95 protein-coding genes, 1 tRNA gene and 1 pseudogene (1 of these 97 running past the window's edge) are annotated in these 115,343 nt (G+C 70.6%); 54 read left to right on the forward strand and 43 right to left on the reverse strand.

The features are described from left to right. Positions 1-282 precede the first annotated feature (282 nt). From AB0M02_RS26270 to AB0M02_RS26290, 5 genes are all read left to right on the forward strand, one after another. The gene (locus AB0M02_RS26270) at positions 283-2,712 is read left to right on the forward strand and encodes a LuxR C-terminal-related transcriptional regulator (protein ID WP_364231090.1); all 2,430 of its coding nucleotides are present in this window, start codon (positions 283-285) and stop codon (positions 2,710-2,712) included. Then, the gene (locus AB0M02_RS26275) at positions 2,709-3,542 is read left to right on the forward strand and encodes an SAM-dependent methyltransferase (RefSeq protein ID WP_364231093.1); all 834 of its coding nucleotides are present in this window, start codon (positions 2,709-2,711) and stop codon (positions 3,540-3,542) included. The genes AB0M02_RS26270 and AB0M02_RS26275 overlap by 4 nt, the downstream gene beginning before the upstream one ends. Positions 3,543-3,658: 116 nt before the next feature. After that, the gene (locus tag AB0M02_RS26280) at positions 3,659-4,645 is read left to right on the forward strand and encodes a nitroreductase (protein ID WP_364231095.1); all 987 of its coding nucleotides are present in this window, start codon (positions 3,659-3,661) and stop codon (positions 4,643-4,645) included. 10 nt (positions 4,646-4,655) lie between these two features. Beyond that, entirely contained in the window at positions 4,656-4,820 is a 165-nt protein-coding gene (locus tag AB0M02_RS26285) for a hypothetical protein (protein ID WP_364231097.1), read from the forward strand. Between the two features lie 2 nt (positions 4,821-4,822). Continuing rightward, positions 4,823-5,713, forward strand: coding sequence for an FAD-dependent oxidoreductase (locus tag AB0M02_RS26290; RefSeq protein WP_364231632.1), 891 nt, complete (start codon positions 4,823-4,825; stop codon positions 5,711-5,713). Here AB0M02_RS26290 and AB0M02_RS26295 read toward each other — a convergent pair. Further along, entirely contained in the window at positions 5,706-6,116 is a 411-nt protein-coding gene (locus AB0M02_RS26295; protein ID WP_364231099.1) for a helix-turn-helix domain-containing protein, read from the reverse strand. The two genes, AB0M02_RS26290 and AB0M02_RS26295, sit on opposite strands and share 8 nt — an antisense overlap. A 107-nt stretch (positions 6,117-6,223) precedes the next feature. On the opposite strand from AB0M02_RS26295, the gene AB0M02_RS26300 reads away from it, so the two are divergent. Together AB0M02_RS26300 and AB0M02_RS26305 are read left to right on the forward strand one after the other, a co-directional pair. Continuing rightward, positions 6,224-7,126 (forward strand): NADP-dependent oxidoreductase, encoded by a 903-nt coding sequence (locus tag AB0M02_RS26300; protein ID WP_364231101.1) that lies wholly within the window; start codon positions 6,224-6,226, stop codon positions 7,124-7,126. 44 nt (positions 7,127-7,170) lie between these two features. Next, entirely contained in the window at positions 7,171-7,968 is a 798-nt protein-coding gene (locus AB0M02_RS26305; RefSeq protein ID WP_364231104.1) for an SAM-dependent methyltransferase, read from the forward strand. Here the strand turns inward: AB0M02_RS26305 and AB0M02_RS26310 are convergent. Next, complete coding sequence (locus AB0M02_RS26310) at positions 7,965-8,558, reverse strand: LysE family translocator (RefSeq protein ID WP_364231106.1); 594 nt, start codon at positions 8,556-8,558, stop codon at positions 7,965-7,967. The genes AB0M02_RS26305 and AB0M02_RS26310 overlap by 4 nt on opposite strands. Positions 8,559-8,664: 106 nt before the next feature. On the opposite strand from AB0M02_RS26310, the gene AB0M02_RS26315 reads away from it, so the two are divergent. The 4 genes from AB0M02_RS26315 to AB0M02_RS26330 all read left to right on the forward strand — a co-directional run bounded on the left by AB0M02_RS26315 (position 8,665) and on the right by AB0M02_RS26330 (position 11,719). Next, on the forward strand, positions 8,665-9,576 hold the full coding sequence (locus tag AB0M02_RS26315; RefSeq protein WP_364231109.1) for a LysR substrate-binding domain-containing protein: 912 nt from the start codon (positions 8,665-8,667) through the stop codon (positions 9,574-9,576). 9 nt (positions 9,577-9,585) lie between these two features. Then, the gene (locus tag AB0M02_RS26320) at positions 9,586-9,978 is read left to right on the forward strand and encodes a nuclear transport factor 2 family protein (protein ID WP_364231110.1); all 393 of its coding nucleotides are present in this window, start codon (positions 9,586-9,588) and stop codon (positions 9,976-9,978) included. An 88-nt stretch (positions 9,979-10,066) separates the two neighbouring features. After that, entirely contained in the window at positions 10,067-10,714 is a 648-nt protein-coding gene (locus AB0M02_RS26325; RefSeq protein ID WP_364231112.1) for a PilZ domain-containing protein, read from the forward strand. A 45-nt stretch (positions 10,715-10,759) separates the two neighbouring features. Then, complete coding sequence (locus tag AB0M02_RS26330) at positions 10,760-11,719, forward strand: phosphotransferase (protein WP_364231634.1); 960 nt, start codon at positions 10,760-10,762, stop codon at positions 11,717-11,719. Between the two features lie 12 nt (positions 11,720-11,731). Here AB0M02_RS26330 and AB0M02_RS26335 read toward each other — a convergent pair whose 3' ends face one another. Both AB0M02_RS26335 and AB0M02_RS26340 read right to left on the reverse strand, forming a co-directional pair. Further along, complete coding sequence (locus AB0M02_RS26335; protein ID WP_364231114.1) at positions 11,732-12,226, reverse strand: GyrI-like domain-containing protein; 495 nt, start codon at positions 12,224-12,226, stop codon at positions 11,732-11,734. Between the two features lie 8 nt (positions 12,227-12,234). Continuing rightward, on the reverse strand, positions 12,235-13,182 hold the full coding sequence (locus tag AB0M02_RS26340; RefSeq protein WP_364231116.1) for a helix-turn-helix domain-containing protein: 948 nt from the start codon (positions 13,180-13,182) through the stop codon (positions 12,235-12,237). 102 nt (positions 13,183-13,284) lie between these two features. Between AB0M02_RS26340 and AB0M02_RS26345 the strand changes: the two genes are divergently transcribed. The 3 genes from AB0M02_RS26345 (at position 13,285) to AB0M02_RS26355 (ending at position 16,620) form a co-directional block, all read left to right on the forward strand. Then, positions 13,285-14,121: an alpha/beta hydrolase gene (locus AB0M02_RS26345; RefSeq protein WP_364231119.1), complete on the forward strand. Its 837-nt coding sequence runs from the start codon at positions 13,285-13,287 to the stop codon at positions 14,119-14,121. 102 nt (positions 14,122-14,223) lie between these two features. Continuing rightward, on the forward strand, positions 14,224-15,426 hold the full coding sequence (locus AB0M02_RS26350) for a spermidine/putrescine ABC transporter substrate-binding protein (protein ID WP_364231122.1): 1,203 nt from the start codon (positions 14,224-14,226) through the stop codon (positions 15,424-15,426). 15 nt (positions 15,427-15,441) lie between these two features. Then, positions 15,442-16,620 carry a CehA/McbA family metallohydrolase gene (locus AB0M02_RS26355; protein ID WP_364231124.1) on the forward strand — a complete coding sequence of 393 codons (1,179 nt, stop codon included), beginning with the start codon at positions 15,442-15,444 and terminating at the stop codon, positions 16,618-16,620. Here AB0M02_RS26355 and AB0M02_RS26360 read toward each other — a convergent pair. Further along, the gene (locus AB0M02_RS26360) at positions 16,563-17,588 is read right to left on the reverse strand and encodes an EAL domain-containing protein (protein WP_364231127.1); all 1,026 of its coding nucleotides are present in this window, start codon (positions 17,586-17,588) and stop codon (positions 16,563-16,565) included. The genes AB0M02_RS26355 and AB0M02_RS26360 overlap by 58 nt on opposite strands. A gap of 44 nt (positions 17,589-17,632) precedes the next feature. Next, a complete protein-coding gene (locus AB0M02_RS26365) occupies positions 17,633-18,298 on the reverse strand; it encodes a TetR family transcriptional regulator (RefSeq protein ID WP_364231129.1) in 666 nt (221 codons plus the stop codon). Positions 18,299-18,379: 81 nt separating this feature from the next. Here AB0M02_RS26365 and AB0M02_RS26370 point away from each other — a divergent pair, with 81 nt between their 5' ends. Further along, positions 18,380-19,660 carry an alpha-hydroxy-acid oxidizing protein gene (locus AB0M02_RS26370; RefSeq protein ID WP_364231131.1) on the forward strand — a complete coding sequence of 427 codons (1,281 nt, stop codon included), beginning with the start codon at positions 18,380-18,382 and terminating at the stop codon, positions 19,658-19,660. Here AB0M02_RS26370 and AB0M02_RS26375 read toward each other — a convergent pair. From AB0M02_RS26375 to AB0M02_RS26390, 4 genes are all read right to left on the reverse strand, one after another. Further along, a complete protein-coding gene (locus AB0M02_RS26375) occupies positions 19,617-20,642 on the reverse strand; it encodes a hypothetical protein (RefSeq protein ID WP_364231133.1) in 1,026 nt (341 codons plus the stop codon). The genes AB0M02_RS26370 and AB0M02_RS26375 overlap by 44 nt on opposite strands. A 20-nt stretch (positions 20,643-20,662) precedes the next feature. Continuing rightward, positions 20,663-21,700 (reverse strand): LacI family DNA-binding transcriptional regulator, encoded by a 1,038-nt coding sequence (locus tag AB0M02_RS26380; protein ID WP_364231135.1) that lies wholly within the window; start codon positions 21,698-21,700, stop codon positions 20,663-20,665. A gap of 254 nt (positions 21,701-21,954) precedes the next feature. Beyond that, entirely contained in the window at positions 21,955-23,127 is a 1,173-nt protein-coding gene (locus tag AB0M02_RS26385) for a HAMP domain-containing sensor histidine kinase (RefSeq protein WP_364231137.1), read from the reverse strand. A 25-nt stretch (positions 23,128-23,152) separates the two neighbouring features. Continuing rightward, entirely contained in the window at positions 23,153-24,418 is a 1,266-nt protein-coding gene (locus AB0M02_RS26390; protein WP_364231139.1) for a DUF1996 domain-containing protein, read from the reverse strand. A 269-nt stretch (positions 24,419-24,687) separates the two neighbouring features. Between AB0M02_RS26390 and AB0M02_RS26395 the strand changes: the two genes are divergently transcribed. Further along, positions 24,688-27,879, forward strand: a complete 3,192-nt coding sequence (locus AB0M02_RS26395) for a hypothetical protein (protein WP_364231141.1) — start codon at positions 24,688-24,690, stop codon at positions 27,877-27,879. Here the strand turns inward: AB0M02_RS26395 and AB0M02_RS26400 are convergent. After that, positions 27,868-28,590, reverse strand: a complete 723-nt coding sequence (locus tag AB0M02_RS26400) for a Clp protease N-terminal domain-containing protein (RefSeq protein ID WP_364231143.1) — start codon at positions 28,588-28,590, stop codon at positions 27,868-27,870. The two genes, AB0M02_RS26395 and AB0M02_RS26400, sit on opposite strands and share 12 nt — an antisense overlap. Positions 28,591-28,676: 86 nt before the next feature. Here AB0M02_RS26400 and AB0M02_RS26405 point away from each other — a divergent pair, with 86 nt between their 5' ends. Beyond that, positions 28,677-29,036 carry a VOC family protein gene (locus AB0M02_RS26405; protein ID WP_364231145.1) on the forward strand — a complete coding sequence of 120 codons (360 nt, stop codon included), beginning with the start codon at positions 28,677-28,679 and terminating at the stop codon, positions 29,034-29,036. 219 nt (positions 29,037-29,255) lie between these two features. Here the strand turns inward: AB0M02_RS26405 and AB0M02_RS26410 are convergent, their stop codons facing one another. The 3 genes from AB0M02_RS26410 to AB0M02_RS26420 form a co-directional block, all read right to left on the reverse strand. Then, positions 29,256-29,906 carry a DUF3800 domain-containing protein gene (locus AB0M02_RS26410; protein WP_364231147.1) on the reverse strand — a complete coding sequence of 217 codons (651 nt, stop codon included), beginning with the start codon at positions 29,904-29,906 and terminating at the stop codon, positions 29,256-29,258. A gap of 349 nt (positions 29,907-30,255) precedes the next feature. Then, positions 30,256-30,591, reverse strand: coding sequence for a helix-turn-helix transcriptional regulator (locus AB0M02_RS26415; protein ID WP_364231148.1), 336 nt, complete (start codon positions 30,589-30,591; stop codon positions 30,256-30,258). Positions 30,592-30,703: 112 nt separating this feature from the next. Next, positions 30,704-33,679: a discoidin domain-containing protein gene (locus AB0M02_RS26420; protein WP_364231151.1), complete on the reverse strand. Its 2,976-nt coding sequence runs from the start codon at positions 33,677-33,679 to the stop codon at positions 30,704-30,706. 125 nt (positions 33,680-33,804) lie between these two features. On the opposite strand from AB0M02_RS26420, the gene AB0M02_RS26425 reads away from it, so the two are divergent. After that, positions 33,805-34,380 (forward strand): DUF305 domain-containing protein, encoded by a 576-nt coding sequence (locus AB0M02_RS26425; RefSeq protein ID WP_364231157.1) that lies wholly within the window; start codon positions 33,805-33,807, stop codon positions 34,378-34,380. 67 nt (positions 34,381-34,447) lie between these two features. Here the strand turns inward: AB0M02_RS26425 and AB0M02_RS26430 are convergent, their stop codons facing one another. Further along, on the reverse strand, positions 34,448-35,821 hold the full coding sequence (locus tag AB0M02_RS26430) for a DUF1996 domain-containing protein (RefSeq protein WP_364231636.1): 1,374 nt from the start codon (positions 35,819-35,821) through the stop codon (positions 34,448-34,450). Between the two features lie 218 nt (positions 35,822-36,039). On the opposite strand from AB0M02_RS26430, the gene AB0M02_RS26435 reads away from it, so the two are divergent. From AB0M02_RS26435 to AB0M02_RS26460, 6 genes are all read left to right on the forward strand, one after another. Further along, positions 36,040-37,071 (forward strand): LacI family DNA-binding transcriptional regulator, encoded by a 1,032-nt coding sequence (locus AB0M02_RS26435; RefSeq protein ID WP_364231158.1) that lies wholly within the window; start codon positions 36,040-36,042, stop codon positions 37,069-37,071. A gap of 1 nt (position 37,072) precedes the next feature. Further along, entirely contained in the window at positions 37,073-37,498 is a 426-nt protein-coding gene (locus AB0M02_RS26440) for a hypothetical protein (RefSeq protein WP_364231161.1), read from the forward strand. A gap of 110 nt (positions 37,499-37,608) precedes the next feature. Then, the gene (locus tag AB0M02_RS26445) at positions 37,609-38,259 is read left to right on the forward strand and encodes a TetR/AcrR family transcriptional regulator (RefSeq protein ID WP_364231163.1); all 651 of its coding nucleotides are present in this window, start codon (positions 37,609-37,611) and stop codon (positions 38,257-38,259) included. Positions 38,260-38,332: 73 nt separating this feature from the next. Then, positions 38,333-40,108 carry an NAD(P)/FAD-dependent oxidoreductase gene (locus tag AB0M02_RS26450; protein WP_364231165.1) on the forward strand — a complete coding sequence of 592 codons (1,776 nt, stop codon included), beginning with the start codon at positions 38,333-38,335 and terminating at the stop codon, positions 40,106-40,108. 62 nt (positions 40,109-40,170) lie between these two features. After that, complete coding sequence (locus AB0M02_RS26455; RefSeq protein ID WP_364231167.1) at positions 40,171-40,905, forward strand: SDR family oxidoreductase; 735 nt, start codon at positions 40,171-40,173, stop codon at positions 40,903-40,905. 61 nt (positions 40,906-40,966) lie between these two features. Beyond that, on the forward strand, positions 40,967-41,602 hold the full coding sequence (locus tag AB0M02_RS26460) for a hypothetical protein (RefSeq protein WP_364231168.1): 636 nt from the start codon (positions 40,967-40,969) through the stop codon (positions 41,600-41,602). On the opposite strand, the gene AB0M02_RS26465 is transcribed toward AB0M02_RS26460, so the two are convergent. After that, entirely contained in the window at positions 41,573-42,922 is a 1,350-nt protein-coding gene (locus AB0M02_RS26465; RefSeq protein WP_364231170.1) for an FAD-dependent oxidoreductase, read from the reverse strand. The genes AB0M02_RS26460 and AB0M02_RS26465 overlap by 30 nt on opposite strands. 22 nt (positions 42,923-42,944) lie before the next feature. Beyond that, entirely contained in the window at positions 42,945-43,811 is an 867-nt protein-coding gene (locus tag AB0M02_RS26470) for an RNA polymerase sigma-70 factor (RefSeq protein ID WP_364231173.1), read from the reverse strand. Between the two features lie 45 nt (positions 43,812-43,856). Between AB0M02_RS26470 and AB0M02_RS26475 the strand changes: the two genes are divergently transcribed. Next, on the forward strand, positions 43,857-44,954 hold the full coding sequence (locus AB0M02_RS26475; RefSeq protein WP_364231176.1) for a hypothetical protein: 1,098 nt from the start codon (positions 43,857-43,859) through the stop codon (positions 44,952-44,954). Positions 44,955-45,276: 322 nt separating this feature from the next. Here the strand turns inward: AB0M02_RS26475 and AB0M02_RS26480 are convergent, their stop codons facing one another. Together AB0M02_RS26480 and AB0M02_RS26485 are read right to left on the reverse strand one after the other, a co-directional pair. Next, positions 45,277-45,480 (reverse strand): DUF4241 domain-containing protein, encoded by a 204-nt coding sequence (locus AB0M02_RS26480; protein WP_364231638.1) that lies wholly within the window; start codon positions 45,478-45,480, stop codon positions 45,277-45,279. 78 nt (positions 45,481-45,558) lie between these two features. Then, complete coding sequence (locus AB0M02_RS26485; RefSeq protein ID WP_364231177.1) at positions 45,559-45,936, reverse strand: helix-turn-helix domain-containing protein; 378 nt, start codon at positions 45,934-45,936, stop codon at positions 45,559-45,561. Between the two features lie 110 nt (positions 45,937-46,046). On the opposite strand from AB0M02_RS26485, the gene AB0M02_RS26490 reads away from it, so the two are divergent. Further along, the gene (locus AB0M02_RS26490) at positions 46,047-46,409 is read left to right on the forward strand and encodes a DoxX family protein (protein WP_364231180.1); all 363 of its coding nucleotides are present in this window, start codon (positions 46,047-46,049) and stop codon (positions 46,407-46,409) included. Here AB0M02_RS26490 and AB0M02_RS26495 read toward each other — a convergent pair whose 3' ends face one another. Next, positions 46,410-49,937 (reverse strand): hypothetical protein, encoded by a 3,528-nt coding sequence (locus tag AB0M02_RS26495; protein WP_364231182.1) that lies wholly within the window; start codon positions 49,935-49,937, stop codon positions 46,410-46,412. Positions 49,938-50,074: 137 nt separating this feature from the next. Here AB0M02_RS26495 and AB0M02_RS26500 point away from each other — a divergent pair, with 137 nt between their 5' ends. Further along, positions 50,075-50,803: a hypothetical protein gene (locus tag AB0M02_RS26500; protein WP_364231184.1), complete on the forward strand. Its 729-nt coding sequence runs from the start codon at positions 50,075-50,077 to the stop codon at positions 50,801-50,803. Continuing rightward, the gene (locus AB0M02_RS26505) at positions 50,800-51,204 is read left to right on the forward strand and encodes a peptidase inhibitor family I36 protein (RefSeq protein ID WP_364231186.1); all 405 of its coding nucleotides are present in this window, start codon (positions 50,800-50,802) and stop codon (positions 51,202-51,204) included. The genes AB0M02_RS26500 and AB0M02_RS26505 overlap by 4 nt, the downstream gene beginning before the upstream one ends. A gap of 51 nt (positions 51,205-51,255) precedes the next feature. On the opposite strand, the gene AB0M02_RS26510 is transcribed toward AB0M02_RS26505, so the two are convergent. Then, positions 51,256-53,817 (reverse strand): family 78 glycoside hydrolase catalytic domain, encoded by a 2,562-nt coding sequence (locus tag AB0M02_RS26510; RefSeq protein WP_364231188.1) that lies wholly within the window; start codon positions 53,815-53,817, stop codon positions 51,256-51,258. Between the two features lie 65 nt (positions 53,818-53,882). On the opposite strand from AB0M02_RS26510, the gene AB0M02_RS26515 reads away from it, so the two are divergent. Continuing rightward, positions 53,883-54,518 (forward strand): TetR/AcrR family transcriptional regulator, encoded by a 636-nt coding sequence (locus tag AB0M02_RS26515; protein ID WP_364231190.1) that lies wholly within the window; start codon positions 53,883-53,885, stop codon positions 54,516-54,518. 133 nt (positions 54,519-54,651) lie between these two features. Here the strand turns inward: AB0M02_RS26515 and AB0M02_RS26520 are convergent, their stop codons facing one another. Further along, positions 54,652-55,431: an ABC transporter permease gene (locus AB0M02_RS26520; RefSeq protein ID WP_364231192.1), complete on the reverse strand. Its 780-nt coding sequence runs from the start codon at positions 55,429-55,431 to the stop codon at positions 54,652-54,654. Further along, on the reverse strand, positions 55,428-56,324 hold the full coding sequence (locus AB0M02_RS26525; protein ID WP_364231195.1) for an ATP-binding cassette domain-containing protein: 897 nt from the start codon (positions 56,322-56,324) through the stop codon (positions 55,428-55,430). The genes AB0M02_RS26520 and AB0M02_RS26525 overlap by 4 nt, the downstream gene beginning before the upstream one ends. Before the next feature lie 80 nt (positions 56,325-56,404). Between AB0M02_RS26525 and AB0M02_RS26530 the strand changes: the two genes are divergently transcribed. Beyond that, positions 56,405-57,154, forward strand: a complete 750-nt coding sequence (locus tag AB0M02_RS26530) for a TetR/AcrR family transcriptional regulator C-terminal domain-containing protein (protein ID WP_364231197.1) — start codon at positions 56,405-56,407, stop codon at positions 57,152-57,154. Here the strand turns inward: AB0M02_RS26530 and AB0M02_RS26535 are convergent. After that, entirely contained in the window at positions 57,131-58,303 is a 1,173-nt protein-coding gene (locus AB0M02_RS26535; RefSeq protein WP_364231200.1) for a cytochrome P450, read from the reverse strand. The genes AB0M02_RS26530 and AB0M02_RS26535 overlap by 24 nt on opposite strands. 42 nt (positions 58,304-58,345) lie before the next feature. On the opposite strand from AB0M02_RS26535, the gene AB0M02_RS26540 reads away from it, so the two are divergent. Next, on the forward strand, positions 58,346-59,473 hold the full coding sequence (locus AB0M02_RS26540) for an oxygenase MpaB family protein (protein ID WP_364231203.1): 1,128 nt from the start codon (positions 58,346-58,348) through the stop codon (positions 59,471-59,473). 286 nt (positions 59,474-59,759) lie between these two features. On the opposite strand, the gene uppS is transcribed toward AB0M02_RS26540, so the two are convergent. Beyond that, the gene (gene uppS / locus AB0M02_RS26545; protein ID WP_364231205.1) at positions 59,760-60,521 is read right to left on the reverse strand and encodes a polyprenyl diphosphate synthase; all 762 of its coding nucleotides are present in this window, start codon (positions 60,519-60,521) and stop codon (positions 59,760-59,762) included. A gap of 121 nt (positions 60,522-60,642) precedes the next feature. On the opposite strand from uppS, the gene AB0M02_RS26550 reads away from it, so the two are divergent. Beyond that, entirely contained in the window at positions 60,643-61,116 is a 474-nt protein-coding gene (locus AB0M02_RS26550; RefSeq protein WP_364231207.1) for a hypothetical protein, read from the forward strand. A 46-nt stretch (positions 61,117-61,162) separates the two neighbouring features. Here AB0M02_RS26550 and AB0M02_RS26555 read toward each other — a convergent pair whose 3' ends face one another. Beyond that, a complete protein-coding gene (locus tag AB0M02_RS26555) occupies positions 61,163-63,043 on the reverse strand; it encodes an acyl-CoA dehydrogenase family protein (protein WP_364231208.1) in 1,881 nt (626 codons plus the stop codon). A gap of 199 nt (positions 63,044-63,242) precedes the next feature. On the opposite strand from AB0M02_RS26555, the gene AB0M02_RS26560 reads away from it, so the two are divergent. The 4 genes from AB0M02_RS26560 to AB0M02_RS26575 are packed head-to-tail and all read left to right on the forward strand — an operon-like array spanning position 63,243 to position 67,228. Continuing rightward, positions 63,243-65,888, forward strand: coding sequence for a nitrate- and nitrite sensing domain-containing protein (locus AB0M02_RS26560; RefSeq protein ID WP_364231210.1), 2,646 nt, complete (start codon positions 63,243-63,245; stop codon positions 65,886-65,888). Then, positions 65,885-66,310, forward strand: coding sequence for a roadblock/LC7 domain-containing protein (locus AB0M02_RS26565; RefSeq protein WP_364231213.1), 426 nt, complete (start codon positions 65,885-65,887; stop codon positions 66,308-66,310). Before AB0M02_RS26560 ends, AB0M02_RS26565 begins: the two co-directional genes overlap by 4 nt. Beyond that, positions 66,307-66,645: a DUF742 domain-containing protein gene (locus AB0M02_RS26570; protein WP_364231214.1), complete on the forward strand. Its 339-nt coding sequence runs from the start codon at positions 66,307-66,309 to the stop codon at positions 66,643-66,645. Before AB0M02_RS26565 ends, AB0M02_RS26570 begins: the two co-directional genes overlap by 4 nt. Then, positions 66,629-67,228 (forward strand): ATP/GTP-binding protein, encoded by a 600-nt coding sequence (locus AB0M02_RS26575; RefSeq protein ID WP_364231217.1) that lies wholly within the window; start codon positions 66,629-66,631, stop codon positions 67,226-67,228. Before AB0M02_RS26570 ends, AB0M02_RS26575 begins: the two co-directional genes overlap by 17 nt. A 180-nt stretch (positions 67,229-67,408) precedes the next feature. Here AB0M02_RS26575 and selB read toward each other — a convergent pair whose 3' ends face one another. From selB to AB0M02_RS26590, 3 genes are all read right to left on the reverse strand, one after another. After that, a complete protein-coding gene (selB, locus tag AB0M02_RS26580) occupies positions 67,409-69,223 on the reverse strand; it encodes a selenocysteine-specific translation elongation factor (RefSeq protein WP_364231219.1) in 1,815 nt (604 codons plus the stop codon). An 8-nt stretch (positions 69,224-69,231) separates the two neighbouring features. Beyond that, complete coding sequence (gene selA, locus AB0M02_RS26585) at positions 69,232-70,701, reverse strand: L-seryl-tRNA(Sec) selenium transferase (RefSeq protein WP_364231222.1); 1,470 nt, start codon at positions 70,699-70,701, stop codon at positions 69,232-69,234. A gap of 19 nt (positions 70,702-70,720) precedes the next feature. Beyond that, a tRNA-Sec gene (locus tag AB0M02_RS26590) sits at positions 70,721-70,813 on the reverse strand. Positions 70,814-70,899: 86 nt separating this feature from the next. On the opposite strand from AB0M02_RS26590, the gene AB0M02_RS26595 reads away from it, so the two are divergent. The 5 genes from AB0M02_RS26595 (at position 70,900) to selD (ending at position 76,028) form a co-directional block, all read left to right on the forward strand. Then, positions 70,900-71,463 carry a DUF998 domain-containing protein gene (locus tag AB0M02_RS26595; protein WP_364231225.1) on the forward strand — a complete coding sequence of 188 codons (564 nt, stop codon included), beginning with the start codon at positions 70,900-70,902 and terminating at the stop codon, positions 71,461-71,463. Positions 71,464-71,475: 12 nt separating this feature from the next. Beyond that, positions 71,476-71,847 (forward strand): YciI family protein, encoded by a 372-nt coding sequence (locus tag AB0M02_RS26600; protein ID WP_364231227.1) that lies wholly within the window; start codon positions 71,476-71,478, stop codon positions 71,845-71,847. Further along, positions 71,844-73,091 carry an RNA polymerase sigma factor gene (locus AB0M02_RS26605; RefSeq protein ID WP_364231230.1) on the forward strand — a complete coding sequence of 416 codons (1,248 nt, stop codon included), beginning with the start codon at positions 71,844-71,846 and terminating at the stop codon, positions 73,089-73,091. The genes AB0M02_RS26600 and AB0M02_RS26605 overlap by 4 nt, the downstream gene beginning before the upstream one ends. Further along, positions 73,088-73,963, forward strand: a complete 876-nt coding sequence (locus tag AB0M02_RS26610) for a fructosamine kinase family protein (protein WP_364231233.1) — start codon at positions 73,088-73,090, stop codon at positions 73,961-73,963. Before AB0M02_RS26605 ends, AB0M02_RS26610 begins: the two co-directional genes overlap by 4 nt. A gap of 1,063 nt (positions 73,964-75,026) precedes the next feature. Beyond that, positions 75,027-76,028 carry a selenide, water dikinase SelD gene (gene selD, locus AB0M02_RS26615; RefSeq protein ID WP_364231640.1) on the forward strand — a complete coding sequence of 334 codons (1,002 nt, stop codon included), beginning with the start codon at positions 75,027-75,029 and terminating at the stop codon, positions 76,026-76,028. Here selD and nrfD read toward each other — a convergent pair. The 3 genes from nrfD to fdh are packed head-to-tail and all read right to left on the reverse strand — an operon-like array spanning position 75,968 to position 80,932. Next, complete coding sequence (nrfD, locus tag AB0M02_RS26620) at positions 75,968-76,933, reverse strand: NrfD/PsrC family molybdoenzyme membrane anchor subunit (protein ID WP_364231236.1); 966 nt, start codon at positions 76,931-76,933, stop codon at positions 75,968-75,970. The genes selD and nrfD overlap by 61 nt on opposite strands. Beyond that, on the reverse strand, positions 76,930-77,766 hold the full coding sequence (locus AB0M02_RS26625) for a 4Fe-4S dicluster domain-containing protein (RefSeq protein WP_364231238.1): 837 nt from the start codon (positions 77,764-77,766) through the stop codon (positions 76,930-76,932). Before AB0M02_RS26625 ends, nrfD begins: the two co-directional genes overlap by 4 nt. After that, positions 77,756-80,932 carry a formate dehydrogenase gene (fdh, locus tag AB0M02_RS26630; protein ID WP_364231240.1) on the reverse strand — a complete coding sequence of 1,059 codons (3,177 nt, stop codon included), beginning with the start codon at positions 80,930-80,932 and terminating at the stop codon, positions 77,756-77,758. The genes AB0M02_RS26625 and fdh overlap by 11 nt, the downstream gene beginning before the upstream one ends. A gap of 58 nt (positions 80,933-80,990) precedes the next feature. On the opposite strand from fdh, the gene AB0M02_RS26635 reads away from it, so the two are divergent. Next, the gene (locus tag AB0M02_RS26635; protein ID WP_364231242.1) at positions 80,991-81,944 is read left to right on the forward strand and encodes a nitronate monooxygenase; all 954 of its coding nucleotides are present in this window, start codon (positions 80,991-80,993) and stop codon (positions 81,942-81,944) included. Here the strand turns inward: AB0M02_RS26635 and AB0M02_RS26640 are convergent. From AB0M02_RS26640 to AB0M02_RS26650, 3 genes are read right to left on the reverse strand one after another with little or no spacing between them, the layout of a single operon-like run. Next, a complete protein-coding gene (locus AB0M02_RS26640) occupies positions 81,912-83,144 on the reverse strand; it encodes an MFS transporter (protein WP_364231244.1) in 1,233 nt (410 codons plus the stop codon). The two genes, AB0M02_RS26635 and AB0M02_RS26640, sit on opposite strands and share 33 nt — an antisense overlap. Continuing rightward, positions 83,099-83,833 carry a cache domain-containing protein gene (locus tag AB0M02_RS26645; protein WP_364231246.1) on the reverse strand — a complete coding sequence of 245 codons (735 nt, stop codon included), beginning with the start codon at positions 83,831-83,833 and terminating at the stop codon, positions 83,099-83,101. The genes AB0M02_RS26640 and AB0M02_RS26645 overlap by 46 nt, the downstream gene beginning before the upstream one ends. 32 nt (positions 83,834-83,865) lie before the next feature. Continuing rightward, positions 83,866-84,594 carry a GntR family transcriptional regulator gene (locus AB0M02_RS26650; protein WP_364231249.1) on the reverse strand — a complete coding sequence of 243 codons (729 nt, stop codon included), beginning with the start codon at positions 84,592-84,594 and terminating at the stop codon, positions 83,866-83,868. Positions 84,595-84,678: 84 nt separating this feature from the next. On the opposite strand from AB0M02_RS26650, the gene AB0M02_RS26655 reads away from it, so the two are divergent. From AB0M02_RS26655 to AB0M02_RS26680, 6 genes are read left to right on the forward strand one after another with little or no spacing between them, the layout of a single operon-like run. Beyond that, entirely contained in the window at positions 84,679-85,701 is a 1,023-nt protein-coding gene (locus tag AB0M02_RS26655; protein ID WP_364231251.1) for an ABC transporter ATP-binding protein, read from the forward strand. Positions 85,702-85,720: 19 nt separating this feature from the next. After that, on the forward strand, positions 85,721-86,902 hold the full coding sequence (locus AB0M02_RS26660; protein WP_364231253.1) for an ABC transporter substrate-binding protein: 1,182 nt from the start codon (positions 85,721-85,723) through the stop codon (positions 86,900-86,902). Between the two features lies 1 nt (position 86,903). Further along, a complete protein-coding gene (locus AB0M02_RS26665) occupies positions 86,904-87,761 on the forward strand; it encodes an ABC transporter permease (RefSeq protein WP_364231256.1) in 858 nt (285 codons plus the stop codon). Further along, positions 87,758-88,573 carry an ABC transporter permease gene (locus AB0M02_RS26670; RefSeq protein ID WP_364231259.1) on the forward strand — a complete coding sequence of 272 codons (816 nt, stop codon included), beginning with the start codon at positions 87,758-87,760 and terminating at the stop codon, positions 88,571-88,573. The genes AB0M02_RS26665 and AB0M02_RS26670 overlap by 4 nt, the downstream gene beginning before the upstream one ends. Positions 88,574-88,592: 19 nt before the next feature. Continuing rightward, a complete protein-coding gene (locus tag AB0M02_RS26675) occupies positions 88,593-91,571 on the forward strand; it encodes a hypothetical protein (RefSeq protein WP_364231262.1) in 2,979 nt (992 codons plus the stop codon). A 13-nt stretch (positions 91,572-91,584) separates the two neighbouring features. Next, positions 91,585-94,665, forward strand: a complete 3,081-nt coding sequence (locus AB0M02_RS26680; RefSeq protein WP_364231265.1) for a hypothetical protein — start codon at positions 91,585-91,587, stop codon at positions 94,663-94,665. Here AB0M02_RS26680 and AB0M02_RS26685 read toward each other — a convergent pair. From AB0M02_RS26685 to AB0M02_RS26705, 5 genes and pseudogenes are all read right to left on the reverse strand, one after another. After that, on the reverse strand, positions 94,662-95,513 hold the full coding sequence (locus AB0M02_RS26685; protein WP_364231267.1) for an alpha/beta hydrolase: 852 nt from the start codon (positions 95,511-95,513) through the stop codon (positions 94,662-94,664). The two genes, AB0M02_RS26680 and AB0M02_RS26685, sit on opposite strands and share 4 nt — an antisense overlap. Next, positions 95,510-97,123, reverse strand: coding sequence for a SpoIIE family protein phosphatase (locus tag AB0M02_RS26690; protein WP_364231268.1), 1,614 nt, complete (start codon positions 97,121-97,123; stop codon positions 95,510-95,512). Before AB0M02_RS26690 ends, AB0M02_RS26685 begins: the two co-directional genes overlap by 4 nt. Before the next feature lie 58 nt (positions 97,124-97,181). Next, positions 97,182-97,580 (reverse strand): hypothetical protein, encoded by a 399-nt coding sequence (locus AB0M02_RS26695; RefSeq protein WP_364231269.1) that lies wholly within the window; start codon positions 97,578-97,580, stop codon positions 97,182-97,184. A 76-nt stretch (positions 97,581-97,656) separates the two neighbouring features. Next, positions 97,657-98,046 (reverse strand): annotated as a pseudogene (locus tag AB0M02_RS26700) (NAD(P)-binding domain-containing protein); the annotation flags it as partial. Continuing rightward, positions 98,043-98,894 (reverse strand): NAD(P)-binding domain-containing protein, encoded by an 852-nt coding sequence (locus AB0M02_RS26705; RefSeq protein ID WP_364231271.1) that lies wholly within the window; start codon positions 98,892-98,894, stop codon positions 98,043-98,045. The gene AB0M02_RS26705 and the pseudogene AB0M02_RS26700, both read right to left, overlap by 4 nt. Before the next feature lie 82 nt (positions 98,895-98,976). Here AB0M02_RS26705 and AB0M02_RS26710 point away from each other — a divergent pair, with 82 nt between their 5' ends. The 3 genes from AB0M02_RS26710 (at position 98,977) to AB0M02_RS26720 (ending at position 104,558) form a co-directional block, all read left to right on the forward strand. Then, a complete protein-coding gene (locus AB0M02_RS26710; RefSeq protein ID WP_364231273.1) occupies positions 98,977-99,321 on the forward strand; it encodes a helix-turn-helix domain-containing protein in 345 nt (114 codons plus the stop codon). 61 nt (positions 99,322-99,382) lie between these two features. Then, positions 99,383-102,115 carry a hypothetical protein gene (locus AB0M02_RS26715; protein WP_364231276.1) on the forward strand — a complete coding sequence of 911 codons (2,733 nt, stop codon included), beginning with the start codon at positions 99,383-99,385 and terminating at the stop codon, positions 102,113-102,115. 178 nt (positions 102,116-102,293) lie between these two features. Next, a complete protein-coding gene (locus AB0M02_RS26720) occupies positions 102,294-104,558 on the forward strand; it encodes a hypothetical protein (RefSeq protein WP_364231278.1) in 2,265 nt (754 codons plus the stop codon). Here the strand turns inward: AB0M02_RS26720 and AB0M02_RS26725 are convergent. Together AB0M02_RS26725 and AB0M02_RS26730 are read right to left on the reverse strand one after the other, a co-directional pair. Beyond that, positions 104,537-107,200, reverse strand: a complete 2,664-nt coding sequence (locus tag AB0M02_RS26725) for a penicillin acylase family protein (RefSeq protein WP_364231280.1) — start codon at positions 107,198-107,200, stop codon at positions 104,537-104,539. The two genes, AB0M02_RS26720 and AB0M02_RS26725, sit on opposite strands and share 22 nt — an antisense overlap. 54 nt (positions 107,201-107,254) lie before the next feature. Next, complete coding sequence (locus AB0M02_RS26730; protein WP_364231282.1) at positions 107,255-108,301, reverse strand: alpha-hydroxy acid oxidase; 1,047 nt, start codon at positions 108,299-108,301, stop codon at positions 107,255-107,257. Positions 108,302-108,435: 134 nt separating this feature from the next. On the opposite strand from AB0M02_RS26730, the gene AB0M02_RS26735 reads away from it, so the two are divergent. Then, the gene (locus AB0M02_RS26735) at positions 108,436-111,342 is read left to right on the forward strand and encodes an AAA family ATPase (RefSeq protein WP_364231284.1); all 2,907 of its coding nucleotides are present in this window, start codon (positions 108,436-108,438) and stop codon (positions 111,340-111,342) included. 19 nt (positions 111,343-111,361) lie between these two features. Continuing rightward, complete coding sequence (locus AB0M02_RS26740) at positions 111,362-111,922, forward strand: NAD(P)H-dependent oxidoreductase (protein ID WP_364231286.1); 561 nt, start codon at positions 111,362-111,364, stop codon at positions 111,920-111,922. A 1-nt stretch (position 111,923) separates the two neighbouring features. On the opposite strand, the gene AB0M02_RS26745 is transcribed toward AB0M02_RS26740, so the two are convergent. Beyond that, the gene (locus tag AB0M02_RS26745) at positions 111,924-114,746 is read right to left on the reverse strand and encodes a LuxR C-terminal-related transcriptional regulator (RefSeq protein WP_364231288.1); all 2,823 of its coding nucleotides are present in this window, start codon (positions 114,744-114,746) and stop codon (positions 111,924-111,926) included. Between the two features lie 122 nt (positions 114,747-114,868). Here AB0M02_RS26745 and AB0M02_RS26750 point away from each other — a divergent pair, with 122 nt between their 5' ends. Continuing rightward, positions 114,869-115,343, forward strand: the 5' portion of a protein-coding gene (locus tag AB0M02_RS26750) for a hypothetical protein (RefSeq protein ID WP_364231291.1). It continues 104 nt past the right edge of the window; only the first 475 of its 579 coding nucleotides appear in the window; it begins with the start codon at positions 114,869-114,871; its stop codon lies off the right edge, out of view.

Genomic DNA, 115,343 nt, shown 5'->3' on the forward strand with positions numbered 1-115,343 from the left:
TACTACAACACTGCACGCAGCCACTCAGCCCTCGGAGGACACCCACCGATCACTCGACTGGCCGTGTGAACAACGTCTTCGGTCACAACAGCTAGAGCGTATGGCCACCGGCCCCCACCCACCCTGTCAACAATCCGACGTGCCAACCTCGCGATCCGCGTTCATTCCCCGCGGATGACGTCAAATGATCAAGTTCGATGCGAAGATGGTGCCTCGTGCCGTTGGCGTGACGGCCGCACCCGTGTGCCCAGTCGCGCCCCGATCGACCACGGGGGTGGCCGGATGAGCTCCACGGAGCGGCCCGCCACAGCCGAGCCCCACCTGGTCCGCCCGCGCCTGAACGCCCTGCTCGACGAGAGTGCGCGGCACGCGGTGACCCTGATCCAGGCCGGGCCGGGCTGGGGAAAGACCACGCTCGCCGCCGACTGGGCCGGTGGCCGGCTCCACCCGGTGGCCTGGCTGACGCTGAGCCGCCGGCACGCGACCGTACCCGCCTTCTGCTCGGCTGTCGCGGCCGCGCTCAAGGCCGCGTTCCCGCAGCCCCCGGCGGCCGGGCGGTTCGGAGTCTCCGACGAGGCGGGGCTGCGCCGGCTCACCGCCGGATTCGGCAGCGCGGTGCCGATGGTCCTCGACGACCTGCACACGATCGCCGGCTCACCGGCCGTACGCGTACTCGCCGGGCTGGTCCGCCGCCGGCCGCCCGGCCTGCACCTCGTCCTGATCAGCCGCGACACGCCCGACCTGCCGCTACACATTCCCCGCTCGGCGGGCGGGCTGACCGTGATCGGCGCCGGCGACCTGCGTTTCGACGAGCCGGAAGCGGCCGCGTTGATCCCACTTCTGGCGCCCGCCACCGACGCGGCCGCCCTGGCCCGCCTCGCCGAGGGATGGCCGCTCGCCCTGCGCCTGGCCGCGGGCCAGCACGAGGCCATCGGCGACTACCTGGCCCGCGAGGTGATCGCCAAGCAGAGCACGGCGGTACGCCGGTTCCTGATGCGGACGAGCATCGTCGAGGAGGTGAGCCCCGGACTCGCCGACGCGCTGACCGGCTCCACCGGGAGCCGCCGGATCCTGGCGGCGCTCGACCGCAGCACCGGCCTGCTCAGCGGGGACCGCTATCACGGTGAGCTGCGGGCCGAGGCGCGCCGGATGCTGGAGCGCGAGGCGCCGGACCAGGTCACCGAACTGCACGCCCGGGCCGCCCGCTGGTACGCGGGCCGGCACATGGCCGCCGAGGCCCTGCGGCACGCGGCCGACGCCGAGGACTGGGACTTCGTGAGCCACCTGGTCGTCACGCTGGCGCCGGGGCTCAGCCTGTCGGCATACCGGCCCGTCTTCGCCGGCGCTCTGCGGCGGATACCGCCGGAGCTGATGCTCACCACCCCGGAGTTCATCGTCTGCGCCGCGATGCTGGTCGGGTTCGACGGCGACTTCCAGGAGGTGGGGATCCTGGTCGAGCGCGCCCGGCAACTGCTGGCCGGCCGCCCCGGGACCGAGCACCTGGCCGTCGCGAGCATGCTCGACGTCTTCGAGGCGGGTGCCGTGATGCGGATGACCGGCGACATGCCGGCCCTGGTCGCGGCCACCACCCGCATCCTCGACCGGATGCGCGACACCGATCCCCGTGTCCTGCCGATCGCGCCGCAGATCGCCGCCGTCGCAAAGATCATGAAAGGCATGGGCCTGATCTGGACCCTGCAGATCGAGGACGCCTACCGGCACCTGCGCGACGGCATGGCCGAGGCCCGGGAACTCGGCATGCCGCTCACCGCGGCCAACGCCGAGGGACATCTGGCGCTGCTCGCCTACTTCGACGGGTTCCTGAGCGAGGCCGAGCGGCTGGCGTGCGCGTCCTTTCAGCAGGCCGAGGAACTGGGCGCCACCGGCACCGTGCAGGCCACCGCCGCCTATCTCGCTCTCGCGCTGGTCGAGGTGGAACGCGACCGCCTCGCCGAGGCGCAGACCCTGCTCCGCAACGTCCGCCGCTCGGAGGCCGACCCGCCGGAGGCCACCTTCGCCGTCGTCGCCATGCTGATCCGCGTCCACATGGCGCTGGCGGCCGGCGACCACGCCGCTGCGACGTCCGCCCTGCGCCAGGCCCGCGCGGAGGCGGTCCCGTCACTGCGGGCGCCGCTGATCGCACGGTGGTTCGACGGCGTGCAGTGCGAGATCGACCTGCTCGCCGCCGCGCCGGCCCGGGTGGTGGAGAGACTCGGCGACGCCACCGCCCTGTCACCGCACGAGATGGTCGTTCTCGGGCGCGCACGCCTGGCCCTCGGCGATCAGGAGGGCGGCGAGGAACTGCTGACCCGCGCGACCATCGGCACCGGCCCGCTCGGCGCGGTCTCCGCCTGGATCGTCCTCGCGCTGTCGGCCGAGGCGCGCGGCGACACGGCCCGCGCCAAGGTTGCCGCGGCACGCGCCGCAGCACTGGCCGAGCCGGAGGGGATCACCCGGCACTTCCGGGTGCTCGGCGCCGAACACCTGCGCAACCCGAAGCCGGAGCAGACCCTCCCCGAGCCGCTGAGCGAACGCGAACTCGAGGTGCTGCGGTTCCTGCCGACAGTGCTCGCCGCCCACGAGATCGCCGACGAACTGGGCATCTCAGTCAACACCGTCAAGGCCCACATGAGGTCGATCTACCGGAAGCTGGGCGTGGCGCGACGGCGCGAGGCCGTCATCCGGGCCGGCGAGCTGGACCTGATCCAGTGAACGAGACGAGGACCGCGAGCGGCGCCGGTGTGATGCGGGCGATCGAGGGGCGTGCCCGGCAGCCGCTCTTTGACGACCCGCTCGCCGAACGGCTGCTCACCGGATGGCAGGCCACGATGGTGGCGAACCGGGTGCTGCGCGGCGCTTTCCTGCGACTCCTCAACCGGGCCGGGCCGGGCTTCTACGGTGCGGTCGTCTGCCGTACCCGATTGATCGACGACGCGTGCCGCGAAGCGCTCGCCGATGGACTCCGGCAGGTGGTGCTGCTCGGTGCGGGGATGGACACGCGGCCCTACCGGATGCCGGAGATGGCCGCGGCCCGGGTGTGGGAGCTGGACCTGCCGCCGGTGCAGGCCGAGAAGAAGGCAGCGCTGGCACGGGTGCTGCCGGCACCGCCGGGCCACGTCACGTACGCCCCGATCGACCTGACCACGCAGCGGCCGGCCGACGTCCTGACGGCTGCGGGCGCCGACCTCACCACGCCGGCGCTCGTGCTCTGCGAGGCGGTCTCCATGTATCTGCCGGGCAGTGCCGCCGACCGCCTCTTCGCGTACGCCGGCAGCCTTCCGCCGGGCAGCCGGTTCGTGCTGACCTATCTGCCGAGGACTGTCCAGGCCGATCCCCGCAACGCCGGCTGGGCACGGCGGCTGCACTGGCACACCGCCTTCGATCCGGCGGAGATCGCTCAGCGCTTTCAAGAGCAAGGCTTCAGCGTACGCGAGGACGCCGGCGCCGACGACTATCAGGAGCTCCTGCTGCGGCCGCTCGGCCGGTCGCTGGACGTGTTCCCGGGCGAGCGCGTGACAATCGCCGACCGCCCACCGTCCTGAGCGAACCCACTCGCCGCGCCGCGCGCCCTCCGTACACGATGGGCCTTTTGACCCTGACCGGGCGCCGCAATGACCTGCCACCGTGGGGGCAAGCGCGACTCTCGGAGGTGTTGAGAATGGACGTGGTGGGCAGTGCGGAAGCGCGTGACGCCCTGGAGTCGGCCGCTCGCGCCTCCCTGCGGGCGCCGTCGGTGTTCAACACCCAGCCGTGGCGCTGGCGGATCCGCGGGGACGTGCTCGAACTGACCTCCGAGCCGAGCCGCCGCCTGGGGGTGACCGACGCGGAGGGCCGGCTCCTGCTGCTCAGCTGTGGCGGCGCCCTGCACCACGCCCGGATCTCGCTGGCCGCCGCCGGTTGGGACTTCGAGGTGCAGCGCTTCCCCGACGACTGGCGCCCGGACCTGCTCGCGCGCCTCCGCGTGCTCGGCCGCGGCGAACCCGACCCGGTCGCGCGGAGTCTCGCCGCCGCGATCAGCCGGCGCCGCACCGACCGCCGGGCCTTCGGCGACCGCAGGGTCGAGGAGAAGACACTCACCCGGCTCAGCGAGCTCGTCGAGGCGGAGGGCGCCCGCCTGCACGTCGTGCCGGACGACCGGGTGCCCGAACTGGCCATCTCGGTCGACCTGGCCGCTGACGCCAACTACTTCGACCCGGCGCACCGCTCCGAACTCACCACGTGGACGCACCGTCCCGCCTGGACCGGGGACGGCGTGCCGCCCAACACCGCGGTCGGGCCGAGCCTGCGCCGCGTACCGGTCCGCAACTTCCTGCCGGACGGCTCCTCCGCCCTGCTCGCGGGCGCCGACCAGGACGAGGGCGCCACGTACGCCATCATCTTCGGCGCCTCGGACCGGCCCGCCGACCTGATCCGCGGCGGCGAGGCCATGTCCGCCCTGCTGCTGCGGGCCACCGCGGAGGGCCTGGCCACCGCACCGATCAGCGAGGCGGTCGAGGTGGCCTGGCCACGGTTGCTGCTCACGCGCCTGCTGCCGGACGCCGGCGAGCCCTACCTGATCGTGCGCCTCGGCTACGTGGAGTCGAACGAGCCCGTGCCACCGTCACCGCGCCGCCCACCCAGCGACGTCATCCTCACCGACGACTAACGTGATCGAGGTGAAGATCCAGGTCTTGGAGGGCGCCCTCACCGAAGCGCCCACGGCCGACGCGACCGGCATGGACCGCCGTGCGTTCGGCGAGATGGACGTCCTCGACCTGGCACCCGGGCGTAGCGCGGAACGAGCCGCCGCCGGGAAGCCCTGGACCACCGAACCGGCTTGATCGTGGACGTTGTCGTGGTGGGGGCGGGGATCGCCGGGCTCTCCTGCGCGCGGGCGCTGGCCGGCGCCGGTGCCCGGGTCCGTGTGGTCGAGCGGGGCCGGGTGGTCGGTGGCCGCCTGGCGAGCAAGCGCTACAACGGGCGCTACACCGATATCGGCGCCGCTTACCTGGTCGCCGACGACCCCGGTTTCGCCGCGCTGGTCGAGTCCTGGCGGGCCCGGGGAATCGCCCGGCCGTGGACGGACACGCTGCGCGTCTATCCCGGCGGCGCCGCGGTGGCCGGGCCGACGCGGTGGGCGGCGCCCGGCGGCCTGCGGTCGCTGGCCGCCGATCTCGCCGGCGGCCTCGACGTCCGGCTGTCCACCGAGCTCGACGCGATTCCCCAGGATGCCGACGCGGTCGTACTCGCCATGCCGGGTCCCCAGGCCCTGCGCCTGTCGCCGCCGCCCGCCGTGGCCGCGGCCGCCCGCGCCCAGACCTGGCGGCCGGTGATCGCCGCGGTGCTGACCTATCCCGCTCGCGAGTGGGGCGACCTGCGCGGCGCCTTCGTCAACGACCATCCCACCCTGGCCACCGTCTGCGACGACGGCGACCGCCGCGGCGACGGCGCACCCGTCCTGGTGGCGCACTCGACCGCCGCGCTGGCCGCCGAGCATCTGGACCGTCCCGAGGCCGCCGGTCCGGTCCTCGCCGGCGCCGTCGGTGATCTTCTCGGGTTGTCCGCCGAGCCCGAGATCGCCGTGCACCGCTGGACCTTCGCCCAGCCCGAACCGTCCGAATCCACCCACGCCGTGGACGGCCGCGTCTGGCTATGCGGCGACGCCTTCGGCCGCCCCCGCGTCCAGACCGCCTGGCTGTCCGGCCGCGCCGTGGCCCGGGCCCTGCTCAGCTGACCGTCTGAGGCCGCGCGTCGAACGACGCGCGCGCCTCGAAGACGCGGTCCATGTGCGCCTCCGCCCAGTTCTTGATCGCGACCATCACCGGGAACAGCTCGTGGCCGAGCGGGGTGAGCTCGTAGTCGACCCGGACCGGGACCGAGGCCGTGACCGTCCGGGTGATCAGTCCGTCGCGTTCCAGGGTCCGCAGGGTCTGGGTGAGCATCTTCTGACTGACGCCCGCGATGCGCTGAGCGAGCTCGCCGTGCCGTTTCGGGCCGTCGGCGAGCGCCGGGATGACCAGCGCGACCCATTTGTCGGTGAGCCTGGTCAGCAGCTCGCGCGTCGGGCAGCCGGCCAGGAACGCGTCGTAGTCACGTTTGGCCTGTTCACGGCGTTGCGCGGCGGTCGTTGTGGCCATTGTTGCCCTCCCCTGGTGCCCTAGGCACTCCAAGGTACCTACTTTCTCACGGTGCCCAGCAATCGTACGTTCGTGGTGATCGAGAAAGTCCCACGAAGGAGACGGCAATGCGCGCAGTCCGCTACTCAGAGTTCGGTGGCCCCGAGGTCCTGCACGTGGCCGAGGTGCCGGTGCCGGAGCCCGGTCCGGGGCAGATTCGGGTACGCGTCACCGCGTCCGTGCTGCACCCGGTCGACCTGATGGTCCGCTCCGGCCGGTTCCCCGCGCCGCTGCCGGCCGGCCTGCCCTACACACCCGGCTGGGACGTGGCCGGCACCGTCGACGCGGCCGGCCCGTCGGCCGGGCAGTTCACGGCCGGCGACGAGGTCGTCGGCTTCTCGCCGTGGCTGCGGACCACCACCGGCACCCACGCGGAGTACGTGGTCCTCGACGCCGCCTGGCTGGCCCTGGCGCCCACCGGCGTCCCGGCCACCGAGGCGGCGACCCTGCCGACCAACGGCCTCGCCGCCGCACAGGCCCTGGACCTGCTCGCGCTCCCGGCAGGCTCGTCGGTGCTCGTCACCGGCGCCGCCGGGCAGGTCGGCGGGTTCCTCCTGGCGCTGGCCCGGTCGGCCGGCCTGCACGCCACCGGGCTCGCCGGTGCCGGCGACCGCGAGTTCGTCGAGTCGCTGGGCGCCACGTTCCTGGCCCGCTCCGAGACGCCTACCGGTACCTACGACGCGGTCGTCGACCTCGCGGTGGCCGGCCCGTCGCTGCTGAACCTGGTCCGCGACGGTGGCGGCTGGGTGGCCGCGTCCCCGCCGCTCCGCCCGGAACCGGTGCGCGGCATCCGCACGTTCGCGCTGGAGGTTCTGCCCGACGGGTCCCGGCTCAGCGAACTCGTCAAGCTCGTCACCAGCGGCGACATCCCGCTCCGCGTCGCCGGCGTGTACCCCTTCGCGGACGCGGCGGCCGCACACGACCGGCTGGCCTCGGGCGGCGTACGCGGCGGCGTCGTCATCGTCCCCTGAACCGGGGTCGACGGCGGGCACGTGTTGACGACAAACTGTCCACCGTGGACGAGACGAACTTCGATCCGGCGATCGACACCTCGGTGCCGCACTCGGCTCGAATTTGGAACTACTGGCTGGGCGGCAAGGACAACTTCGCGGTCGACCGGGCGGCCGGCGAGCAGTATCGCCAGGTCTTCCCGGGCGTCGTCGACGTGGCCCGGGCGTCCCGGCAGTTCCTGACCCGCACGATCGAATACCTGGCCGGTGAGGCCGGTGTCCGCCAGTTCCTCGACGTCGGCACCGGCCTGCCGACCGCCGACAACACGCACCAGGTCGCGCAGCGCGTCGCTCCGGAGAGCCGTGTCGTGTACGTCGACAACGACCCGATGGTGCTGGCACACGCCCGTGCGCTGCTCACCGGCACACCGGAGGGCGTCACCCAGTACATCGACGCCGACCTGCGCGAACCGGCGGCCATCTTCGCCGAGGCCCGCAAGATCCTGGACTTCGACCGGCCGGTCGCGCTGATCCTCAGCGGCGTGCTCGGGCACGTGGACGACACCGACCGGGCCCGCGCGATCATCCGCGAACTGCTCGATCCCCTGCCGCCCGGCAGCTACCTGTCGTTGAACGACGGCACGAGCGTCGTCAGCGCCGCCATCCAGGAGGCCCAGGACGACTACAACGAGACCGGCGCGATGCCGTACAAGCTGCGCAGCCCGGAGGAGATCGCCTCCTTCTTCGACGGCCTCGAACTGGTCGAGCCCGGCGTGGTCCCCTGTCCTCGCTGGCACACCGACGACCGGGTCGACACTCCGCTGGACATCGACGCCTTCGGAGGTGTGGGCCGCAAACCCTAGCGCTCCACCGCGAGCCGGACGCCCAGCGCGATCAGGATCCCGCCCGTCGCCGCGTCGATGCGCCGCCGCAGGCTGCCGCGCTGCCGGAGCCATGTCCCGATGCGTCCGGCGAAGACACCCAGCGCGCCGTCGATCACGAATTCCAGAAGGATGAGAACGGCGCCGAGTGCGGCGAACTGAACCCCGATCGAACCGCGTGCCGGATCGACGAACTGGGGCAGGAACGCCACTGAGAAGGCAATCATCTTGGGATTCGTCAGATTGGTCAAAACCCCGATTGCGTACGCGCGGCGCCCCGAGATCCTCGCGTCCTGACCGACCGCGACGGTGAGGTCGCCGCGCCGGCGGATCATCTGCACGCCCAGCCAAGTGAGGTACACAGCGCCCACGATCCGCAGCACGGTGAACGCCGCGGGCACCGCCGTGAACAGCGCGCTGAGCCCGGCGGCCGCGACGAGCACGTGAATCGCCTCGCTGGTGGCGATCCCGGCCGTGGCCAGCAGCCCGGCGCGCGGACCGCCCCGCATCCCGGAGCTGAGCACGAACAACATGTCCGGCCCGGGCGCGAGCGTCGCGACGACGGTGGCCACGGCGAAGGCGGCGAGCAGGTGCGGGTCAAGAGGCACCCGCCCAACCTGACACGGCACCAAGAACAAGATCAATGCGTGCTCGTATCGCTGAGCATAGGGTTTGCTTATGCTCGACCCACGACGCCTGCGCCTGCTCCGGGATGTCGCGGTCACCGGGACCATCGCCGGAGCCGCCGCCCGGGCCGGCTGCACCGCCGCCGCAGCCTCACAACAGTTGTCGGCACTCGAGCGGGACGTCGGCACACCTCTGCTCGAACGGCTGGCGCGCAGCGTGCGGCTCACCGAGGCCGGCCGGGTCCTCGCCGAGCACGCCGATCCGGTGCTGGCCTCGCTCGCCGAGGCCGAACGCGCGGTGCGGACCGTGGCGGGGCTGCGTGGCGGGACGGTGCGGGTCGCCGCGTTCGCCACCGCCGGCACGAGTTTCGCGATACCGGCCCTGACCGCGTTCCGGCGCCGCTGTCCCGGTGTCGAGCTGCACTTCGCCGAACTCGAGTCCGACCAGTCGCTGCCCCTGGTTCGCGCCGGTGAGATCGACCTCGCCGTCACCCACGATTACGCGCCACTGTCCCGGCCCGACCTGCGGGGCCTGACTCAGCGGCCGCTCTACCGCGAACCGATGCTGCTCGCCGTACCCAAGAAAAGCCTTTCTCCCGGGAATCCGCAGCCGGTGTCGCTGACCGATTTCGCCGGCCGGGACTGGGTGGCCGCACTGACCAGCACCGGCTTCCAGGCAGCGACCGAGATGGCCTGCCGGGCCGCCGGCTTCGAACCCCGGATCAGCGTTCGCGTGCACAGCTACCAGATGGTGCTCGCCATGGTCGCGGCCGGATTCGGGGTGTCGCTGGTGCCGCAACTGGCCGCCGTGCCGCAGCGTGGTCTCGCCTACCTGCCGATCTCTCACCCGCAGGGGCTGGCGCGGCAGATCCACGCCACCACCCGCACCGGCGATCGCTCCCCCGCCGTCCAGCATCTGCTGCGCTGCATCGCCGAGGCTCTGGGAAAGCGGGCCGGGCCATAGACTGGCCGGATGATCGACTTTCGCACCGCGGTGGAAGCCCGCGATCCCGACGCCATCGCCGCGACCCTCGCCGATGACGTGGTGTTCCGCAGCCCGGTGGCGTTCAAGCCCTATCCGGGCAAGGCGATCACGGCGGCCATCCTGCGCGGCGTGCTGCGGGTCTTCGAGGATTTTCGGTACGTGCGGGAGCTCAGCGGCGACGGCGGCAGCGACCACGCGCTGGTGTTCGAGGCCCGGATCGGTGACGTGGCCGTCGAGGGCTGTGACTTCCTGCACCTGAACGCGGACGGCCTGATCGACGAGTTCACGGTGATGGTCCGCCCGCTCTCCGCCGCGCAGACGCTGGCCGCCGCGATGGCCGATCAGTTCGAGCAGATCCAGCGCGAGGCCATGGCCGGCTGAGACCCGGTCGCTGCAAAACACTTACGTTTCCGCGCCCGCGGCCGAACATGAGGGCACCTGACCGGATCCTCTGCGCAAGGTGTCTCCCATGAATACTGCCGTCTCTGCTGCCACCGAGCTGCCGGCCGTCGGCACGTCGATGTACCTCGTTCTCGGCGAGGGTGTGAACTTCCGCTCGCGCCTGGAGTCGATCGACGGCGCGACCTTCACCGTCGGCGCCCCGCTCGAGACGAACGGTCCCGCTGAGCTGCAGCCCGGACAGCATTTCGACGTCTTCTGGGCGCCGCCGCGTACCCGCATCGTGCTCCCTTCACGCCTGGTCGCCATGTCCGCCGGCGGCCCGTTCCGCTGGACGCTCGCGCCGACCGGAAACCCGGTCCAGAGCAACCGCCGGGAGTACGTGCGCGGCGGAGGCGGCGCGGCCGTCCGCCTCACGGCCGGCGGCCCCGCGATCGAGGGCGCCCTGCTGGACATCAGCGAGGGTGGCCTGCGCTGCTGGGTCGACGTGCCGACGGCGCTCGCCCCCGGCGACCCGATGGACGCCACCGTCTCCCTCGGCGCCGCGGGCGACGTCGCCGTCAGCGGCACGGTCCTCACGGTCCGCGAGGCACCGCACGGCGACCCCGGCCAGCACATCGTGCTGACCTTCGACGTGGGCGAGAGCCTCGCCCAGATGATCCGCCTCTACGTCATGAACTGGGAGATCAACGAACGCCGCCTGCGCCAGGAATCCTGAATGGATCCTCGCCGGCCCCTGTGATGGGATACGCCGGTGCTGGAGATGCTGTGGGAGCCGGACGACCCTCACCACACTCTCGACCGCCGGTTCGGCTTCACCGACGAGGAGTCGGCGGGACGCTGGGTCGCCGCGATGCTGGACGAGCACTGGGGCGTTCGCGTCGACTCCTGCGACCGGATCGTGATGAGCTCCGGCAACGCGCTGGCATGGGTCGGCACGCCGTCCGGCCGGCTGCTCGCGAAGTGGTCGGTGGTGCCCGAGCGCTTCCACCGGCTCGCACGGACGGCGCGCCTCACCAACTGGCTCCACGGCCGAGGGCTGCCGGTCTCGGCACCGGCGCCCGCTCGTGACGGCCGCCTCCAGGTCGAAGCCGGCCGCGTCTCGATGGGCCTGCAGCGCGAGATCGTGGGCGAGCTCCTCGACACGACCGACCTCGATCAGGTACGGATGGCCGGAGCCGCGCTCGCCCGGTTGCAGGACGCGCTGGCCGCGTACCCGGACGCCGATCAGCTCCCCACCTTCGCCGTACCCGCCAAGCCCCTGACGGCCCGGATCACCGGCTGGCTCGGCACCAGCGCCGGTCATGTCCCGGTGACCGCCCGTGAGACGCTGCGCGGGCTGCTCGCCGGCGCACCGCCCGACCGGCCCGCCCGCCAGCTCGTCCACTTCGACTTCCGCTCCGCCAACATCCTGTGCGCCCGCGGCGAGATCACCGCGATCATCGACTTCGAGGAGGCCCAGCCCGAGCACCGGCTCGTCGAGCTGGCCCGCGCGGCGGTCCTGCTCGGCACCCGGTACCACGACTGGGGCCCGGTGCCGCCCGAGGTCCACGCGGCATTCCTCACCGGTTACCGGTCCGAGCGCCCGCTGACCCCGGCCGAGGAGGTCTGGCTGGACATCCTCCTGCTCTGGCAGGCCCTGGCGATGGTCCCGCCCGGCGACGACCCGACCGGCTGGGGCCGGTCAGCCGTCTCCCGGGCGCTCGCTCTCCGGGGCAGCTGACGCCGGGACGGCCTACACCAGGCGGATGGCCAGCTCGATGCGCCAGCGGGTCTTCATCCGTTCGGTACGCGGATCCGACAGGTACTCCTCGTAGCGGCACCCGAAGGCGTCACCGGCCGGGTCCTCGGCCACGTCCAGCTCCAGCCCGTTGGCACGGGCCCAGTCGATGAGCGTGCCGTTGGCCCGCCGCCCGTGGTTGACGTACGTCAGCGCGGCGTAGCGGCCCTCCGGGAGCACTCCCGCACGCACCCGGCCGTCACCGGTGACCGGCTCGCCGTCGGGGGTGAGCACGCCGACCTCGACGTCCATCGGCCCGGCCATGTCCACCACGTGCAGCCGGAAGAACGTGTTGCCCTGCGCAACGCCCCGCTCGTCCAGCCAGGCGTACAGCTCCGCCATCAGCTCGTCGCGCACGGCGAACATCCCGCGGAACGGCGTCACCACCCGGATGCCCGCGTAGTCGCGTGCGGACTTGGTCACGACTCCGGGTCCCGCGATGGTCTCCACCGGGTCATTCAAGCAGAGCGCCACTCCCGCGGGGACATGCCGTACGCGGCCCGGAACGCCTTGCTGAAGTGGGCCGCGTCGGCGAAACCCCACCGGCGCGCCACCGCCGCCACCGTGAGTCCGGTGAGCGCGGAGCTGCGCAGGTCACGGCGGGCGCCCTCGAGCCGCTGGTCGCGGACCCACGAGCCGAAGCGGATGCCGGAGCGCTGCAGGACCCGGTGCAGGTAGCGGACGGAGATGTGCTGACGGGCGGCGACGCCGGCCGGGGACAGGTCCGGGTCGGTAAGGTGGGCGCGGATGTCGGCCAGGACGCGGGTGGCCAGCGTGCCCTCGAGGGGTGCGCGGCTGAGCCGGTGGGCGCCGAGCTGGACGGTGAGCACGGCGCGGATCAGTTCGAGCGTGGGCGCGGTGACGGCTGCCGCGGCCACGCCGTCGCGGATCAGCGGGTCGCCGGCCAGCCGGGTCAGGTACGAGGCGGTGAGCGCGGCCAGCGGGTTGCCGGCGCCGATCGTCACGGCGGTGGCCGAGCGCAACGCGGCGTCGGGGAGGGCGAGCGCGGCGCGCGGGACGCGGAAGAAGGTGGCGTCGATGCCGTCGTCGAAGAGCAGGGTGTACGGCGACGCCGTGTCGTAGACGGCGAACTCACCGGGACGCAGGAGCGCCTCCCGGCCGTGCTGCACGACGAGGCTGCTGCCGGTGCGCTGCAGCCCGAGGAAGACCATCGGTTCGGTGTCCTCACGTGCCAGCCGCGCGGTACGCCGTACCGTGGTCGCGGTTGCCCTGGTCGTGCACACGCCGACATCGCCGCACTGGCCGAGCGCGAGCGAGACCGACAGCTCGGGGGCGGCGAGGTGGTGCGCGATGTCGACCCGGACGACACTCCCCCAGACCAGGTCCCGGACCGCCTCCACCCGGTCGCCGGGCGCCAGCGCGGTGGTGTCGAGCGTCGCCTGCACGAGATCACGGTGGCATGCCGCGTCGTGCGGGCACAACCGGGCGGTCCCGCACGCACATGAGATGTGCGCTGTGCACCAACTCCGCGCCCCTACGCTCCCGGCATGACCTTGCAGACCGACCTCGCGCAGATCGAGGCCGCCAACGTGAGCGGCAGGCCGCCCGTCGTCTTCATCCACGGGCTGTGGCTGCTGCCCTCCAGCTGGCAACGCTGGGCCGATGTCTTCGCCGCCGCCGGATACGCCCCCGTCGTGCCCGGCTGGCCGGACGACCCGGACACCGTCGAGGAGGCGAACGCGCACCCGGAGGTGTTCGCCCGCAAGAGCGTCGGGCAGGTAGCCGACCACTTCGCCGACCTGATCGGCAGGCTGGACCGGGCGCCGGCGGTGGTCGGGCACTCGTTCGGTGGCCTGCTCACCCAGATCCTGGCGGGCCGTGGACTGTCCGCGGCGTCGGTGGCGATCGACCCGGCGCCGTTCCGGGGCGTGCTGCCGCTGCCGATCTCGGCGCTGCGGGTGGCGAGTGTGGTGATCGGCAACCCGGCCAACTACCACCGGGCGGTGCCGCTCACCTACGAGCAGTTCCGGTACGGCTTCGCGAACGCCGTCAGCGAGGAGGAGGCCCGCGAGCTGTACGCGACGTACGCGGTGCCGGCGTCGGGTGAGCCGCTGTTCCAGGCGGCCACGGCGAACCTGAACCCGTGGACGGAGGCGAAGGTCGACACCGGCAACCCCGAGCGCGGGCCGCTTCTGATCATCTCGGGCGAGAGGGACCACACGGTGCCGTGGTCGATCGCCAACGCCTCCTACAAGCAGCAGAGGGACAACGCCGGCGTCACCGAGATCGTCGAGATCAAGGACCGTGGTCATTCGCTGACCATCGACAACGGGTGGCGGGAGGTCTGCGACACCGCGCTGACGTTCGTCGAACGCTTCCGCTGAGGTGGTGGTCAAGGACACATCAGGTAAGGCCCGAAAGCTGATCCGGGACTGACAGCGAGACTTCTAGACTCGGCCGTCCGTCAAGATCAGGATCGGAGTCCGATGTTCTCCCGCACCACCGCCGACCCGTCCCTTCTGCGCGGCCTCACCCAGCGACGTCTCGGCCGCCGCGACGCTCTCCGTCTCGGCGGTCTCTCCGCGCTCGGCGCCGCCCTGGCCGCCTGCGGGGTCGAGGGGAAGGGCGCGCCGGCGGCGAGCCTGGACGGCAGCACGATCGCGACGTTCTGGAACGGCAAGGCTCAGAACGGCCGGGTCGACTTCGCGAACTGGCCGCTCTACATGGACCCGGAGCGGCCCGAGCTGACCAGGTTCACCGAGCGGACCGGCATCACGGTGAACTACGACGAGGTCATCCAGGAGATGGGTCCGTGGTTCGCCAAGGTGCAGCCGCAGCTGTCGGCGAAGCAGCCGATCGGGTACGACCTCATGGTGATCACCAACGGGATCCAGTTCGGCCAGTTCCGGTCGGCCGGGTTCCTGGCGCCGCTCGATCACGCCCGGCTGCCCAACTTCACGAAGAACGCCGCGGCGAAGTACAGCCAGGAGGCGTTCGACCCGGGCAACGTGTTCAGCGTGCCGTGGGCGTCCGGGATCACCGGTATCGCGTACGACCCGGAGAAGGTGAAGCGGCCGATCACGAAGCTGGCCGACCTGTGGGACCCGGAGTTCAAGGGCAAGGTCGGCATGATGTCGGACGTCACCGAGCTGGCGAACTTCGGGCTGCTGGCGACCGGGAGCGTGCCCGCCGAGTCCGGCGAGGCCGAGTGGAGGAAGGCGGCCGCCAAGCTCAAGCAGCAGCGGGACGCCGGGATCGTGCGCAAGTACTACCAGCAGGAGTACGTCGACGCGCTCGGCAAGGGCGAGGTGTGGATCACCCAGGCCTGGTCGGGTGACATCTTCCAGAAGAACCTCTCGGAGGGCACGAACCTCAAGTTCGTGATCCCCGAGGAGGGCGGAACGATCTGGACCGACAACTTCGCCATCCCGGTCACCGCCGCGAACCCGGTCGACGCCATCATGCTGATGGACTTCTTCTACGAGGTGGAGAACGCGGCCTCGCTCGCCGAGTACATCAACTACGTCTGCCCGGTCCCGGCGGCGCGCGAGAAGACGACGGTCGCCGACAACGAGCTCGTCTTCCCGAGCGACGCCGACTACGCGAAGCTGCACTACTACGTCGACTTCAATACGGCTGAGGAACAGCAGGATTTCTCGAAGATTTTCGATCCGATCGTGCTCGGGTAATAGTCAAATGGGTCAATGACCCGCAGACGTTCTCTCCTCGCCGGCAGCGGCGGCCTGCTGATGCTCGCCGCCGCTCCCGGGACCGCGGAAGCAGCGACCACCACCATCGCTCAGAACGAGGCGCAGGGCGCGGCTCGCGCCTCGGCGATCACCCAGGGCACCAGCCTGGTCCACGCCGACCTGCACAACCACACCCTCATGTCGGACGGCGACGGCGACCCGGCCCGCGCCTTCGAGTCGATGCGCGCGGCCGGCCTCGACGTGGCCGCCCTGACCGACCACACCACCCTGTTCGCCATCGAGGGCCTGTCGTCCTCCGAGTGGAACCGCACCGGCCAGCTCGCCGACGCCGCCAACGTGCCGGGCGTCTACACCGCCCTGCGCGGCTTCGAGTGGTCGCACCCGCTGCTCGGCCACGTCAACGTCTGGTACACCGGGAGCTTCACCGACCTCGGCGGCTCCAGCAGCATGAACCGGCTCTACGACTGGCTCGGCCGGACCGGCGGCATCGGCGGCTTCAACCACCCGGGCCGGGAGATCCTGCGGTTCAACAACTTCGCCTACAACGCCGCCCTGCGCGAGCAGATGGTCGGCCTGGAGATGTTCAACCGGGGCGACGACTACCTGTTCGACGGCTGGTCGAGCGGCCAGACCTCACCGCTGACCGCATGCCTGAACGCGGGCTGGCGCACCGGGCTGACCGGTGTCACCGACGAGCACGGCACCGAGTGGGGTTACCCGGAGGGCAAGGGCCGCACCGGCGTGTGGGCCGTGGAGAACACCCGCAACGGGGTGCTGGCGGCACTGCGGGACCGCCGGTTCTTCGCGACACGGGTCAGCGGTCTGCGTCTGGACGCGACGGCTTCCGGCGTACGCATGGGCGGCAGCCTGCCCTTCGCCAAGGGTGACGTGCGCTTCGTGGTCGACCTCGACCGCGGCCCGGAGTGGGCCGGCAAGCCGCTGAACATCCAGGTCCTGCGCCCCGGCACCGCCGCACCCGCGGTCGCCGACGTGATCGAGACGCAGGCCGGGCGGATCACCGAGTTCACCGTACCGCTCGACGCCGAGGACGGTTCCTGGGTCGTGCTGCGCGTCTCCGACCCCACCCAGGCGAACGCGTCACCCGGCCCGTCCGGTCACCCGTGCAACGACTGGGGTGTCGCGTACTCGAGCCCGTGGTGGCTGACCGCCTGACCCATCGGCCCCGGGCGGCCGAAGAAGTAGCCCTGCGCCAGGCGCACACCGGTCTCCAGCAGGACCTCGACCTCCTCGGCGGTCTCCACTCCCTCGGCGATCACCGTGGTGTCCAGGGAGGCGGCGAACGCGGCCATCGCCGCCATCAGGGCCCGGCGCGCCGGGTCCTGATCGGCGCGGTCGACGATGGCCCGGTCGAGCTTGATGATGTCCGGGCGCAGCCGCAGGATGTGCTGCATGGTCGCGTACCCGGCGCCCGCGTCGTCGACGGCGAGGCGGGCGCCGCGTGATCGGAGCTGCTCGACCACGCCGGTGATCGCGGTGTAGTCGTCGACCACGGCATGCTCGGTGAGCTCGACGACGATGCGCGACGCGTGGTGGCCGAGGCCGTCGAGCAGGGCCAGGAAGCGGGGGTCGAGCATGGTGCCGGGCGCCACGTTGACCGACAGGTAGGCGCTGTCCGGCAGCTCCGGCAGCCGTTCGAACGCGGCGGCGACGGCGCGCAACTCCAGCTCCGGGCCGAGACCGGCCTCCCACGCCTCGTCGAACCAGACGTTCGGCGGCCGGTAGGGCTCGCCCGGGAACCGGGACAGCGCCTCGACCCCGGCGAGCCGGCGGCCGGTGATGTCCACGATCGGCTGGAAGACGACCTCCACACCGGCGTCGTCGCGCAACAGCCCGCTGATCCGCTTCCGCAGCATCTCCTGCCGGGCGCTGTGCCCGCGCCGGTCGGCGGTCGCGTCCAGGTAGTAGCGGACCAGGCGCACCTGCAGCACGGCCAGCAACGGCAGCCAGCAGACCGCCACGACGGCGAGCCACTCGTCGGGCTCGGCCGCCGCGCCGTCGAGCACGACGTCCTCCCACTCCCAGATCGACGTGATCATGGTGAGCAGCATGCTGACGCCGAGCACCACGATGACGGCGGCGATCAGCCGGCGGGTCGCCAGATCTTCCGGGGGCCTGCGCACGGGATTGCTTTTCGGCACCCGCGGCGGCCGCTTGAGGCCACGGATCATCCGGCGGTCTCCGAGCTTTCCGGGCCTTCCCAGCCTTCCGGGTCTTCCGGGCCTTCCGGGCCTTCCGGCACGAAGGCGCGGGCCAGCGCGGTGCGCAGGGCGGGCCAGGCGGGTGCGGCGGCCGCGGTGCCGGGGATCGCGGCCACCTGGGCGGTCGCCCTCACCGCGGCGAGCGTCATCAGGACCGCACCACGAAGATCAACCCCCATTGCGTACGAGGGAAGCAGCTCATTCGCCAGCGCGACGATGTCCTCGTGCACCGTGGTGAGGGTGGCGGCGAGCAACCGGGCCGTCTCGGGGTCGGTCCGGGCGAGCGTGAACACCTCGTGGACCACGGCGATGACCGGCCGCTGGTGTGCCTGCCACAGCGCGTCGAGCAGCCGGTGCAGCCGCTCCCGCTCGGTGCCGCCGGTGATCGAGGCGGCCCGCAGATCGGCCACGAACTGGTCCATCACCTGAATGATCGTGGCGTCGACCAGCAGCGCCTTCGTCGGGAAGTAGTGCTGCTGCGCGCCCTGGCTGACCCCGGCCCGCTGGGCGACCCCGCGCGTGGTGGTGGCCGCGATGCCGACCTCGACGAGGCTCTGCAGAGTGGCGTCGAGCAGAGCGCTGACCGTGGCGGTGCGGCGCTCGGCCTGACTGCGGCGGGTGGTGGTCGGCACCGGACAAGTGTGCCTGGCATTTACAAGTCGTGCGACTTGTTTCTAAGGTGTGGGCGTTCACCCGTACATCTGAGGAGTGCCATGTCGGCAGGAGCGGGACGCGCCCGGCAGAACGAGATCTACCGGGCCGGCGTGATCGGCCGCAGGCCGGCGGTTCCCACCGACTTCGCCGAGCTCGAACGCCGGGCCCGCAAAGCCTCCTCCGCGAAGGCCTGGGCCTACGTCGCCGGCGGTGCCGGACTCGGCCGCACCATGCGCAACAACCGCGAGGCCTTCGACCGGTGGGCAATCGTGCCGCGGATGCTGCGCGGCGCCGCCGAGCGCGACCTCTCCCGCGAGCTGCTCGGCACCCGGCTGCCCGCGCCGGTGCTGCTCGCCCCGGTCGGCGCCGGGCAACTCGTCGACCTCGACGCCGACCTGCACACCGCCCGCGCGGCGGCGGCCACCGGCATCCCCTACGTCTTCACCAACCAGGGCGGCACCCCGATGGAGCAGGCCGCCGCCGCGATGGGCGACAGCCCGCGCTGGTTCCAGCTCTACTGGAGCACCGACGAGGGCCTGGTCGACAGCCTGATCCGGCGAGCCGAGGCGATCGGCGCCGGTGCCCTGGTGATCACCCTGGACACGACCGTGCTGGGCTGGCGGCCGCAGGACCTCAACCTCGGCTCGCTGCCGTTCGCGCAGGGCCTGGGCATCGGCCAGTACACCTCCGACCCCCGGTTCCTCGAACTCGCCGACGCCCGCCCGGCCTCGACCGGCCCGCGCCCGCAGGTCACCCTCGCGGCGATCCGCTCACTGCTCTCGATCGTCCGCAACCACCCCGGCTCGTTCTGGGCGAACCTGCGCTCACCGCGGCCCCGCGCGTCGGTCGAGACGTTCCTCGACATCTACTCCAACCCGCGGCTGAGCTGGGACCACATCGCCACGGTCCGGGACCGCACCCGGCTGCCGGTGGTGCTCAAGGGCATCCTGCACCCGGACGACGCCCGCCGCGCCTTCGATCTGGGCGTGGACGCCGTGGTGGTCTCCAACCACGGCGGCCGGCAGGTCGACGGCGCGATCGCCGCACTCGACGCCCTGGTCGCGGTCCGCGAGGCCGTCGGGCCGGACCGGACCGTGCTGATGGACAGCGGCATCCGCAGCGGCGCCGACGTGTTCACCGCGATCGCGCTCGGCGCCGACGCGGTGCTGCTCGGCCGCCCCTACCTGTACGGGATGGCGATCGCCGGGCAGGCCGGTGTCGAGCAGGTGATCGCCAACGTGATCGCCGAGCTGGACCTGACCATGGCGCTCACCGGGGTCAGCGACCTGGCCGGCATCACGCGGGAGATGCTTTGTGACAGAACCGCCAGGCCAGCGTGAAGCCGTTCTCCGCGGGCCCGAGGAAGTACTCCCAGGCGAACGTGCCACCCATGTACGGCCCGATCTCGGCGAACACCGCCCGGCCCTCCGCCGGGCGGTTCGACAGGAAGTAGTACAGGGCCAGCCAGTTCCGCATGGTCATCGGGCGGCCGGGACCGTGCGTGTGCGCCCCGGCCCGCCACTTGGCCGTGCACGCGTCGAGTTCGGCCTGGACCTCGGGCCGCTGGAAGTACATGGCGACGTCCGCGAGGGACTGCGCGGTCGCCTTGTTCCAGCTGAACTCGCGCATCGCGTACTCGAAGTGGGCCAGGAACGGCATCATCACCGCGGTCGCGCCGGGCGGGGCGGCGGCCGAGACCTGGCGGGCGACCGAGAACATCTGCTCGTGGGAGCCGTACCATTTCTGGCAGTAGATGCTCACCAGCGTGACGTTCAGATCGAAGTTGAACGGGTCCCGGCGCCGGGCCTCGGCCAGCGTCTCGGCGAACTCCTGGCTGTCCCCCCGGCCGTCGGCGAACATCGAGTCCAGCAGCTCGATCCAGGGCCCCGGGTCGTCCGGCCCGGCCAGCGCGATCGCCCGGCGGCTGACCTGGGCGGCCGCGTCGGAGAGCGCCGCGAACGCCTGGAACTGTTCCCGGCTGGTCTGAGCCGCCGGCGCCGAGCCGCGCGCCTCGCCGGCCCGCATGTTCAGCAGCAGGGCCTGCATCAGCACCGCGTCGGGGTCGTCCGGCGCGGCCCGCAGCCAGGCGTAGAGCCAGGATTCGTTCTCCGTCGCCCGTCCGGCGAGCAGGGTCCGCCGGCGGCCGCGCAGCTCCCAGTTGTTCCCGGCGGCGGCCACGACGTCGCGGGCCGCGGTCCAGTCGCCGGTGTCCACCCGGGCCATGGCGTCGCGCAGCGCGTGGTCGTCCAGCGCCGGGTTTGTGTCGAACGGCGGCGGGCCCGCGGGCTGTGCGGGCTCCTTGCGGAACAGGCGCGAGAACATCGCAAGATCATAGGTCCTGGTCAGGCGGACTCGCGCAGCACCAGGGAAGGTTGGAAGATCACCGAGCGGGGCAGCCGGTCCGGCTCGTCGATCTGGGCGATCAGCAGCTGGGCCATCTCGGCGGCCATCTCCTCGACCGGCTGGCGGACCGTCGTCAGCGGCGGCCGGCACTCCAGCGCCGCGCTGCTGTCGTCGAAGCCAATCACCGCGACGTCGCCGGGCACCCGCCGGCCGCGGTCCTGCACCGCGCGCAGCGCACCCTCGGCCATCAGGTCGCTGGCCACGAACAGGCCGTCCACGTCGGGGTGCTCGTCGAGCAGCCGGTGCGCGGCGGCCTCGCCACCGGCGCGGGTGAAGTCGGCGATGACCGCGGGCACATCCCGCCCGGCCAGCGCGGCCCGGAAGCCTTCGAGCCGCTCGGCGCTCGCCGGGATGTCCTGCGGGCCGGCGATCGTGGCAGGCTTGGCGCAGCCGCGGGCGAGCAGGTGCTCGGCGGCGAGCCGGGCGCCGAGCCGCTGGTCGACGTCGACGAAACTGACCGACACCGGGCCGGCCGGCCGGGACGACTGCACCGCCGGGATGCCGAGCGCGTACACCTGACGGGGCAGCGGGTCGTGCTCGTTGCTGCTGATCAGAAGCACCCCGTCGACGTGGCCCTGCCCCAGGTAGCGGATCACCTGGTGATGGTCGGCCGAGTCGGTGGGCACCACGACCAGGTGCACGTCGTGCGGGCGCAGCGCACCGGTGGCGCCCGCGGTGATCCGCCCGAAGTACGGATCGGTGAAGATCCGATTCAGGAACGAGTGGTCGTCGGGCCGGTCAGGTTCGCTGATCACCAGGGCGACCGAGTTCGAGCGGCGGGTCACCAGGCTGCGGGCGGCGACGTTCGGCACGTACCCGGTCTCGGCGATCGCCCGCTGCACCGCGGCCCGGATCTCCGGCGCCACCGACGCCGCACCGTTGATCACCCGGGACACGGTGGCCCGGGAGACGCCGGCCGTCGCGGCCACGTCATCCATCGTGGGCTGCTGCCCGCCGCGACCGGGTCGAGAGATCATCGCGTATGTCTTACCACGCCCACCCACCCCAGGTCGCCCTGAACCCCCTCCCCACACCCGCGCGCCGTCACTCCATTGCGTGTGAAGTTCGGGTGCGCAGCGGGGCCAAACTCCACACGCAAGCCGTGACACGACGACGCGTGTGAAGTTGAGGTGCGCAGCGCGGCCGAACCCCACACGGAAGGGGTGGCACGACGTTGCGTGTGGATTTGGGGTGCGGAGGGGGGCCGAACTTCACACGGAAGGGGTGGGGGTTACGCGGGGGTGGGGTGGGTTGGGAAGGTTATGACCATGGCTACGCCGGGGGTGCGGGGTTCGGCGACGGCCTGGCCGCCGTGTGCGGTGGCGAGTTGGCGGACGATCCAGAGGCCCAGGCCGACGCCGTCCTTGCTGCCGACGGCGAACTGGCCGAACAGGTTCTGCCGCAGGGTGTCCGGGATGCCGGGGCCGTGGTCGCGGACCTCGAGGCGGTCGAAGTCGCCGTCGCGGGTGAAGCTGACGACCACGGGCGGGCGGCCGTAGCGCAGCGCGTTGTTGACGAGGTTGAGCAGGATCTGTTCGAAGCGCTGCCGGTCCAGGTGGACGGTGAGTTCCGGGTCGACGTCGGCGGTCACGTCGGCGTCCGGGCGGACGTATCGGAGCGCGTCCTCCACCAGCGTTTTCGCCGGGAGCGTCTCGCGGTCCAGCTTCAGATGCCCGGAGTTGTCGATGCGCTGCAGGTCGAGCAGGCCGTCGGCGAGCCGGGCGATGCGGGCGGTCTGGCGCAGGGCGGCGTCGAGCATGCTTACGCCCTGCCCGCTGTTGTCCTCCTTCAGCTCCTCGAGCACGCCGCGGATGGTGCTGAGCGGGGCGCGTACGTCGTGGGCCAGGGTGTTGACCATGGCGACCCGCCACTGCTCGATGCGGGCCAGCCGTTCGCGGTCGTCACGCAGGTGCCGGGTCTGCACCTCGATGAGCAGTGCGACGGTGAGCGCGATCGGCATGAGGACGGTGGCGCTGCCGAGCACCATCCGCGGCTGGTGGGTGAGGATCAGCGGCACCAGGTAGGCGGCGGTGGCGGGGACCAGGAAGGCGAGCAGGATCCAGCGGGGGAAGTGCAGGGCGGCCCAGGCGTACAGCAGGACGAGGAACGGGCCGGTGCCGGCCGCCACCCCGCCGAACGACCAGGTGGACAGGCCGATCACCGCGAATCCGGCCAGGCCGATCGCGGCCGGGGCGTAACGTCCGGTACGCCCCCAGGGGAACAGGAACGCGACCGCCGCCAGCACCAGGTCGCAGAGGGCGACCGTCACCAGCCGGTCGGTGTGCTGCGGGTCGTTGACCATGCCGAGCAGGGCCAGCAGGCCGGCGACCACGATGAGTACGCCGGCCTGCCGGGCCGCTGCTCGGGGCCCGGTACCGAGAAGCCGAAAGGGTCTCTTAAGCACCGTTAGAGCAGCATATAGGGATTTGTCAGGGTCGGCCGTTGGTCCCGCACTTGATGATCGGGCGGATGCAGTCGTTGACGCGGCGCGCCATCTCCTCCACCGGCCAGGCGTTGAAGAAGTCGCCGTGCATCGTGAAGCCGCGCCCGGAGGCCAGCCTCAGCCGTGCCGGGTCGCCGTTCACCGGGTACCGCATGACCTGCCGCAGCTTCGGTACCACGACCGGGTGGCTGGCCGGGCAGGCGTTGCCCACCGGGTACGCCATGTGGCTCTTGTGGTCCGCCGAGTCCAGGTTCCGCCCGTCCCAGCAGTGCGGGAAGTCGAGGTACGACTCCAGCATCGTGCCGCTCGGGCAGTTCACGAAGTCCGGCGACGACCCGACGTGCCCGGCGTGCAGGCAGGACCACCGGGAGATGGTGTTGTCGGCCGGGCCGGTGGCCTTCGCGTTGCCGGCCACGATGCGCAGGCCCAGCGGCAGCGGCTGGGTCTGTGCGATCAGGTCGTCGCGGACGCCCTCACCCAGGTAGTAGAAGATGCCGGTGACCGGCTCCACCGCGACGTCGTTCTGGTAGAGGGTGGGAATCCAGTACGACGACTTGTCCACCGACGGGTTGCAGTTGCTGTTCGCGTTGAGCAGCGAGTCGACCGTGCTGAACGCGTTGACCCCGGCCGCGCCGAAGAAGCTGTGCATGTGCGAGGCGCCGGGCAGGTTCGGGAAGATGATCGGGTCGTCCGGCAGCCGGTGGCTGAACGGGCAGTCGGCCAGGAACTCGGCCACCCGCACCGCTCCCGGCGGGATCGTCGGCGTGGTCGTGCCGCCGCCGGTGCCGAACACCTGGAACTCGGTGAGCGACACACCCCACTGGGTGGCCCGAACCGTCGTCTCCAGCCGCACGTAACGACCGGTGCCGCTGACCGTCAGCGTCTGGTCGCCGCCGGTGCCGTTCGTGGTGCTGTAGACGGTGGTCCACGACGAGCCGTTGGCCGAGACCCGCAGGCTGAAGGACCGGGCGTACGCGGCCTCCCAGTCGAGTCTCACCGAGGTGATCGTGGCGCTCGCTCCGAGGTCGACCTGGAGCCATTGTGGGTCGCTGAACGCGCTGGACCAGCGAGTTCCGCCGTTGCCGTCGACGGCGTTGGAGGCGGGGAAGGCGGCCGACTCGGTGGACGAGGCGGTGGCCGTCTTCCCCTGGGAGATCAGGGAGTCGGCGGCGCTCGCCTGGTTGGCGACGGCGAGCACGAAGGTGGCAAGGACAACGGCGACGGTGCCGGCCAGGAGGGGACGTTTTCTCACGGTGGATGAGCCTTTCGTCCGGTGGGGGGAAGGGAGGACTGCGTGAAAGCGCTCTCTCGCATCGCCACTGTGAACCGGCTGTTAAATGCTGTCAATGGCTGGTCAGCGTCGGGGAAGCGCTTCACCATCGCATTAGCGCAGGTCAATGCGGTGGTGGTGCGGCGCCCGGCGGCTCGGTTCCGGAACCTGGGGCCCCGTCGGCTAGGTGACGCAAGCCTTGAAGACCCCGGCACCGGCAGGACAATCGGTCCACCGGGAAGGGGTACGCGGTGCCGGACGAACCGCAGGAGAGCACGAGCCGCCGCTGGTTCACCGCCGCGGACCTGGTCGTCCTCGCCGGTGTGCTGCTCCTGGTGCTCTTCGTCCCGGCCGCGGCCATCTCGGCGGCGCTTCTGCCGGTGCCGCCCTCGTTCGATGCCGAGGCGGTGCCGCTGCCGGCGAACGCGTCGACGGCGACACTCCGCGCGCTGCCCAGCGGTGGTGCCGAGGACTCGCTGGAGGACGCGGCCGTGGCCGCCCTCGGCGCGGACGGGGCACGGGCACTGCTCAAACGGCTCCCGCAGGAGTCATACCTGCAGGACGCCACCCCGCGTGATGCTGACGGCGCCGGCGTTTACCCGTACCGATATCAAGAAATGAACCGCCTGCTGGACGCCGCTCCGCAAAGCGGGCGCACCGCGCAGACCGCGCGTCTGGGTGCCACCCTGCTGGTGCGGGCCGCGAAGCCGGTGGGATCGCGCTTCGACTACGACCGCGCCAACGCGGCGGCCGCGGCCTTCGCCATGCTGGAGCGTGCCCGCGAGGCCGGTGGCTGCGACGCCCAGCTCAACCTGCTGCTGATGGTCTCCGCCGACATGCTGCCGCGCGACCGGGTGGTCCGCGACGAGGTGGCCGCCGCGGAGAAGGCCTGCCCGGGTGATCCGACGCCGCTGTGGATCTACGGGCAGTACCTGTCGCAGCGCGCGGCCCGGGTGATCCAGTTCAAGGTCGGCGACCTGATCCCGGCGGACGCGACGCAGCAGGCCGCGGCGGCGTTCGACCGTCTCGCGCGCGAGTTCCCCGGATCGGTGCCGGCGCTGACCGGGGTGGCGGACGGGCATCTGCGCGAGGGGATGCGGCTGATCTCGGCCAAGCCGTTCACCGCTCGTTCTCATCTGCGGATCGCGGAGTCGCACTACCTGGCTGCTCGTGACCTCGATCCCTCGGCGGCCGTGCCCGGCCTGGCGGCGACGCTGATCGCTCTCGGCGAGCCGGACCGTGCCGCGTCGCTCGTGCGCAACGCCGCGGCGGGCCCGCTGCTCGAACTGCTCACCACCGCGCAGGAGGCCGCGCACCGGTTCGACCAGGCCGCCGCGACGGCCCGCTCGCTGCTGACGATCGGACCCCGTGGCTATCCCAGCGGTGACCAGCTCTTTCCGGTGCCCGGAAGCATGGAGGAGGTGCTGCCCCAGGATCCGGCGGGGCCGCTGTCGGCCGGGGTGGTCACCGCCCTGCCGTTCACTGTCGACCTGCAGGTGATCCCGGGTGGGGCGGGCGGCGAGGTCGAGGACACGTCGTTCGTTCCGGCCTACCGGCCCGGCGGCGTGATCGGTTCGGATCCGGACTGCCCCGCGCTGGGCTGGCGGCGCGACGCGATCCTGGCGGGGCATGTTCGCTCCGCCGATGTTCTTCTCGCCGACGGGGTACGCGCCGAGCCGGTGCGGCCGGGTGGCGGGTGCTCGTTGCGGGCCGACATCCTGCGGGACATCGTCATGCTCGAAACCGGTCGGCAGATCGACACCTCGCGCCGGGAGTGGGTGGGCGACGAGTGGCAGAACCTGTACCGGTGGGCCGGAGATCTGCCCCGAGCCGAAAAGGCGGCGCGAGTCTGGGCGGGTGGCGGCTCCGCCGAGCAGCCGTTGCCGTGGTTGCGTCTGGGCGAGGTGCTGTTCCTGCAAGGACGGTTCGAGGAGGCGGCCGGCGCCTACGCCGGAGCGGCTCGGCGGACAAGGGCATCGAACTGGAACAACGACACCGGGGTCACCCAGGCGCTGCTCGGGCAGGGAGCGTCTCTGCTGCGCACGTCCCGCTCCGCCGAGGGAATGACGATCCTCCGCGACGTGGCGGCGGCCGCGGAACAGGGTGCCGCTTTCCAGCGGCAGACGGGCGATGAGAACAAACCAGATCAGGGGTACGCGAGGCAGTTCGCGCTGGTGGCCTACCACGCACGGGCGCAGCTCGCGGATGCGGCGCGGGGTGCCGGAACTCCTCGCGCGGCGCTGGAGGACTACGCCGCGGCCCGGGAACTGCTGCCCCATCTCGACGGTCGGGTTTTGCTGCGGCCGGAGCGGCTCGACGCCAATCAGGCGCTCGCCGAGATAGAGCTCGGGTCGTTCGCGGCGGCCTCGGAGTCGATCGCGCGGGCACTGACCGTTGATCCGCTCAACCCGGCGTTCCTGATGACGGCCGGGTTCGCCGCTGATCGGGCCGGGCACTGGCAGGCGGCGGCGCGGTTCAACTCCGCCGCCCTGTCGAACGATCCGGGTGCGTTCCCGGCGGCCAACGACCTCGGGGTGGCGCTCGCCCGCCTCGGCCGTCATGATGCCGCCGCCGACGCTTTCCGTCGTTCGGTCGGAGCCCGGCCGGACTATGCGCTGGGCTGGTTCAACCTCGGTGTGGTGTCGTCCTTCGTCCCGGCCCAGGGTGCGTTCGCCCGGGCGTTCGCGCTGGATCCGTCGTTGCGCGATGCTCCGCGGGTGCCGACGACTGACGTCAGGATTTATCGGACAGGAATTGATTTGTCCAAGCCGTTGCCGGGGCGCTGGAGTTTGGCCGGGCTGCCGCCGCTCTCCCCCGCGCCGGCCACCGGGCTGCTTGCCGTGCTGGTCCTGGGGCTGACGTTGGCGCGGGCGGCCGGGGCGGGGGCGCAAAGTTCGGCCCAGCAGTGGCTGGAGACGATCGTGGACCGATGGCCACTGCTCGGCCGGTTGCGGCATCCCGCGTGGGCCCTGGCACTCACCGTCACGATCTTCGTGGTCAGAGGGCCGGAGTCACCGATCTTCCTGGCTTTCGGAGTGCTCCTCCTGGCCATGGTCGCCCTGCGATCACGAGCGTTCGTGGCCCGCCGGGCCGGGATTTCGCTCACCCAGGAGAGCTGGGGACCGGGGATGGCGTTCGGAGCGCTCACCGCTGTGTTCGCCCCGTGGGCCCCGCTCCCGGTCACCCGGCCCGCGTCGGCGGTGCCCCGGGTCCACACGGTGGCGCCGGTCGCACTCGGCCTGCTCGCGTTGGTGCTGTTCCTGGAGACTGCGGCCTTCGGGGTGCCGGTGATCTCGGCCCTGGCGACGTCGGCGCTGGTGATGGTGGCATCGGTGCTCGTGCCGGTGGCCCCGCTGGACGGAGCGGAGATCGACAAGGCGGGGTTGGTGGCGGGCGCGGGAGTGCTGGGAGCGGCCGTCCTGATGGGGTTGTCACTGGCCTGACCCAGCCCCCTGGACAGACGGCGGCTCGTCGGTGGCCGCGGCGATGAACTGTTCGGTTGCGGTGGGGTCCACGGCCAGGGTGGACAGTGGGCCGTCGCCGTTTTCGTCCTCCAGCAGGCCGAGCAGGAGATGGCCGGTGCTGACGGCGTCGCTGCCGAGGCGGACGGCTGCGCGGAGGGTGAGTTCGAGGGACTTGCGCGCGCGGGCGTCGTGCGGGATCAGCACCGGGTCGGCGTCGCTGCGGGGCGGTAGGGAGGCCCTCGTCTGCTCCTGCAGTTGTTCGGTGTCGACGCCCTGTGCGCGCAGAGCCTCGACGCCGGTGCCGCCGGCGGCGAGCAGGCCGAGGAGGATGTGCGCGGGGGTCATCTCGGCGTTGCCGGCCCTCTTGGCCTCGGTCATGGCGGTGACGATCGCGACGCGGGCGGGCTGCGAGAACCTCTGGAAGCCGCGTGACATGTCGGTGTCGGGCTTGGCGACAAAACGCTTCTGGGCGGCCTGCTTGGTGACACCCATGCTGCGGCCGATGTCGGTCCATGAGGCGCCGGAGCGGCGGGCCTGGTCGACGAAGTGGCCGATGAGGTGGTCGGCGATCTCGCCGAGGCGGTCGGCGAGCAGCACCGCGTCGGTGAGGCGGTCGAGGGCGTCGTCGTGGTTGCGGGAGATCGCCGTGATCAGGTCGTCGAGCCGGACCGGCGGAGTGGTCTGCGTCATGCCGTCAACCTTAGGTTGACGATGCCGGAGCGTCAACCCGGAGTTGACGGCCGATGAGTTTGCGCGGGTTGCCCGGTCTACCGGCCATGACTTCCATTCAGCCCATCGCCAGCACTCCCGACCTGCCGCGCCTGCGTGCCTTCTACGAGACGGTGCTCGGTGCCACGCAGACCCTCCGCGTACCCGAGGAGGGGCCCGAGTTCTACGTCGAGCTGCGGATCGGCGAGACCAGGCTCGGGCTGGTGCAGGAGGAGAACACCGAGATCGGCGCACCGGTCCGGATCATTCTCAGCGCCGAGGTCGCGGACGTGGACGCGCTGCTCCCCACGGTCTCGTCGGCCGGCGGCACCGTGCCGGGCCAGGCGAACGACATGCCGTGGGGTCAGCGGGTCGCGCACGTCCTCGACCCCGACGGCAACATGCTCAACCTGACCACATGGCTCTGAGAACGAGCAGCGCCCCCTCGCCGGTGATCCCGAGCTGACACGGACGCGTGCGGCCACGCGGGACGCAGAGGTCGGCGCGTGAGTGGCCAGCGCTCGCCCGGTTGCGGCGTCCGTTGACGCGACGGTGGCTGGGCACCGGCCTGACGGGCGGGTATGCTTCACCTCAGGAAGATCTCTTCCGACCCAGCCTTAGACCCCGCTCGCGGGGTCTTCGTGCGTCTAGGGGTCGCGATGGAGATGAACGATGAGCGGGGCGATCCGCATCCACAGCGCCTCGTTGGCCCGCTGCGCCCGCGAGTCGCGCTCCTTGTGCCTCTCAATCCTCCGGTACATGAAGGCGACCAGGTCGATTGCCTGCAGCATTCGGGATGAACGCGATGGCGTGAACTGCAGCGTGTCCAGGATGTGGCTCAGGCGCTGCGCGACGAAATCCGCGCGGTGCAACGCCTGCTCCTGGCCTACCTCGTCGGCGATGACAAGAACTCTCGCGTCCTTGGTGGCGGCATAGTCGTTGACGCGCTCGAGCAATTCGCGGAGCACTGTCGAGTGAGGCGTCTCCGGGGACGAGCGCCGAACAAGGTTCATACCGCGACAGATCAACGCGTCACCGTTCGCCGCGATCTCCGCGAACGCCCTGTTGTCGACACCAATGCGGTACCGGGGCGGCACGTCCTTCCAACTGCCCTCGCCATGGAAGAGTTCGTATCCGTGCAGTTCAGCGTCGGCGGGAACACCGAAGTCATGTCCCGCTTGGACGATCAGATCATCCAGGGCTTGGGTGAATGGCTGAACGAAGGCGTCGTCGCAGAGGAGGGCGGCCATGCAGAACCAGTCACGGGTGTAGGACTCGTCGACGTAGGCGAGCAGCATCAGTCCACCATCCGGTTCCGGCGGAGCCGAAGTTGCACGGCGAGTAGCGGCGCGACGCTCAGCGCGGTTGTCACTACGTAGAACGCACGGCGTCGCAGCGGCTCACCTTCGACCAGCATGGCCTCAAACTCCCCTCTCCACTCCTCGGCGTAGCGCGCGGCGGCAGGCCCTGGCAGGAGGCATGCGGCGCTATGCAGCAGCAGTGCACTCGATCGACGAGGCCTAGACCTCACGCCGCCAGCAATCTCCCGGCGTAGCAACGTTCCTTGCCAAAACGTGGCGCCGATGGCTCCTGCTGCTGTGATAAGCCCACACATTGCGACAGCCAAGCTGTTCACCGTAGCTCCGCTCAGCAGAAGGCCAGGCGAGGGCGCAGAAGTGCGGAGCCGAAGCGGCGCGACGATCCCGCGGCTTCAGCGACCGCGCGCCGGGCAACCTGCACTCCCCCAGGCACGAATCGGTAATAGCGGCGACGCGGACGTCCGCGGTCGACCGCGTCCGGGGCTTCCCAGCAACTCTCGACCAGACCAGACTGCTCCAGCCGTGCCAGGATGGGGTGCAGGGTGCCGGTCTTGAGTCCGATCACCCGAGCTATGTCGCGACCCCAGCGCGGTGTGGCCGGCGACTCCAGAAGGACGAGCAACACGGCCACGAGTTGGGGAGTGAGACGCGGCATTTCAGACATGCAGCGACTCTCTACCTAGGTAGAGCTCACGTCCACCGCTGCGGACGACCTTCACTCAAACGAGCAACGCCCCCGGCGAGATGGGCCGGGGGCGTTGCTCGATCTGCTGCGGTCAGCTGCGATAGACGCCGAACTCGTAGAGGGAGTAGCCGTAGCCGGTGGCGCGGACGGTCCCGTTGACCCTGACGTAGCGGCCGGAGCCGGAGATGTTCAGGCTGTCGAAGCCGCCGTTGCCCGTGGTGGTCGAGTGGATGGTGGTCCAGTTGGAGCCGTCGTTCGACGTCTGGACCGTGTAGGACCTGGCGTACGCCGCCTCCCACGCCAGCTGCACGTGGTTGAACGACTGGACCGAGCCGAGGTCGACCTGGAGCCAGGCGGTGTCGACCCATTCGCTGGCCCAGCGGGTGCCGTAGTCGCCGTCGACCGCGTACGACGGGAGCTGCGGGCCGTTGGTGCCGGTCGGCTGGTAGGTGGACGCCGTGACGGTTCGGCCGCGGGCCAGGTTCGTGCCGGGGACGGTCGGCGGGACGACGCGGAAGGAGCGCTGCTCGATGCCGACGTTGCCGTTTCCGTCGTACGCGTAGACGTAGATCTTCCAAACGCCCAGCGTTTCCGGCGCGCGGACGCTGAACTGGCCGTTGCCCGTCTGGCTGAACGTCAGGTGGCTGAGCCCGCGGTTGGCGGTGATGTGCTTGTCGCTGGCCATCAGGTTGTAGCGGATCAGGTCACCCTGCGGATCCGTCGCCGTCGCGCTGACGGTGAAGGTCCCGCCGGCCGGCACCGCCGTCTGGTTGCTGACGGACATCGCGGTGATCTCCGGCGGCGTGTTCGGCGCGACCTGCCCCGTGTACGCCTGCCGCATCGCGTGATACCCGAGACGACGCCAGCCACCGGTCGTGGTGTTCAGCCACACGCCGCCGAAGTCGTTCTCCAGTCCGTAGTGGAACTCGGTGGCGCCGAGGGCCACACCCGGGTGTCCCTTGATCGCGTTCCAGCTGTACGTGTACCCAGCCTTCTTCTGCAGGTCGGAAGGCTCGGTGGGCACCCCGTTGACGTCGTTGGGCACCTCCCACTCCCCCGCCGGTCCACCCTCGGTGAGGATGTACGGCTTGGTGTACCCGCCCGCAATCCAGTCCGTCTTGACTGTATTGATTGCGCCGTACGAGTTGACTGCAAGCAAGTCAAGTGCAGGCGAGTGCGGCTTGTAATACGTCCATGCGTGCGTATACGCGTCCGTGGACGTGACCGGGTGGTTGGCGTCGGCCGCGTGGATGGCCACGGCGACCTCGTTGACGAACTTGGCGTACGCGACTCGTCGTGCCTCCACGACGTCAGCTGACAGCCCGTAGTTCTGCATCTCGAGGATGACCTCGTTACCGACATCCCAGAGCAGCACCCCCGATCGGCCCTTCAGCTCGTTCACCTTGGCGACGATCTCGGCCTTGACGGCGGTCTTGTACGCCGTGTCGTTCACGTAGTCCGCGCCGTGGTTGAGCCAGAGCCCGACGATCACCTTGATGCCGTGCCGTGACGCCGTGTCGAGCAGTGTGGGTGTGGCCGCGTCCGGTCCCCAGATGCGGATCGTGTTGACGCCCATGTTCTTCAGGTCGCGCATGTAGCCGTCGGCCGCCGCCTGCGGAGGGCCGTACGTCATGCCCTTGACCTCCCACGGCGAGCCATTGACCGTGAGCTGCCAGTTCCCTTGCGTGCCGGTGACACGCACGACGCTCGGCCCGGCCGGAACCGGCGGGTCCGTCATCGCGGCAGCCGTCGAGCCGGCCGAGCGCGACACGGTCACCGAGTCGATGCTCAGCACACCGCCCGACGTCGTGTCAGCAGTCGGCGTCGTGAAGCCCGCGATCGCGTTCGGCAGCGATCCGCCCACAGCCAGGTCGAACCGGAGGAAGAAGCCGTGATGCACAGCGGCCTCCCATGCGGCGACACCGACCTGCGACTGCCGGACGACCCAGGTCTGCCGGCCGTCGAGGTAGAACCTGATCTCCTCGTCGGTCTTGGTGCGGTCGATCACCTGGGAGTACTCGTGGTAGCCGGACAGGCAGCCGGTGCAGGAGGCGAGACCGGAGGACCGGCCGTCGTACTCGTTGCAGGGCCCGCCGGGCGCGGTGCCGCAGTGCAGCGTCTGGGACAGCTGCTCGCGGCCGTTCACGTTGGCCAGGATGTCGGTCTCGCCGATGCCCGGCCAGTTGTTGTAGTTGCCGCGGTAGGCGGCGCCGGTTGCCCGGAAGCCCGGCCAGTAGCCGAGTCCGTTGGCCACCTGCGGCTGTTTGACCACGGCACTGAACTTGAGCAGCTCACCGCGCTGCGGGTTGAAGTCCGTCCGCTGTGTCTCGACGCGTCCCGACGTCCAGCGGCCGTCGGAGGAGCGCAGAGCCTTGATGTTCAGCTTCCCGGCGCCGTCGAGGTAGACGTTGGCCGTGGAGTCGCTGGCGGTCTCCACCGAGCCGGTGCCCCAGTTCGCGGCGCCGCCGGGGTACTGGGTGCCGGTCCGCAGCAGCCAGTTGGCGGACGAGGGCGACGTGTTGGCCGCGCCGTCGAAGTTGTCGGTCCAGATCGTGGTGAAGGAATCCGGCGGGGCGGAGGGGCCGGAGCCGCCGAACACCTGGAACTCCCACAGCGAGTAGCCGTAACCGGTGCCCCGGGCGGTGCCGTTCAGGCGGACGTAACGACCGGACCCGGTCAGGTTGATCGTCTCGGTGCCGCCGGTGCCATTGGCCTGGGTGTGGATCGTGGTCCAGGCGTTGCCGTCGGGAGAGGTCTGGATCTGGTACGCCTTGCCGTACGCCGTCTCCCACTTCAGCACCACCTGGGTGATCGTGAAGCTGGCGCCCAGGTCGACGCGGATCCACTGCGGGTCGGCGAACTGGCTCGACCAGCGGGTGCCGTCGTTGCCGTCGAACGCGTTGGCCGGGACGACGTCGGCGCCCTCCTGCGACGAGGCGAGCGCGGGCTTCCCCTGCGACAGCAGCGTGTCCGCGGCGCTCGCGGCTGAGGTCACGGACACCGCGGTGAGTCCGAGCAAGGTGGCGAGGACCACCGCGATTATCGTGGGCCCACGTCTTTTATTCATGATCACGCCCTAGTTCCGAGGGGAAGGGAAAGCGCTCTCCAAGCGACGCTGATTGTTACGCTCATGTTGCCGGTCGTCAATACCGATTCTTGACAGTGCCCAAGCGGAGCCCGGAGACTGCGCCTGTGAATGCGAATCCCCGGCTACTTCTCGCGTGCGCCGCCGCCGCGGCCCTCGTCGCGCTCACAGGATGCGACGCGACGACACCCGCAGAGAAAGCCCCGGCGCCGGCACAAGAAGCGAGCACGGCGCAGGACGCCGCAGCGTTCAGCGGCACCGACCGGCCCTGGATCGAGATCAACCTCGCCATGGCCGAGGAGCTTCTCCCGCTGCTCGACCTGGCGCCCGAACGCGGCACCGACCCCGCACTTCAGCAGGTGACAGCGCAGGTCAGAGCATTCACCGAGCAGGAGCTGGTGACGCTGCGGATGCTGCACGACGAGGCCGAACTGCCCGCGGTGAACCCGCACAAGGGAATGCCGATGCCCGGCATGGTCACCCCCGAGCAGGTCACCGAGGCGGCCGCCCTGCGCGACGCCGCGTTCGACGCCCTGCTGCGCAAGTGCCTCGACGAGCACCTCAAGCAGGGCCGCCAACTGGCCACGAGCGAGCAGACCGCCGGCACCGAACCCCGCACCAAGGCGCTCGCTGAAACCATTCTCAAAAACCGCGAAGAGGCCCTCGCGAATCTCGGAAAATAATTTCGGAAAAGTGTTATCGGCGATCCCGGGCGCCGTCCATGGAACGACGCCCGGGAGCTAGAAAATACTAGGGCAGTTCATAGTTCTCGTTCAGCGCCGCACCGCGTTCCGGCTTGTACTGGTCGAAACCACGCGGGTTGCACTGCAGCCCGCCGTTGATGCAGTGCCGCACCAGGGCCGCGAGGACGGGCGCGTCCCAGACGTTGTAGACGTCGTAGTGGAACGAGTACCCGCGCCCGCTGGAGAACCTGACCTGCGACATGTTGCCGCTGACCGGCCAGGCCATCTTGAACTCGATCATCGGGACGGCGACCGGGTGCGAGGTCGGGCAGACGCCGTTGACCGGGTACGACATGTGGCTCTTGTGGTCCGGCGTGTCCAGGTGGATGCCGTTCCAGCAGCTCGGCGCCTGGTAGCGGGCGTTCAGCTGGGTGCCGGCCGGGCAGTTCGCCGGGATGTCCCAGTTGAACGAGCTGTTGCCGCACTCGAAGCCCTCGACCGCTCCGGGGGCGTAGCGGAACTCGTCCTGGGTGGCGTTCGGGCTGCCCACGACGTAGCGCAGGCCCGGCGGGAACGGCCGCACGCTGCGGTAGTCGATCACGCCGCTCTTGTAGTAGATGACCTGCGGGCCGTCCGGCTGCACGGCCGCGGTGCCGTTGTACAGCGTCGGCATCCAGTACCCGGTCTTGTCACCGGGCGTGATGCACGACGTGCCGCCGGCCTGCAGGCTGGACAGCGTCGAGTTGGCGTTCGTGGTGCGGTTGCCCATGAACGTGTGCGAGTGCGACGCCCCGGGCAGGTTCGGGAACACGATCGGGTCGTCGTTGAGGTTGGTCCGGCTCACCGAGCAGTTCGCCTGGAACTCGCGGTGCGTGACGGGCGGGTTCGTGGTCGGCGGGACCTGCGTGGACGGGACCACCCCGGTGACGGGCGGGTTCGCGTACACGTAGCCGGGGCCGTCGGTGGGCGGCGGCGTGGCCGTGGAGGTGCCGAAGACCTGGAACTCGTAGAGCGAGTAGCCGTAGCCAGTGCCGCGCTGGGTGCCGTACATCCGCACGTAGCGGCCGCTGCCGTTGACCGGCAGGTTCTGGTTGCCGCCGGTCGCGGTCGTGGTGCTGTAGATGGTGGTCCAGGCGTTGCCGTCCGGTGAGGTCTGGATCTGGAAGGCCTTGGCGTACGCGGCCTCCCAGTTCAGCGCCACCCGGCTGATCGTGGCGGTGGCGCCGAGGTCGACGCGCAGCCACTGGGGATCGGCCCACTGGCTGCCCCAGCGGGTGTCGGCACGGCCGTCGAAGGCGGCGATCGCGGACGACTCGCCGTTCTCGATCGACGAGGCCAGTGCGGGGCGGCCCTGCGAGAGCAGGGTCTCCGCCGCGCTGGCGGACTGCATGCCACCGACCAGCAACGCGCCGGCGAGCACGGTGGCGCTCACGGGCGCCAGGATCCGTCTGAGCTGTCTTCTTCGCACGGAATCTCCAAGGGGATGAGGACGGTGGACGCTTGGAGAGCGCTTTCCAAGCCTGGTTCACATCGGGAACGTTCGTCAATGATTTGAGGTTCCGGAACGCCAGGGAGCGCGAAGGAAGCGGGAAAAGCGCGGCGCGCGGCGCCCGGGGAGCGGGGCCTACGGAAAGCGCTCTCCGTGCTATAACACTGGTCATGCAGAGTCACCGGCTGCCCACACTCGAGGATGTGGCCCGCGTGGCGGGTGTCTCGCGGGCGACCGTGTCACGCGTCATCAACGGCATCCGCAACGTGGACCCCACCCTGCACGAGCAGGTCTGGAGTGCCGTCGACCAGACCGGTTACGTGCCGAACCGGCTCGCCCGCTCCCTGGTCACCCGCCGCACCGGCACGGTGGCGCTGGTGGTCTCCGACTCCGAGACCCACGACGACGACCCGTTCATGAGCCGGTTCTTCGCCGATCCGTATTTCGGCCGGGTCGTCGGCGGGCTGATGAGCGTGCTGCGCCCGGCCGGCATCCAGCTGGCGCTGCAGATGGTCGGCGCGGACGGGCACAAGCGCCTGATCGGCGACCTGCGCAACGGGCAGGCCGACGGCGCCGTGGTGCTCTCGCTTCCGGGCCACGACCCGCTGCCCGGCCTGCTCGCCGAGGCCGGCATCCCGGCCGTGCTGATCGGCCGCCCGGCCGAGCCGGTGCCGATCAGCTACGTCGACCTGGCCAACGAGACCGGCGCCGCGCTCGCCGCCGAGCTGCTCGTCGAGCGCGGGTGCCGCCAGATCGGCATGATCTCCGGGCCCGCCGACGTCCCGGCCAGCATCGACCGGATCTCCGGGTTCCGCCGGGCCATGGCCCGGCACGGCCACGCGTGGGTGCCGCTGACCAGCGGCAACTTCACCCGCGACAGCGGCGAGCAGGCGATGCGGGCGCTGCTCGCCGAGCAGCCCCGGCTCGACGGCGTCTTCGTCGCCAACGACCTGATGGCCCTCGGCGCGCTGCTGGTCCTGCGCGACGCCGGCCGCCGGGTCCCGGACGACGTGGCGGTGGTCGGCTTCGACGACAGCAGCGCCGCGGTCGCCGCCCGCCCGGCGCTCACCACGGTCCGCCATCCCCTCGAGGACATGGCCGCCGAGGCCGCCCGCCTGCTGCTGGCCCGCCTCGACGATCCCGATGCCCGGCTCGCCTCGGTCATCTATGAACCGACGCTCGTCGTGAGGCAGACTGCCTGACGTGGAGCAGATCTACGACGGGAACTGGCGGTACTGGTTCTTCGTCGCCGCCCTGCCCGTCTGCCTGTTCTATCTCTCCCGGGCCCGCGCGTGGTGGGACGGCCGGTGGCGGGCCAGCGAGATCCGCTGGCGCGACCGGATCTGGCTGGTGGCGATGCTGGCCACCACGCTGATCGTGGCAGCCCTCGTGCTGGGCTGGGCCGAGGAGCTGTCACCGTGGCGGCTGCGGACGGTGCGAGCAATGGTCCTTACTGGACTCCTCTTCGCCGGTTTTGTTCCTCTGACAGCGGTGACGCGCGCGTTCGACTTCGCGGTACCGCCCCGGCTCCGCTATCGACCGCCCACCCCGGAAGAGGTTGCCGTGGAGAGAGCGATGGAGACCGGCAACCGCGCCGAACGGCGGAGGCGCCGCCGGCCACGCTCATGAGCCGGCGGCGGGGTGCGGCCCGGCACCGCGATGTGCCGGCCACCCGAGTCGGCGGGACCTGTCATCTTCCGTACCCTATAGAGATCGAACGCCGAAACCGGAGGCCGCCGATGAGCCGGACCGGCACGGAGCCCGGGAGGCGCGCACGCGCCGAGCAGGTGGAACAGACGCGCACCGCCATCCTCGTCACCGCTGAGCGGCTCTTCGCCGAGCACGGCGTCTTCTCGGTCTCGCACCGGCAGATCAGCGAGGCGGCCGGGCAGGGCAACAACGCCGCGGTCGGTTATCACTTCGGCGGGCGCGACGATCTGGTCCGGGCCGTCGTGCGCCGGCATGCGGGGCCGATGGAGGAGATCCGGCGCCGGCTTTCTTTACGGTACGCGGGAAGCACGAACGTTCGTGACTGGGTCACCTGTGAGGTTCGCTCGTTCACCGAGCACCTGGCCGAGCTGGGTGACCAGAGCTGGTACGCGAGGTTCGCCGCCCAGGTGATGACCGAACCGAGCCTGCGCGAACTCGCCGCCGAGGAGCTGCGCGACGTCCCGATGCTCAACGCCATCGCCGCCTCGCTGCACGCGTGCCTGGAGCTGCCGCCACCCGTGCTGCGCGAGCGGTACGACATGGCACACACGCTGATCGTCCACATCTGCGCCCAGCACGAGCGGTCCGCCACACCGGACTGGGAGCGCGTCGCCGCCGGCCTGATCGATGCGATAGAGGGTATTTATCGGGCACCGTGCACTGGGACACACTTCTCGTAAGACAGTTGCTTTAATTAGGGTGCTTGGGTTGGCTCGCGTTACCCCGGACGAACCCCCGCGAAAGGGCCCACCCATGTCCTTCCATCCCCATCGCCTCAGCACGGCCGAGATCGAGGTGCTGCGTGCCCGGTACAAAGCCGAGCGTGATCGCCGCATCCGGCCCGACGGCGCCACGCAGTACCAGCGTTCGACCGAGGCGGACCCCTACACGCCCTTTGTGGAACGTGAGCCGGTGCGCGATCGGGTGGACGCGGTCGTGGTCGGCGGCGGGTTCGGCGGGCTGCTGACCGGTGCGCGGCTGCGGCAGGCGGGCGTCGAGCGGATCCGCATGATCGACGACGGCGGCGACTTCGGCGGGACGTGGTACTGGAACCGCTACCCCGGCATCCACTGCGACATCGAGGCGACCGTCTACATGCCGCTGCTGGAGGAGGTCGGTTACGTCCCGAAGTGGCGGTACGCGCCCGGCGAGGAGATCCGGCAGCACTGCATCGCGATCGCGAAGCGCTTCGACCTCTACGCCGACACCATGTTCCACACCCGGGTGACCGGTCTGACGTGGGACGACGAGGACGCGTCGTGGACGGTGACGACCGACCGGGGTGACGTCTTCCAGTCCCGTTACGTCGTGCTCTCCTCGGGCACGCTGTCGCAGCCCAAGCTGCCGGGCATCCCCGGACTCGACGAGTTCGAGGGGCATCTGTTCCACAGCAGCCGGTGGGACTACGAGTACACCGGCGGCGACCAGACCGGCGGGCTGACCGGCCTCGCCGGCAAGCGGGTCGCCGTGATCGGCACCGGCGCCAGCGCCATCCAGATCGTGCCGCACCTGGGCCGCGACGCCGAGCAGCTGTACGTCTTCCAGCGCACGCCCTCCACGGTCGACGTCCGCGACAACCGGCCCACCGACCCGGAGTGGGCCGCGTCCCTGCAGCCCGGCTGGCAGCGGGAGCGGATGGAGAACTTCCTGACGATCGTCACCGGCGGCCACACCGCCGAGGACCTGATCGGCGACCGGTGGACCGCGACCGCCAAGCTGCAGCGGCAGATGCTGACCGGCTCGGTGGACCCGAACATCTCGGCCGAGGAACGGGAGTACCTCGACGAGGTCGCCGACTTCCGGACGATGGACGGGATCCGCGCCCGGGTCGACGAGATCGTCACGGATCCGGAAGTCGCGGAGAGGCTGAAGCCGTGGTACCGCTACATGTGCAAGCGGCCCACGTTCAGCGATCACTACCTGCAGACGTTCAACCTGCGTTCCGTCACCCTCGTCGACACCGCCGACACCGGCGGCGTCACCCGCGTTTCCGGAAATTCGGTATATGTCGGTGATGATGCTTATGAGGTTGACTGCATCATCTTTGCCACCGGGTTCGAGGTGGGCCGCTCGGGTGTGCTCTCGGGGACCCTGCCGGTGACCGGCCGCGGTGGCATGCCGCTGCTCGGGCACTGGCGCAACGGGCCACGGACGCTGCACGGCTTCTACAGCCACGGCTTCCCCAACCTGTTCCACCTCGGCTCGATGCAGAACGCCGCCGCCGTCAACTTCGTGCACGTGCTCCAGGAGCAGGCCACGCACATCGGTGCGGTGGTCGGCGAGGCGGAGAAGCGCGGTGCCCGCTGGGTCGAGCCCACCACCGAGGCCGAGGACGCCTGGGCCACGGTGATCCGCGAGACCGCGCCGAACAACTACCGGTTCCAGTCGGAGTGCACGCCCGGCTACTACAACGGCGAGGGCAACCCGCGGCCGGTCAACTTCTCGTACGGCCCCGGCCCGGTCGCCTTCCACGAGCTGCTGCGCGAGTGGCGCGAGGACAGCCTCGACGAGGTTTTCGTGAAACCGTAGTCACAAACCGGCCCGGTGCCCGGTCATAGCTGCTGACAAGCACATGACGAAAGGGCACGACCATGAAGATCGCTGTCATCGGCGGCACCGGGCTGATCGGCTCGCAGGTGGTCCGGATCCTGCGGGAGAACGGGCACGAGGCCGTGCCGCACTCGCCCTCGACCGGCCTGGACCTGCTCAGCGGCAAGGGCCTGGCCGAGGCGCTGACCGGCGCCGACGTCGTGGTGAACCTGACCAACTCGCCGACCTTCGACGAGGCCTCCGCGGGCTTCTTCCGGGTCAGCATGGACAACCTGCTGACCGCGGCGCACGCGGCCGGCGTGGGCCACGCGGTCATCCTGTCGATCGTCGGCGTGGACCAGGTGCCGGACCTCGACTACTACCGCGCCAAGCTGCTGCAGGAGCAGATCCTCGAGGCCGGCGCGGTGCCGTACTCGATCGTCCGCGCCACCCAGTTCTTCGAGTTCTTCGGCGCGGTCCTGTCCTGGACCTCGGACGAGAACACCGTCCGGCTGCCCGCCACGAGGATCCAGCCGATGGCCGCCGCCGACGTCGCCGCGGCCGTCGCCGAGGTCAGCGCGGGCGCACCCCTGCAGGGCATCCGCAACGTGGCCGGGCCCGAGGTCTTCACCCTCGACGACCTGGGCCGCGTCACGCTGGCCACGCAGGGCGACCGCCGGACGGTGATCACCGACGACAGCGCCGGGATGTTCGCCGCCGTCAAGGGTGACGCGATCATCGCCGGTGACGGCGCCGTCCTCGCGACGACGTCGTACCGGGAGTGGTTGATGCGCTGAGCCGAGCGCCCGTTGTACGGTGCTCCCTCAAGGTCACCTTGGGGGAGCACGGGGGTTTCGGATGACTGTCGAGATCGAGGCGGACGGATTCGTCCCGGCACGGCGGATCGACGCCGTCACGGTGGCGGCCATCGTCCTCACCGTCGACGCCGTGCTGTTCCTGCTGATCGCCATCCTCGGCGTGCCGGCGCTGATCTGGCTGTTCGGCGACGAGATCGCGAGCTGGAGCCGGCTGTGGCTCGTGGTCGTGGTGTGGCTCGTCGCCTGCGCGCTGGGGCCACTGTGCACGGCCGCGGTCATGCGGGTCACGGGACGCGGGAGGTATTCGATCCGGCGGACCGGAACCGCGGCCGCCGTCGGCACCGCGGCCGCGACGGGTGTGCTCGCCCTGGTGTCGGCCGCCGGCTCGCCCGGTCTTGCCGGACTGGCCGCCCTGTTCGGGGTGGCCAATCTCGCCGCAGCGCGGGTTTTCGCCAAGGCGCCGGAGGAGACCGGGGAAACGATGCTGGCGGTGCCGTTCGTGGAGCCGTTCACACCGTCCGACGTGATCGTCGCCGACGAGGCCGTCGTCCACCCCACCGTCGATCTTGCCCCGGTGGTCGAGGCGCGCCGGCCAAGGACCCGCTCGCGTGGCCCGGCGGCCCTGCGCACCCTGACCGGCGTCCAGCTACCCCCGCGGGCCCGCCGCCGCCGCTGAGACGGGCACCGGCTCGTCGCCGGTGACGAACGCGTGCCGCGGATCCTGCACGGCCGCGAGCGAGACGACGTCCCGGCCGTACAGCGCCGCCGTCAGCCACACCGCGAGGACCCGCACCTTGCGCTCCCAGGTCGGCACGGCCAGGACGTGGTAGCCGCGGTGCATCAGCCACGCGAGCACGCCCTTGATCACGAGCCGGCGGTACTGGAAGATCCCGCGGCCCAGCCCCAGCGTGGCGACCGTGCCGAGGCTGTGGTGCAGGTACCTCTTGGTCCGGCGCCCGCGCAGGTCGGCGACCAGGTTGCGGGCCAGCAGCTTGCCCTGGCGTACGGCGTGCTGCGCGTTGGGCACGGTCGCCGCGCCGGGACGGCCGGCGGCCAGGTCCGGGACCGCGGCGTCGTCACCGGCGGCCCAGGCGTCCGGCACCGGTGCGTCGTCGGTGCCGACCCGCAGGTCGGCCCGGACCATCACCAGGCCACGCTCGTTGACCGGCAGGTCGGTGTTGCCGCGCACCATCGGGTTGGCCGCGTTGCCCACGGTCCAGACGATCAGCTCGGAGTCGAACTCCTCGCCGGTGGAGAGCACGACGTGACCGTCGCGCGCCGAGAGCAGGGTGGCGTTCAGATGGACGCGCGCACCGCGCTTCTCCAGCGAGCGCACCACCCAGCGGCCGGGTTCGTCGGTCACCTCGGGCAGGATCCGGTCGCGCGCCTCCACCAGGTGGAACCGCAGCTCCTCCGGGCGCAGCTCGGGGTACTTGCGGATCAGCGCGGTCGCCAGCGACAGCAGCTCGCCGAAGCCCTCCACGCCGGAGAACCCGCCACCCACGAACGTGACCGTGAGCAGGCGCTGCCGCAGCGGGCCCGGCTCCAGCGCGGACGCCCGGTCGAAGGACGTCAGCATCCGGTCCCGGATCGCCACCGCCTCCTCGACGTGCTTCATCCCGATCGCGGACTCCGCCACACCGGGCACGGACAGCTTGCGGCTCACCGCACCGGCGGTGACCACGATGATGTCGTAACCCAGCTCGTACTCCGGGCCGTCGGCCGGACGCACGGTCACCCTCCGGTGCGCGTGATCGACGGCGACGACCGTGCCCGCGACGAGCCTGGTCCGCTTGAGATGACGCCGCAGCGACACCGCCGCGTGCCGCGCCTCGACCGAACCGGCCACCACCTCGGGCAGGAAGGGCTGGTAGGTCATGTACGGGCGCGGGTCGACAACGATCACCCGCGCCTCGTCGCGCCGAAGCTTCTTCTCCAGCTTCCAGGCCGTGTAGAAACCGGCGTATCCGCCGCCCACCACCAGAATCGTCTTCACATCAGTTATGACCGGACAGCCCTCAGTTTTGTGACACCGCCCCGTTCTTCTCCGGGTTGAGCAACCACAGCACCTGGTCGATACCGTCGTCGACGGCCGAGACGGTGAGGATGCCGTACGTCTCGCCGCCCCGGCGGATCACCACCGCGCTCTGCCCGTTGACCTGCACGAATGCGGTCTCGGCACCGTTCCAGAACCAGTCCGACACGGTCGCGAGGAACCGCGCCACCTTGGTGACGCCCACCACCGGATGCCGCGACACCTGGTACGCCCCGTTGCCGTCGGAGACGCTCGCCACACTGCCGGCGAACAGCTTCTCCAGCGCGTCCATCTCACCCGAGCGGGCCGCCGCGATGAACGTCACCAGCAGCTCCTTCTGCGCGTCCGGGCTGACCGCCGCCCGCCGCTGCCCGGTCACGTGCTTACGCGCCCGGCTGACCAGCTGCCGTACCGCCGGTTCGGTCGACTGCAGGATGTCGGCGATCTGGGCGTACCCGTAGTCGAACGCCTCGCGCAACACGTACGCCGCCCGCTCGTTCGGCGTCAGCTTCTCCATCAGCATCAGCGCCGCGAACTCCAGCGCCTCACCGCGCTCGGCACCCAGATAGGGATCCGCACTCGTGTCCACCGGCTCCGGCAGCCACGGCCCGATGTACGTCTCCCGCCGCACCCGAGCCGACTGCAGCGCGTTGATCGCCAGCCGGGTCGTGGCCGTCGCGAGGAACGCCGCCGGGTTCAGCACCGCGCTCCGGTCGGTGGTCTGCCAGCGCAGCCACACGTCCTGCACGAGGTCCTCGGCCTCACTGACACTGCTCAACATCCGGTACGCGATACCGAACAGCCTCGGCCGCAGCGCCGTGAAAACCTCCGCCGCCGTCTCCAGATCCATCGCCGCCCCCGGGAAGTTGTCGCACCCTGCCACTAGATTCTGCCCGTGACTCTCCTCCACGCGTACGGGCCCGCCGACGACACTCCGGGCCACCTCGCGGCTCTGACGGGCACCGATCCGGCCGCCCGCGAGGCCGCACAGCGGCACCTGTGGTCGGCGATCATCCATCAGGGCACCCCGTGGACGGCGACCGGCCCGACCGCGCTGACGGTGGCCGGCCTGATCAGCGACCCCCGGCTGGCGGACGACCCCGGCCTGCGCGCCAACCTGCTCACCTTCCTCGCCGCGGTCGCCGAGGCGGGCCACGCCTACGACGATCTCGACGAGCTCGCCCCGCCGCTCGGTTTCGACGTCGACGCCGCTCTCGAGGCGGCCGGCGACGACTCCGAGATCTACGGCGACGAGATTCTGGCCAACGCGGTCTACGCACGCGCCGTTCAAGGCTGCCGGGACGTCACGCCGGCGTTGCTCGCCGCCGGCACCGAGTCCCTTTCCGATCAAGACCAGGATGTACGCGGCGCCGCCGCCCACCTCGTCGAGTCCTGCCGCTCCGTCCTCTCCCCCGCCGACGCGGCCGCCGTCGCCGACCGCCTGACCACCCTGGCCGCCGGCGCCGCCCCCGACGAGCGGGCAGCCCTCGTGCTCTCGCTGGGCGAGCTGGGCTTCCGGCCCGGCTCGTTCCTGGACGATCCCCACCCGGGCGTCCGCGCCTGCGCCGCCCTGGCCCCCGCACTGGCCGACGACCCCCGCGCCACCGCCGAGCTGCTGGCCGCCCTGGCCGACCCGTCCGCCATCGAGGGCTGGTTCGCCACCCGCCCGCCCCAGTTCTCCATGCACGTGCGCTTCCCGCTCGTCCACGCGGCGATCGCCCGCGTCGACGACCCCGCAGACCTGCTGCCCGCCGCCCTGGCCATCGCGCCGATCGCCGGCGTCCACACCGTCCGCGACGATTGGGGCCCGCTGCTGCACGCCTTCTTCCCGGCCGGTCCGGGCGACGCACTCTCACCGGCGCAGAAGCACTACCTGAACGCCCTCGTCGCCAACCCCGACCTCTGGGTCCCCACGAACGGCACCGCCGGCCTGGTCTTCCGCGACGCCGGACTCCCCTACGACCGCGAGGAGTGCCGCGCCCTGGCGAGCTGACGTCTACGGTCCTTTGCCATTCCCGGGCTGATGGTGGTCGGCGACCACGGACCGGCACGTGGGTTTCGAGTCCTGGCTGGAACGCGACCACGCGATGCGGCTGGACTTCGGCCGAGAGGTGACGGCGGCGGGGTCGTAGTCGATATCCGCCTGGACGACCGGATCCCGGACCAGGACGCCCAGGCGTTCGCGGTGACCGCTCGGGCTTGCGGTGGAGTTGGCTGGGCGTTTCACCGGCTCGGCGTCATGGATCCGGTGTTGGCGCCGAATCTGCGCTGGTTGTCGCGGACGTTGTTTCACCTGACCGCCCCGCGGCAGCGGATCACACCTTCGCAGCCAACTCCGGGATCACCATGAAGTCCGGGACGAAGGTCGTGACATGACCGTCGGCGGCACGTCCGACGAAGGTGGGACAGACCCCGTCGCCCCACCCGGAGCTGACAGTGATCACATTCGCTTCAGTGGCCTCATCGGTGATCGCGTCGATGGGCGCCGGAGCAGGCGGAACTTGAGCGGGGATATACACCTCGTCCAAGCGGTCGAAGCCCCATCTGTCCACTCGGCGCCGTCACCACGCCGACCAAACGTTCATTGGCAAAGGACGTCAACGCGCGCTGCGCCTGCCGTACGTCTCCCGGCTCGCCTCGATCGCCGGGACGTGTTCGATGGCCCAGCCGGCCAGGGCCAGCGCAGGTGCGATCAGGCTCTTGCCCATGGCGGTGAGTGTGTACTCGACGCGCGGCGGCACCTCGGCGTAGATCGTGCGGGAGATTAGCCCGTCGCGTTCCAGGTTGCGCAGCGTCAGGGTGAGCATGCGCTGGGAGATGCCGGGGACCTGGTGGTGCAGGTCGGTGAAGCGCAGCGTGCCCTGGTCGAGGGTGGCCACCACGAGCAGCGTCCACTTGTTGCAGATCTGGTCGAGGACGGCCCGCAACGTCCGGCCGCCGTCGCCGCGGATCATGCAGGTGTGCTCGTAGTCCATGACAGCTCCCTGTGCCTCAGGCACACGCGTGTGCCTTTTGTACGCCCCTCAACAGTGCCTCATGATGGGGCAACTTACGACAGGTAACCATCCTGGTGAAGGGGTGTTTCATGGTGCTCGCCTACTGGATCCTGGCCGTGCTCCTCGCGGTGTTCTATCTCTACGCCGGCGGCAGGAAGGTGGTGCAGAGCCAGGAGCGGCTTCGCCCGATGATGGGCTGGGTCGACCAGATCCCGATGCCACTCGTACGCGTCATCGGCGTCCTCGAGGTCCTCGGCGCCGCCGGCCTGATCCTGCCCCCGCTGACCGGCACCGCCGAGTGGCTGGCCGTCGCCGCGGCGACCGGCCTGGTCCTGATCCAGGTGGGTGGCATCGTCGTGCACCTGTCCCGCCACGAGGCCCGCCTGATCGGCCTCAACATCGCCCTGCTGGTCGCCGCCGCCGTCACCGCCTGGCTCGCCACCGGCCGGTAGCTACCCGCAGACCGGACACGACCAGGAGCGCAGAGTCCCGTCGGTGTGGACCGTGGCCAGGCGGGTGCCGCCCGGCTCGAACTCCACACCCTCGACGGCGCTGCCGAAACCGTGCAGGACCACCGGGGTGGTGTCGCCGGTCGTGTGCCAGATGCGCAGGCCACCGTCGTCACCGCTGCTGGCCAGCAGCCGGCCGTCGGGGCTGTAGGCGACGTTCCAGACAGCGCCGCGGTGCCCGCGGAGCACGGCCACCGCGGCACCGGACTCCACGTCCCAGATCCGGACGGTGCCGTCGTGGCCGCCGCTGGCCAGGTGGCGGCCGTCGGGGCTGAACGCGACCTTCCAGACCAGGCCACCCTGGTGACCCCGGAGCACGGTCGCGGCGCCGGTGGTGAGGTTCCAGACGCGTACGGTGCCGTCGCGGCCGGTGCTCGCCAGACGTTGACCGTCCGGGGAGGCCGCCACCGAGCGGACCGCGCCGTCGTGGCCCTTCAGAACCGTGGCCCGCCCGGTGCCCACATCCCAGACGCGGACCGTGCCGTCCTGGCCGGCGCTGACGACCCGCCCGCCGGGGACGAACGCCACCCCCAGCACCGCCGCGGAGTGGCCGCGCAGCACGGTCGCCCGGCCGGTGGCCAGGTCCCACACGCGGACCGTCTTGTCGACGCCCGCGCTGGCGGCGCGGCTGCCGTCGGGACTCAGCGCGACCGACGGAATGTCCCCGCTGTGGCCCCGCAGCACCGCACTGTTCTCGGACCACACCCGCACCGTGCCGTCCTGACCGCCCGTCACGAACACTCCCCGGCCGGCACCGAGGCTCCACGCCGCACCCTCGTGGCCGCGCCACACCACCGGATCCCCCGGATAGGCCGGGTCCCAGAAGCGAACGGATCCGTCGCCGCTGCCACTGGCCAGCTGCCGGCCGTCCGGGCGGAACGCCACGCTCCAGACCGGACCGTCGTGGCCCGGCAGCACCAGCGGGTCCGTGTCGCCGCCGGCGTCGAAGACGCGTACCGTGCCGTCGCTGCCGCCCGCCGCCACCCGGTGACCGTCCGGGCTGAACGCGACCGTCTCCACGGTGCTGTTCCCCTGGCCGCGCAGCACGATCGGCTCCCCGCCGGGCATCGGCCAGACCCGGACGGTGCTGTCGGTGCTTCCGGTGGCCAGCGACCGGCCGTCCGGGCTGAACGCGAGGCTCTCCACCGAGTCCAGGTGCCCGCGCAGGACCCGCGGCGGCCCACCCCCGGCGAAGATCCGCACCACACCGCTGCCGTCACCGGCGGCGAGCCTCGTACCGTCCGGGCTGAAGGCCAGCCCGAGCTGGCGGTCGCCGGGGCGGAACACCGACACGACCGCGCCGTCCGCGACCGACCAGACCCGGATCGTGCCGTCGTCGCTGCTGCTGGCGAGGCGCCGGCCGTCCGGGCTGAACGTCACGGTCCACACGCTGTCGCCGTGACCCTCGAGGATCCGGGGCGCGCCGCCCGCCGTCAGGTCCCACACGGTGACGGTCCCGTCGACGCCACCGGCCGCGATCAGGCTGCCGTCCGGGCTGAAAACGGGACTCCACACCTCACCGGTGTGCCCGCTCAGCACCCGTGGGGGTGCGGCGCCGGCGAAGACCCGTACCGTCCCGTTGTCACCGCTCGTGGCGACCAGCTTCCCGTCCCGGCTGTACGCGACACCGAACACCTGCCCGTGCCCGGCCGGGAGAACCTCCCGTACCCGGGAATCCACCGTCGCCTGCCGCAGCACCGCCTCGGCCGCCGGTGTCCGCCGCACCGCCAGCGCCTGCCGCGCCAGATCCAGGGCCACCTCGGGTTTCAGGTCGAGTTGCTCGCGAGCGTGAGCCGCGAGTTCGTTGGACACGGCCAGATCCCGCTCGCCCGCCGCGCGCCGGGCCTGGACCGCGCTGACGGTGCCGAGCGTCGTCACCACCACGACGACCACGCTCAGCGCCGCGACCAGGGCACGAGCACGGCGGCGGCGGGCGTTCTGCTCCCGGGCGTCCAGTTCACGGCTGGCCAGCAGGAAGGCGCGCTCGTCCTCGTTGAGCCGGTCGGCCGGCTGGTCCTGCCAGGGCGCCAGGCGGGTGCCCCGGTACAGGAAGTCCGCCCCGTGCCGCTGCCACTCCGCTGTCGCCTCGGTGAGCCGCCGATGATGCACCAGCATCTCCCGGTCGGTGGCGAGCCAGCCGCGCAGCCGGGGCCAGCGGCGGATCAGCGCCTCGTGCGCGACGGTCACCGTGTCCTCGTCGCAGGTGATCAGGCGGGCGGCGGAGAGCCGGTCGAGGAGGGACTTGTCGGTGAGTTCGGCGTACGGCACTCGCCGCCGCGTGTCCTCGGTGCCCTCACCGAGCGCGGTCAGCCGCAGGAACACGTCCCGCGCGGTGTCCTGGCTCTCCGGGTCGAGCTCGCTGTAGACACGCTCGGCCGTCTGCGCGATCGCGTCCGTCACGCCGCCCGCGTCGCGATACCCGGACAGCGTCAGCGCGTACCCCTGGCGGCGATGCCACGTCTCCAGCAGCGCGTGCGACACCAGCGGCAGCGCGCCGGGCTGACCGGCGGCGTCCGCGATCACGGCCTCGACCAGGGCAGGCTCGACCTCGTACCCGTCCCGCTCGGCCGGCCCGGTGATCGCGGCACGCAGGTCGGCGTCGTTCATCGGCCCGACCAGCACCTGCCGGTCGCGCATCGCCGCGACCAGCGCCGGGTAGCGGGCGCAGTGCGGGTAGAAGTCGGCCCGCACACCGAGCACGAGCCACGCCCGCTCCGGGCACCCGTCCACGATCGCGAGCAGGCACTCCACGAACCGCTCACGGGTCCGCTCGTCGCGGCAGAGCGTGAACGTCTCCTCGAACTGGTCGACGACGACGACCAGGCGATCCACGCCCGCACGTGCCGCCAGCGCCTGCCGCACCGCGACGGGCGCCGCACCCGCGCCCGCCAGCAGGTCCCGGTGCAGGCTCGCGGCAGAGCCGACCGCGAGCGCCGCCGCCAGCTCCTCCAGCGGCTGGGCGCCCGGGGTCAGCAGCACCGCCGGGGCGTCGAGAGCGGGCAGCAGACCGGCCCGCAGCAGCGACGACTTCCCGCTGCCGGAGGCGCCGAAGACCGCGAGGAACGGGCCCGGGTCCAGCTTCGCGACCAGATCCCGGATCAGGTCGCGGCGGCCGAAGAAGTGCGCCGCGTCGGACACCTGGAACGCGGACAGTCCCGGATAGGGCGGCGACTCGGCGCCCGTCGCGGGGATCTCCGGCGGCGGGGCGAGCTCGGCGGAGAGCTTGCGCCAGCGGCGCTCCCACTCCTGCGCGTCGCCGCCGCAGCCACGCACGTAGGCGAGGGTCACCGCGAGCGACGGCAGCGCCAGCCCGGCGGCCGCCTCGGAGAGCATCGAGGCCGAGTAGTGGACCCGCGAGGCGAGGGCGCGATAGCTCGGTTGCCCGGCCTGGCGGCGCAGTTGCCGCAGTTCCCACGCGAAGCGCTGCAACGGTCCGGCGTCGGGGTCGACCTTCCGCTCCGGACGTCCCATCAGGTCCTCTCGCGTTGTACGGCGATTGATTGATCGATGGACTTCACCGGGACGATAACCCGGCCCAGTCGGTAGACCAAGGAGGGGAAACGGGCGTCGCGCACGGCGCTCCGGATCAAAACCTTGGGGGTGTACGGGTGATTCGCGGCGCTCCGGTGCTGGTCACTGCGGCAGTCCTGGCGATGTGCCTCACCGGGTGCGGCACCGAACCGCTCCTGCCCGCCGAGGCGACTGTCGGGCTTGCGACGGCGGACGACGGCGCTGTCCTCGAGGTGGCGCAGGCGGCGCTGATCGCCCGCTGCATGACCTCGCGGGGCTTCAGCTATCCACTGGACCCGGCGGCGCTGCGTGCCCGGCTGGCCCGCCCGTCCACGTCGACTGCCTCCGCACCGCCCCGGGAGCCGCCCTCGTCGTCGGCGCCTGCCTTCACGACGGCCCTCTACGGCGATCCGGCGGCCGGGGTGATCACGGTGACGCTGCCCAGCGGTGACCGGCTCCAGCAGAGCCGCGACGGGTGCAACGCCGAGGCGCAACACGCGCTCTTCGGCGACCGTCAGGCGTACCTCCGTGGCCGTTTGACCGCCGACAACCTGGGCCCGCTCGTCCACGCCCGGGTGATCGCCCAGCCCGCGTTCGCCGCCGCGGAGCGCAAGGTGCGCGCCTGCCTGGACCGGGCGGGGTGGGCGGTCACGAACCGCTGCGATCGAGGGCCGATCGCCCGGCTCACCGCGGAGAAGGAGCAGGAGGTACGCGCGGAGCTGGCGCCCCTGCTATCCGATCTGACCGTTCGTGAACAGCAGGCGGCCCGGCTCGCGCGCCGTCTGCTCACCACCGCTCGGCAATCTCGTCAGGAGGACAACGCATGACTCGGAAGACGACGGCTCTGGCGCTCACCACGGTGCTGACAGCGGCCGGGCTCGTGGTGACGACCAGCCCGGCCCAGGCGGCCCCGGCCGGCTGCCCGCGCGCATCGTTCTGCGTGTGGCGGAACACGGGCTGGAGCGGCGGCATCTACACCGCGTCCGGCTCGGACTGGTGGTGGGGCAACGACAACTTCTCCGGCACGAGCGTCTCGGTGGCCGACGACGACTCGTCCTGGTTCAACAACGGCATCCTCAACGGGGATGACCCGACCTATGTCCGTGTCTATGACGACTACTACCAGACCGGCGCGACGACAATCTGCCTGCGCTACGGAACCGGCTTCTCCAGCCGCCCGGCGTCCAACGATCGGGGTGGCTCCCACGGCTGGTACTACGGCTGCTGATCGCAGTTGCCGGCGGCGGCGCTGCCTCCTGACGGGTCAAACGGGGGCCGGTCAGGGGTAGCGCCGCCGGTGGTCGAACTCGCCCGCCGGAAGTGAGATCTCCCCACCGGGAAGCACCAGCCGAGCCACCACTCCCTCCGGCACGGTTCCCCAGACCCGCACTTCTCCGTCCCGCCGCCGCCACCCGACGCCCACCCGCCCGAACGGCGTCCCCACATGCGCCCGAACCTCGCCGGCCCCCGCCTCGAAATCAGGCTCGAACACCACCTCCCGGTAGCCCGGAGCCGCAGCCCGAATCCCGGCAACCCGCCGATAGAGCCAATCGTCGACACACCCGAACGCGTAATGATTGAGGGACAGCTCGCGCCGGGGCCCATCCGGCCCGACAGCGTCCCACGACTCCCAGATCGACGTGGCTCCGTTGTCCACCTGATAGAGCCACGACGGCGCCTCCGACTGCCAGAGCACCCGCCGAGCGAGATCACGCCGCCCGGTGTCCCACAAAACATCCAGCAGATGGGGCACCGAAAGAAAACCCGTGTCAAGTCGCCCCCCGCGCGATTCCACCAGTTCGGCGAGGCGCGCGGCCGCCGCAGATCGCGCCCGGGCCGGAATCAAATCGAACGCCAGCGCGAGAACGTAGAGACCCTGAAGCTCCACCGGAAGCCGGCCGTCCTCCGAGACGCTCGATGCCGCGAATTCCGCGCGAACCCGGCCGGCCTCGGACTCCAGTTCAGCAGCCTCGGGCCGCCCGAGAACCCGGGCCGCCCGCGCCGCCAGCGTGAGCGACTGAGCCCGGAACATCGGCGCGATCAGCGGCCCGGTCAGAGCGGGCGCGACACCGATGGCCTCATGCAGCGGCCGCCCCTCGATCGTGCTGGGCGTGAGCCAGTCACCGAAGTGGAGGCTCTCCGAGTATTCCGGCGTCCGCTGGTAGGCGATCCACGCCAGCATCGCGTCGAAATTCTCCGCCAGCACCCGATGGTCGGCCGTGCGCTCATAGAGCGCCCAGGGCACATGAACAATGGCGTCCCCCCACCCCGCCGAGGCGACAACAGCACCGATCCCGGTACCCAGAGTGGCCGCTTCAGCGTCCCAGGGCGAATACGGCGAATAGATCGGCACGCGCCCGTCGGCGAGCTGATCGGCGCGAACGTTGTCGAGCCACCGCCGGAGAAACGGCACGACCTGAGCGTTGTTCGTCGCCGCCGGCGCGAAGACGAGAATGTCCCCGGTCCAGCCGGCCCGCTCCCGCTGCGGGCAGTCCGTGGGAATCGACAGGAAATTGGCCTTCTGACTCCAGACGACGTTCTCATGGAGCCGATTCAGCCGAGCATCGTCACAGCGGAACTCACCGGTCCACGCGAGATCCGACCCGAGCACGATCGCCGTGGCATCAGGCGGAGAGTCAACACCCTTTATTCGTACGTAACGAAAGCCGTGAAACGTGAAAGCCGGCTCCCAGGACTCCCCCTCGGCAAGACCCGACGCGATATAGGTGTCCGTCTGCTCCTTGTTGATGCCCGCGATGTTCGTATACCAGTTCCCGTCCCCGTCGAGCGTCTCGGTGTGCTCCAGAGTGACCGTCTGCCCGGCCGCCATGACCGCGCTGATCCGGACACGCCCGGCGACAACCTGACCGAAGTCGGCAACCCACCCCGACTCCGCGTCACCGGTGACAGCCCGCGGCGGGATCTCCCCCAGCCGCCTGATCGGCTCCCCGGAGAACGGCCGCAGCGCAGCCGTCCCCTCGCCACTCAACCCCACCGGCGCCCAGCCGGCGTCCGAGAAATCGTGACTCTTCCATCCGGATGGCTCCGCGCGACTGTCGTAACACTCCCCCACGAACAGGTCCGCGTAGACCCAGCCGCCCACCGACCCGGCCACATCCCCGCCGGAGCAGACCACCCCGGTGGACCCGTCCGAGTACTCCAGATGAAGCTGCCAGATCGCACTGACCGAGTCCCCGAACTGGGCACTGGACCCGGTCACCCCGATCCGCCCGGCGAACCACCCGTCAGCCAGGGCGAACGCCAGAACGTTCGCCCCGCCCCGCAACGACGAGGTCACGTCGTAGCACTGCACCGAGACCCGATCCTGATAGCTGTCGAACCCCGGCGCCAGAACCTGATCCCCGGCCTCCACCCCGTTGACCCAGGCCTGATAGATCCCGTGAGCGCTCGCGTAGAGCCGCCCCCGCACCACCGAACCCTCCACAGAGAACCGCTGGCGCAGCAACTGAACCGGCCGCAACCGCGACGTGACCGGCAACTCCGGGCGCTGCCCGGTGATCCAGTCCGTCAGCGTCCACCGCTCCACGAACGCCGGCTCCTGCACCGGCCGGACCCAGGCCGCCCGCCAGTCCGAGGCGTCCAGGAGCCCGGTCGTGAACGACGAGAACTGCGACCCCACCCGCCACCGGTACGCGGTATCCGACTCCAGCCGCTCCCCGCCGTACTCGATCCACGCCTCCCCGGTCGACGCCCGCCAAACCCGCGTCCCGTCCGCCTTCCAGACCTCGATCTCGACGTCCCCGGCAGAGCCCCAGCTCAACCGGGGTTTGCGCACTCCCAGCCCGATCGGCTCCACCAGGTACTCCACGCGCAGATCCATGCCGCACACCGTAGGACGCGAAAACCTTCTGTACAAGGTTTTCGGGACACGGCTACGTTATGGCGATGACGCGCCGAGGCACCTACGCGGTCGGGCGGGCACGCCGCGAGCAGATCCTGGACGTGGCGACGGCCAAGTTCGCCACCCAGGGCTATTCCCGGACCTCGATGGCCCGAATCGCCAGGGATGTCGGACTGACCGGTCCGGGACTGACCCACCACTTCCCGACCAAGACCCACCTGCTCGTCGCCGTCGCCGAACGCCGCTTCGACCTCATCAACGAGTGGGCCGCCACCACAGAGGGCGACCCACTCCGGCAGATGGTCCGGATGGCCCACATGTTCGCGGCCCAACCAGGCCTGATCGAACTGTTCGTGCTCGTCTCCGCCGAAGCCGCCGACCCCACCAGCGCCGCACACTCCCTCTACGTCGACCGCTACGAACGGGTGGTGGCCGCCCTCGTCGCGAGTTTCCGGCACGGCGTCGAGAGCGGCCACCTCCGCGCGGACGTCGACTACGAGGCGGTGGCCCGCGAGTGCATCGCGGTGGCGGACGGCCTCCAGCTGCAGTGGGTGATCACCGGCGGGACGATCGACCTGCCCGCCCTGATCCGCGGCCACCTCGAACGCCTGGCGCCGGCGATCCTCACCTCCGGCGAGACCCCGGACCTAGCGCCGGTTTCGGAATGGGGGCGGGAGTGAGGCGAGGTCCAGGTGTCGTCTGGGTGTGCGGCGCGGGCGCCCGGATACCGGGGTTGTATCCGGGTGTTCGCGACGTGCGGCCAGGCGGCAGCTGGGCCACGCCGCAGCCCCGCCATCCATTCCGAAACCGGCGCTAACGGCTTAGGTTGCGATAGGCCCGCGCCGACAGCGGGACGAACACGGCGATCAGCAGAACCGGCCATCCGATCGCCAGCCACACCGCCCAGTCCGCGAGCACTCCCTCCGTCACCCCGGTCGGATTGCCGAAGAGCTGGCGTGTCGCGGTCGCCGTCGCCGACAGCGGGTTCCACGCGGCGATCGCGCCGAGCCAGTCCGGCATCGTCTCGGACGACACGATCGCGGTCGACAGGAAGCCGATCGGCCAGACCAGCACCTGCACCGCCGCGGTCGCACCCTCGCCGGGGAAGCTGAGGCCGAGGAAGATCCCGATCCACAGCATGGCAAGGCGCAGGAGCAGCAGGAGTACGACAGCGAGCGCCGCCGATCCGGGATCTCCGGTGATCCGCCAGCCGATCAGCAGACCGCCCAGGATGAGGACCAGCAGCTCCACCGCCGAGTTGGCCATGTCGGCACCGACCCGGCCGAGCGCCACCGAGGCGCTGCCCATCGGCATCGAGCGGAACCGGTCGGTGATGCCCTTGCGCGCGTCCCCGGCCATCTTGAGCGCGGTGCCCTCGACCCCGAACATCATGCTCAGCGCCAGCATGCCGGGCAGCAGGAAGTCGAGGTAGTCGCCGCCGCCGGGCACGATGATGGCCCCGCCGAAGAGGAACCCGAAGACCAGCAGCAGCATGATCGAGAAGAGCAGGTTGAAGACCGGCCCCCAGGGCTGTCGCGCCCAGTGGGCCAGTTCCCGTTGAGTGATGATCCAGCCGGCGCGCAGTGTGCTCATCGGACGGTCTCCTTCGCGGTCAGGGTGAGGAAGACCTCGTCGAGGGTGGGACGGCGCAGAACCAGGTCGTCGGCCGTGATCTCGAGGTCGTCGAGGGTGCGGACGACCTCGCTGACGCCGGCCTCGAAGGTCAGCGTGCCGCCGTCCCGGGTGACCGGCGGGAGCCGGCGGGCCAGGGCGTCGGCCGACGCGGGGTCGACGGTGACGGTCACCCGGTCCCGGCCGATCTGCCGCTTCAGCTCCGACGGCGTGCCGGAGGCGATCACCCGGCCGTGGTCCATCACCGAGATCTGGGCGGCGAGCTGGTCGGCCTCGTCCAGGTACTGCGTCGTCAGCAGCACCGTCGTCCCGCCCGCCGCCGCCTGCCGGACGGTCGCCCAGACCTCGTTGCGGGCGCGCGGGTCGAGGCCGGTGGTGGGCTCGTCCAGGAAGAGCACGGCCGGGGTGAGAATGAGGGCGGCGGCGATGTCCAGCCGCCGGCGCATCCCCCCGCTGTAACCGGAGACCGTTCGGTCCGCCGCCTCCGTCAGCTCGAAGGTCTCCAGCAGCTCGGCGGCCCGGGTTGCCGCAGCGCTCTTGGCCAGCCCGTACAGCCGGCCGAACATCACCAGGTTCTGCCGGCCGCTCAGGATCTCGTCGACCGCCGCCTGCTGCCCGACGAGCCCGATCTGCCGCCGAACCGAACGCGCCTCCCTGTGTACATCGAAGCCGTTGATCAGGATCCGCCCGGCGTCGACGCGGACGAGCGTGGCCATTGCCCGAACGGCGGTCGTCTTGCCGGCCCCGTTCGGACCGAGCAGTCCATGGATCTCCCCAGCCGGAACGTTCAGTTCGAAATCGTCCAGCGCGTCGACGTCCCCATACCTCTTACGCAGGCCCTCGGCGATCAGCAAGGTTCACCACTCCTAACTCCGTACACCTTACGAAGATTGTAGCGCGCAACACCGTACACCCCACGGGGTAAAGTTGCCACATGGAAGTCGACCGGACATTGCGGCTGCTCTGGCGGCGCGCTCTCGGCACCCCGCAGGGCAGCCGCGGCCCGAAGCAGCGGATCAGCGTCGACAAGGTGATCACGGCGGCGATCGCGGTCGCCGACGAGGAGGGCCTGCCGGCGTTCTCGATGCGCAAGGTCGCCGACCGGCTCGGCATGAAGCTGATGTCGATCTACACGTACGTGCCGGGCCGATCGGAGCTGATCGGCCTCATGGTCGACGAGGTGGCCGGCGAGCAGGACCTGTCGCCCCACGAGGGAGACATCCGGCTACGGGTGGGCCGGGTCGCGGAGCAGCTCTGGGACGAGTACCACCGCCACCCCTGGCTGCTTCAGGTGGAGAGCAGCCGCCCCTGGATCGGCCCGAACGGCTCCGACCGCTACGAGTGGCAGCTGGCCGCGATCGAGGGCGCCGGACTCACCGACCTGGAGATGGACCAGGTCGTCACGCTGATCAGCGACTTCACCGCCGGCGCGGCCCGGACGTCGATCATGTCGCGCCGCACCAGCGAGGAGTCGGGGATGTCCGACGCTCAGTGGTGGGAGATCAACGCCCCGGTCCTGGACCAGGTCATGCCGCCCGGCCGCTATCCGATCTCCGGGCGGGTCGGCACGGCCGCCGGCGAGGAGTACAACGCCCTCGGCGACCCCCAGCGCCTGTTCCGCTTCGGGCTGGACCGGATCCTCGACGGGATAGAGACGCTGCTAAAGAGAAACGGGCATCTCTGAGTATCCCCGCAGCACCAGCCGGTCCCGGCGCACCGGAGGCGCCGCCAGCGCCAGCCGGGGCAGCATCGTCAGCAGCAAGGGGAACGCCACCTGCGCCTCCAGACGGGCGAGCGGCGCACCGAGGCAGTAGTGCGCCCCGCCGCCGAACGACACCGGCTGGATGTTGCCCCGGTCCGGGTCGAAGCGGTGCGGGTCGGGGTATCGAGCCGGGTCACGGTTCGCCGCCCCGAGGAGCATCGTGACGTTCACTCCCGCGTCCAGGCCCACATCCAGCGGTGTGGTGGTGAAGCGGGACGTCAACTGCACTGGGCTGTCGTACCGGAGAATCTCCTCGACGAACGCCGGCGCGAGGCCCGCATCGGCGCGCAACCGGGCAGCCTGCCCGGGATGGTCCAGGAGAATCTTGAGACCGGTGCCGAGCAGGTTGGTCGTGGTCTCGAAACCCGCGACCAGCAGCAGCACGAGGTTGGCCAGAAGCTCCGCGCCGGTCAGCCCGGAGCCGGCCGCCGCCATCGCGCTGGTCAGGTCCTCACGCGGCGCCCGCTGCCGCTCGGCGATCAGGCCGATGAAGTAGTCCTCGAGCTCACGCCCGGCCACGTCGGCGAGCCGCATCTCCTCCTCGGTGCTGATCGGTTCCAGCACGACCGTCAGGTCCGCGGCCCGCTTGCGGAACCAGGACCGGTCCCCGTCCGGCACACCGAGCAGGGCGCAGATCACCCCGATCGGCAGCGGATAGGCGAACGCGCTCATGAAGTCCGCGCGCTCCGGCAACTCGTTGATCAGATCGGTGACCTGGGCCGCGATGACATCCCGCATCCCGGCGACGCGGCGCGCCGTGAAGGTCGCCGCCGCCGCCCGGCGCACCCGCGTGTGATCCGGCGGGTTGGTCTGCAGCATCGAGAGCACGATCGAGGCGACCCCGCGGTTCTCCCGCCAGTCCGGCCAGAAACCGTCGTACTGCGGGGCGTCGGTCACCCGCAACGACGGCTCGCGCAGCAGCCGGTTGGTCAGCTCGTGGGTGGTGACGAACCACTGGCCGTCGGCCGCCGGGAACATCGGCGCGTGGTCCCGGAGCACGTCGTAGGCCGGGTAGGGATCCTCGCGGCCCTCCGGCTGGAACAGTGAACCGAGCGCGCTCTGGTAGTCCATCACGCCATTCTGCCCGGAACCGGCAACACCTATCGTCGATGTATGACGCCCACCAGGTTCGCGGCCGACAGGGTGTGGGCCGAGCGCGCCGCCCGTCCGCTGCGGCTGACCGCCGGCCCCGACGCCCGGCCCACACCGTCCGAGTTGTCAGCGCTGCGCGACGGCCTCCTGCGCCGCGACGAGCTCGCCGCCGCGCTGGTCAAGGCGGTGAAACCGGCTGTCCTGCACCGCGCCCTGGCGACCGGTCCGTCCGGCGAGCACCCCGAGGCGATTCGTACCTTCTATGCCGCCGCCCTGGCCCGGCCCGACTGGGTCGACGACGATCTCCTGGAACGGGGTGCCGAGGCCTGCCGCACCTATGGCATGGACGCCGGGCTCGTGCTCGCCTACGGTTCGCTCCTCGGCGGCTACCGCACCGCCGCGGCCCTCGAACCCCTGGTCAGAACCGGGCGTCTGGCCGGCGGCGAGACTCTGCGCCGCATCCAGGAGACGTCACTGTGGTGGCGCGCTGTGACCGCGCCAGGCGGCCTGCGCCCCGACGCCGAGGGCTTCCGGCTCACCCTCCACGTCCGCGTCATGCACGCCCTCGTCAACGCGCGCCTCGAACCGGACTGGGACGTCGCGGTCCGCGGACTGCCGATCAACCAGTACGACCAGGCGAGCACGCTCGGCGTGTTCAGCACCAGCTTCCTGCTTCACCTGCGCCTGCTCGGCGTACGCGTCACCCGCACCGACGCCCGCGCCGTCATGCACCTGTGGTCGTACATCGGATGGCTGATGGGCGTCGACGACGCCTGGCTGCCGCACACCGAACGCCGCGGGCGCCGCCTGCTCTACCACTTCCTCGCCAACGACCCGCCGCCGGACGCCAACAGCGTCGCCCTGGCCCGAGCCCTGATCACCATGAGCGACGACGTCCTCGACTCGAACTGGCGCCGCACCTACGAACGTGAGCGTGCACTTTCGGTCAGCACCTGGCTTCTCGGCCGCAGGGCCATGCGCGACCTCGGCCTGCCGTACCGCCCCGGTTGGTACGGACTCGCCCGCATCGCCGCCAACCTCCTGGTCAGCCACGGCCTGGGCCGCCTTCCGGGCGGCCGCGCACGATTGCTGTCCCGCTCCGAGCGCCAGGCACGCGATCAGTTCGCCCGCTGGGGAAACCCCCTATGAGGTACGCCTGGCGTGCGCGGACGTGACGGTGCTGGCCGGCTCTGTGGCCATCGTCGTTCTGCTCACCTTCTGCCGCAACAACAACGACCCCGCCGCGATCCCCCACCCCACCGCCAGCGCGACACCGTCTCCCACCACCCACCGGCGAGCCCGATCCCTTCACCGAGGTGGACGAGGGCGTGCGCCGACTGTTCGACACCGAGGCCACGTGGCAGGCGCCCGCGGGCCTAAAGGTCGGCTGCTCGCCGCAACTCCCGGTTCCCCTGACCGCTTTTCGGGCACCTTCTCATGCACCGAACCGCCTGTGCCGGGCCGCGTAGGACCGCAGCGCCCGCAGGAAGTCCACCCGCCGGAACCCCGGCCAGTACACGTCGCAGAAGTGCAGCTCCGAATAGGCCGCCTGCCACAGCAGGAACCCCGACATCCGCCGCTCCCCGCTGGTCCTGATCACCAGGTCCGGATCCGGCTGCCCGCTCGTGTACAGGTGCCCGGCGACCTGCTCCGCCGTCAGCCCGCGGGCCAGTTCCCCCGGAGTCTGCCCGTCCCGCTCCGCCTGCTCCAGCAGTGACCGGACCGCCTCCACGATCTCGTCGCGCCCGTCGTACCCGATCGCGATCGTCAGATGCAGGTCCCCGCGCGTCTCCTCCTCGGCCAGCTTCAGCGCGTGCCGCGTGGAGTCCGGCAGCACGTCGAGGCGTCCGGCCAGATGCACCCGCCAGCGCCCGCCCGGCCTGCGCAGCCGCGCCGTGACGACCTCCTCGATCATCCGCATGAGGTTGCCGACCTCGTCGGCGTCCCGTTTGGTCACGTTGTCCACCGAGGCCAGGAAGACGGTCACGTGCCCGACGCCCATCTCCGCGCACCAGCCCAGGACCTCGTCGAGGTGCTCGGCGCCGTACCGGTGCCCGACCCGCGCGTCGGTGAACCCGCGCTCGCGGGCCCACCGCCGGTTGCCGTCCATCACCATCGCGATGTGCCGGGGGAGCTCGGCCCCCGCCAGCCGCCGCTTGAGCCGACGCTCGTAGATCCGGTAGGCCGCACTCCTCATGGCCGGGATCCAACCAGCTCCCGCCCGGGTCGCCGCATTCGCGCACAAAACCCGCACGAAACCTTCACAGGGATGATCTAGAGTCTCCCGTACCGAATCGCCATAGACCGTTAGGAATGCAGTGCATCGCAGTCACGGGGTAATCGTTCTGTCCACTCTGGCCCTCGTCGCGCTCACCGCGTGCGACCCGGCCACCGAGCCCGCCGACTCCGTCGCGCCGGCCGCACCCGCCTCCGCCGCCGCCGAACCGACGTCCGCCTCACCCACCGCCGCCGCGATGGACGCGGCCACCAAGTCCGCATGCACCGAGCTCCTCAAGACCGTGAAGAGCACGGCGAAGGAGGTCGCGGAGACCGAGAAGATCGGCGGGCCGGCCGGCCACATCGCCGTCTCCACCCAGTACATCGCCGGCTCCACCGGCGTGACCGCCGCCTCGATCGGAGCGAACGCCGAGGTCTCCGCGGCCGCCGCGAAGGTCTCCGCCGCGATGGACGACCTCGACGAGGCCTGGAACAAGGACCCGGCGAAGGCACCCAGCAAGGCCGGCCTGAACGCTGCGGTCAAGGACCTCGAGTCCGCCTGCTCCGCGGCCTGACAGCGACGTCTCCCGCACCGGTGCTCCCCCACCGGTGCGGGGACGGTTACGCCGGCGGGATGCGGCGGCGGACGTCCGGGACGGTGGCCGGGCCCGGCGTCCACGGCGCCACCCAGGCCTCCTCGCTGGAGACCGGGCTGATCACGCCCTTCTCCAGGAACGCGTACCGCCCGTCCAGCACCGCCTTGGCCGCCCGGACGTCCAGGCTGTCGGTGTTCTCCCACAGGCCGCGGAACAGCTCCTCCGCCCGCAGCCGCGCCTGCTTGCAGAACAGATCGGCCAGCTGGGCTCCCTCGGGCTCGGCCTTGGCCCGCACGCACACCGCCGACATGGCGAACAGTTCCGCGCCGATGTCGACGATCCGCCCGAGGAATCCCTGCTTGCGCTCGAGCTTTCCCTGCCAGCGCGACATCGCGTAGAACGTCGACCGGGCCAGTTTGCGCGACGCCCGCTCCACGTAGCGGATGTGTGCGGAAAGCGGGCCGAATTCCGCGTACCCCGAAGGATTTTGACCTTTGCCCACCGCGAGAGTCGGCAGCCAGCGCGCGTAGAACGCGCCCGCCCGCGCACCCGCCCGCGCCTTTCGCCCGAGGTCCGCATCCGGATCGATGATGTCGCCCGCCACCGACAGGTGAGCGTCGACCGCCTCACGCGCGATCAGCAGATGCATGATTTCGGTGGAACCCTCGAAGATCCGGTTGATCCGCAGATCACGAAGGATCTGCTCGGCCTCGGCGGGCCGTTCCCCGCGCGCCTGCAGCGACGAATTCAGCTCGTAACCGCGCCCGCCGCGGATCTGAATCAGCTCGTCGGCGACCCGGTACGCCATCTCGCTCGCGAACAGCTTGATCAGCGCCGCCTCGATGCGGATGTCGTTGCGCGAGTCGTCCGCGATCAGGCAGCACAGATCCAGCGTCGACTCCATCGCATAGGTGGTGGCCGCGATGAACGCGATCTTCTTGGCCACGGCCTCGTGCGAACCGACCGGCCGGCCCCACTGCACCCGTTCCGCCGACCATTCCCTGGCGATAGCCAGTGACCGTTTCCCGGCGCCCACACACATCGCCGGTAGTGACAGCCGTCCCGTGTTCAGCGTGGTCAGCGCGATCCGCAGGCCCTTGCCGACGCCACCGATGACGTTCTCGGCGGGCACGAAGACGTCGTGGAAACGCGTGACGCTGTTCTCCAGCCCGCGCAGACCGAGGAACTCGTTGCGCCGTTCGACGGTGATTCCCTCGGAGTCACCCTCGACGACGAACGCCGTGATGCCCCGCTCCGGAACGCGCGCCATGACCACCAGCAGCGTCGCCACCGTGCCGTTCGTGGCCCACAATTTCACGCCGTTGAGCCGGAATCCGCCCTCGACCGGTTCCGCGACGGTCCCCAGCCGCGCCGGGTCCGATCCCACATCCGGCTCTGTCAGCAGGAACGCGGACACCTCGCCCGCCGCCAGACGCGGCAGGAACTGAGCTTTCTGCTCGGCCGAACCGAACGCCTTCAACGGTTGCGGCACACCGATCGACTGATGCGCGCTCAGCAGCGCCGCCACCGCCGCATTCGCCGATCCGACCAGCGTCAGCGCCTTGCAGTAGTGCAGATTGGACAGTCCGAGCCCGCCGTACTCCCTGTCGATTTTCATGCCGAAGGCACCGAGCCGCGCCAGCCCCTGGAACACCTCGTCGGGGATGTAGGCGTCCCGCTCGATCGCGACCCCGTCCACCTTGTCGCGCAGATAATCCGCCAGCTCACCGAGAAACGCCGGTTCCGCCTCCGCCGGCGGCCGCGGATCGATCAGATCCAGCCGCAACCGCCCGAGAAAAAGCTCCTTGCCGAAACTGGGCTGCCGCCATTCCGACTCGCGAGCGGCCTCGGCGGTCTGCCGCGCCTGCTTCTCCGAGACATCGGTCTTCCGCTGCGTCGTGGTCATAACGCCCCCTCGGACCTGTTGCCGCCAGGTTACCGAGGAGTGTTACCGGAAGGTAGCCCTCGGTAAACATCAACTGTCGTCGACCAGCACCACCCGTACGCGGTACCTGTCGCTCGATCAGGGAATGGACCGTCGCGTCGGTGGCCGTCGATTCTGTCTCGGCGTCGCCGGAGGGCCGCGCCATGTCCGAGGGGATGCCATGAGCCGCAGCGGTTACACCATCCGTGGCCGCGTCGTCCGCATGCTGGCGCTTCCCGTGGCCGCCATGCTGGTGCTGCTGACGGCGGTGGTCGCCGAGGAGTTCTCCGACTACCGGCTGGCCGCCCGCACCGAGCGCGCCGTCGACCTCGACCTCGCCGTGCAGGCCCTGGTCCACCAGGTGCAGACCGAGCGCGGCGTGACGGTCGGCCTGCTCGCCGGCGACGAGCGCTTCCGCGCGCAGCTGCTCCCCGCCCGGAAGCGGGTGGACGAGCAGCGCGCCGCCGTCGAGGACCTGGTCGCCGCCGGTGGCGGGCTCGAGGAACAGGTCATCGAGGCGCTCGGGCAGATGGCCACGCTGTCCGGGATCCGCGAGGAGGCGGACCGGGGCGAGGCCGAACGCGCCGAGGTGTTCGACGACTTCAACGAGCTGATCGACGAGCTCGGCGACGTGTACTTCGCCCTCGACAACGCCGCCGACGCGCGGATGCGGCTCGGCTCCGAGGCGCTGACCATGCTCAACGCCGCGATCGAGGTGACCGCGCAGCAGCGCGCGTTCCTCACCGGCGTGCTCACCGCCGGCGGCTTCCGGACCGGTGAGTTCCTGCGGTTCGTCAAGCTGCGCGCGGACCGCGACATCGCGCTGAAGGAGTTCGAGGAGTACGCGACCCCGCAGGAGATCGCGACCAAGGACTACCTGTTCGGCACCGCGCCGGCGTCCGTGGCGACCCGTTACGAACAGCTGTCCCTGCGGTCCGGTGACGGCCTGCGGCTGCGGGGTGATCCACGGGAGTACTGGACGGCGCTGGAGACGGTGCTGGCCGACATGGCGAATTTGGCGGGCTCCATCGGCGTCAGCCTCCAGGCACGCGCGGAGACGCTGCTCGACCGCGCGAACCTGCGGCTGGCCGGGCTCGCCACGATCACGCTGATCTGCATCGGCGGCGCTGTCTATCTGGCGACGGCCGCGGCACGGTCGATGGCGAGGCCGTTGGCGGAACTCGCGAAGGAGGCGAACCGGCTCGCGAGCGAGCGGTTACCCGAGGCGGTGCGGCGAGCGGCGGCTGACGACGGGGCTGATCCACCCGATCGGGTACGGGTACCCGGCGGCGCCACCTCCGAGGTGGTGCTCGTGGCCGACGCGTTCTCCCGGGTGCAGGAGACCGCGTACACGCTCGCCACCGAACAGGCGCGACTGCGGCGCACGACCGCGGAGTCGCTCGCCAACCTGGGCCGCCGCAACCAGAACCTGCTGCGCCGCCAGCTCGGCTTCATCACCCGCCTGGAACGCGAGGAGTCCAACCCGGCCGGGCTCGCCAACCTGTTCGAACTCGACCACCTCGCCACCCGCATGCGCCGCAACGCGGAGAGCCTCCTGGTCCTGGTCGGCGCGGCCAGTCCGCGCCAGTGGTCGAGCCCGCTCCCCCTCACCGACGTGATCCGGGCCGCGGTCTCCGAGGTCGAGGAGTACCGCCGCGTCTCACTGCGCCGCCTGGACGAGGTCATGGTGGCCGGCTCGGTGGTCAGCGGCCTGGCACACATGCTCGCCGAACTGATCGAGAACGGCCTCGCGTTCTCCCCACCCGACCTGGACGTGGAGATACACGGCCGGGTCGTCGAGGGCGGTTACCTGATCGCCGTCTGCGACCAGGGCGTTGGCATGAGCAAGGACGACCTGGACCGCTCCAACCAGCGACTGCGCGGCGAGGGCGACTTCCTCACGGCCCCGGCCCGCTTCCTGGGCCACTACGTGGTCGGCCGGCTGGCGGCCGGCATGGGCGTTCAGGTGGAACTGGCCCGCTCCCCGGTGACCGGCGTGACCGCCCGGGTCGCCCTGCCCACCGCCATTCTCGCCGACCCACCGGCCCTGACCCCACCCAACTCGTCTGCCACACCTCGACCACCCCATGCCCCGGCCCACCTCACTCGCGGCCCCCGCCCCCGAGCCGTAGAGGTCGACTACGTAGTCGTACCCGACCAGCCGGACACCACCCCCGCCTCCCCGGACCCCGCCTCCCTGGACCGCGCCTCCCGGGACCACGGCTCCCAGGACCGCGCCGCACTGGCCCCCGCCACCCTGGACCGCGCCTCCCAGGACCACGGCTCCCAGGACCGCGCCACCCAGGACCGCGCCGCACTGGCCCCCGCCTCCCAGGACCACGGCTCCCAGGACCGCGCCACCCTGGACCGCGCCGCCCTGGACCCCGCCGCCATGAACCGCGCCGCGCTGGACCCCGCCGCCATGGCCGCCGCCGCCTTCGCCGAGCCCTCGTCCGCCCCGCTCGACCACGACGGCCCGGGGCGAGTCGCCGTCCCGGGAGCACACGCCGTGCCATCGCCCCGGCGCCCCTCGGCGCCGCCCTCTCCCATCGCCGGGTTCCACGCCGCCATTCCCGCCGCCGGAGCCATCCCCGCGGCCGTCGCCGGTCCCGAACCCCCACGCACGGCGAACGGCCTGCGCATACGTGTCCCCCGAGCCGCCCGCGCCGAACCCGTCCTCCCGGTCACCCAGCCGGATCCCTCGCCCCTGGTCGCCGACGGCCCCGACGCGGTCCGCACCCGCCTGACCGCCCTGCGCGACGGCATCCGCCGGGGCACCGGTGCGCCGCCGCCCACCACACCGCCGACGTTCGAGAGGTTGTCATGAGCGTGGAAGCCCAGGCCGATCGCCATCAGTTCAACTGGCTGCTGGGCAACTTCGTCCATCAGACCGACGGGGTACGCGACGCCATAGCCGTCTCCTCCGACGGCCTGTTGATCGCCGGCTCCGAAGGCTTGAGCCGCGTCGAGGCCGACCAGTTGGGCGCGGTCGTCTCCAGCATGGCAAGTCTGGCCCGCAGCGCCTCCCGCCGCTACGACTTCGACGGCCTCAAACTCGTCATGATCGAGATGCACCGGGGCTTCCTGGTGATCTCAGCAATCCGCGGCGGCTCCTGCCTCGGCGTGGTAGCCGGCGGCGACTGCGACCCCGGCCTCGTCGGCTACGAGATCTCCCTGCTCGCCGAACGCTTCGGCGAGCTGCTCACCCCGGCCCTGATCGCCGAGTCCCGTCAGCACCTACCGCGATGACCCCGGCCGACGAGGAACCAGTAGTGCGCCCCTTCGTACTCACCGGCGGCCGCACCCGTCCACTGCACGACGGGCTGCGGATCGAGACCCAGTTGCGCGCCGTCCCGGCCGCACTCTCCGCGCCACTGCGCTTCGAGTCCCGCCGAATCGTCGAACTCTGCCAACGACCGAAGTCGGTAGCCGACCTGGCCGCCTCCCTCGCAGCACCACTGGGCGTGGTCCGCGTCATTGTCGCCGACCTGATCGGCCAGGGCCTGATAGTCGTAGGCGACTCACGACGACAGGTGTCCACCACGTTGATCGAAAGGATCAGGGACCGTGTTCGGGCGCTCTGACACGACGGACGCACCACCCCCGGTAGCCGTCAAAATCGTCATCAGCGGCGGCTTCGGCGTAGGCAAGACCACGTTCGTAGGCGCCATCTCGGAAATCGAACCACTGGTCACCGAGGCCGAGATGACCGAGAAGTCAATCGGCGTGGACGACACCTCAGCCGTGTCCGGCAAGACCACCACAACAGTCGCTCTCGACTTCGGCCGGATCACCCTCGACGACGCCTTGCTGCTCTACCTGTTCGGCACACCAGGACAGGACCGCTTCGCCTTCCTCTGGGACGACCTGGTAGACGGCGCCCTGGGCGCAATAGTCCTGGTCGACACCCGCCGCATCGAGGACTCCTTCCCAGCCGTCGACTACTTCGAAGAACACGACATCCCCTTCATCGTCGGCGTCAACTCCTTCGACGGCGCCCGCCGCTTCGACGTGTCCGAGGTCCGCCAGGCACTCGGCATCACCCATCAACGCCCCTTGCTGGAGTGCGACGCCCGCAACCGCGACTCGGTAAAGGCCGTCCTCGTAGCCCTGACCGAACAGGTACTCAGTCACCGCCTCGCCCTACAGGCAGGCCTCATCACCTGACCAGCACCCCGTCAACACAAAGCCGTCAGCCCATCGCTGTTGACCTGCTGTCTGTCCACACAGAACCGCAAACGTCAGTGTTGACTTGAAATCTGTCCACACGAAACCGTCAACACGTCGCTGTTGACTTGATGCAAGTCAACTCAATGCCATCAACACGGTGCCGTCGGCACGACTTGATCAGGCTGGCGTCTGTGAGACCGGGACCGTGGCCGGCGTCGGCGCCGGTCCCTGTGCAATCAACGTGCGCCGGTCGTCGGGCAGGCGTTGTGTCACGCCTCTGCGGTCCAGTAGTTCGAGCAGGGGCACCGCGACCCGGCGAGTCGTGTCCAGTGCCCGGCGTGCCTCGCTCAACGTGAACGGCTGGGGCAACTCCGCCAGGATGCTCACCGCGCGGTCTGGTGCATCCGGCGGCAACAACACGTTCGGGGCGATCTGAGTGACGAGCCCCGCACGCACGGCCGCACCGATCTGCCGGGCTCCCAGCCCGAGTTCCGCCAGTCGATCAACCTCCGGCGCGACGAAGTATTGATCCCCGAGTGCCGTGCGAACCGCTTCCGTCAACTCCGGCGGCACTCCGGGCACTCCAGTCGAAATCCGCCCCGCGCGGACGATCAACGGAGGCCTGACCAGTGCTTCGACGAGTGCACGGTCGGGCAGGTCGAGCAGATGACGCAGAGCCTCCGACGCGATGCCCGGCTCCAGCGGATGCTCCACGGCATGCCGGGACACTTCCGCGGCCAGGCGTTCCTGCAGCGACGCCCAGTACCCGGGATCGACCACCCACTCCCCCACCACCGGAATTCCAGTCGCCGGCCCACGGAGGTCCGGGTCGTCCGGCACGCCCATGCGGCGCAGGTCGGAGCGGCGGATCAAGCGGCGGCGCGTCAGTTCGCCGGCCAGGTCAGGGACTCCGTCCATGGCGGACAGGTCAGCGGCTCGGGCTGCGGCGGCACCGCGGCGGGTCAGGGCGGGCGGGGCCACGTCGAGGACGGTGACGCCGCCGACGACGCTGTGGCGGCCGGGATCGCGCAACAACGCGCAGTCTCCGATTCGCAGGGGTAACGGACGGGACAAACGGAGGCGTGCGGTGTCCGGTCCCAGCGGGCGCACGCGCACCGGCACCGCCGTCGAGCCGATGTGAAGGGTGAGCGTTGCGGGAAGGGCGGCCACCGGTTCGCCGTGGACTCGCACATCCATCAGCTCGGTGAGTTCGAAGCGGTCCGGTGTCAGCAGTGCGGCTCCCCTGCCTACGGCATCGCGGTCCACACCCCGCAGGTTCACCGCCACGCGCGCGACCGCCGTCACCGACGACACCGTTTCTCCGAGAACCTGCAGTCCTCGCACACGCACCAGGGACCCACGCGTCAATGCGAGTTCGTCGCCTACGTACAGTCGGCCCGCGCCGAGCGTGCCCGTCACTACCGTGCCCGCGCCGCGGATGGTGAACGCCCGATCGATCCACAACCGGACCGCCGCGCCGGTGTCCGGCGCCGGTAACCCGCCGACCAGCCGGTCCAGTGCGGAGCGCAGGGAGTCCAGGCCGGCCCCGGTGACCCCGCTGACGGTCACGGCTTCGACCGAGCCCAGTGACGTTGCCGCAATCTCCGCGGAGGCCGCAGCCGTCGCCGGGCCCGGATCCGCGAGGTCGGAACGGGTCACCACCAACAGCCCGTGCCGGACGCCCAGTGCATCCAGCGCCGCCAGATGCTCGGCCGACTGGGGCTTCCATCCCTCGTCGGCTGCCACCACGATCAGCACCGCTGGTGCCGGGCCCACGCCCGCGAGCATGGTGGGTACGAAACTTTCATGGCCCGGCACATCAACGAACGCCACGGTCGACCCCGACGACAGCGTGGTCCAGGCGAACCCGAGGTCGATCGTCATGCCCCGCCGCCGCTCCTCGGCCCAGCGGTCCGGTTCCATGCCGGTCAGCGCCCGGACCAGCGTCGACTTGCCATGGTCAACATGCCCAGCGGTCGCCACGACGTGCATGTCAGCCTTCACGAGCGGGCGGGCGGGCGAACGGCGGACGAAGGACCGGCGGGCGGACTGGCAACGGGCGGGCAAGCAGCGGACAAAGGACCGGCGGGCGGACTGGCAACGGGCGGGCAAGCAGCGGACAAAGGACCGGCGGGCGGACTGGCGACAGGCGAGCTGGTGGGCGACGCTGTGACCCGAGAAGCCGCCAGCACCGCCTGTTCCAGCTCACCGTCACACGACGCCGGGACACAGCGCAGGTCCAGCAACAACCGCCCCCGCTCGACCCTCCCGACCACAGCTGGGCTGCCGAGGCGCAAGCTCACCGCGTACCCCTCACGCAATGAGATTGACCACGACGCAAGCGTGAGGTCCGGCGCGCCACCGCCACCCACCACCGCCTCGGAGGCCGTCAGGCCGGCCTCGATGCCGGCGGCCGTGAGCCGCGCCCGCAACGCCTCCGCCCGCTCACGCAGCGTGGCCGGGTCCGCACGCAGCGCCTCCCACGTCGGGTTGACCGGACCCGTGATCGTCGCCTGCAAGGCGGCAAGCGTCAGCTTGTCAACCCGCAAGGCCCGAGCTAGCGGGTGCCGCCGTAACCGCTCCACCAACGTCGCGTCCCCGAACAACAGCCCGGCCTGCGGCCCGCCGAGCAGTTTGTCCCCGCTCGCCACCACCAGGTTCGCCCCCGCGCGCAGCGTGCTCGCGGCATCCGGCTCGTCCGGCAGCAGCGGGTCCGGCGCCAGCAACCCGGACCCGATGTCGACCACGAGCGGCACGTCAAATTCGGACAGCTCCCGCACCGAGGCTTCGCCGGTGAAGCCGCGCACCACGAAGTTGGACGGATGCACCTTCAGGACGAAACCGGTCGAAGGGCCCAGCACGGCGCGATAGTCCGCGGCCGACGTCCGATTTGTCGTGCCGACCTCGCGAAGCCGCGCGCCTGTGGACTCCAGGAGGTCCGGAAGGCGGAAGCCGTCGCCGATCTCCACCATCTCGCCTCGGCTCACGACGATCTCGCGGCCGGCGGCCAGTACCGTCGCGACCAGCACCAACGCCGCCGCACCGTTGTTGACCACGTGGACCGCGCCCGCGTCGGGGACCGCTGCCGCGAGCGCGCCCAGGGCATCGCGTCCCCGGCGCGCACGGCGGCCCGTCGCGAGATCGAGTTCGACGTCGGTGTGACCCGAAGCGGTCATCACCGCTTCCACGGCGGCGGGTGAGAGCGCGGCGCGGCCGAGGTTGGTGTGCAGGATGACGCCGGTGGCGTTGAGGACGCGGCGCAGTCCGCCCGCGGTTGCCGGGAGCGCTTCCACCGCGGCGTCTGCGACGTGCGCGGGGTCCAGCTCGCCGGCGCGCGCCCGGGCCTGCGCACCGGCGATCGCGGCCTTGACGGTGGTCCGGCCCAGGCGGTCGGCTGCGGCTGCGAGGCGCGGATCTTTCAACATCGCATCCGTACGCGGAACCCGCCGCCGATGATCCACGATCGTCACACCTCCTGAGCAGGGTGAACGGAGGCGGACGGGAATCGAACCCGCCTGACCCGGATACCGGGTCACGTCGGTGTTGAAGACCGCGAGGAGCACCAGCTGCCTGAACGCCTCCGCCGATCACGTTAACCGAGAAAAAATCTCGCCGCCGATGTCGAAACGCGCATCTCTCGTTCGAGCAACACGCGAAAGGAGGCAACAATGTTGCTCATCGCCGGCATGATCGCTGGACCGTTCTACGTGACGGTGTCGCTGCTCGAGATCCTCTTCCGGGACGGGTTCGACCCGACCCGGCACGCCTGGAGCCAGCTCGCCAACGGTGATTACGGGTGGATCCACTCCGCGAACCTGGTGATCTCGGGTCTGCTGGTCGTGGCGGGCGCCGTCGGCCTGGCCCGCGCCACCGGCAGCCGCTGGATCGGGATACTGCTCTCGATGTACGGCCTCGGCATGATCGGCTCCGGCTTCTTCGCCGCCGACCCGGGCCGAGGCTTCCCGGAAGGCACGCCGGAGGTCGTCCCGATCAGCGCGCACGGCACCATGCATTTCGTGCTCGGCGGGATCGGCTTCCTCGGACTGATCGGCGCGTGCCTGCTCATGGGGCGCCGTCTCGGCCTCTTCTCGTACGTCACCGGGGTAGTTTTCTTGATCGCGTTCGTCGCGATGGCCGCTTCCGGCGGCGCCGCCTGGGGTCTGCTCGGCTTCACCGCCGCGGTGGTCCTCGCGTCCACCTGGCTGACCGTGACCTGCAACCACTACCGCTGAAGGAGACCAGCCATGCGATACCTGACCCTGCTGCGCGCCAAGCAGTCGACGACACCGCCCCCGCCCGAGCTGATGGCCGCGATCATGGCGCTCGGCGAGGAGGCCACGAACTCCGGCAGCCTGCTCGACACGTCCGGGCTCGCTCCGAGCGCGAGCGGTGCCCGGGTCACGCTGACCGGCGGTGAGCTCAGCGCCGTCGACGGCCCGTTCGCCGAGTCCAAGGAGGTGATCAGTTACGCGATCTACGACGTACGGTCCAAGGAGGAGGCCGTCGAGTGGGCCTCCCGTTTCCTCAAGGTGCACCAGGATCTCTGGCCGGAGTGGGAGGGTGAGGTCGACGTGCTGAAGCTCTTCGGGCCGGAAGACTTCCCGGCCGCCCTGTGACCACGTCACCCTCACCTTCGCCCGAGGCCGTGCGCCGGGTCCTCGACGCGGTGTGGCGGATCGAGTCGGCGAGGCTCGTCGCGAGTCTCGCCCGGCTCGTCCAGGACGTCGGGGTGGCCGAGGAACTCGCTCAGGACACATTCGTGATCGCGCTGGAGCAGTGGCCGCGTGACGGTGTCCCGCGCGATCCGGGTCCGTGGCTGCGGGCCACCGCCAAGCACCGGGCCGTCGACCTGATCCGGCGCCGCACCCGCTACGCCGAGAAGCTGGCGGTCCTCGGCGTGCCCGACCGGGTCTACGACGAGTACGACCTCGACGACCACATCGGCGACGATCTCCTGCGGCTCATCTTCACGGCCGCGCACCCGGTGCTGTCGACCGAGGCGAAGGTGGCGCTGACGCTGCGGCTGCTGGGCGGCCTGAGCACCGCCGAGATCGCGCGGGCCTTCCTCATCCCGGAGAGCACCGCGGCGCAGCGCATCGTGCGGGCGAAGCGGACCCTTGCCGACGCCGGGGTCCGCTTCACGATGCCGACACCGGCGGAGACCAGCTCGCGCGTCGGCACGGTGCTCGGGGTCATCTATCTGATTTTCAATGAAGGGTACGCGGCCACAGGCGGCACCGACTGGACCCAACCCGCGCTCTGCCGGGAGGCGATGCGGCTCGGACGGGTCCTGGCCGGGCTGCTGCCGGACACGGCGGAGGTGCACGGCCTGGTAGCCCTGATGGAGCTGCAGGCGTCCCGTCTGCCGGCGCGGGTCTCGCCGTCGGGCCGGCCGGTTCTGCTCGCTGATCAGGATCGGCGGCTCTGGGACCGGCTGCTGATCCGGCACGGGCTCGATGCGCTGGCGCGTGCCTCGGATCTGGGCGGCGGCGTGTACACGCTCCAAGCGGAGATCGCGGCCTGCCACACGGCTCCGTCGACGGACTGGAGGCGGGTCGCGGCGCTCTATGAGGTACTCGCCTACCTGCAGCCGTCACCGGTGGTGCGACTGAACCAGGCGGTCGCGGTCGGCAAGGCGGGTGATCCGGGCCGTGGACTGTCGATCACGGACGGGCTCGCAGCGGAACGGTCACTGCGCGATTATCCGCAGTTGCCCGCGGTTCGGGGTGAACTGCTCGCTCAGCTGGGGCGGGTGGCGGAGGCGCGGGCGGAGTTCACCCGGGCCGCGGAGTTGACGCGCAACGAGGCGGAACGCCGGCTCTTCGAGGACCGGGCCGCCGGGCTGGGAGGATCTTCTTGACGACCCTTCTCCTCGATCGTCTGCATCGGGCGGGACTTCACGACGCTGTATCGGTCGAGCCGGTGACCGGTGGGATGGCCGCGCTCGCGGGGATCGCAACCCGCCGGGACGCCCCGCCGGTCTTCGTCAAGGCCTTCGCCGAGACACCCGACGACGACCTCTTCGCCGCGGAGGCCGACGGGCTGACGGCTCTGCGGGAGCTCGGCGGGGTGGCGACACCGGACGTGATCCGGGCGGAGCGCGAGCTGCTCGTCCTGTCGGTACTCCGTCCACGCCCGAGCAGTGAGAACTTCTGGGAGCAGTTCGCGCATGTCCTGGCACGGCTGCACCTGACTACGACCCACCCGCGCTTCGGCTGGCACCGCGACAACTGGCTGGGCCGTCGCCGGCAGGTCAACACGTGGACCGAGGACGGTTTCGCGTTCTTCGCGGAGCACCGGTTGCTGCGGTGGCTCGGGGAACCTCGCGTCGAGGCGGCACTCGACGCCGGCGACCGGGCGGCGCTCGAACGCCTGTGCCGGCACCTGCCCGACCTGCTGCCGGACCGGCCGGCGTGCCTGAGCCACGGCGACCTGTGGACACAGAACCTGCTGGCCACCCCGGACGGCCGGCCGGCGCTGATCGACCCGGCGGTGTCCTACATGTGGGCCGAGGTCGATCTGGCCCACATGTGGTCGACCTCGCCCCCACCGGAGGCGTCACGGTTCTTCGCCCTCTACGCCGAGCTGACGTCGCTCGACGACGGCTGGCGGGAGCGGATGCCGATCGTCCAGTTGCGGCAGCATCTCGCTGTGGTGGCCCAGTTCGACCATGACTGGGGCGCGGCAGAGCAGATCCGCGCGACTCTCGCCCCATTCCGGAGGTCATCCTGATCCTAGGATTGTCTCACCATTCTTCACACGCCTCCGGAATTGTGATTGGCATGATCCAACACTGACATTTGACGGATGGGGTGGGGAAGAATTCATGCATGAGGCAGGGGTCGCTGTTCAGCCGGACGGAAATTGCGGGGATGCGCGATCGGACCAGGTCGCGGAAGTATTCTCCCGCTGCGGAGGAATTCCGTCGTGAGCATGAGCGGCACCGCGAGTGGGGGCTGAGGCGCCGTCATGCCGAGAAGCTTCGGCGTCTCCGGCAGGGCGAGTCGCGGGCGGCTTCGAGGGCGTGTCCCGCGCGGCCAGGGCCGGAGGTAGCGCCAGGGCCGGCACCGCAAGCAGCGCCGCAGCCAGCGCCACGAGCGGAAGCGGCGCAGGCGACAGCGGCAACGGCGCAGGCGGCAAGGGCAACGGCGCAGGCGGCAGGGGCAGCAGCGCAGGCGGCAGGGGCAGCACCACGACCGGGAGAAGCAGCGCCACGAGCGGCAGCGCCGCAGGCAGCGCCGCAGGCAGCGCCTGCGGCTGCGGCTGCGGCTGCGGCTGCGGCTGCGGCTGCGGCTGCGGCTGCGGCTGCGGCTGCGGCTGCGGCTGCGGCTGGAGTGTCGCCTAGCCCGAAGCCGCCGATCGGCCGGTTGGCGCAGCGTGGCCGATTCCGCCGACCCAGGCAACCCGGCCAGCTCAGACAACCCGGCCAGCCCAAGCGACCCTGCCAGCCCAGACAACCCGGCCAGCTCAAGCGACCCTGCCAGCCCGGCGGGCCTGCACGCTCGCAGCGCCACTGGCGGCTCCGCCCGCGATTATCGGGGCGGCTTGGGGTGGGGATTTCTCGAATTCGGGTGGGCATTGCGGGATTGTGGTCGCGGTGGCGCTCGAGGAATTCTTTTGTGGCCTGGTGCGATGTGGTAACCGTGTTGTGGTCGAGGTTGACAAGGGCGCGGGACCGTTGTTCGCTTTCGGGATTTGGGGTGCGTTTTGTGGTCGGGATGCTCCGGCGCCGGCGGTTTATGAAACGGCATGTGGTGCGGAGGGGGTGGGGGCGTGGGAGAGTGCCTGTGTGACGGTGGTGGAGGGGGTTCGGCTTACTCAGTACGCGCATGGTGGGGGGTGTGCCTGCAAGATTCCGCCCGGTGAGTTGGAGTCGGTGGTTGCGGGGCTGGTTGGTGGGGACACGGCGCGGGCTGGTGGGGAACTGCTGGTCGGGCTGGATGACGGTGATGATGCCGCGGTGGTTCTGATTGCCGCTGGGACCGCGATTGTGGCCACGGCTGACTTCTTCACGCCGGTTGTTGACGATGCCTACGACTGGGGGCGGATCGCTGCCGCGAATGCGCTCTCCGATGTCTACGCGATGGGGGGTACGCCGGTCGTCGCTGTCAACCTGCTGGGGTGGCCGCGTGATGTGCTGCCGATGGAGTTGGCCGGTGAGGTGCTTCGCGGTGGGCTGGATGTCGCGCGGGAGGCCGGCTGTCACATGGCGGGTGGGCACAGTGTGGATGATCCGGAGCCCAAGTACGGCATGGCGGTCACCGGTGTGGCCGATCCGGCACGCCTGATGCGCAACGACGCGGGGCGGGTGGGCGTGCCCCTCACGCTGACCAAGCCGCTCGGTGTCGGGGTGCTGAACAGCCGGCACAAGGCTACCGGCGAGGTGTTTCCGCAGGCCGTGGCGGCGATGACCGCGCTCAACAGGGAGGCCGCCCGGTCCGCGCTGGAGCACGGCGCCGTTTGTGCCACCGATGTCACCGGCTTCGGGCTGCTCGGTCACCTGCACAAATTGGCGCGGGCCAGCGGCGTCACAGCACGGGTGGAGGCGTCCGCGGTGCCCTATCTGGAAGGTGCCAGACAGGCTCTTTCCGAGGGGTACGTGAGTGGCGGCACCCGCCGCAACCTGGACTGGGTCCGCCCGCATCTCGACCATGGCGCCGTGCCGGAGGACGAGTTGCTGCTGCTGGCCGACGCCCAGACGTCCGGTGGGCTGCTGGTGGCGGGTGAGGTGCCCGGTCACCCGGTGATCGGTGAGCTGCTGCCTCCGCGCGACGGTGTGACAGTGGTGGTTCGCTGAGCGAGGAGGCGTTCTTTTTGCGGGATCACCGTGTACTTCGGGTCCTTCGCCGAGGCGACGCCGCCCTCGAAGATCCCGAAGCGGGTGGCGAGTGAGGCCGCCAGCAGGGACAGCCCGGAGGCCGCCGACACCGCTCTGCTGCGGCGCCCCAGGACCGCTCCGAGGACACCGGCCGCGGTCAGAGCCCGGCCCGCGCGGAGCAGTCTGCCCGCGCGGCCGGTCGTGTAGGGCTCGCTGAGGAGGCCCTTCGTCGTCTCGACGCGGTGTGCGCCGTACAGCTCGAGGGCCGCCCCGAGGACCGCCATCCGCCGGGCCGGGCCGGCCTCGCGCACCGGTGCCGCCAGCAGACCCACGCCGGCGCCGCTGGCCAGGGCGCTGCCGGCGAAGACCAGCGGGAGTTCCGGATAGGCGACATTCCAGCTCGGCGTGGCGGTGTCAGCGAGAAGGACGGCGGTGTACGTGGCGAGGGCCGGGGCGAGGGCCGCCGCGCCGTACTGACCGGCTCTGCCCAGAGGTGACAGGACGGCTGGGCCGATCTCCGCGGCAGCCGCCACACCGGCCGCGCCGCCGAAGGCGCTCAGGATCCAGGTACCCATCGACATCGGTGACGTCGGCTTGGCCACCCGCAGCATGTGATGGAACCGGTCCGGGCGCCCGAGATCGTTGATCAGGAAGTAGGTGCTGGCGCCCAGAGCACCCAGCGCTGTCAAACGGCCGGCGCGGCGCAGAGCGGGGCGACCCGTCGCGTCGCCGCCGGCTGCCAGCATCGCGGAGCCGGCCGCGAGGCCGCCGGTGAACAGGTACGCGGCGATGTCATGCCGCCAGACCGGCGGCCGGACGACGGGACGGCCGTAGTAGGAGCGGAAGTCAGCCGCAGGGACCACAGATCGGTCGCGGGGACTCATGCGCGCCCTCCCAGGAACGAGACCACGACCGCGGCGGCCATCGCGAGTCCGGCCACCCCGGCCCGTCTCCACATCGCCGGCAGGTCGCGAGTGGCCACCACCGGGTCGGGCGGCAACCCGTACACCTCAGGCTCGTCCAGGAGGAGAAAGAACGCTCCGTCTCCCCCCACACCGTCCTGCGGGTCGTGACCGTAGAGCCGGGCCCGCGAGTCACCGTCGGCGTGCAGGGCGGCCACCCGGGCATCGGCTCGCGTCCGCAGCTCGTCGAGTTCGCCGTACTGGATCGACTGGGTGGGGCAGGCCTGCGCGCACGCCGGTGTCATCCCGTCGCCCATCCGGTCGTAGCACATCGTGCACTTCCACGCCCGGCCGTCGTCCTCGCGCTGGTCGATCACGCCGTACGGGCACGCCGGTATGCAGTAACCACACCCGTTGCAGACGTCCTCCTGCACCACGACCGTGCCGAACTCGGTACGGAACAGCGCGCCGGTCGGGCACACGTCCAGACAGCCCGCGTGGGTGCAGTGCTTGCAGACGTTGGACATCATCAGCCAGTTGATGTCCGGCCGGCCGGTCTGGGTGAGCACGTCCTGCTCGATGAACGCCACGTGCCGCCACGAGTTGGCGCTCAGCCCGCCGGTGTTGTCGTACGACGTACCCAACAGGTTGAATCCGTCGTCGGGAACCGCGTTCCACTCCTTGCAGGCCACCTCGCACGCCTTGCACCCGATGCAGACGCTGGTGTCGGTGAAGAAGCCCATCCGTGGCGGCGCCGCGGTCCACCCGGCGTCCGGTGCCGGATCGAGCGGCCCGAAGAGGCTGTCAGCGCCCATGTTCCTCCGCTCGTCTGCGGTATGCCGCGACGTACTCCAGCAGGGCCGGGCCGGTCGGCCGGCGGCCCGGCTGGATGTCGCAGGTGCCCACCTTGCTCTCCTGGATGAGCACGTTGGGGTCGAGCGTGATGCCGAGCAGATCGTTCGCCGAGTCACCGGTCACCAGACCCTGGTTGCCCCAGTGATACGGCATCCAGATCTGGTGCACGAGCTGTCCCTCGATCCGCAGCGGCCGCAGCCGCGACGTCACCATGACCCGGGCCTCGATCGCCGCGCGCGCCGTGACGATGTGCGCCCACCCGAGGTGTTCCAGGCCGCGTTCCCCGGCCAGCTGCGGGGAGACCTCGACGAACATCTCAGGCTGCAGTTCCGAGAGGTACGCCAGCTGGCGGCTCATGCCACCGGCGGTGTGATGCTCGGTGAGCCGGCTGGTGGTGAAGACGAACGGATAGACGCGCGAGATCGGGTTCACCGGGTTGTCGGGGCGCTCGTACACTTTGCGGGCCGGATTGGCCTGCTGGCCGTAAAGCGGGTTGCGCACCGTCGACTCGGCCGGCTCGTAGTGCGTGGGCAGCGGACCGTCGATCAATCCGCTGGGAGCGTAGAGCCAGCCCTTTCCATCTCCCTGCATGATGAACGGGTCGTCGCCGGAGATCGCCGCGACCCCGCTCGCGCCGTCCGGCGGCCGGTACGACGGTGGCTTGGTCTTCTCGAAGTCGGGCACGTCGTATCCGGTCCACTCCCCCGCCCCGGGATCCCACCAGACGTACTTCTTCCGCTCCGACCACGGCCGCCCGTCCGGGTCCGCCGACGCGCGGTTGTACAGCGTGCGCCGGTCCATCGGCCAGGCCCAGCCCCACTCACGCGCCACCCAGTCCTGCTCACGGCCGGGTTTGCGGCGCGCCGCCTGGTTGACCCCGTCCTTGAACACGCCGGAGTAGATCCAGCAGCCACAGCTCGTCGACCCGTCGGCCCTGAGACCGGCGAATCCGGGCAGGAGTTGACCTGTGCTCAGGTCGTACCCATTGATCTCTTTAAGAATGACCTCGCCGTCGTCGTCCGGATAGTCCCAGGTCAACTGCAGGATGCCCTGATCGCGGGCGAGACGGGAGCCGGCCAGCTTCGCCCGGATGCGGCGGCCGAGATGCTGGAAGAACCACAGCTCGGAGCGGCAGTCACCCGGCGGGTCGAGGGCTTTCTCGCGCCACTGCAGCATCCGCTGGGTCTGGGTGAACGTGCCCTCTTTCTCGGCGTGCGAAGCGGCGGGCAGGAAGAAGACTTCGGTACGGCACTGCGACGGCACGATCTCGCCGCTCTCGACCTCGGGGCCGTCCTTCCAGAACGTCGCGCTCTCGATCATGAACAGGTCCCGGACGACGAGCCAGTCGAGGTTGGCCATGCCGAGCCGCTGCGCCTTGCCGTGCGCCGAGCCGACGGCCGGGTTCTGACCGAGCAGGAAGTAGCCCTTCACCTTCCCGTCGATCATGTCGAGCACCTGCTGGTACGTCCCGTGGTCGCCGGTCAGCCGGGGCAGCCACCCGAATCCCCAGTCGTTGTCCGCGGTGGCCGCGTCACCCCAGTACGCCTTGAGCAGGCTCACCGCGTACGCCTCGGCGTTGGCCCAGAAGCCCTTCTGCTCGGGATGCCGGATGGCGTCCACCCACTGCCGGAAGGTCTCGTGCTGCCGGTGATGCGGCATCGGCAGATAGCCGGGCAGCAGGTTGAACAGGGTCGGGATGTCCGTCGAACCCTGGATGCTCGCGTGCCCGCGCAGCGCCATCACACCGCCGCCGGGCCGGCCCATGTTCCCCAGCAGCAGCTGGATGATCGCGCCGGTGCGGATGTACTGCACGCCCACGCTGTGCTGGGTCCACCCGACCGAGTAGACCAGCGCCGTGGTCCGCTCCCGTCCCGAGTTCGCCGTCCACGCCTCGCACACTTCGAGGAACTGGTCGCGCGGCACGCCGCAGACCCGTTCCACCACCTCGGGTGTGTAGCGGGCGTAGTGGCGCCTGAGGATCTGATACACGCAGCGGGGGTGCCGCAGCGTCAGGTCACGCGGCACGCCGGCGGGCACCGGTGGGCCGTGCGACTCGTGCCGCATCGGCTCCGCGGTCTCGGTCGAGGCCGGCTGCTTCGCCTCGTCCTCGGCTCCCGCGTACATCCAGCTGGCCTGGTCATAGGAGGCGGTCGAGGGGTCGAAGCCGGAGAACAGCCCGTCGAGGTCCTCGGTGTCCCGGAACTCCTCGCTGACGATCATGGACGCGTTGGTGTACGCGACCACGTACTCCCGGAAGTCCTTCTCGTTGCTGAGGATGTGGTTGACCACCCCGCCCAGGAACGCGATGTCCGCTCCGGCCCGCACCGGCACATGGGTGTGCGCGAGCGCGCTGGTCCGGGTGAACCGCGGGTCCACATGGATGATCTTCGCGCCGCGGTTCTTGGCCTCCACCACGTACTGGAAGCCCACCGGGTGCGCCTCGGCCATGTTGGAGCCCTGGATGACGATGCAGTCGGCGTTTGCCAGATCCTGGAGGAATCCGGTGGCCCCGCCACGGCCGAAGCTGGTCCCCAGACCGGGAACGGTGGCGGAGTGTCAAATGCGCGCCTGGTTCTCGATCTGGATGGCACCCAGCGCGGTGAACAACTTCTTGATCAGGTAGTTCTCTTCGTTGTCCAGCGTCGCGCCGCCGAGGCTGGAGATGCCGAGCGTACGGTTCAGCGGCCGCCCCTGCTCGTCGGCGTCCTCCCAGGTCTGTTCCCGGGCGGCGATCACCCGGTCGGCGATCATGTCCATCGCCGTGTCCAGGTCGAGCTCTTCCCAGTCGGCCGCGTAGGGCCTGCGGTAGAGCACGGTGCGGACCCGGCGCGGGCTGGTCACCAGGCTCTTGCTGGCCGAGCCCTTCGGGCAGAGCCGCCCCTTCGAGACCGGGCTGTCCGGGTCGCCCTCGATCTGGACGACCTCGCCGTCCTTCACGAAGATCCGCTGCCCGCAGCCCACCGCACAGTACGGGCAGACCGAGCGCGCCACCGAGTCCGCGCCGCCGGTCCGCGCGGTCAGCTCGCGCGAGCGCTCCGACTGCGCCGCCGCGCCCCGGCCCAGCGGGTCGGTGCCGGTGAGCTGCCGGTAGACCGGCCACCCCTCGATCCAGGTGCGCACGCCCATGGCCCGACCCTAGACCCGCACACCCGCCCCCGCATGCCGTCAGCCAACATGGATGAGCATGAACCTGTCGACGTCTTTCACCCGGCTGCTCGGCCTGCGCCACCCGATCGCTCTGGCACCGATGGGCGGGTCCGCCGGCGGGGCGCTCGCGGCGGCCGTCTCGGGCGCGGGCGGGCTGGGACTGCTCGGCGCCGGGTACGGCGACCGGGAGTGGCTGGACCGGGAGCTGCCGATCGTCGCCGCCGGGACCGACCGGCCCTGGGGCGCCGGCTTTCTGTCGTGGGCGGCCGGTGGTGACGCGGTTCAGCGGGTGCTCGACGCCGGGGCCCGCGCGGTGATGTTCTCGTTCGGGGATCCGGGCGGGTTCGCCGAGCGGGTGCGCGCGGCCGGCGCCACCCTGATCGTCCAGGTGACCGGGCTGGAGGAGGCGCGGCGGGCCGTCGACGTGGGCGCGGACGTGATCGTGGCTCAGGGCACCGAGGCGGGTGGTCACGGTGCGCTGCACGGCAGGTCGGTGCTGTCGTTCGTACCCGTGGTGGTCGATCTCGCCAAGCCGGCGCCGGTCCTGGCCGCAGGTGGCATCGCGGACGGGCGCGGTGTGGCGGCCGCGCTCGCCCTCGGTGCGGCCGGGGCCCTGATCGGCACTCGTTTCCTGGCCACCACCGAATCGCTGGCGGACGCCGCGACCGTCCGGGCCATCGTCGGCGGCCGCAGCGAGGAGACCGAGCGCAACCGGATCCTGGACATCGCCCGGGGCTCGAACTGGCCGGCGGCGTATTCGGCCCGCACACTCGGCCATCCCTGGCTGGACCGCTGGCGCGGCCGCGAGGAGGAACTGGCCGCCGACGAGTCGGCGAGGCGGGAGTATCAGGACGACGTCGCCCGCGGCGCGATCCCCGCGCTGCCGGTGTGGGCCGGCGAGGGCGTCGACCTGATCAGCGACGTGCCGAGCGCCGGGGAACTGGTCGGCCGCCTGGTCTCAGAGACGCGGGAGGCGCTCGGCGGCCGGTGACCGGGACGGGTGGCGGGTGGACAGGCGGGGCTCCAGGAGCGCTACAGCGAAGGCCAGCAGGGTCAGGGCGGCGCCGGCCAGGGCGGTGCTGCGTACCCCGGAGCCCGGAAGCAGGATGCCGCCGAGCAGGGCGCCGGTCGTGATGCCGACGTTGAAGGCGGTGGAGGCGCCGGCCAGGGCCATGTCGGAGCCGCGCGGTGCGACCTCCAGGACGCGGACGCCCAGGCCGGACGCGACGCCGGAGAGGGCCAGGCCGGAGAGCGTGATGGCGATGACGGTGACGACCTGGGAGGAGCCGAAGAGCCACTGCAGGCTGAGCGCGAGCAACTGCAGGCCGACCATGCCGGTCATGCTGAGCCAGCCGTTGCGGCCGACCAGGGCGCCGATCACCGCGACGCCGAGCAGGCCGCCGATGCCGCGGACGGCGAGCAGCGGGCCGGTGGCACTGTCGGTGAAGCCGCTGACGTCGGTGAGGAACGGGACGATGTACGTGAAGGCACACAACGACCCGGTGACCGTGAACGTGATGTAGGCGAGCAGTGCCCAGTAGCGGCCGGTGTCCGGAGCCCAGCCTCGGTCGGCGTCGCTCTCGCCGGCGGGGGTGTTCGGGAGGAGCACGACGATCGCCAGGAGTACGACCAGGCCGAGTCCGGCGACCGCGAGGAAGGCGACACGCCAGTTGGTCTGCTGGCCGAGCCAGGTGCCGGCCGGTACGCCGATGACTGCGGAGAGCGAGCTTCCCGCGTACAGAATGGAAAGCGCACGTGGCCGGAGCCGCGGCTCGAAGAGTGCCGCGGTCGCCGGGGTGACCACCGACCAGAACAGCGCCTGCGTCAGCGCGGTGACCACCCGGGCTCCCATGAGCAGCCAGTAGTCGTCGACCAGGGCGGACGTGGCGGTGGAGACCACGAAGACGACCATGAGGATGGACAGCACCAGCTTGCGCGGGACCCGCTGGGTGACCTTGGTGAGCGGGATCGAGGCGACGACGACGATCAGGCCGTAGACGGTCACGAGCAGCCCGATGGCGGAGGGGCTGCGCCCGAGGTCCTCGGCCATCAGCGGGAGCAGGCCGATCGGGAGGGTCTCGGCGGTGACGTACAGGAAGGTGGAGAGCGCCATGGCACCGAGCACCACGACGGCGCGGCCACCCATCAGCCGGTCGGCCAGGTCAGCACGGCAAGGGGCAGGTTCGGGCACGGCACCAGGGTGACGCCGTCGGTGAGGGTCCGCGCGACGCCGTCGGCCAGCGCGGCCCGGATGTGCGGTTCCCTGATCAGCGAGCCGGTGATGTGGTGGGCGGTGCTGCCCGCGACGATCCGGCCCTGCATGTTGACCAGCGCGACCGGCCCGCCCGCGCCGCGCAGCACGGGCCGCAGGGCGCGCTCGAAGTCGCCGACGAAGACGTCCGCGCCGGCGATGCCCGCGAACGCTCCGCGGCGGGTGAGCGGAACGGTGAAGGTCAGGGTGTACTGCTCGGCGCAGACGTAGTCGACGTAGGGGCCGGTCACGTGCCGCCGGCCGGTGTCGCGCGGCGCCGAGAACCAGGCCTGCCGGGCGACGTCGACGAAGTTCTCGCTGGCCGGGTCGAGGTCGAGGTCGAGGCGGGAGCGCTCGCCGGGCCCGGTCACCATCCACCACTCCAGGGCGCCGATGCCGTCGGCCAGCGGCGTGGTGATCACTCCGGCTCCGGTGATCAGGCCGCCGAGAGCGGCGGACACCAGAGGGCGCAGGGCTGCAAGATCAAGAGCATTTTCGGGTACGCCGGAAAAGAGCTCTTCCGCCGCCGCGCGCAACCCGTCTGCGGTGGCGAACGTCTGCTCCGCGAGTGTGGTGACGTGGTCGGCCAGCGCGGTGCCGGCCGCCCTCCGGGTTGTCGTCTGTCCCACAGGACCCACCTCGGCTCGTACGACATGCGTGGTCACGGGTCGACCAGCGTCAGATGCAGGTTTACCAGCCGTTCGACGGCCTTCTCAATGTGTTCTTCGGTGAGCGTGCGGGCGGTGTCACCGTCGCCGGCCGCGATGGCCGCGGTGATGGCCCGGTGCTCAGCGTAGGCGTCGCAGGTCACGGCTGCGGAACGCACCAGCGGCGACCAGAGCAGGGTCCCGAGCTCGGTGCCGAATCGTAATTCTTCGCGGGCCAGCCGGGCCGACTGGGCGACCGCCGCGACCTCCAGGTGGAAGTCGCGCTCCACCCGGTGCAGCGGGCGGCCGCGGTCGCCGGTGAGCTCCTCGATGCGCTGGGCGTCGTCGGCGGTGGCGCGCTGCGCGGCCAGCCGGGCGGCGGCGCCGGCGATCGCCGTGTAGTGGTCGGCGGTGTCCCGCAGGTTCGGCAGACTGATCTCGGACAGCCGGTCGCGCAGCGAGGAGTCGGCCTGCCCGGCGGGCGCCCGCACGAAGCTGCCGCCGCCACGCCCGCGCCGGGTCTCCAGGAGGTTCTGGTGGCGCAGCGCGACGAGGGCTTCCCGGACGGTGACCCGGGAGACCCCGAACTGCGCCGCCAGGTCGGCCTCGCTGGGCAGTTGCTCGGCGTCGGTGAGCAGCCCGAAGGTGATCGCGTCGGTGAGCCGCCGGACCACGGTCTCGGCTCGGCTGTGCGGGTCGAGTGGTGCGAACACCACGGATCGGGCGCTGGCTCGGTCCGGCATGACCTTGATTCTTCCCCAGAGCTGTTAACGAAGCGGTTACCGGGCGACCTTGACCTTTAAAGTCTAACGCCATACGTTTTCGCCGTGACCGACTCTCCCGCCATCCGGCTCGCCGGGCTCCGTAAATCGTTCGGTGCCGTGAACGCTGTCGACGGCGTCGACCTGGACATCGCCGACGGCGAGTTCTTCTCGATGCTGGGCCCGTCCGGCTCCGGCAAGACCACCGTGCTGCGGATGATCGCCGGGTTCGAGCTGCCCACCGCCGGGACCGTCGAGCTCGGCGGGCGGGACGTGACCCGGCTGGCCCCGTTCGAGCGCGACGTCAACACGGTCTTCCAGGACTACGCGCTCTTCCCGCACCTGTCGGTGCTGGAGAACGTCGAGTACGGGCTGAAGGTCCGCAAGGTCGCGCGCAAACAGCGGCGCGAGCGGGCGTTGGCGGCGCTTTCCTCCGTACGTCTGGAAGGTTTTGAAAATCGGAAACCGTCCGAGATGTCCGGTGGACAGCGGCAGCGCGTGGCCCTGGCCCGTGCACTGGTGAACCGGCCCAAGGTGCTGCTGCTCGACGAGCCTCTCGGAGCCCTCGATCTCAAACTCCGCGAGCAGATGCAGGTCGAGCTCAAGGCGATCCAGCGCGAGGTCGGCATCACGTTCGTCTTCGTCACCCACGACCAGGACGAGGCGCTCACCATGAGCGACCGGGTCGCGGTCTTCGAAGCCGGCCGGATCGCCCAGGTCGGCACGCCGGAGGAGGTCTACGAGAACCCGGCCAGTTCGTTCGTGGCCGGCTTCGTCGGAACGTCCAACGTCTTCACGGGGGAAGTCGCCAGAACGGTCTTCGATCGGGAGGGCACCTTCTCGGTGCGCCCCGAGAAGATCGAGATCGGCGAGACGGGTGTGCCCGGCACCGTTGCCGAAGTGATCTACGCCGGTCCGGTCACCCGATACGTCGTCGACCTCGACGCGGGCAACCGCGTGGTGGTCGTCGCGCAGAACCGCCACAGTGGCGCACCGCTCGTCGCCCGTGCCCACCGGGTCCACCTGAGCTGGCACGACGAGCACGTCGTCGAGATTCCCACCCCTGACAAGGAGACCGCTCATGCGTAACAGCGGCAGCAGGATAATCATGGCAGCGCTCGCGGCGGGCGTGCTCACGCTCGCCGGTTGCGGCGGCGGCGGGGACAGCGAGAGCTCCGGCTCCGGCCCCGGCGGCCTCTCGGTTCCGAAGATCGACAAGCTGGCGTCGCTCGGCGCCGGCGAGGGGTCGGTCAACGTGGTGTCATGGGCCGGGTACGTCGAGGACGGCTCCACCGACAAGTCGGTCGACTGGGTCACCGGGTTCGAGAAGGAAACCGGCTGCCAGGTCAACAACAAGATCGCCGGTACGTCGGACGAGATGGTCGCGCTGATGAAGACCGGCGAGTACGACGTGGTGTCGGCCTCCGGTGACGCGTCGCTGCGGCTGATCTACGGCGGGGACGTCGCGCCGGTCAACACCGACCTGCTCTCCAACTACAAGGACGTCTTCGAGGGCCTGAAGAACAAGACCTGGAACTCGGTGGACGGTGTCGCCTACGGCGCCCCGCACGGGCGCGGCGCGAACCTGCTGATGTACCGGACGGACACGGTCAACCCGGCGCCGACCTCGTGGGGAGCGGTGTTCGACCCGGCCTCGCCGTACAAGGGGAAGATCACGGCGTACGACTCGCCGATCTACATCGCGGACGCGGCTCTCTATCTCATGAAGACCAAGCCGGAACTGAACATCAAGAACCCGTACGCGCTGGACGACACCCAGTTCCAGGCGTCGGTCGACCTGCTCAAGCAGCAGAACGAGCTGATCGGCGAGTACTGGTCCGACTACACCAAGGAGGTGCAGGCGTTCAAGGCCGGCAACTCGGTGCTCGGCACCACCTGGCAGGTCATCGCGAACCTCGCCAAGGCCGACAAGGCGCCGGTCGAGGCGATCCTGCCGTCGGAGGGCGCGACCGGATGGTCGGACACGTGGATGGTGTCGTCGAAGGCCAAGCACGTCAACTGCGCGTACCTGTGGATGAACCACATCATCTCGCCGAAGGCCAACGCCGGTGTCGCCGAGTGGTTCGGTGAGGCGCCGTCGAACAAGCTGTCCTGCGCCGAGACCACGGACCCGAACCACTGCACCACCTTCCACGCCGAGGACGAGGCCTACTTCGACCAGGTCTGGTACTGGACCACCCCGCTCGCGCAGTGCGTCGACGGGCGTACCGACGTGACCTGCAAGGACTATGCGGCCTGGACCCAGGCCTGGACCACCGTCAAGGGATGATGTGACAACTCTCGGTTCCTACCTGCACCGGCATCCGCGACTGCGCCTGGCCGGCCTGCTCTCCGCCCCGCTGCTCTGGCTGGTCGTGGCCTATCTCGGCGCGCTCGCCGTGCTGCTGGTGTCAGCGTTCTGGACCGTGAACGGGTTCACCGGTGAGACGGTCCGGGAGTTCTCCCTCGCGAACTTCCGGACCATCGTCACCGAGGAGGTGTACCGCGCCGTCACCCTGCGAAGCCTCGGGGTGGCGGCGGCGGTCACCGTCATCTGCGTCGTGCTGGCCCTGCCGATGGCGTTCTTCATGGCCAAGGTCGCCTCGGCTCGCTCGCGGCACTGGCTGGTCATCGCGATCCTCACGCCACTGTGGGCGAGCTACCTCGTCAAGGCGTACGCGTGGCGCATCCTGCTCGCCAACGGCGGCCCGATCGACACCCTGCTCGGCGGCCCCGGCAACGGTCCCGGATACGGGCTGTTCGCGACGATCCTGGTGCTGGCGTACCTCTGGTTGCCGTACATGATCCTGCCGATCTACGCCGGCCTGGAACGACTCCCGGACTCGCTCCTCGAAGCTTCAGCCGACCTCGGCGCCCGCGCCGGGCGCACCTTCCGCGCCGTCATCATGCCGATCCTGGTGCCGTCCATCTTCGCCGGCTCGATCTTCACGTTCTCGCTGTCGCTGGGCGACTACATCACCGTCCAGATCGTCGGCGGCAAGACCCAGCTGCTCGGCAACGTCGTGTACGCCAACATCGGCGCCGCGAACAACCTCCCGTTCGCCGCGGCGATCGCGACGGTTCCCGTACTCATCATGGTCATCTACCTGATCGCGGTCCGCCGCTCCGGCGCCCTGGAGGAGCTGTGACCCTGTCCCCCGCCGCCCGCTGGGCCCTGCGCATCGCGATGGGGATCGGCCTGGTCTTCATCTACGTCCCGCTGCTGCTCGTGCTGGTCAACTCGTTCAACGGCGACCGCACGTTCGCCTGGCCACCGCACGACATGACCACCCGCTGGTGGGCCGCGGCGTGGGCCAACGAGGGCGCCCGCCAGGCCCTGATCACGTCGATCCAGGCGGCACTCGGCGCCACGGCCATCGCCCTGATCCTGGGCACGATGGTGGCGTTCGCGGTGCAGCGGTTCGCGTTCTTCGGCCGGGACACCGTATCGCTGCTGATCGTCCTGCCGATCGCCCTGCCCGGCATCGTCACGGGCATCGCGCTGGACAGCGCGTGGCGCTCGGTCATGGGCGACCTGGGCATCGGCAAAGGCCTGTTCTCGGTGATCGTCGGCCACGCGACGTTCTGCGTGGTCACCGTCTACAACAACGTGCTGGCCCGCCTGCGCCGTACGGGCACCAATCTGGAGGACGCGTCGGCGGATCTGGGGGCGTCGCCGTGGCAGACATTCCGCTACATCACGTTCCCGATGATCCGGTCGGCGCTGCTGGCGGGCGGTTTGCTGGCCTTCGCCCTCTCCTTCGACGAAATCATCGTCACGACGTTCACCGCCGGCCCGGGCATCACGACCCTGCCCATCTGGATCTTCAACAATCTCTTCCGCCCCAACCAGGCGCCGATCGTGAACGTGGTGGCCGCCGTTCTCATCATCCTGTCGGTGATCCCGGTGTGGCTGGCGCAGCGCCTGGCCGGTCCATCGGCGGGCACCAGCCGGACGTGACCGCCATTACTGTTGGTCTGTGGAGGATGCCGTCCCGATCTCGGTGAACGACGCCGACGGAGTGATGATCGGTTCCCACAATGTCCAGACGAATTACTACTTTTCCGGTGAGTTGCCGGACCGCGTCTTCCGCGTCCCTTTCCCGGTCGACCCCGAGTTCGTCGGCCGGGACGCCGAGATGGCCGCCCTCGCCGAGACGTTGACGACGGGCTCGCGGGCGGTCGTCAACCAGACGATCGCCGGGCTCGGCGGCATCGGAAAGACGCAGCTGGCGGCCCACCTGGCCCATGCCGTCGCCGACCGGTTCCGGATCGTCTGGTGGATCGAGGCCGAGCACCGTTCGACGATGGAGACGTCACTGCGGGAACTGGGCCGGGCAATCGGCCTCGACAAGCCGTCGGGCGCCGAGGCGCTGACACGCCTGTCCTCACCGGACGGACCGGCTGACTGGCTCCTGATCTACGACAACGTCGAGTCGCCGGAGTCGCTGCGCGGGATGTTGCCGACGCGCGGCGCCGGGAACGTGCTGATCACGACACGGCACCAGGACTGGCCGGCGTGGGCGTCCGTGACGAATCTCGGTCCGCTCAGCCCGGAGGCGGCGGCCACGCTGCTGTCCGGACACACCGGGGATCAGACCGCCGAGCGAATCGCGAAGATGTTCGGTTGCCTTCCGCTGGCACTGCGGCAGGCGGCCGCACAACTTCGGGCCGGAATGTCGCTGGAGCGTTACGAGGAGCTGCTGCGATCCCGGTTCGTCGACGCTGTCTCCTCGGCGGCGCCCCTGCCGGACTACAGCCACTCGGTGGCCGACGTCATCCTCATGGCCAGGTCCGCGGCGGAGGCCGTGGAGGGCGAATCGGGCCGTCTGCTCCTTCTGCTGGCCCTGCTCGACGCGGACGGCGTGGAGACCTCACTGCTGAAGCACCTTCCGCCCGGCGATCCGCTGTCGGACCCGTTGGTGATGGCGCGGGCGCTGGCCGCACTCAAGCGATACTCGCTGGTGACGCCGGCGCGATGGTCGCTGGCACACGCCGTGCACCGGGTGGTCCAAGAGGTCGTCCGCAGCGCCGCGAGCGAGGACGACGTCGCGACCGCGGCCCGAACCGCCGTGCTGATGCTGACCGGTGAGGTGGACTCCTGGGCCGGGCACCGGTACGAGCACCGTGTCAGCCGTACCGCCGAGCACCTCAAGCGGTTGCTGGACATAGCCGAGCGTCATTGCGAACGAGAGACCGCGGCCCTGCTCCTCTCCCTGGCCGAGCGAGGAGCAGCGCTACCGGCCGGCGACGGTTCCGTCGCGGGGGCGGCACGACAGGCGCTCAGGCTCGCGGAGAGCGGACGATCGTTCACCGATGACGACGTCGTCGCCGCCCTCCTGAAGGTCCACCAGGTCGAACACCGCAGCTGGGGCTCCTACCCGGAGGGGGATCTGGACACCGCGCCGATCCGGCGCGCCCTCGCGCTGCAACGGGCCGGCGAGCCCGGCGGTTCCGTGGCCGAGGCGGAAATGCTCATGGAACTGGCCAGCACGCTGGCGAGATCGACCGTCTGGTGGGTCGAGTTCGGCTTTCCCGAGGACGATCTGGCCGAGGCGGCCGGCCTCATCGAACTCGCCATCCCGATGCTGGGCACCGACCGGCTCCGGATCGCCTCCGCCCGGGTTCTGCACGCGGGTGTCATCGGGCACCTGCGGCGCGTGGACGAGGCCCTGCTCGAATATCGCGACGCGGTCGCCTCGGCGGAGGCCGACGGCACCCTGTGGGAGCGACGATCCCACGTGGCTTACGCACTGCTCAAGTTCGGCCGCGTCACCGACGCGCGAAGCTTCGCCGAGCCGTGGCTCATGCGGGATCCCGACGACTCGTCCGAGGGCCTCGGCGGGCCGACGTACACCGGCGACCGGGTTTTCACCGCCTGCCTTGAGCTGCAACGCGACTGGCCCGAGTACATCAGGTACGTGGAAACCGGCATCGATGACTGGGAGGGCGTCCTCCGTCACGAGATCGGCGACGGGGCCTGGATCCACGGCTTCTACTCGCTCGCCGACCTGCGGACCGGCCATTCCCGCCTGGAACACAGGGAGGAGGTCGCCAAACTCGACGAGCTGCTGGAGACGGCGAGGTTCGCCGAGGCCACGGGGCGGTTCCCGCACAGGCTCACACGCCGTTTCGTTCTGTGGGACTACATCCGGAAGCTGAAGAACCCCGCGAACTGGAAGCTCGCCACCTACGCCTTCCGGCTGTACGACGCGAAGACGATCGCCCCCCGCGTCCGTGCCCGGGTGGCGCGGGCCCAACGGCTCGCCGAGGAGGGCAAGAGCCCTGCCTCGCTCGAGTACGCCCTGCTCAAGGAGGCGCGTGCGCTCGCGGACGTCGACTGGAAAGCCGCCGTCGCAGCCTTCGAACGCGCCCGGTCCCTGCGCGACGGCGAGCCGGCGGGGTTCGGTATGAGCATGCTCGCTTCCAGCTACCTCGACATGGCGTCACCGGACCGCCCACAGTCACTGGAGTTCGTGCGCAAGGCGGAAGACCTTCTCGCGACGCAGTCCTTCGAGCAACACAGTGTCGAGCGCGGTTGCCGCGATCCCCGCCTCCTGAGCCGGGCAGCGACACTGCGTGCGGAAATGACCGGCGACCACCTGGCCGCCACCGAGCTGGAACTGACCGCGGCGACCATGGAGGAGAAGGTCCACGGTCGCCTCTACCCCGGAGTCGCCGAGCACCTCTGCAACGCGGCCCGGCACGCCGCGAAAGCCAAGACCGCCGTGACTCCGGCCGCCCTGCTCGAAGAGGCTCTGGAGATCGCCACCGTCTGCTTCGGCGACCACACCCCACGCTGGGCCGAATACGCCGCCGAACTCGCCCACGCGATCAGCGACACCGACCCCGCTCGCGCGAAGTCACTGCTGGAGCACGCCTTCCGCATCTTCACCGACTACTACGGCCCGGATCACTCGATGACCAGAGCGGCCGGCGCGGGGCCGCGCGTGAGCTGACTAATGTGGGCGCATGGAGGACGCCGATCCCGTCCCGATCTCCGTGGACAACGTCAACGGCATGATGATCGGCGACCGGAATGTCCTGAACAACTACTTTCCCGGTGGCCGCACCAAGCTGCCGGACCGAGTCTTCCGCGTCCCGTTCCCGATCGACCCGGAGTTCGTCGGCCGGGACGCCGAGATGGCCGCCCTTACCAAGGCGTTGAAGAAGGGATCACGAGCGGTCGTCAACCAGACGATCTCGGGCCTCGGCGGCATCGGCAAGACCCAGCTCGTCGCGCACGTCGCTCACAGGGTCGCCGACCGGTTCCGCATCGTCTGGTGGATCGAATCCGAACACCGGACCACGATGGAGGCGTCACTTCGTGAACTGGGCAAAGCCATGGAACTCGGCGGTGAGCCGTCCAGCACCGAGGTCCTGACCAGCCTGTCCTCCCTCAACAAGTCGATCGACTGGCTGCTGGTCTACGACAACGCCGAGTCGCCGGAGTCGCTGCGGGGCATGCTGCCGACGCGCGGATCCGGCCACGTGCTCATCACGACACGGCACCAGGACTGGCCGGCGTGGGCCTCCGTGACGAATCTCGGTCCGCTGAGCACAAGTGCTGCGGCGACGCTCCTGACCGGTGACAGCGGGGACGAGGCCGCCGAGCGAATCGCGGAGATGTTCGGCTGCCTGCCGCTGGCGCTGCGGCAGGCAGCCGCTCAGCTGCGGGCCGGGATGTCGCTGGAACGTTACGAGGACCTGCTCAGGTCACGCTTCGTCGACGCGATCGAGTCCACCACGGCCCTGCCGGACTACCGCCACTCGGTGGTCGACGTCCTTCTGATGGCGCGGTCGGCCGCCGTGGCGGTGGAGAGTGAAGCCGAACGGCTGCTCCTCATGTTCGCCCTGCTCGACGCCGATCGAGTGGAGGATTGGCTGCTGGAGCGGATGCCGTCCGGTGATTCGCTGGCAGACCCACTGGTGCTGACGCGAGCGATCGCCGCGCTGATGCGGTACTCGCTGGTGACAGAGGTGCGAGGCAAATCAAAGGCCTACGCCGTGCACCGCGTGGTCCAAGAGGTGATCCGGCAGGCGGCGGACGAGGACGCCGTGTCGGCCGCCGCCCGCGTCTGCGTGGTCATGCTCACCGACGCCGTCGCGCCGATCTCGATGCTGGAGGAACAGCGACTCAACCGTGTGGCCGAACACCTGAAACGCTTCCTGGACGTTGCCGAACGCCACTGCGAACGCGAGACCGTGCAGCTCTTTCGTGCCCTCGCCCATAGATCCCGGGCGTCGATGATCACGAAGGAGACCGCCGTCTGGGCAGCGCGACAGGCGCTGCGCATCGCGGAGACGGGAACGTCGTTCACCGATGACGAGATCGTCGCCGCTCTGATGCAGGTTCACCACGTCGAGGCCGACCAGACCTTCTTCCGGCACAGGGAGAAGGACACGACGTCGATCCGGCGTGCCCTCGCGCTGCGGCGAGAGAAAGAGCCGGGCGGGTCTCCGGCGGTGGCCGGCATCCAGCTGGAGCTCGCGAGGACGCTTGCGGGGCAGATGAGCTGGTGGGTCAGCTTCGATTTCGCCGATGAGGATCTGACCGAGGCCGAGTCTCTCGCCGGATCCGCGATCGCGATGCTGGACGCACTCGACCACCGCGACACGATTGCGTCGGCGCGTGTTCTCCGCGCGGGGATCGCCGGCCACCTGGGCCGAGTCGACTCCGCCGTTGCCGAGCATCGCGATGCCGTTGCCATGGCGGAGGCGGACGGCACACTGTGGCCGGGCAGAGTAAACGTCGCTTACGCGCTCCTGAAGTTCGGCCGTCTCGCCGATGCGCGCGAGATGGTTCAGCCCTGGTTCGACCGCGTCGACGACCCGCCTGAGGGCGTCGCTGCCTCTTGGCATCTGACGACGATCTACCAGGTGTACTCGGCATGCCTGCGGGAGCAACACGACTGGCCCGCATATCTCCGGTACGCCGAAAAGGAACGTGAGAAGCCCGCTGAATACTTCTTTTCTCGTGGCGACGGACCCAATCTGATCCACGAGTACTACTCACTTCGAAACGTCCGCACCGGTTACGCCGGCCTGGAACTCCACGACAAGGTCTCGGAGGTCGACGACCTCCTGACCCGCACAAGCCTCCTCAACATCACCGGAAGCGTGCCGCGCCGGTCTCTGAGACTGCCCCGAATATGGGGCATCATCGGCAGGCTTCGACGTTCGAGGGGTCGCTCGTCGATCCTGAACACCGACTGGCTCTATCAGTTGGATCTGCTCGCCGACCGGCCCCGGACCCGGCTTCACCTCGCCCGTGCCGAACGCATCAAACGGGAACGCGAGGACCGGGCCCGCAAACGGGAGTTCCCAGTTCGCGACGCCGAATCCCGGCACGATTCGTCGCAGGCACTGGTCGTGTACGCCCTCATCAGAGAGGCAAACGAACTCGCCGCGCTGGATTGGCGCGCCGCGGTGACCACCTTCGAAAGGGCTCAGGCGCTGATCGACGGCGGGCGGACATCGATCGGGCCCGACACGCTCGCGCGGGCCTGCCTCGGCATGGTGTCCAAGGCACGGCCGCAGTCGTTGCCGTTCCTCGCCAGAGCGATCGACCTGCTCACCACGCATTCCGATCGGACCACCGGGCACAGCGTGGGTTCCAGCTGCACCGTTCCGCCCCTGCTGAGCTACGCCGCCGGCCTCTGTGCCGATATGTCCGAGTACAGCGCCCAATCCGCCCACCTCGAGCTGACCGCCGCGACGGTGGAGGAACGGGTGCACGGGCGCATCTACCCGGCCGTCGCCGAGCACCTGCACAACGCGGCCTGGTACGCCCGGCGATCCGGGACGGATCTGCCCGACAGCGTCACCCCCGCCGTCCTGCTCGAGGAGGTCCTCGAGATCGCCACCGTCTGCCTGGGCGACAGCACTCCTCGGTGGGCCGAGTATGCCGTGGAACTCGCTTACGCGATCAACGACACGGACCCGGCCCGCGCCAGGTCGCTCCTGGAGCGCTCGCTGGAAATCTTCACCGGCGTCTTCGGCCCGGACCATTCGTCGACGAGAGAGGCCGCCGCGGCATTGAAGGCCCGCTAGCCCAGCGCCTGCCGCAGGAAGTCGTCGATCGTGTCCCAGCTGGGAGCCGGTGTGCCGACGCTGACCTGTTCGGTGCCTGCCTGAGTGCGATGGACCGTGTGCCGGACATGGTTGGCCGGGTCGAGGACCTGTCGCCAGTCGTGACCCGCGCCCGGCACCGAGAAGAACGTGGCGTCGCTGCCGTTCGCCCGCAGCGCGTTGTAGAGCAGGACGCTCTGACCGTGCGGGACGAGCTGGTCCTCCTGGCCGTGCAGGATCATGATCGGCGGGTCGTGGTCGCTGAGATGGTTGATCGGGTTGGTCGCCGCCACCGCCTGCGGGCGGGTCTGGATCGGGTAGCCGACCAGGAGCGACTCCGGCGAACCCGGGTCGTTGTGGCAGTCGGTGAGGCCGAGCAGTTCGTTGAAGGACGCCCGCGTTCCCGGCAGCATCTGCTCGTCCATCCGCAGGAAGTCCACCGGCGGGTAGAAGGCAACCGCGGGCACGCCGCAGGTCAGTGCGGCCATGACGGCGGTCCATCCGCCGGACGAGTCCCCCATGACGGCCAAGCGGTGCGGATCGATCCGGTACTCGCCGGCGTGCGACCGCAACCAGTCCATCGCCGCCCTGATGTCGTGCAGCTGAGCCGGGAACGTCGCCTGAGAGCTCGACCGGATGCTGACGCCCGCGACCGCGTACCCTCTGGGGTTGAAGGCCTCGGCGAACGGCCCGGCACTGTCCTTGCCGTTGTCGGCCATCCACGCGGATCCGCCGGTCCAGACGAGCAGGGGCGATGTGGCGCCGTTCGGCACCGGCGGGAGATGGAGATCGAGAAGATTTCCGGGTGCGTAGGCGATGTCGCTGATCACTCGAACAGTCCCAGGGTCTCGATGAGTAGCAATGACGCGTCGTCCTCGCGCTCGCCCGCCGGGATGATCTCCATCATCCGGTCCGCGAGATCGTCCAGCCCCACGCCGGGGTTCTCCGTCAGGACACGGTGCAGGCACTCGATCCCGTCGTCGATCGGGCAGCCCCGCGTCTCGATCAGCCCGTCCGTGTAGAGCAGCAACCGGCTCCCGGCCGGGAGCCGGCGCGTGTGGGTCCGCCGGGTGACCCCGCGCAACGCTCCCAGCAGTGGCCCGCCCAGCGGGAACTGCGTGACCGTCCCGTCCGGCAGCACCAGTGTAGGCGGCAGATGGCCGGCGTTCGCCCAGGTCAGCGTGTGGCCGCCGTCGGGGTCCGCGGTCAGGTAGGCGACCAGGACGGTGGCCATGTCGTCGATGCCGAGCACCCTGGTAGCTCGTTCGAAGCGGGCCAGCAGGGCGGACGGATAGTCGTAGCGGTCGACCAGCAGCGCGCGCAGCATGCTGCGGTAGTGGCCCATCGCTGCCGCCGACGTCACGCCGTGCCCGGCCACGTCGCCGATCACCACGGCCATCCGGGTCTCGTCGATGCGCACCGCGTCGTACCAGTCACCGCCGACCAGGTCGGCGCGGTTGGCCGGGGCGTAGCGGGCCGCCAGCCGTACATGATCAAGCTCGGGCAGCGGCGTGAGCAGCGCCTTCTGCATGGTTTCGGCGGCGGTCCGCCGGTCGTCGTAGGCACTCGCCCGCTGCAGTGCCTGCGCGACGTATCCGGCGAGCGCGATCAGGACCGCCTGCTCGCCCTCGCCCGGCGAGTACTGCTGCTTCCAGCAGAACGTCAGCGCGCCGATCGGGCCGCGCAGGCCCGGCAGCGGCACGCTGACCGCGGCCTGCCAGCCCATCTCGTGGAAGGTCGCCACCGCGTCCGGCGTCTGTGACGTCACCGCCGCCAGGTCGGGCAGGATCACGGTGCGGCCTGTCCGGGCCGCGAGACCGGAGGGTGTACGCACATCGCCGCCATAGGTCGCCCACCGCGAGGCGACGTGCGCCGGCAGCAACCGTCCCGACGCGAGCTGGATGTCGCCGTCGGCGCCCAGCCACGAGACTCCCACGTACGCCGGATCGAGACTGCCGATGACCAGGTCACGGACCGTGTCGACGACGTCGGAGGAGGTGGCCGCCGCACCGAGGGCCGCACTCGCGCGCAGCAGCAGGGCACTGCGGTCGGCCTCGGCCCGGACGGCGATGCGGAGCTGCAGGCTGTCCGAGCAGGCCGCCGCCAGGTCGGCGAGCAGCGAGATCTCCTGCTCGCTCCATTGGCGTGGCTCGTGGTCGATCGCGCACAGCGACCCGAGGGCACGGCCGTCGGCGTCGCGGACCGGCATCGCCGCGTACGCGCGCACTCCCGGATCGGTGCGGGCGTCGCTGACGATGAGCGGCGTATCCCGCCGGTCGCCGTGGTCGAGCGAGACGAACGCGACCGGCACGCCCAGCACCGTGCGGACCATGGCGGCGAACCGGTCGAACATCGGGTCGGCGACCGGGTCCAGGCCGGCACGCAGCGCAGCCGCGAGGCGCTGGGGCTCCTCGCGGCGTCCGCTGCTGCCGTCGGTCATCGGTTCCTCTGGGTGGTCTGCTGGTTGCCCGGGCCACCCTAGCGCCTGTTCAGCCGAGTCACATCGTCCTGATCACCTCGTAGAGGGCCGTCCAGTTGCTCCGCCCGTGCCCGGCGGCGATCGCCCGGTCGTAGAGCGCCTTCACCGCGCCCGGCAGAGCGTCGTCGACACCCGCGCGGCGGCTGGTCCCCAGAATGTGGTCCGCGGTCGCGCCCATCATGAGCACCGTGCTCAGATCGCCTGGATAGGCGCGTTTCTGCAGCTCACCGGCGAGTTCCCGGCCGTCGCCCACCATCGCCGGGATGCCGGTCAGCGTCTCCAGGGCGCCGGGCAGGAAGTCCGCCGCGTCGACACCCTCGGCGGCGACCAGCGCGGTGGCGTGCAGCAGACTCGACAGCGTGGTCAGGAAAGACGTCGAGGTGCGCCTGGTAGAAGAGCTGCGCCAGGCCCGGATCAACCCCGAGATACCTGATCTCTCCGATCAACTCCAGCACCGGGGCATGCTTTCGCATGGCCCCTTCGGGACCGCTGAAGAAGATGTACGAGCCTGAGCCCCCGATCATCGGAGCGGGAACCATGACTCCACCGGTCAGAAAATCCGCCCCGCGCTCCGCCGCCCACACAGCCGCCCGCCGCGACGCGTCCGGGGTGTCCGAGCTGAGGTTGACCAGCACCTTTCCCTCGAGACCGGCGCCGTCGCCCAGGATGTCGTACATCGCCGGATAATCGGTGAGACTCAGGATGATCAGGTCGCCGGCCTCCACCGCCGCGGCCGCGCCGGGTGCGAGCACCGCACCGTCGGCCACCAGGTCCGCTGCGCGGGCGGCCGTCCGGTTCCAGACCGTGACGGCATGGCCGGCCCGCATCAGGGCGCGGGCCATCGCCTGGCCCATCGGGCCGAGACCGATCACGGTGTGGCTCATCGGGGCCGCCTCATCCCTTCGAAGATGCGCGCGGTGCCCCGCTCGCCGTGCCCGTCCGCGATCTGCCGCCGCACGAGGTCGTGCACCGGCCCGAGAACCGCGTCGCCGATCCCCTGGTCGGCCGTCGCCTCGATCAGCGAGGCGAGCGCGGTCTCGGTGAACCGCAGGCTCTGCTGGCCCGCCGCGTCGTAGGCCTGCGCGTCCACGATCGCGGCGTACTCCCGCAGCGCACCCGTCATCGCCGCCAGGAACGGCACCTGACGCTCCGCGAACTCCACGGCGGACACCCCGTCCACCGCCACCATGGCCGCACCCTGCAGGAACCCGGCGAACATCGGGTACATGCCGGTCAGCATCGCCATGTCGTGCAGCGCCGCCGCACCCGCGTCCGCGCCGTGGAAGCTCGCCGCGCCCCACACCTCCAGAAGCTTGCGATGCTCCTCGAAGGCGCCGGCGTCACCGCTGTACAGGATCGCCGACCCGGCCCCACCGATCATCTCCGGCACCGCCATGATCGCGCCGTCGAGGTACGTGATCCCGTGCCCGGCCGCCCAGCCGGCAAGCTCCCGCGACTGCTTCGGCGTCGTCGTGGTCAGGTTGACCACCGTCCGCCCTCCGAGGCCCGCCGCGACCGGATCGAGCACCTCGTGCACCGACGCCTGATCCAGCAGACAGACGACGATCACCCCGCCGCCCGCCACAGCCTCCCCGGCGCTGCCCGCAACCACCGCACGCCCGTCGAACGACCTCGCACTCCGATTCCACACCAGGGCCTCGTAGCCCGCGTCGAGGGCGGCGGTGGCCAGCGCGCCACCCATCGCCCCCAGTCCCAAGAAGGTCGTCTTCATGAGAACCATGCTTGGCGCATACCATCAAACGGACAAGTACTCACTAATTAGTGCGGTACTTACCTTTTGGTAAGGAGCCCTCATGGCACCGAGCGCCCGCCGCGGCCCGTACATCTGCGGCATCGACGCCGCGATGGACGTCGTCTCCGGCAAGTGGAAATCCCTGATCCTGTGGGAACTCGCCAACTACGGCACCCGCCGCTTCGGCGAACTGCGCAGAGGCCTGCCCGGCGTCAGCGAGAAGATGCTGATCCAGCACCTGCGCGAGATGGAGGAGGACGGGTTGCTGCATCGCGAGGTCTTCCGAGAGGTACCACCCCGAGTCGAGTACTCCCTGACCGACGACGGCCGCTCTCTGAACGAGGCCCTGCGCCCCCTCGGCGACTGGGGCACCCGCCGCAACGAACGCCTGACAGCGGACGCCTGACCACTACGGTGGATCCATGCAGGACGACCCGATCCCGGTGACCGTGGACTCCTCCCACGGCGTGATGATCGGCGACCACAACGTCCTGCACCTCCACCAGCCGCAACCGGCTCCGGCGCGCCCCGTGTGGCGGATCCCCTTCCCGGTCGACCCGGAGTTCATCGGCCGCGACACCGAGATGGCCGCCCTGATCGAGGCCCTCGAGCCCGGCTCGCGCACCGTCGTCAACCAGACGATCTCCGGCCTGGGCGGCATCGGGAAAACGCAGCTGGCCGCCCACGCCGCCCACGCCGTCGCCGACCGCTTCCGCATCGTCTGGTGGATCGAGGCCGAACACCGCACGACAATCGAGGCGTCCCTCCAGGAGCTGGGCAAAGCCCTCGACTTCGGCAAGAACCCGAGCACCACGGAGGTGCTGGCACGACTGTCCTCGTTCGAGGACGCGGCCGAGTGGCTACTGATCTACGACAACGCCGAATCTCCGCAGTCGCTGCGCGGACTCCTGCCGACCCGGGGCTCCGGCGTCGTCCTGATCACGACGCGCTACCACGACTGGCCCGCCTGGGCTCCGGTCTTCCGCCTCGGCCCACTGAGCGACGAGGCAGCCGCCCAGGTGCTGACGAAAGGGTCGCCGAGCCAGGCGGCCCAGCGAATAGCGGAGATGTTCGGCTGTCTCCCGCTCGCGCTGCGGCAGGCGGCGGCCCAGATCGAGGCCGGCCTGCCGCTGGAGACCTACGAGCAGATGCTGCGCTCGCGCTTCGTCGAGGCGGTGGGGTCCGCCGAGCCCCTCCCCGACTACAACCACTCCGTGGTCGACGTGGTCGTGCTGGCCAGCTCGGCAGCCGCCGCCGTCGAACCCGAATCGGCACGGCTGCTCCTGCTCCTTGCACTCCTCGACCCCGACCGCGTCGACGACGGCCTCCTGCGGCATGTACCCGCCTCCGACCCCCTCGCGGATCCGCTGGTGCTGGCCCGGTCGATCGCCGCGCTCAAACGCTTCTCCCTGGTGACTGAGGTCGAGGGCGCCACAAGGGCCTACGCCATGCACCGCCTGACCCAGGAGGTCGTGCGCCGCACCGTCGGGAGCGACCACGCTGAGGTCGCGGAGACCGCCCTCCGAGCGCTGAACAGAACGATCGGCGCGGAGTCCATACCGGCGAGGGCAGCAGTGCCGGCGGTCGCGCACCTGCGGAACTTCATCGCCGTCGCCAGGCGCGATCATCCGCAGGCGACCGTTCGGCTCCTCACGGCGGTCGCTTCGCGGACGATTCCGGAACGCGGAGCGCTGTCGAGCATCGTGTGGGCGGCTCGCACCGCGCTGGACATCGTGGAGACTGACCGATCGTTTTCCGACAGCGACCTTCTGTCCGCCCTCATGTGTGTTCACCGCGCCGAGAAACGGATGTCGGCAATCGGCTCGCCAATGGATACCACGCCGATTCGGCGCGCCATGGCGATGGAGCTGAGGCGGGAGCCGGAAGGGTCTGCCGCTCTGGCGACGTTGCAACTCGAACTCGCCGGCACCATCGCGCCTCAACCCCGCTGGCGGAGGCCAAGGCCCGTCGTGAGCCGGGATGCGCTGACGGAGGCTTTGGAGCTGACCCGGTCCGCGATCGGGCAATGGGGGGATGAGGAGGGCCGGGACGCCGTCCAGGAGGCACGCCTCCTGCATGCGTCGATCACCGGGCGACTCGGACAGGTGGACGAGGCCCTGGCAGAGTATTCCGGTGCGATCGCGTCGGCGGAAAACGACGGCACGCTGTGGCGGCACCGGGTCACGATCGCCGAGGAGATCCTTGCGTTCGGTCGCATCGCAACCGCACGGACCGTCGTCCAACCATGGATCGCACAGCCCGTGAGCGACGGCGGGTTCAGTGCCTTTCTCCAGAGGCAGATCGACGACGTGTACTTCGCGTGTGCCGCAGGACGACTGGACTGGGCGGAATGCCTCAAGGTGGCGGAGTCGAGACGTTCCAGCCGGATGGAGAGCTTCACGTTCCGCGAGGACTTTGCCTCGCTGAGGCTGATGCGCACCGCGTTCGCCGGCCTGGAGCGGTGGGCCGAGGTCGAGAAGATCGACGAACGCCTGGCCCGCGAACCCGGCCGGAGGACGCTCGAGATGCTTCACGAGGAGCGTCTCCAATGGGAACAGCGAGATACGCCCTTCGCCCGGGAACTGGTCACCCTGCTACTACTCCAGGAGGCCCAAGCACTCACTGCCGTCGATTGGGATTCTGCCGTCGCCACGTTCGACCGAGCACGTTCGCTGGTCGATGGCGATGCGGTCACCTTCCACCAATTGGCGGAAGCGTGCCTCGTCATGGCCTCAAAGGCACGGCCGCATTCGCCGGAATATGTCGACGAATGCCTGGATATCCTGGCAAGACATCCGGAGGGAGCACCGAGCCTGATGAGCCGGGCGGCGGAGCTCTATGTGGAGATCGCGGGCGACTACGCGACGGCGGCGAAACTTGAGTTCTCCGCGGCGGCCCTGGAGGAACAAGCGCACGGCCGCGTCTTTCCCACCGTCGCTGAGCACCTCTCCAACGCGGTTCGGTATTCCTCCGGTGATCACGTCGACCTGCTGGAAGAGATCCTGGAGATCGCCGCCGTGTGTGTCGGGGAGGAGTGCCCGCGCTGGGCCGGGTACGCCGTCGACCTCGCCGAGGCGTTGACGACGACGGACCCGGCCCGCGCGCGGGACCTGTTGGAGCGGGCCCACCGGATCCTCTCCGGCGCCTACGGCCCGGGCCACTCGGCGACGAAACGGGCCTACCGGCCGGAGGAAGCCTGACCACTACGGTGGATCCATGCAGGACGACCCGATCCCGGTGACCGTGGACTCCTCCCACGGCGTGATGATCGGCGACCACAACGTCCTGCACCTCCACCAGCCGCAGCTCGCGCCGGCACGCCCCGTCTGGCGGATCCCCTTCCCCGTCGACCCGGAGTTCATCGGCCGCGACACCGAGATGGCGGCCCTGACCGAGGCGCTGACCATGGGCTCACGAGCCGTCGTCAACCAGACCGTCACCGGGCTCGGCGGGATCGGGAAGACCCAGCTGGCGGCGCACGTCGCGCACGCCATGGCCGACCGTTTCCGGATCGTCTGGTGGATCGAGGCGGAGCACCGCTCGACGATCGAGGTGTCCTTCCGCGAGCTCGGAAGGGCGCTGGGACTCGGAGAGGATCCGTCGAGCACCGAGGTGCTCGCGTGGCTGTCCTCGCTGGACGGCGCCGTCGATTGGCTGCTGATCTACGACAATGCCGAGTCACCGCAGTCGCTGCAAGGACTGCTGCCGACGCGCGGATCCGGGTCCGTGCTGATCACGACACGCTGCCATGACTGGCCGGCATGGGCATCGGTTCTGAGACTCGGCCCGCTGAGCGACGAGGCGGCCGCCGGCCTGCTGACCGGGAAGACCGCCGGCGGGGATGCTCGGCGCATCGCCAGGATGCTCGGCTGCCTACCGCTGGCGCTCAGACAGGCCGCGGCGCAGATTCGCGCAGGGATCCCTTTGGACCGGTACGAAGAGTTGCTCCGGTCGAGATTCGTCGACGCTGCCGGATCGCCGGTCCCCTTGCCGGACTACCACCACTCGATCGTCGAGGTAGTCCTTTTCGCACGCTCGGCGGCCGCCAAGATCGAGCCGGAGTCGTCGCGACTGCTTCTCCTCCTGTCCTTCATGGCCGCCGACGACGTCTCCGGCCTGTTGTTGCGAATGATCCCCGCAGACGACCGTCTCGCTGATCCGCTGGTGATGGCCCGGTCGCTCACCGCCCTCAAACGCTTCTCCCTGGTCACCGAGGTGGATGGGGAGGGACGTGCCTATGCCGTCCACCGGCTCGTCCAGGAGGTCGTGCGGTCCACCGGCGAAGACCAGCTCGAAGACGTCACGGGACTCGCGCTGCGGACCCTGACCAGGTTGATAACCGGCGAACACCAGGTCTCCACGGCCCGTATGGTGCGAGTTACCGTCTCGGTGCGCCCGCTGATCCAGATGGCGAGGCGACTCCATCCGCGAACAGCGGTGGAGCTCCTCGGTCTGCTCCACTCGCCTGCTGTCAGCTCCGCGGGTCGAGCGACCCTCGGCTGGGCGGCGCGGGCCGCGCTCGAGATCATTGAGGAGGACGGTTCGTTCTCCGATGACGAGCTCCAAACCGCGTTGATTCACGTCCATCGGGCCGAACAGCGCTGGGACCACACATCACCCGGCCGGACCTTCGACACCACGCCGATCCGGCGCGCCTTGGAGATGCAGCGGGCGAAGGATCCACACGGGTCGGCCACGGTCGCGGAGTTGCAGCTGGAACTTGCCCAGGAACTGGCGCAGCGGGACCTGGCCGAAGCCGCGGCCCTGATCGAGTCCGCGATCTCGATGTGGAACGGCGATGAGTTCCGGGTGCGGAGGGCGGAGGCACATGTCCTGCACGCGAGCGTCACCGGTCATCTCGGCCTGGTCGACGAAGCCGTCGCCGAGTCTTTCCGGGCGATCAGGTTGATGGAGAGCGACGGCTCGCTCTGGGCATGGCGGGCGCAAGTCGCCGAAGCGCTCCTGAAATTCGGGCGCGTCGCTGACGCCCGGTCCGCTGCCGAGCCGCTCTTCGACCGACGTCCGCCCAGAGCCGCCAACACTGCTGGCTTCTCTGACTTGGACGGTGAGCTTTTCGGACAAATTTATCCGAGATGCCTCTTCGAGCAGCGCGACTGGGCGGCACTCGTCAAATACGCGCGGGTAAGGCTCGAAGAGTCCGAGTCGAGCTTCCTTCCAATCGGCCTCAGCCCGAGATTCAAGCCCGACCACTCGGCGGCGACGATGCTGCGTTCCCTTCACGTTCTGCTGGAAATGGACCTGCCGGGCCCAGAAGGGGCCGAGGACGATTCCGGGCTCGACCCAGCTCACGTCGTGCGGCTTCAGGTGGAGGCCCTGGCCAGGCGAAAGTACGTCAAGTCCGACTACACGGTGGGGTTCCGCACGGAGGACGACTCCTACCTCTGGTGCGAGCTGCCGGACCCGGTCGACAGCGGGGAGCGGGAACTCGAGACCGTCGCCATCCGCATCGGCGAGAGAACGCCGCGGTGGGCCAGATACGCCGTCGGGCTGGCCGAGTCGATCAGTGAGACGGACCCGGCCAGGGCACGGGAACTGCTGGAGCGGGCCGCAGGGATCTACTCCGAGTTCTACGGCCCGCACCATTCGATGACGCAGAGGGCCTACCGGCTCCTCACCGCGTAGGTGTCGTTGGTGAGCCAGGGGCCGAGCAGGTTCTGTGAGTAGCGACTGTCCAGCACCTCGCTGACCCCACCCGGAAGGGAGTCCACCGAGTCCCAGCCGGAAGAGGTGGCGGCGGCCACGAAGCGCCGGGACGGGATCAGGCTGATGACGAACTTGTCCGGGGTGTCGGCTCGGACCGGGTGGCCGGAGACGTCCGGGACGTTGTAGCCGCCGTCGATGGGGATGCCGGGCAGGCCGGGTAGTGGTGAGGTGAAGCGGTTGCCCTCGGACGGGATCGAGTAGGGCGCGCCCAGTGGGGACGAGAGCACGATGCGGTGGAGCTTGCCCCAGCGGTAGTCGTTCTGGTCGGTCGAGTTCCCGTACGCAATCTTGAAGTTGTCGGAAGCGGCGAGGGTGAGTGCGTCGCTGAGGCTGAGCAGCACCAGATAGTCGCGGCGGTCTGCGGGGTCGGTGATTCCGGGGACCGCGAAGAAGTCGATGCCGGAGCGGCCGACGCCGGAGCGCGCCGGGAAGTCGTCCAGCAGGCGGCGCAGGGCGGGCACCGCGTGGAGCTCGCCGGACAGTGGCAGCGAGGGTGAGACGCGCTGGATCGGGCGGTCCATGACGTTGACCGCGAAGCGGCCGCGCCACAGGGCGAAGATGGTCGCCGCGACGCTGTCGGCGATCTCCCTGCCAGTGGGCCGGCTCAGGCGGCCGTCGCGGTCGGCGGCGTCGTAGCCCTCCGGGATGCCGGTCGGGTAGGTGAAGTTCCAGCGGGACAGCCGGCCGGCCGCCTCGGCGACGCGGGGATCGCGGGCCAGCGCGGCCAGTTGCGGCGCCGTGCTGGTGCGGGCCCGGTTGAAGGCGGCGGTGATGAGCGGGGTGAAGTACTGGCCGTCCAGAGCCGTCGTGTCGGCCTGCATGGCGATCACGTCGGCGGTGGTGATCGGGCCGCGGCGGATCGCCGATTCGATCATGTCGGTGATGCGGCGGGCGCGGAAGCCGTTGTGGGCGAAACTCAGGTAGGAGATGCCGCCGCCGGGCCGCATCTGGTTGAGCATGTTGTTGTCGAAGGTGTTGCCGGTCGAGTCGTTGTTGGCCGACACGAAGAAGCCGGCAGGCGGATTCACGATCTTGGGGAGTTCGGCGAAAGGCATTATTTCGTACGGCAGAGACTGGCTCGGCTGCCGATCAGTGACCGGAAGCCACTCGTTCCCACCGGTACCGTCGCGCAGCAGGTACGGCGGGTTCCCGCGCACCTTCCCGGCCTGCAGGTCCTCACGGATCGGCACCTCGGCGTTGGTGAAGTACGCGATCGTCCCGGTCACGTCCGCGTACGTGAAGTGCTGCGCCCCCACGTCGAAATGCTGGATCGCCTCGGTGAAGTCGTCGAGGTCGCGAGCCAGGTTGAGCCGCCGGAACGCCTCCAGCTCGGTGGTCGGCGAGAACCCCGTGTACTGCACCGACAGCCCGGTCCCGGCCGCGGTGTCGACCGACAGCAGCGGCCCGTTGTTGCGGCGCGGCACGATCAGCGTCCGCCCGGGCGGCGCCGGGTCGAGCGCGTCGATCCGGCCGGGCGCACGCGGATTCACCCGGTACGCCTCCTCGATCGCCACCACCGGCTCGAGCTTCCCCCGGTAGACAGTGGACAGCCCGCTGGGCGACGACGGGTCCTGCCGGATCTGCTCGGCGTACGTGTCCGCGACGTCCGCCAGGTGCTGTGTCGCCGCGTACGCGATGTGCCGGTTCTGCCCGAGCACGACGAACGGTGTCCCGGGCAGACTGTCGCCCTGCACGTCGAACCCACCACCGCGCAGCGTGATCGGGTACAGGACCGCCGGCGTCTCCAGGTTGAGGTGCGGGTCGCTCGCCAGGATCGGCCGCCCGGACGCGGTGTGCCGCCCGCCGATCACCCACGAGTTCGATCCGCGGTCACCGGTCCGGTTCAGCGCGTCACTGATCAGCGGCGTCTGCTCCGCGCGCTTGAGGTAGTCCGCCGCCATCCGCGTCACCGACGGGTGCGGGTCCACCGTCTCGACGGAGGCGGCCCGGCCCGGCACCGGCACCGGCACCGGCGAGGCCGGGCTGAACGGCGCGAACCGGAACAGGTCCTCGAACACCGTGGTGTGCCCGTCGAAGCCGGCCGCGTCGTACGCCCGCACGGCAAGGGTCCGGTCGATGTCCAGGTCGAACGAGAGCGTGAACGCGAGCGCCTTGTTGACCACCAGACTGTCCACCACGGTCCACGGCTGGACCTTCGTGACCTGGACAGCCCCATACTGGCTGGGCAACCGGCCGCGGTCCAGCCAGGCGTTGACGCCTTCCGCGTACGCGCGGAGCGCCTCCTGCGTCGGCCGGGAGAGCAGCGCGACGCCCTTCTCGGCGGAACGCCGCAAACCCATCGTCCGCATCTGCATGTCGCCCGGCAGTGCGGACGCGCCGAGCAGTTCGGCGAGCGTCCCCGAGGCGCGGCGCCGGTTCACGTCCATCTGGAACATCCGGTCCTCGGCGTGCACCCAGCCCTGCCGGAAGAACAGCTCGTGGGCGTTCGACGCCCGGATGTGCGGCACACCGGCCGCGTCCCGGGTCACCTCCCCGGCGGCCTCGGCGGGTGGCGCCACCAGCACCCCGGCGAAAACGGTCAGCGCGATCCAGCGTCGCATCTGCGGCTCCTCTCGGTCGCCGCAGGTTCGGTCCGGGGGCGGGAACGGATGCGGTCAGATCAACGACGGACCCGCCGGGACCAGCGCGTCCGGCCCGATCGCGTCCACACCGCCGCGCCCGAGCAGCGTCAGGATCGTGGTCATCTCGGTCCGCAACAGCTCCAGCACCCGCACCACCCCGGCCTGACCGTCCGCCGCGAGCCCGTACGCCGCGAGCCGCCCGATCACCACCACGTCCGCGCCGAGGGCCAGGGCCTTGACCACGTCCGCGCCGCTGCGGACGCCGCTGTCCAGGGCGATCGGCACGCCGTGACCGACCGCAGCGCGGATCGTGGGCAGCACGTCCAGCGACGCCCGCTGCCCGTCCAGCTGGCGGCCGCCGTGGTTCGACACGATCAGGCCGGCGGCACCGGCCTCGATCGCGGCGTGCGCGTCCGGCACCGTCATGATGCCCTTGGCGATCCACGGCAGGCCGACATCGTCCAGCAGGCCGCTCAGCCGGTGCCACGACCACACCGCCGCGGCCGGGTCGATCAGCTGGCCGAGCTGCCCGAACGCCTCCTCGACACTGGCGTAGTTCCCGGCGAACAGCCCGTAGTCCGGCAGATAGCCGTTGCGCAGATTGCGTTCCCGCCAGCCCGCGATCGGCACGTCGCACGTGACGCACAGCCCTCGATAACCGGCGTCGGCGTAGCGCCGGGCGATCTTGAGGAAGCCCTCGTCGCTGCCCATCGGATGGATCTGCCCGAACGTCGCGCCGATCTCCTCCAGGGAGTGGGTGCCGGCCTCGGGCGCGATTCCCGCGACGCCGAACGCCGCGGTTGCCCGCGCCACCGCCACCTGCCCGTCCGGGTGGAACAGCCCGTCGGCGCCGAACGGCGCGGTGAGCACCGGGATCGCCAGGCCCGCACCGAGGAACCGCGCCGACGTCGACGGTGCCGGCAGACCGCTCATCACGCGCGGGGAGAACGCCCAGCGTTCGAACGCACGCCGGTTGCGCCGCAGCGTCGACTCCTCCCCCGCACCCCCTTCCAGGAAGTCGCGCTCGGCCGGCGAGAGGTTCGCCAGTGCCACGGATCGGATCTCGTCGAGGGTGTTCATGTCATCCACGGTCGCGCCAGACGGTGCCGCCCCGCGTCCGTCATCCGCCCATCGATCCGGTGTGGAATGCCTTAGCCGGATCGGAAACCCTACTTACCCTTGACCCTCCGCCGGCCCGGCGCTTTGCTGACCGCGTGACGCGTCTGGTCGGGCGGCAGGACGAGCTTCGGGCGATCGAGCACGCCGTCCGGTCGGCGCGCCGACTGGTCGTGGTCACCGGCGAGGTGGGCATCGGCAAGACCCGGCTGGTGACCGACGCGGCGCAGGGGGCACGCGAGCTGGGTGCGGCCGTCGCCGAGGCGACGTTTCTTCCCTTGGGCGTACGCCTGCCGCTCCTGCCGTTCACCGAGATCCTCCGCGTCCTGGAGCCCACGTTCGGCGGCATCCTCGCCGACCTGCCCGCGCACACCCGTGACGGCCTGGCCCGCCTCGTCCCCGAGCTCGCCGGCGACCACGAGATCCCCGGGACGGTGCCGGCGAACGAGTGGCAGCGGCGGCGCATGTTCACGGCCGTCGGGCAGGTGCTGTCCCGCATCGCCGCCCGCCGCCCGGTCGTCGCCGTCGTCGAGGACCTGCACTGGGCCGACGAGGCGACGCTCGACCTGCTGACCTATCTGCGGGCGGCGCCGCTCGGGCCGGTCACGCTGATCGTCACGTGCCGCGACGACGAACCCCTCGAACCGCCGGTGGCACGCTGGCTCGAACAGGTGCGCCGGCCCGAGACGACGAGGGTGGAGCTGACCGGGCTGTCCCGTACGGCCCTGGCCGAGCTGGCCGGGCTGCCACCGGACTCACCGTCGATCGGTGAGCTCGCCAGGCGTACGCAAGGAAATCCGTTCTTCGCCCAAGAGCTCCTCGCCGCCGAGGGTGACCGGCCTCCCCGGGCCTTGACCGACCTGCTCCTGGCGCGATCGCGCCGTGCCGGACCCGCCGCCCGCACCGTGCTCGCCGTCCTCGCCGTTGCCGCCCGTCCCGTCACCGAGGCACTCGCCGCCCGCGTCACCGGCATGACGCCCGCCGAGGTGGCGTCCGCGACACATGAACTCGTCGACGCCAAACTCGCCGTTCCCGACCGTGCCCGGCCGGAACTCGGCTGCCGCGTCCAGCACGCACTGCTCGCCGAGGCGGTGGCCGGCGCCCTGCTCGCCGACGAGCGCCGCGCCGTTCACGCCGGACTCGCCGCCGCGTTGCGGGACCTGCGCGACCCGGCGCTGTCCGCGGAGATCGCCGGGCACTGGTCCGCGGCCGGGCGCCCTCGGGAGGAATTCGCCGCCCTGGTCGACGCCGCCGAGCACAGCCACCGCCTGTGTGCCTTCTCCTCCGCCGCCGACCTCTGGCAGCGGGCCGTCCATCTGACCGCCGACGGCCCGGACATCGCCGGCGCGCTCCGGGTGCGGACCATCGACGCGTTGCGGGCGTGCGGCCGGGACATCGAGGCCGAGGTGCTGACCGAGGAGACGTACGCGCTGCACCGCGACTCGGGCGACCGCGAACTGCTCGCCGCGATCCTGCACCGCACCGCCTGGACCCGCGGCGTGATCGCTCAGCGTGAGCCGCCGCCGGGCACCGCGGACGGGCTGTTCGAGCATGCGGCCGAGCTCTTCGAGGCGCTGCCGGAGACGGCGACCCAGGCCCGTTTCCTGGCCGACCACGCCCGCTTCCGGTGGATGAACAACTGCGACATCCGCAGCGAGCAGATCTATCGCCGGGCGGTCGAGGTGGCCGAGCGGTGCGGGGCGCCGCTGGAGGCCGCGGACGCGCTGACCGGCCTGGCGGACATCGCCTTCCTGACCGGCGACCCGGCGGACGGGTTCGCGCTGCTCGACCGGGCGAGCGAGGTGGCCCGAACGGAACCGGACAGCGACCTCAGCCTGCGCGTCGGTTTCATGACCGCGGAGTGCCGCAGCAACGCGCTGTACCGGATGGGGCGCCTCGATGAGGGTTCCTGGGTCGCGCTGGACGGTCTGGAACGGGCCCGGCGGGCGGGTACCCTGTCCGGCTATCCGGCGGCGGTGCTGCACCACAACGCCGCCGAGCCGCTGCTGGAGATGGGCCGCGTCGACGCGGCCGCCGCCGTGCTGGCCGGGGTGGGCGACGGTCCGCCGCAGGCCGACGACTGGAACCTGCACCTGCTGCGGGCCCAGGTGGAGATCTGCCGGGGTGCGGTCGGGGAGGCGGTGGCGCGTACCCGGGCGGTGGAATCACTCGGGCTGGCCGGGCCCCGGATCTGGGTCTACGAGCGGGTGCGGCTGCTGTGCCGGGCGCCGCTCTGGGCCGGGGATCCCGCGCGGGCCCTCGGTCACGTCGAGGAGGCGCTCGCGCTGTTCCGCGGGTGCGCGGTGGAGATCTACTGCGGTGAGCTGCTGGCCCTGGGTGCCCGAGCCGTCGCGGACATGGCGGAGACGGCCCGGGCCCGGCGGGGAGATCTTTCGGAGGCTCTCGCGGGCGCGGATCGCCTGCGGGACGCGCTCGACGCGATGGGTGGGCGGCCGTTCCGGGAGCATCCGTTCCTGGCAACGATTCCGGGCGATCGGGCGGACTGGGATGCGGAGATCGCGCGGGCCCGGGGTGTGCCGGACGCCGATGCCTGGGAAGCGGCGGCGCGGGTGTGGGAGGGGCTCGGCCGTCCCCATCGGCGCGCATACGCGCTGTGGCGCCGCGGTCTGCTGCTCACGCGGCGGGATCCGGCTGCGGTGGATACGGTACGCGCCGCGGCCTCGGCGGCGACCGGCATGGCGCCCCTGGAATCGGCCGTGCGGCGGCTGGCCCAGCGCGCGCGGATCACCCTGTCGCCGGGTCCGGCCGGCGCGGGTCCTGTCGTCGACTCACCGGTGGTGGACCCGTTCGGGCTCACCGCGCGGGAACGACTCGTGCTCGGGCTGCTGGCCGAGGGGCGGACGAACGCGCAGATCGGTGCCGCGCTGTTCATGAGCCCGAAGACGGCCAGCGTCCACGTAAGCCGCATCCTGCGCAAACTAGACGCGTCCAACCGTGTCGAAGCGGCGGCGATGGCCGAGCGCGCCGGGCTGACGGGTGCCTAGTGGCGGGATAGCATGTCGAATGCCCTCCGTGCACGTGATCTTCTGCCACCCGGACCCGGACAGCTTCACCCGCCGCGTCCTCGACGCCTTCCTCGGCGGGGTGACCGGCGCCGGGCACACGGCCACCGTCTCCGACCTCTACCTGCTGGGCTTCCACCCGGAGATGAGCCTCGCGGAATATCGGCGCGAGTCCGGCGCACACCCCGAGACAGTCCTGCCGGACGACGTGGCCGCGGAACACGCCAAACTGAGCGCCGCCGACGTGTGGGCCTTCGTGTACCCGGTCTGGTGGAACGACTGCCCGGCCCTGCTCAAGGGCTGGTTCGACCGGGTGTGGACGGTCGGTGTCGCCTACCGCCCGATGACGCTGCGGCCGGCGCGCAAGGCCCTGGTCATCTGCACGTGCGGCTACGACGAGGAGGGCCTGGGCGAACGGTACTCCGCCATGCGCACCACCATGGTGGACGACCGGATCGGAGCCCGCGCGGAGCAGGTCGAGTTCCATCTGCTCGGCGGCCGGGTGAACGGCGCCGGCGACAGACACCTGGAACTGGCCACCCATCTGGGCCGAACCGTCTGATTCAAGCTTGGTCGAGACGGCGGATCAGGCCGGTCCGTGAGCGCACGTCGAGTTTGATGAAGACGCGGCGCAGGTGGGACTCGACGGTGCGGGCGCTGAGGAACAGACGCCCGGCGATCTCCTTGTTGGACAGCCCCTCCGCGACCAGCTCGACGATCTCCCGCTCCCGCACGGTGAGTCCCGGCGCCGGCTCCGGCAGCGTCGTCCCCAGCCAGTCCGCCCCGGCGGCGGCATATCCGGCCCGCGCGGCGTCGTGCGCCCGCCCCGCTTTCGCCGGGTGCCCCGCGCGCTGGTGAACATTCCCGGCCAGGTGGAGACAGATGGCCTGCTCAACGGGCGCCCGCGCGCTCGCAAACCGCTCCGCGGCGGCCAGGATCGCACCCGGCTGACCGGACCCCGCCCGGAAAGCTACATAACCACGTATATATCCGGCAAGGGCGATTTCGTAGTCAAGCCCGGAGACGATCGCCACCGCCTCCGCCCGGTGAACCTCCGCCCACGCCGCCGCCAGCCCCGATATCGCGGGGTCGCCCTCCGCACGAGCAGGGGCGCGGGCACCACCCCGACCGGCCATGCGGGCCGGGGCCGGATCGGAGACGCGGGCCGAACCCGGACCGGCCGCGCGGGCCGAACCCGGACCGGCCGCGCGGGCCGAACCCGGACCGGCCGCGCGGGCCGGGGCGCGGATGCGGGCGTGGGCGAGTGCTCGGAAGGCGTGGCGGGCGACGGTGAGGGGCTGGTGAGCGGGCCACTCGTCCTGGCCGAGGAGGGTCAGGCAGCCGGCGGGGTCGCCGGCGAAGAGGCGGATCTGGGCGTGGCTCAAGCGGGCCATTCGGGACCAGGCGGCTGATCGGGGGCGGTCACGATGGGCGAGGCGGGTTGCGGCCTCCGAGGCCGCCGCCGGGCCGGCGGTCCAGAGCAGGGGGCGCAGGCGGACCACTTCGGCCATCGCCTCCAGTTCGGGGCTGCCGATTCGGCGGGCGGCCTCGGCGGCGTCCTCGGCCATCGTCAGGGCGGTGGTGAGCTGACCGGTGCGGACGTTCCACGCGGCGTCGAAGATCAGCAGGTAGGGAAAGGCGTGATGCGGTCCCAGCAGCTCCAGCATCCGCCGTACCCGGTGCAGGTGCCGCTCCGCCTCGGACAGTCGCCCCAGCCAGATCTCGGCCAGGACGAGCGGCGCGACGATCTCCACCTCGGCGCGCAGGTCGCCGTCGCCGACCGCGTCCACGGTTCGGGCCGCGGCGGTCAACCCGCGGCGGGCCGACGGCAGGTCCCCGCCGTAGATGCTGCCGAGCGCGTGCAGCACCTGTGCCGAAGCGGTCAGCCCCGGCCGGTGCCCGCACCCGTCCGCGAGCAGCTTCAGCGCCTGCCCGGCGTGATCGGTGGCCGCCGCCGCGTCCTCCCGGAACACCTCGATCGTGGCGAGTTCGATCCGCAGCTTGACCTCGGTGCCCGCGTCGAACCCGCCCTGGTTGTCCAGCCGGCGTTCGAGGAGGGCGGCGGCCTCGGCGAAATCGCCCAGCTGCCGGGCCACCACGACGCTGAACATCTCGGCCTGCCGCCGCAACGGGCCCTGCCGCAGACCGTCCAGAGTCGCGCGGCTCTCGAGCAGCCGGCCGCTTCGGCACAGCGCGCGGGCATGCCACAACGCGACAAAAGCGCGCTTTTCGGCGTACTCCTCATGATCGGGCATCACCCGCAGCGCGGCACCCAGCCATCGCGCCGCCTGGGCCGGCGCCCGGTGTGCGTAGGCGACACCCGCGCCGGCCAGGATCTCGGCGGCCTCCTCGTCACCGGATTGCGCTGACCGTTCGTAGTGATGCGCGATCAGATGTCGCGGTCCGTGACGGCGCCGGAGGTGCCGGGCGGCGCCGGCGTGGATCTCGGTGCGGCGGGCGGGGCCGGTCAGCTCGAGGACGGCGGCCCGGATCAGCGGGTGCCGGAATCCCGGGCGCGGGCCGTCGGCGTCGATCACGCGTATCCGGTGCAGGTCGTCGATCGCCGCTCCCACCTGCGTCGATGTCAGGCCGGTGACGTCGGTGAGCAGGTCGAGCGTGACGTGCCCGCCGATCACCGCGGTGGCCTCGGCGACGCGGCGGACCGGCGCGGGGCGGGCGGCGACCTCGGCGGCCAGGCCGGCCAGGGCGGGGTGCGCGCCGGGTGCGGCCCGGTCAAGGTCCGCGGAGGATGCGGTCAAAGCACTGAGCGTACGCGAGGACAGCTCACGCAAAGTGTGGAGGTAGAGCGGGTTCCCGGCTCCGGCGGCGACCACCATGGCTCGGTGCCCGGCCGGAAGATCGCCGAGCAGTGGACCCGCCTCGTTCTCGGTGAGCGGCGGCAACACGATCCGGGCCGCCGCGCCCGCGTGCCGCCCGATCGCCGCTGACACTCCCGGCTGCGCCTGCCCGCTGCGGAACGCGACCGCGATCAGATTCGGCCCGGGCGGCGGTTTCCGGATCAGGTGCTCGACGAGTTCCAGGGAGGCGGAATCGGCCCAGTGCAGATCGTCGAGGAGCAGCGCCGCACCGGACAACAGCGACCGCAGCCCGGCGTAACAGCCGCCCGGGGTGGCGGGGTTGCTCGGCAGCAGGTCGGTGAGGCAGCCGTAGGGGACGCCCTGCTCGAACTCGGTCGCCCGGCCGCTGTGTACCGGGAGGCCGGCCGAGGTCGCCAGGTCGGCGAGCACGGACAGCATGCGGGTCTTGCCCATGCCCGCCTCGCCGCTGATCTCGACGATCGTGAACGCGCCGCCCGCGGCCCGGGTCAGCGCCTCGCGCAGCATCCGCACCTGGGCCGCGCGGCCCACCAGCGTCCTCGGATTCACGCATAGACGTTCGCCTCGGGCTGCGTGCCGGATTGCGGGTTTGCGCCGATGTCCGGGTCCGGACAGTCCTGAGATCGTTTGTCCGCGCCGGCGCGTCCATGGAATCCAGGGGGAGGAAATCAATGGGACGAACTCTGCTGCGACTACTGATCGCGACCGCGGCCGGGCTGCTGGCGGTGGCGGGGCTGGCCGGACCGGCACGGGCGATCGATCCGACCAACCTGGGCGGGATCGACGTCAACGCCTACTGCCTGGCCGCCGGATATCCCGGCGGCGCCAAGATGATCAACAGCAGCGCGTCCGGGTGGAAGTGCGTCGACGCCAATCAGGGGCAGCACGGGCTGTCGATGACCGCGGCGTGCCGCTACCAGTTCGCCGACCTGGTGGGCGCCGGCCATCTGGTCTGGGACCACCGGGGCGGCGGTGCGACCGGGTGGCGGTGCCGGACCTGGTCGGGTTACGTCGACGGCAATGATCTCGACATCGCGCGGTACTGCCAGGCGCTGGGATACGACGGAGCGCGCGGGAATCCGCAGAACGTCGCGGACTGGTACTGCCAGCGGGGCTCGACGACCGACAGGGTCACCCTGCACGCCG

Origin of the sequence: Actinoplanes sp. NPDC051861 (genome assembly GCF_040681145.1) — a bacterium.
Lineage (GTDB): Bacteria > Actinomycetota > Actinomycetes > Mycobacteriales > Micromonosporaceae > Actinoplanes.

What these genes read in the sequence shown, in the direction of transcription:
- AB0M02_RS26555 (WP_364231208.1), bottom strand. Translation starts at nt 63,043, where the DNA reads ATGACCACGACGCAGCGGAAGACCGATGTCTCGGAGAAGCAGGCGCGG.
- nrfD (WP_364231236.1), bottom strand. Translation starts at nt 76,933, where the DNA reads ATGAGTCCCCGCGACCGATCTGTGGTCCCTGCGGCTGACTTCCGCTCC.
- AB0M02_RS26470 (WP_364231173.1), bottom strand. Translation starts at nt 43,811, where the DNA reads ATGGATCTGGAGACGGCGGCGGAGGTTTTCACGGCGCTGCGGCCGAGG.
- AB0M02_RS26280 (WP_364231095.1), top strand. Translation starts at nt 3,659, where the DNA reads ATGGACGTGGTGGGCAGTGCGGAAGCGCGTGACGCCCTGGAGTCGGCC.
- AB0M02_RS26445 (WP_364231163.1), top strand. Translation starts at nt 37,609, where the DNA reads ATGAGCCGGACCGGCACGGAGCCCGGGAGGCGCGCACGCGCCGAGCAG.
- AB0M02_RS26505 (WP_364231186.1), top strand. Translation starts at nt 50,800, where the DNA reads ATGACTCGGAAGACGACGGCTCTGGCGCTCACCACGGTGCTGACAGCG.
- AB0M02_RS26295 (WP_364231099.1), bottom strand. Translation starts at nt 6,116, where the DNA reads ATGGCCACAACGACCGCCGCGCAACGCCGTGAACAGGCCAAACGTGAC.
- AB0M02_RS26415 (WP_364231148.1), bottom strand. Translation starts at nt 30,591, where the DNA reads ATGTCTGAAATGCCGCGTCTCACTCCCCAACTCGTGGCCGTGTTGCTC.
- AB0M02_RS26435 (WP_364231158.1), top strand. Translation starts at nt 36,040, where the DNA reads ATGCAGAGTCACCGGCTGCCCACACTCGAGGATGTGGCCCGCGTGGCG.
- AB0M02_RS26720 (WP_364231278.1), top strand. Translation starts at nt 102,294, where the DNA reads ATGGCGGCCCTGACCGAGGCGCTGACCATGGGCTCACGAGCCGTCGTC.
- AB0M02_RS26520 (WP_364231192.1), bottom strand. Translation starts at nt 55,431, where the DNA reads ATGAGCACACTGCGCGCCGGCTGGATCATCACTCAACGGGAACTGGCC.
- AB0M02_RS26375 (WP_364231133.1), bottom strand. Translation starts at nt 20,642, where the DNA reads ATGTTCTCGCGCCTGTTCCGCAAGGAGCCCGCACAGCCCGCGGGCCCG.
- AB0M02_RS26495 (WP_364231182.1), bottom strand. Translation starts at nt 49,937, where the DNA reads ATGGGACGTCCGGAGCGGAAGGTCGACCCCGACGCCGGACCGTTGCAG.
- AB0M02_RS26635 (WP_364231242.1), top strand. Translation starts at nt 80,991, where the DNA reads ATGAACCTGTCGACGTCTTTCACCCGGCTGCTCGGCCTGCGCCACCCG.
- AB0M02_RS26405 (WP_364231145.1), top strand. Translation starts at nt 28,677, where the DNA reads ATGACTTCCATTCAGCCCATCGCCAGCACTCCCGACCTGCCGCGCCTG.
- AB0M02_RS26690 (WP_364231268.1), bottom strand. Translation starts at nt 97,123, where the DNA reads ATGACCGACGGCAGCAGCGGACGCCGCGAGGAGCCCCAGCGCCTCGCG.
- AB0M02_RS26650 (WP_364231249.1), bottom strand. Translation starts at nt 84,594, where the DNA reads ATGCCGGACCGAGCCAGCGCCCGATCCGTGGTGTTCGCACCACTCGAC.
- AB0M02_RS26370 (WP_364231131.1), top strand. Translation starts at nt 18,380, where the DNA reads ATGTCGGCAGGAGCGGGACGCGCCCGGCAGAACGAGATCTACCGGGCC.
- AB0M02_RS26560 (WP_364231210.1), top strand. Translation starts at nt 63,243, where the DNA reads ATGAGCCGCAGCGGTTACACCATCCGTGGCCGCGTCGTCCGCATGCTG.
- AB0M02_RS26355 (WP_364231124.1), top strand. Translation starts at nt 15,442, where the DNA reads ATGACCCGCAGACGTTCTCTCCTCGCCGGCAGCGGCGGCCTGCTGATG.
- AB0M02_RS26380 (WP_364231135.1), bottom strand. Translation starts at nt 21,700, where the DNA reads ATGATCTCTCGACCCGGTCGCGGCGGGCAGCAGCCCACGATGGATGAC.
- AB0M02_RS26485 (WP_364231177.1), bottom strand. Translation starts at nt 45,936, where the DNA reads ATGGACTACGAGCACACCTGCATGATCCGCGGCGACGGCGGCCGGACG.
- AB0M02_RS26530 (WP_364231197.1), top strand. Translation starts at nt 56,405, where the DNA reads ATGGAAGTCGACCGGACATTGCGGCTGCTCTGGCGGCGCGCTCTCGGC.
- AB0M02_RS26740 (WP_364231286.1), top strand. Translation starts at nt 111,362, where the DNA reads ATGCCCTCCGTGCACGTGATCTTCTGCCACCCGGACCCGGACAGCTTC.
- AB0M02_RS26460 (WP_364231168.1), top strand. Translation starts at nt 40,967, where the DNA reads ATGACTGTCGAGATCGAGGCGGACGGATTCGTCCCGGCACGGCGGATC.
- AB0M02_RS26330 (WP_364231634.1), top strand. Translation starts at nt 10,760, where the DNA reads ATGCTGTGGGAGCCGGACGACCCTCACCACACTCTCGACCGCCGGTTC.
- AB0M02_RS26400 (WP_364231143.1), bottom strand. Translation starts at nt 28,590, where the DNA reads ATGACGCAGACCACTCCGCCGGTCCGGCTCGACGACCTGATCACGGCG.
- AB0M02_RS26450 (WP_364231165.1), top strand. Translation starts at nt 38,333, where the DNA reads ATGTCCTTCCATCCCCATCGCCTCAGCACGGCCGAGATCGAGGTGCTG.
- AB0M02_RS26515 (WP_364231190.1), top strand. Translation starts at nt 53,883, where the DNA reads ATGACGCGCCGAGGCACCTACGCGGTCGGGCGGGCACGCCGCGAGCAG.
- AB0M02_RS26570 (WP_364231214.1), top strand. Translation starts at nt 66,307, where the DNA reads ATGACCCCGGCCGACGAGGAACCAGTAGTGCGCCCCTTCGTACTCACC.
- AB0M02_RS26625 (WP_364231238.1), bottom strand. Translation starts at nt 77,766, where the DNA reads ATGGGCGCTGACAGCCTCTTCGGGCCGCTCGATCCGGCACCGGACGCC.
- AB0M02_RS26660 (WP_364231253.1), top strand. Translation starts at nt 85,721, where the DNA reads ATGGCAGCGCTCGCGGCGGGCGTGCTCACGCTCGCCGGTTGCGGCGGC.
- AB0M02_RS26680 (WP_364231265.1), top strand. Translation starts at nt 91,585, where the DNA reads ATGGAGGACGCCGATCCCGTCCCGATCTCCGTGGACAACGTCAACGGC.
- AB0M02_RS26705 (WP_364231271.1), bottom strand. Translation starts at nt 98,894, where the DNA reads ATGAAGACGACCTTCTTGGGACTGGGGGCGATGGGTGGCGCGCTGGCC.
- AB0M02_RS26345 (WP_364231119.1), top strand. Translation starts at nt 13,285, where the DNA reads ATGACCTTGCAGACCGACCTCGCGCAGATCGAGGCCGCCAACGTGAGC.
- AB0M02_RS26350 (WP_364231122.1), top strand. Translation starts at nt 14,224, where the DNA reads ATGTTCTCCCGCACCACCGCCGACCCGTCCCTTCTGCGCGGCCTCACC.
- AB0M02_RS26300 (WP_364231101.1), top strand. Translation starts at nt 6,224, where the DNA reads ATGCGCGCAGTCCGCTACTCAGAGTTCGGTGGCCCCGAGGTCCTGCAC.
- AB0M02_RS26595 (WP_364231225.1), top strand. Translation starts at nt 70,900, where the DNA reads ATGTTGCTCATCGCCGGCATGATCGCTGGACCGTTCTACGTGACGGTG.
- AB0M02_RS26410 (WP_364231147.1), bottom strand. Translation starts at nt 29,906, where the DNA reads ATGCTGCTCGCCTACGTCGACGAGTCCTACACCCGTGACTGGTTCTGC.
- AB0M02_RS26315 (WP_364231109.1), top strand. Translation starts at nt 8,665, where the DNA reads ATGCTCGACCCACGACGCCTGCGCCTGCTCCGGGATGTCGCGGTCACC.
- AB0M02_RS26490 (WP_364231180.1), top strand. Translation starts at nt 46,047, where the DNA reads ATGGTGCTCGCCTACTGGATCCTGGCCGTGCTCCTCGCGGTGTTCTAT.
- selB (WP_364231219.1), bottom strand. Translation starts at nt 69,223, where the DNA reads ATGCACGTCGTGGCGACCGCTGGGCATGTTGACCATGGCAAGTCGACG.
- AB0M02_RS26600 (WP_364231227.1), top strand. Translation starts at nt 71,476, where the DNA reads ATGCGATACCTGACCCTGCTGCGCGCCAAGCAGTCGACGACACCGCCC.
- AB0M02_RS26420 (WP_364231151.1), bottom strand. Translation starts at nt 33,679, where the DNA reads ATGAATAAAAGACGTGGGCCCACGATAATCGCGGTGGTCCTCGCCACC.
- AB0M02_RS26730 (WP_364231282.1), bottom strand. Translation starts at nt 108,301, where the DNA reads ATGAACACCCTCGACGAGATCCGATCCGTGGCACTGGCGAACCTCTCG.
- AB0M02_RS26510 (WP_364231188.1), bottom strand. Translation starts at nt 53,817, where the DNA reads ATGGATCTGCGCGTGGAGTACCTGGTGGAGCCGATCGGGCTGGGAGTG.
- AB0M02_RS26320 (WP_364231110.1), top strand. Translation starts at nt 9,586, where the DNA reads ATGATCGACTTTCGCACCGCGGTGGAAGCCCGCGATCCCGACGCCATC.
- AB0M02_RS26540 (WP_364231203.1), top strand. Translation starts at nt 58,346, where the DNA reads ATGACGCCCACCAGGTTCGCGGCCGACAGGGTGTGGGCCGAGCGCGCC.
- AB0M02_RS26565 (WP_364231213.1), top strand. Translation starts at nt 65,885, where the DNA reads ATGAGCGTGGAAGCCCAGGCCGATCGCCATCAGTTCAACTGGCTGCTG.
- AB0M02_RS26535 (WP_364231200.1), bottom strand. Translation starts at nt 58,303, where the DNA reads ATGGACTACCAGAGCGCGCTCGGTTCACTGTTCCAGCCGGAGGGCCGC.
- AB0M02_RS26725 (WP_364231280.1), bottom strand. Translation starts at nt 107,200, where the DNA reads ATGCGACGCTGGATCGCGCTGACCGTTTTCGCCGGGGTGCTGGTGGCG.
- AB0M02_RS26325 (WP_364231112.1), top strand. Translation starts at nt 10,067, where the DNA reads ATGAATACTGCCGTCTCTGCTGCCACCGAGCTGCCGGCCGTCGGCACG.
- uppS (WP_364231205.1), bottom strand. Translation starts at nt 60,521, where the DNA reads ATGAGGAGTGCGGCCTACCGGATCTACGAGCGTCGGCTCAAGCGGCGG.
- AB0M02_RS26710 (WP_364231273.1), top strand. Translation starts at nt 98,977, where the DNA reads ATGGCACCGAGCGCCCGCCGCGGCCCGTACATCTGCGGCATCGACGCC.
- AB0M02_RS26270 (WP_364231090.1), top strand. Translation starts at nt 283, where the DNA reads ATGAGCTCCACGGAGCGGCCCGCCACAGCCGAGCCCCACCTGGTCCGC.
- AB0M02_RS26455 (WP_364231167.1), top strand. Translation starts at nt 40,171, where the DNA reads ATGAAGATCGCTGTCATCGGCGGCACCGGGCTGATCGGCTCGCAGGTG.